General features: G+C 69.8%; 117 protein-coding genes, 2 tRNA genes and 2 pseudogenes (2 of these 121 cut by a window edge). 52 read left to right on the plus strand and 69 right to left on the minus strand.

The genetic code is table 11. The features are described from left to right. Positions 1-168, plus strand: partial view of a dolichyl-phosphate-mannose--protein mannosyltransferase gene (locus ABEA33_RS11260; protein WP_345526869.1) — the 3' end only. Its footprint begins 1,512 nt before the window's first position; only the last 168 of its 1,680 coding nucleotides appear in the window; its start codon lies beyond the left edge, outside the window; its stop codon occupies positions 166-168. 109 nt (positions 169-277) lie between these two features. Here ABEA33_RS11260 and ABEA33_RS11265 read toward each other — a convergent pair whose 3' ends face one another. After that, positions 278-1,222 (minus strand): SDR family NAD(P)-dependent oxidoreductase, encoded by a 945-nt coding sequence (locus tag ABEA33_RS11265; RefSeq protein WP_345526870.1) that lies wholly within the window; start codon positions 1,220-1,222, stop codon positions 278-280. Between the two features lie 52 nt (positions 1,223-1,274). Between ABEA33_RS11265 and ABEA33_RS11270 the strand changes: the two genes are divergently transcribed. Together ABEA33_RS11270 and ABEA33_RS11275 are read left to right on the plus strand one after the other, a co-directional pair. Next, on the plus strand, positions 1,275-1,682 hold the full coding sequence (locus tag ABEA33_RS11270; RefSeq protein WP_345526871.1) for a pyridoxamine 5'-phosphate oxidase family protein: 408 nt from the start codon (positions 1,275-1,277) through the stop codon (positions 1,680-1,682). Positions 1,683-1,693: 11 nt separating this feature from the next. Further along, entirely contained in the window at positions 1,694-1,957 is a 264-nt protein-coding gene (locus tag ABEA33_RS11275) for a DUF3263 domain-containing protein (protein WP_345526872.1), read from the plus strand. 321 nt (positions 1,958-2,278) lie between these two features. On the opposite strand, the gene ABEA33_RS11280 is transcribed toward ABEA33_RS11275, so the two are convergent. From ABEA33_RS11280 to ABEA33_RS11290, 3 genes are all read right to left on the minus strand, one after another. Then, positions 2,279-3,727 carry a PepSY-associated TM helix domain-containing protein gene (locus tag ABEA33_RS11280; RefSeq protein WP_345526873.1) on the minus strand — a complete coding sequence of 483 codons (1,449 nt, stop codon included), beginning with the start codon at positions 3,725-3,727 and terminating at the stop codon, positions 2,279-2,281. A gap of 77 nt (positions 3,728-3,804) precedes the next feature. After that, positions 3,805-4,497, minus strand: a complete 693-nt coding sequence (locus ABEA33_RS11285) for a hypothetical protein (protein ID WP_345526874.1) — start codon at positions 4,495-4,497, stop codon at positions 3,805-3,807. 23 nt (positions 4,498-4,520) lie between these two features. Next, positions 4,521-6,035 carry a Ppx/GppA phosphatase family protein gene (locus tag ABEA33_RS11290; RefSeq protein ID WP_345526875.1) on the minus strand — a complete coding sequence of 505 codons (1,515 nt, stop codon included), beginning with the start codon at positions 6,033-6,035 and terminating at the stop codon, positions 4,521-4,523. 44 nt (positions 6,036-6,079) lie between these two features. Here ABEA33_RS11290 and ABEA33_RS11295 point away from each other — a divergent pair, with 44 nt between their 5' ends. Further along, positions 6,080-7,753: a SulP family inorganic anion transporter gene (locus ABEA33_RS11295; RefSeq protein ID WP_345526876.1), complete on the plus strand. Its 1,674-nt coding sequence runs from the start codon at positions 6,080-6,082 to the stop codon at positions 7,751-7,753. Between the two features lie 7 nt (positions 7,754-7,760). On the opposite strand, the gene ABEA33_RS11300 is transcribed toward ABEA33_RS11295, so the two are convergent. From ABEA33_RS11300 to ABEA33_RS11315, 4 genes are all read right to left on the minus strand, one after another. Continuing rightward, complete coding sequence (locus ABEA33_RS11300) at positions 7,761-9,503, minus strand: hypothetical protein (protein ID WP_345526877.1); 1,743 nt, start codon at positions 9,501-9,503, stop codon at positions 7,761-7,763. Continuing rightward, positions 9,503-10,558: a WxL protein peptidoglycan domain-containing protein gene (locus ABEA33_RS11305; protein ID WP_345526878.1), complete on the minus strand. Its 1,056-nt coding sequence runs from the start codon at positions 10,556-10,558 to the stop codon at positions 9,503-9,505. Before ABEA33_RS11305 ends, ABEA33_RS11300 begins: the two co-directional genes overlap by 1 nt. 88 nt (positions 10,559-10,646) lie before the next feature. Continuing rightward, a complete protein-coding gene (locus ABEA33_RS11310; RefSeq protein WP_345526879.1) occupies positions 10,647-12,539 on the minus strand; it encodes a purple acid phosphatase family protein in 1,893 nt (630 codons plus the stop codon). A 157-nt stretch (positions 12,540-12,696) separates the two neighbouring features. After that, on the minus strand, positions 12,697-13,911 hold the full coding sequence (locus ABEA33_RS11315; protein WP_345526880.1) for a HupE/UreJ family protein: 1,215 nt from the start codon (positions 13,909-13,911) through the stop codon (positions 12,697-12,699). 143 nt (positions 13,912-14,054) lie between these two features. On the opposite strand from ABEA33_RS11315, the gene ABEA33_RS11320 reads away from it, so the two are divergent. From ABEA33_RS11320 to ABEA33_RS11330, 3 genes are read left to right on the plus strand one after another with little or no spacing between them, the layout of a single operon-like run. Beyond that, a complete protein-coding gene (locus tag ABEA33_RS11320; RefSeq protein ID WP_345526881.1) occupies positions 14,055-14,729 on the plus strand; it encodes a type 1 periplasmic-binding domain-containing protein in 675 nt (224 codons plus the stop codon). Positions 14,730-14,752: 23 nt separating this feature from the next. Beyond that, complete coding sequence (locus tag ABEA33_RS11325) at positions 14,753-15,502, plus strand: alpha/beta fold hydrolase (protein WP_345526882.1); 750 nt, start codon at positions 14,753-14,755, stop codon at positions 15,500-15,502. A gap of 30 nt (positions 15,503-15,532) precedes the next feature. Continuing rightward, the gene (locus tag ABEA33_RS11330) at positions 15,533-15,847 is read left to right on the plus strand and encodes an NAD-dependent epimerase/dehydratase family protein (protein WP_345526883.1); all 315 of its coding nucleotides are present in this window, start codon (positions 15,533-15,535) and stop codon (positions 15,845-15,847) included. Positions 15,848-15,951: 104 nt separating this feature from the next. Here the strand turns inward: ABEA33_RS11330 and ABEA33_RS11335 are convergent, their stop codons facing one another. The 11 genes from ABEA33_RS11335 to ABEA33_RS11385 form a co-directional block, all read right to left on the minus strand. Next, entirely contained in the window at positions 15,952-16,284 is a 333-nt protein-coding gene (locus ABEA33_RS11335) for a histone-like nucleoid-structuring protein Lsr2 (RefSeq protein ID WP_345526884.1), read from the minus strand. 879 nt (positions 16,285-17,163) lie between these two features. Further along, complete coding sequence (locus tag ABEA33_RS11340; protein ID WP_345526885.1) at positions 17,164-17,322, minus strand: hypothetical protein; 159 nt, start codon at positions 17,320-17,322, stop codon at positions 17,164-17,166. 447 nt (positions 17,323-17,769) lie between these two features. Further along, the gene (locus tag ABEA33_RS11345) at positions 17,770-18,273 is read right to left on the minus strand and encodes a flavin reductase family protein (protein WP_345526886.1); all 504 of its coding nucleotides are present in this window, start codon (positions 18,271-18,273) and stop codon (positions 17,770-17,772) included. Further along, positions 18,263-19,675 carry an MFS transporter gene (locus ABEA33_RS11350; protein ID WP_345526887.1) on the minus strand — a complete coding sequence of 471 codons (1,413 nt, stop codon included), beginning with the start codon at positions 19,673-19,675 and terminating at the stop codon, positions 18,263-18,265. Before ABEA33_RS11350 ends, ABEA33_RS11345 begins: the two co-directional genes overlap by 11 nt. Then, positions 19,672-19,911, minus strand: coding sequence for a hypothetical protein (locus ABEA33_RS11355; protein WP_345526889.1), 240 nt, complete (start codon positions 19,909-19,911; stop codon positions 19,672-19,674). Before ABEA33_RS11355 ends, ABEA33_RS11350 begins: the two co-directional genes overlap by 4 nt. After that, positions 19,908-21,053, minus strand: coding sequence for an LLM class flavin-dependent oxidoreductase (locus tag ABEA33_RS11360; RefSeq protein WP_345526890.1), 1,146 nt, complete (start codon positions 21,051-21,053; stop codon positions 19,908-19,910). Before ABEA33_RS11360 ends, ABEA33_RS11355 begins: the two co-directional genes overlap by 4 nt. 30 nt (positions 21,054-21,083) lie before the next feature. Next, positions 21,084-21,869 (minus strand): alpha/beta fold hydrolase, encoded by a 786-nt coding sequence (locus ABEA33_RS11365; RefSeq protein ID WP_345526891.1) that lies wholly within the window; start codon positions 21,867-21,869, stop codon positions 21,084-21,086. Positions 21,870-22,203: 334 nt separating this feature from the next. After that, positions 22,204-23,280, minus strand: a complete 1,077-nt coding sequence (locus ABEA33_RS11370) for an ABC transporter substrate-binding protein (protein ID WP_345526892.1) — start codon at positions 23,278-23,280, stop codon at positions 22,204-22,206. 29 nt (positions 23,281-23,309) lie between these two features. Further along, on the minus strand, positions 23,310-24,095 hold the full coding sequence (locus ABEA33_RS11375; RefSeq protein WP_345526893.1) for an ABC transporter permease: 786 nt from the start codon (positions 24,093-24,095) through the stop codon (positions 23,310-23,312). Further along, positions 24,095-24,928 (minus strand): ABC transporter permease, encoded by an 834-nt coding sequence (locus tag ABEA33_RS11380; RefSeq protein WP_345526894.1) that lies wholly within the window; start codon positions 24,926-24,928, stop codon positions 24,095-24,097. Before ABEA33_RS11380 ends, ABEA33_RS11375 begins: the two co-directional genes overlap by 1 nt. Continuing rightward, entirely contained in the window at positions 24,928-25,773 is an 846-nt protein-coding gene (locus ABEA33_RS11385; RefSeq protein ID WP_345526895.1) for an ABC transporter ATP-binding protein, read from the minus strand. Before ABEA33_RS11385 ends, ABEA33_RS11380 begins: the two co-directional genes overlap by 1 nt. Positions 25,774-25,944: 171 nt before the next feature. Between ABEA33_RS11385 and ABEA33_RS11390 the strand changes: the two genes are divergently transcribed. From ABEA33_RS11390 to ABEA33_RS11430, 9 genes are all read left to right on the plus strand, one after another. Further along, a complete protein-coding gene (locus ABEA33_RS11390) occupies positions 25,945-26,193 on the plus strand; it encodes a hypothetical protein (protein ID WP_345526896.1) in 249 nt (82 codons plus the stop codon). Continuing rightward, the gene (locus tag ABEA33_RS11395) at positions 26,163-26,354 is read left to right on the plus strand and encodes an amidase family protein (protein ID WP_345526897.1); all 192 of its coding nucleotides are present in this window, start codon (positions 26,163-26,165) and stop codon (positions 26,352-26,354) included. The genes ABEA33_RS11390 and ABEA33_RS11395 overlap by 31 nt, the downstream gene beginning before the upstream one ends. A gap of 692 nt (positions 26,355-27,046) precedes the next feature. Further along, the gene (locus ABEA33_RS11400; protein WP_345526898.1) at positions 27,047-28,450 is read left to right on the plus strand and encodes a UbiD family decarboxylase; all 1,404 of its coding nucleotides are present in this window, start codon (positions 27,047-27,049) and stop codon (positions 28,448-28,450) included. A gap of 29 nt (positions 28,451-28,479) precedes the next feature. Beyond that, complete coding sequence (gene fni / locus ABEA33_RS11405) at positions 28,480-29,565, plus strand: type 2 isopentenyl-diphosphate Delta-isomerase (protein WP_345526899.1); 1,086 nt, start codon at positions 28,480-28,482, stop codon at positions 29,563-29,565. Continuing rightward, positions 29,562-30,062 (plus strand): hypothetical protein, encoded by a 501-nt coding sequence (locus ABEA33_RS11410; RefSeq protein WP_345526900.1) that lies wholly within the window; start codon positions 29,562-29,564, stop codon positions 30,060-30,062. The genes fni and ABEA33_RS11410 overlap by 4 nt, the downstream gene beginning before the upstream one ends. Continuing rightward, complete coding sequence (locus ABEA33_RS11415; RefSeq protein WP_345526901.1) at positions 30,055-30,651, plus strand: UbiX family flavin prenyltransferase; 597 nt, start codon at positions 30,055-30,057, stop codon at positions 30,649-30,651. The genes ABEA33_RS11410 and ABEA33_RS11415 overlap by 8 nt, the downstream gene beginning before the upstream one ends. Continuing rightward, positions 30,648-31,355: a GntR family transcriptional regulator gene (locus ABEA33_RS11420; protein WP_345526902.1), complete on the plus strand. Its 708-nt coding sequence runs from the start codon at positions 30,648-30,650 to the stop codon at positions 31,353-31,355. Before ABEA33_RS11415 ends, ABEA33_RS11420 begins: the two co-directional genes overlap by 4 nt. Positions 31,356-31,408: 53 nt before the next feature. Beyond that, positions 31,409-32,605, plus strand: coding sequence for an aromatic ring-hydroxylating oxygenase subunit alpha (locus ABEA33_RS11425; protein WP_345526903.1), 1,197 nt, complete (start codon positions 31,409-31,411; stop codon positions 32,603-32,605). Between the two features lie 14 nt (positions 32,606-32,619). Then, the gene (locus ABEA33_RS11430; protein ID WP_345526904.1) at positions 32,620-33,318 is read left to right on the plus strand and encodes a cysteine hydrolase family protein; all 699 of its coding nucleotides are present in this window, start codon (positions 32,620-32,622) and stop codon (positions 33,316-33,318) included. 47 nt (positions 33,319-33,365) lie between these two features. Here ABEA33_RS11430 and ABEA33_RS11435 read toward each other — a convergent pair whose 3' ends face one another. The 27 genes from ABEA33_RS11435 to ABEA33_RS11570 all read right to left on the minus strand — a co-directional run bounded on the left by ABEA33_RS11435 (position 33,366) and on the right by ABEA33_RS11570 (position 59,011). Further along, positions 33,366-34,517 (minus strand): FAD-dependent oxidoreductase, encoded by a 1,152-nt coding sequence (locus tag ABEA33_RS11435; protein WP_345526905.1) that lies wholly within the window; start codon positions 34,515-34,517, stop codon positions 33,366-33,368. Continuing rightward, a complete protein-coding gene (locus tag ABEA33_RS11440) occupies positions 34,514-35,692 on the minus strand; it encodes an FAD-dependent monooxygenase (protein WP_345526906.1) in 1,179 nt (392 codons plus the stop codon). The genes ABEA33_RS11435 and ABEA33_RS11440 overlap by 4 nt, the downstream gene beginning before the upstream one ends. Next, complete coding sequence (locus tag ABEA33_RS11445; RefSeq protein WP_345526907.1) at positions 35,692-36,537, minus strand: SDR family NAD(P)-dependent oxidoreductase; 846 nt, start codon at positions 36,535-36,537, stop codon at positions 35,692-35,694. Before ABEA33_RS11445 ends, ABEA33_RS11440 begins: the two co-directional genes overlap by 1 nt. Beyond that, the gene (locus tag ABEA33_RS11450) at positions 36,534-37,724 is read right to left on the minus strand and encodes an NAD(P)/FAD-dependent oxidoreductase (RefSeq protein WP_345526908.1); all 1,191 of its coding nucleotides are present in this window, start codon (positions 37,722-37,724) and stop codon (positions 36,534-36,536) included. Before ABEA33_RS11450 ends, ABEA33_RS11445 begins: the two co-directional genes overlap by 4 nt. Continuing rightward, complete coding sequence (locus ABEA33_RS11455) at positions 37,721-38,584, minus strand: polysaccharide deacetylase family protein (RefSeq protein WP_345526909.1); 864 nt, start codon at positions 38,582-38,584, stop codon at positions 37,721-37,723. The genes ABEA33_RS11450 and ABEA33_RS11455 overlap by 4 nt, the downstream gene beginning before the upstream one ends. 47 nt (positions 38,585-38,631) lie before the next feature. Further along, positions 38,632-40,155, minus strand: coding sequence for an aldehyde dehydrogenase family protein (locus ABEA33_RS11460; RefSeq protein ID WP_345526910.1), 1,524 nt, complete (start codon positions 40,153-40,155; stop codon positions 38,632-38,634). A gap of 17 nt (positions 40,156-40,172) precedes the next feature. Next, positions 40,173-41,870 (minus strand): thiamine pyrophosphate-binding protein, encoded by a 1,698-nt coding sequence (locus tag ABEA33_RS11465; protein WP_345526911.1) that lies wholly within the window; start codon positions 41,868-41,870, stop codon positions 40,173-40,175. A gap of 78 nt (positions 41,871-41,948) precedes the next feature. Next, entirely contained in the window at positions 41,949-42,650 is a 702-nt protein-coding gene (locus ABEA33_RS11470) for a GntR family transcriptional regulator (protein ID WP_345526912.1), read from the minus strand. 403 nt (positions 42,651-43,053) lie between these two features. Continuing rightward, positions 43,054-43,857 carry a VOC family protein gene (locus tag ABEA33_RS11480; protein ID WP_345526913.1) on the minus strand — a complete coding sequence of 268 codons (804 nt, stop codon included), beginning with the start codon at positions 43,855-43,857 and terminating at the stop codon, positions 43,054-43,056. A gap of 55 nt (positions 43,858-43,912) precedes the next feature. Continuing rightward, entirely contained in the window at positions 43,913-45,388 is a 1,476-nt protein-coding gene (locus ABEA33_RS11485; protein WP_345526914.1) for an NAD-dependent succinate-semialdehyde dehydrogenase, read from the minus strand. Continuing rightward, positions 45,385-46,374, minus strand: coding sequence for an ornithine cyclodeaminase family protein (locus ABEA33_RS11490; protein WP_345526915.1), 990 nt, complete (start codon positions 46,372-46,374; stop codon positions 45,385-45,387). The genes ABEA33_RS11485 and ABEA33_RS11490 overlap by 4 nt, the downstream gene beginning before the upstream one ends. Continuing rightward, positions 46,371-47,384 (minus strand): dihydrodipicolinate synthase family protein, encoded by a 1,014-nt coding sequence (locus ABEA33_RS11495; protein ID WP_345526916.1) that lies wholly within the window; start codon positions 47,382-47,384, stop codon positions 46,371-46,373. Before ABEA33_RS11495 ends, ABEA33_RS11490 begins: the two co-directional genes overlap by 4 nt. A 2-nt stretch (positions 47,385-47,386) precedes the next feature. Continuing rightward, on the minus strand, positions 47,387-48,064 hold the full coding sequence (locus ABEA33_RS11500; protein ID WP_345526917.1) for a hypothetical protein: 678 nt from the start codon (positions 48,062-48,064) through the stop codon (positions 47,387-47,389). After that, positions 48,061-48,636 (minus strand): amino acid synthesis family protein, encoded by a 576-nt coding sequence (locus ABEA33_RS11505; protein ID WP_345526918.1) that lies wholly within the window; start codon positions 48,634-48,636, stop codon positions 48,061-48,063. The genes ABEA33_RS11500 and ABEA33_RS11505 overlap by 4 nt, the downstream gene beginning before the upstream one ends. Before the next feature lie 25 nt (positions 48,637-48,661). Further along, entirely contained in the window at positions 48,662-49,852 is a 1,191-nt protein-coding gene (locus tag ABEA33_RS11510) for an amidohydrolase family protein (protein ID WP_345526919.1), read from the minus strand. A 93-nt stretch (positions 49,853-49,945) separates the two neighbouring features. After that, positions 49,946-50,464 carry an aromatic-ring-hydroxylating dioxygenase subunit beta gene (locus ABEA33_RS11515; protein WP_345526920.1) on the minus strand — a complete coding sequence of 173 codons (519 nt, stop codon included), beginning with the start codon at positions 50,462-50,464 and terminating at the stop codon, positions 49,946-49,948. Further along, the gene (locus ABEA33_RS11520; protein ID WP_345526921.1) at positions 50,461-51,786 is read right to left on the minus strand and encodes an aromatic ring-hydroxylating oxygenase subunit alpha; all 1,326 of its coding nucleotides are present in this window, start codon (positions 51,784-51,786) and stop codon (positions 50,461-50,463) included. Before ABEA33_RS11520 ends, ABEA33_RS11515 begins: the two co-directional genes overlap by 4 nt. Before the next feature lie 66 nt (positions 51,787-51,852). Beyond that, positions 51,853-52,044: a ferredoxin gene (locus ABEA33_RS11525; RefSeq protein ID WP_345526922.1), complete on the minus strand. Its 192-nt coding sequence runs from the start codon at positions 52,042-52,044 to the stop codon at positions 51,853-51,855. Positions 52,045-52,095: 51 nt separating this feature from the next. Then, the gene (locus tag ABEA33_RS11530) at positions 52,096-52,836 is read right to left on the minus strand and encodes an SDR family NAD(P)-dependent oxidoreductase (protein ID WP_345526923.1); all 741 of its coding nucleotides are present in this window, start codon (positions 52,834-52,836) and stop codon (positions 52,096-52,098) included. A 34-nt stretch (positions 52,837-52,870) separates the two neighbouring features. Beyond that, positions 52,871-53,338, minus strand: a complete 468-nt coding sequence (locus tag ABEA33_RS11535; protein WP_345526924.1) for an aromatic-ring-hydroxylating dioxygenase subunit beta — start codon at positions 53,336-53,338, stop codon at positions 52,871-52,873. Beyond that, positions 53,335-54,534, minus strand: a complete 1,200-nt coding sequence (locus tag ABEA33_RS11540) for an aromatic ring-hydroxylating oxygenase subunit alpha (RefSeq protein WP_345526925.1) — start codon at positions 54,532-54,534, stop codon at positions 53,335-53,337. Before ABEA33_RS11540 ends, ABEA33_RS11535 begins: the two co-directional genes overlap by 4 nt. Further along, a complete protein-coding gene (locus tag ABEA33_RS11545) occupies positions 54,525-54,818 on the minus strand; it encodes a hypothetical protein (RefSeq protein ID WP_345526926.1) in 294 nt (97 codons plus the stop codon). Before ABEA33_RS11545 ends, ABEA33_RS11540 begins: the two co-directional genes overlap by 10 nt. Further along, entirely contained in the window at positions 54,815-55,603 is a 789-nt protein-coding gene (locus ABEA33_RS11550; RefSeq protein ID WP_345526927.1) for a D-glutamate cyclase family protein, read from the minus strand. The genes ABEA33_RS11545 and ABEA33_RS11550 overlap by 4 nt, the downstream gene beginning before the upstream one ends. A gap of 12 nt (positions 55,604-55,615) precedes the next feature. Beyond that, positions 55,616-56,401: an ABC transporter ATP-binding protein gene (locus ABEA33_RS11555; RefSeq protein WP_345526928.1), complete on the minus strand. Its 786-nt coding sequence runs from the start codon at positions 56,399-56,401 to the stop codon at positions 55,616-55,618. Positions 56,402-56,414: 13 nt separating this feature from the next. Beyond that, positions 56,415-57,197, minus strand: coding sequence for an ABC transporter permease (locus ABEA33_RS11560; RefSeq protein WP_345526929.1), 783 nt, complete (start codon positions 57,195-57,197; stop codon positions 56,415-56,417). Positions 57,198-57,199: 2 nt separating this feature from the next. Further along, positions 57,200-57,991, minus strand: a complete 792-nt coding sequence (locus tag ABEA33_RS11565) for an ABC transporter permease (RefSeq protein WP_345526930.1) — start codon at positions 57,989-57,991, stop codon at positions 57,200-57,202. Between the two features lie 9 nt (positions 57,992-58,000). Next, positions 58,001-59,011 (minus strand): ABC transporter substrate-binding protein, encoded by a 1,011-nt coding sequence (locus tag ABEA33_RS11570; RefSeq protein WP_345526931.1) that lies wholly within the window; start codon positions 59,009-59,011, stop codon positions 58,001-58,003. A gap of 137 nt (positions 59,012-59,148) precedes the next feature. Here ABEA33_RS11570 and ABEA33_RS11575 point away from each other — a divergent pair. The 3 genes and pseudogenes from ABEA33_RS11575 (at position 59,149) to ABEA33_RS11585 (ending at position 63,222) form a co-directional block, all read left to right on the plus strand. After that, positions 59,149-60,101: pseudogene (locus tag ABEA33_RS11575) on the plus strand (transposase). A 498-nt stretch (positions 60,102-60,599) separates the two neighbouring features. Further along, on the plus strand, positions 60,600-61,721 hold the full coding sequence (locus ABEA33_RS11580; protein WP_345526932.1) for an NDMA-dependent alcohol dehydrogenase: 1,122 nt from the start codon (positions 60,600-60,602) through the stop codon (positions 61,719-61,721). A 34-nt stretch (positions 61,722-61,755) separates the two neighbouring features. Then, positions 61,756-63,222: an aldehyde dehydrogenase family protein gene (locus ABEA33_RS11585; protein WP_345526933.1), complete on the plus strand. Its 1,467-nt coding sequence runs from the start codon at positions 61,756-61,758 to the stop codon at positions 63,220-63,222. 1,012 nt (positions 63,223-64,234) lie between these two features. Here the strand turns inward: ABEA33_RS11585 and ABEA33_RS11590 are convergent. Continuing rightward, positions 64,235-64,393 carry a hypothetical protein gene (locus tag ABEA33_RS11590; protein ID WP_345526934.1) on the minus strand — a complete coding sequence of 53 codons (159 nt, stop codon included), beginning with the start codon at positions 64,391-64,393 and terminating at the stop codon, positions 64,235-64,237. Between the two features lie 298 nt (positions 64,394-64,691). On the opposite strand from ABEA33_RS11590, the pseudogene ABEA33_RS11595 reads away from it, so the two are divergent. The 3 genes and pseudogenes from ABEA33_RS11595 to pdxR all read left to right on the plus strand — a co-directional run. Beyond that, a pseudogene (locus ABEA33_RS11595) lies at positions 64,692-64,864 on the plus strand (transposase); the annotation flags it as partial. A 163-nt stretch (positions 64,865-65,027) separates the two neighbouring features. Further along, positions 65,028-65,507 carry an antibiotic biosynthesis monooxygenase family protein gene (locus ABEA33_RS11600; protein WP_345526935.1) on the plus strand — a complete coding sequence of 160 codons (480 nt, stop codon included), beginning with the start codon at positions 65,028-65,030 and terminating at the stop codon, positions 65,505-65,507. 560 nt (positions 65,508-66,067) lie between these two features. Further along, a complete protein-coding gene (gene pdxR / locus ABEA33_RS11605; RefSeq protein ID WP_345526936.1) occupies positions 66,068-67,558 on the plus strand; it encodes a MocR-like pyridoxine biosynthesis transcription factor PdxR in 1,491 nt (496 codons plus the stop codon). 516 nt (positions 67,559-68,074) lie between these two features. Here pdxR and ABEA33_RS11610 read toward each other — a convergent pair. After that, a complete protein-coding gene (locus ABEA33_RS11610; protein WP_345526937.1) occupies positions 68,075-68,911 on the minus strand; it encodes a hypothetical protein in 837 nt (278 codons plus the stop codon). A gap of 497 nt (positions 68,912-69,408) precedes the next feature. Between ABEA33_RS11610 and ABEA33_RS11615 the strand changes: the two genes are divergently transcribed. After that, a complete protein-coding gene (locus ABEA33_RS11615; RefSeq protein WP_345526938.1) occupies positions 69,409-70,428 on the plus strand; it encodes a recombinase zinc ribbon domain-containing protein in 1,020 nt (339 codons plus the stop codon). Between the two features lie 8 nt (positions 70,429-70,436). Here the strand turns inward: ABEA33_RS11615 and ABEA33_RS11620 are convergent. From ABEA33_RS11620 to ABEA33_RS11650, 7 genes are all read right to left on the minus strand, one after another. Beyond that, positions 70,437-70,512 (minus strand) — tRNA-Ala (locus ABEA33_RS11620). Between the two features lie 73 nt (positions 70,513-70,585). After that, the gene (gene sepX / locus ABEA33_RS11625; RefSeq protein WP_345526939.1) at positions 70,586-71,428 is read right to left on the minus strand and encodes a divisome protein SepX/GlpR; all 843 of its coding nucleotides are present in this window, start codon (positions 71,426-71,428) and stop codon (positions 70,586-70,588) included. 60 nt (positions 71,429-71,488) lie between these two features. Continuing rightward, positions 71,489-72,091 carry a GNAT family N-acetyltransferase gene (locus tag ABEA33_RS11630; protein WP_345526940.1) on the minus strand — a complete coding sequence of 201 codons (603 nt, stop codon included), beginning with the start codon at positions 72,089-72,091 and terminating at the stop codon, positions 71,489-71,491. After that, positions 72,088-72,567, minus strand: a complete 480-nt coding sequence (locus ABEA33_RS11635) for a MogA/MoaB family molybdenum cofactor biosynthesis protein (protein WP_345526941.1) — start codon at positions 72,565-72,567, stop codon at positions 72,088-72,090. The genes ABEA33_RS11630 and ABEA33_RS11635 overlap by 4 nt, the downstream gene beginning before the upstream one ends. After that, positions 72,564-73,049 (minus strand): cyclic pyranopterin monophosphate synthase MoaC, encoded by a 486-nt coding sequence (gene moaC, locus ABEA33_RS11640; RefSeq protein WP_345526942.1) that lies wholly within the window; start codon positions 73,047-73,049, stop codon positions 72,564-72,566. Before moaC ends, ABEA33_RS11635 begins: the two co-directional genes overlap by 4 nt. Then, the gene (glp, locus tag ABEA33_RS11645) at positions 73,049-74,290 is read right to left on the minus strand and encodes a molybdotransferase-like divisome protein Glp (protein WP_345526943.1); all 1,242 of its coding nucleotides are present in this window, start codon (positions 74,288-74,290) and stop codon (positions 73,049-73,051) included. The genes moaC and glp overlap by 1 nt, the downstream gene beginning before the upstream one ends. Positions 74,291-74,293: 3 nt before the next feature. Then, on the minus strand, positions 74,294-75,682 hold the full coding sequence (locus ABEA33_RS11650; RefSeq protein ID WP_345526944.1) for a UTP--glucose-1-phosphate uridylyltransferase: 1,389 nt from the start codon (positions 75,680-75,682) through the stop codon (positions 74,294-74,296). Positions 75,683-75,705: 23 nt separating this feature from the next. Here ABEA33_RS11650 and ABEA33_RS11655 point away from each other — a divergent pair, with 23 nt between their 5' ends. The 4 genes from ABEA33_RS11655 to ABEA33_RS11670 all read left to right on the plus strand — a co-directional run bounded on the left by ABEA33_RS11655 (position 75,706) and on the right by ABEA33_RS11670 (position 77,745). After that, positions 75,706-76,293, plus strand: a complete 588-nt coding sequence (locus ABEA33_RS11655) for a 5-formyltetrahydrofolate cyclo-ligase (RefSeq protein WP_345526945.1) — start codon at positions 75,706-75,708, stop codon at positions 76,291-76,293. Positions 76,294-76,364: 71 nt separating this feature from the next. After that, positions 76,365-76,670 carry an FmdB family zinc ribbon protein gene (locus tag ABEA33_RS11660; RefSeq protein ID WP_345526946.1) on the plus strand — a complete coding sequence of 102 codons (306 nt, stop codon included), beginning with the start codon at positions 76,365-76,367 and terminating at the stop codon, positions 76,668-76,670. A 64-nt stretch (positions 76,671-76,734) separates the two neighbouring features. After that, complete coding sequence (locus tag ABEA33_RS11665; RefSeq protein WP_345526947.1) at positions 76,735-77,364, plus strand: SAF domain-containing protein; 630 nt, start codon at positions 76,735-76,737, stop codon at positions 77,362-77,364. 9 nt (positions 77,365-77,373) lie between these two features. Continuing rightward, positions 77,374-77,745, plus strand: a complete 372-nt coding sequence (locus ABEA33_RS11670; RefSeq protein WP_345526948.1) for an MscL family protein — start codon at positions 77,374-77,376, stop codon at positions 77,743-77,745. Here ABEA33_RS11670 and ABEA33_RS11675 read toward each other — a convergent pair whose 3' ends face one another. Together ABEA33_RS11675 and ABEA33_RS11680 are read right to left on the minus strand one after the other, a co-directional pair. Further along, positions 77,746-77,922, minus strand: coding sequence for a hypothetical protein (locus ABEA33_RS11675; protein WP_345526949.1), 177 nt, complete (start codon positions 77,920-77,922; stop codon positions 77,746-77,748). A gap of 10 nt (positions 77,923-77,932) precedes the next feature. Beyond that, positions 77,933-79,186, minus strand: coding sequence for an LCP family protein (locus tag ABEA33_RS11680; protein ID WP_345526950.1), 1,254 nt, complete (start codon positions 79,184-79,186; stop codon positions 77,933-77,935). 171 nt (positions 79,187-79,357) lie between these two features. Here ABEA33_RS11680 and ABEA33_RS11685 point away from each other — a divergent pair. Then, positions 79,358-79,430, plus strand: a tRNA-Arg gene (locus tag ABEA33_RS11685). Positions 79,431-79,519: 89 nt separating this feature from the next. Next, positions 79,520-80,053, plus strand: a complete 534-nt coding sequence (locus ABEA33_RS11690) for a hypothetical protein (RefSeq protein WP_345526951.1) — start codon at positions 79,520-79,522, stop codon at positions 80,051-80,053. A 69-nt stretch (positions 80,054-80,122) separates the two neighbouring features. Here ABEA33_RS11690 and ABEA33_RS11695 read toward each other — a convergent pair whose 3' ends face one another. The 3 genes from ABEA33_RS11695 to ABEA33_RS11705 all read right to left on the minus strand — a co-directional run bounded on the left by ABEA33_RS11695 (position 80,123) and on the right by ABEA33_RS11705 (position 83,802). Continuing rightward, positions 80,123-80,935, minus strand: a complete 813-nt coding sequence (locus tag ABEA33_RS11695) for an isocitrate lyase/PEP mutase family protein (RefSeq protein WP_345526952.1) — start codon at positions 80,933-80,935, stop codon at positions 80,123-80,125. Between the two features lie 426 nt (positions 80,936-81,361). Next, the gene (gene lhgO, locus ABEA33_RS11700) at positions 81,362-82,555 is read right to left on the minus strand and encodes an L-2-hydroxyglutarate oxidase (protein ID WP_345526953.1); all 1,194 of its coding nucleotides are present in this window, start codon (positions 82,553-82,555) and stop codon (positions 81,362-81,364) included. Between the two features lie 71 nt (positions 82,556-82,626). Continuing rightward, positions 82,627-83,802, minus strand: coding sequence for a saccharopine dehydrogenase family protein (locus tag ABEA33_RS11705; RefSeq protein ID WP_345526954.1), 1,176 nt, complete (start codon positions 83,800-83,802; stop codon positions 82,627-82,629). Between the two features lie 43 nt (positions 83,803-83,845). Here ABEA33_RS11705 and ABEA33_RS11710 point away from each other — a divergent pair, with 43 nt between their 5' ends. Both ABEA33_RS11710 and ABEA33_RS11715 read left to right on the plus strand, forming a co-directional pair. Continuing rightward, the gene (locus ABEA33_RS11710; protein WP_345526955.1) at positions 83,846-84,115 is read left to right on the plus strand and encodes a DUF2277 domain-containing protein; all 270 of its coding nucleotides are present in this window, start codon (positions 83,846-83,848) and stop codon (positions 84,113-84,115) included. Continuing rightward, complete coding sequence (locus tag ABEA33_RS11715; protein WP_345526956.1) at positions 84,112-84,957, plus strand: Sir2 family NAD-dependent protein deacetylase; 846 nt, start codon at positions 84,112-84,114, stop codon at positions 84,955-84,957. The genes ABEA33_RS11710 and ABEA33_RS11715 overlap by 4 nt, the downstream gene beginning before the upstream one ends. Before the next feature lie 16 nt (positions 84,958-84,973). On the opposite strand, the gene ABEA33_RS11720 is transcribed toward ABEA33_RS11715, so the two are convergent. Both ABEA33_RS11720 and ABEA33_RS11725 read right to left on the minus strand, forming a co-directional pair. Beyond that, positions 84,974-85,297 carry a hypothetical protein gene (locus ABEA33_RS11720; protein ID WP_345526957.1) on the minus strand — a complete coding sequence of 108 codons (324 nt, stop codon included), beginning with the start codon at positions 85,295-85,297 and terminating at the stop codon, positions 84,974-84,976. 167 nt (positions 85,298-85,464) lie between these two features. Continuing rightward, a complete protein-coding gene (locus ABEA33_RS11725) occupies positions 85,465-86,151 on the minus strand; it encodes an iron-dependent transcriptional repressor DtxR (protein WP_345526958.1) in 687 nt (228 codons plus the stop codon). Positions 86,152-86,198: 47 nt separating this feature from the next. Here ABEA33_RS11725 and ABEA33_RS11730 point away from each other — a divergent pair, with 47 nt between their 5' ends. The 4 genes from ABEA33_RS11730 (at position 86,199) to ABEA33_RS11745 (ending at position 90,953) form a co-directional block, all read left to right on the plus strand. Next, complete coding sequence (locus ABEA33_RS11730) at positions 86,199-87,551, plus strand: cryptochrome/photolyase family protein (protein ID WP_345526959.1); 1,353 nt, start codon at positions 86,199-86,201, stop codon at positions 87,549-87,551. A 76-nt stretch (positions 87,552-87,627) separates the two neighbouring features. Next, positions 87,628-88,614, plus strand: a complete 987-nt coding sequence (locus ABEA33_RS11735; protein ID WP_345526960.1) for a hypothetical protein — start codon at positions 87,628-87,630, stop codon at positions 88,612-88,614. Further along, positions 88,607-89,308 carry a hypothetical protein gene (locus tag ABEA33_RS11740; protein ID WP_345526961.1) on the plus strand — a complete coding sequence of 234 codons (702 nt, stop codon included), beginning with the start codon at positions 88,607-88,609 and terminating at the stop codon, positions 89,306-89,308. Before ABEA33_RS11735 ends, ABEA33_RS11740 begins: the two co-directional genes overlap by 8 nt. A 25-nt stretch (positions 89,309-89,333) precedes the next feature. Further along, a complete protein-coding gene (locus ABEA33_RS11745; protein WP_345526962.1) occupies positions 89,334-90,953 on the plus strand; it encodes a glycoside hydrolase family 13 protein in 1,620 nt (539 codons plus the stop codon). Positions 90,954-90,959: 6 nt separating this feature from the next. Here ABEA33_RS11745 and ABEA33_RS11750 read toward each other — a convergent pair whose 3' ends face one another. From ABEA33_RS11750 to flgN, 7 genes are all read right to left on the minus strand, one after another. Next, complete coding sequence (locus ABEA33_RS11750) at positions 90,960-91,418, minus strand: MarR family winged helix-turn-helix transcriptional regulator (RefSeq protein ID WP_345526963.1); 459 nt, start codon at positions 91,416-91,418, stop codon at positions 90,960-90,962. Between the two features lie 14 nt (positions 91,419-91,432). Next, on the minus strand, positions 91,433-93,043 hold the full coding sequence (locus ABEA33_RS11755) for an MDR family MFS transporter (protein ID WP_345526964.1): 1,611 nt from the start codon (positions 93,041-93,043) through the stop codon (positions 91,433-91,435). 119 nt (positions 93,044-93,162) lie between these two features. Further along, complete coding sequence (gene csrA / locus ABEA33_RS11760; protein WP_345526965.1) at positions 93,163-93,399, minus strand: carbon storage regulator CsrA; 237 nt, start codon at positions 93,397-93,399, stop codon at positions 93,163-93,165. A gap of 75 nt (positions 93,400-93,474) precedes the next feature. After that, positions 93,475-93,876 (minus strand): flagellar assembly protein FliW, encoded by a 402-nt coding sequence (gene fliW / locus ABEA33_RS11765; RefSeq protein WP_345526966.1) that lies wholly within the window; start codon positions 93,874-93,876, stop codon positions 93,475-93,477. Positions 93,877-93,932: 56 nt separating this feature from the next. Continuing rightward, entirely contained in the window at positions 93,933-94,823 is an 891-nt protein-coding gene (flgL, locus tag ABEA33_RS11770; RefSeq protein ID WP_345526967.1) for a flagellar hook-associated protein FlgL, read from the minus strand. An 82-nt stretch (positions 94,824-94,905) separates the two neighbouring features. After that, positions 94,906-96,318: a flagellar hook-associated protein FlgK gene (gene flgK / locus ABEA33_RS11775; RefSeq protein ID WP_345526968.1), complete on the minus strand. Its 1,413-nt coding sequence runs from the start codon at positions 96,316-96,318 to the stop codon at positions 94,906-94,908. A 1-nt stretch (position 96,319) separates the two neighbouring features. Continuing rightward, complete coding sequence (gene flgN, locus ABEA33_RS11780; protein WP_345526970.1) at positions 96,320-96,796, minus strand: flagellar export chaperone FlgN; 477 nt, start codon at positions 96,794-96,796, stop codon at positions 96,320-96,322. A gap of 243 nt (positions 96,797-97,039) precedes the next feature. Here flgN and ABEA33_RS11785 point away from each other — a divergent pair, with 243 nt between their 5' ends. The 17 genes from ABEA33_RS11785 to ABEA33_RS11865 all read left to right on the plus strand — a co-directional run. After that, positions 97,040-97,888 carry a sigma-70 family RNA polymerase sigma factor gene (locus tag ABEA33_RS11785; protein ID WP_345526971.1) on the plus strand — a complete coding sequence of 283 codons (849 nt, stop codon included), beginning with the start codon at positions 97,040-97,042 and terminating at the stop codon, positions 97,886-97,888. Between the two features lie 164 nt (positions 97,889-98,052). Beyond that, positions 98,053-99,240: a flagellin N-terminal helical domain-containing protein gene (locus ABEA33_RS11790; protein ID WP_345526972.1), complete on the plus strand. Its 1,188-nt coding sequence runs from the start codon at positions 98,053-98,055 to the stop codon at positions 99,238-99,240. Between the two features lie 126 nt (positions 99,241-99,366). Then, positions 99,367-100,710 carry a flagellar filament capping protein FliD gene (gene fliD / locus ABEA33_RS11795; RefSeq protein WP_345526973.1) on the plus strand — a complete coding sequence of 448 codons (1,344 nt, stop codon included), beginning with the start codon at positions 99,367-99,369 and terminating at the stop codon, positions 100,708-100,710. Positions 100,711-100,761: 51 nt separating this feature from the next. Next, positions 100,762-101,148, plus strand: a complete 387-nt coding sequence (gene fliS, locus ABEA33_RS11800; protein ID WP_345526974.1) for a flagellar export chaperone FliS — start codon at positions 100,762-100,764, stop codon at positions 101,146-101,148. A gap of 10 nt (positions 101,149-101,158) precedes the next feature. After that, a complete protein-coding gene (locus tag ABEA33_RS11805; protein WP_345526975.1) occupies positions 101,159-101,473 on the plus strand; it encodes a hypothetical protein in 315 nt (104 codons plus the stop codon). Between the two features lie 146 nt (positions 101,474-101,619). After that, positions 101,620-101,973: a flagellar basal body rod protein FlgB gene (locus ABEA33_RS11810; protein ID WP_345526976.1), complete on the plus strand. Its 354-nt coding sequence runs from the start codon at positions 101,620-101,622 to the stop codon at positions 101,971-101,973. After that, entirely contained in the window at positions 101,973-102,365 is a 393-nt protein-coding gene (locus tag ABEA33_RS11815; RefSeq protein WP_345526977.1) for a flagellar basal body rod protein FlgC, read from the plus strand. Before ABEA33_RS11810 ends, ABEA33_RS11815 begins: the two co-directional genes overlap by 1 nt. Further along, on the plus strand, positions 102,362-102,685 hold the full coding sequence (gene fliE, locus ABEA33_RS11820; RefSeq protein ID WP_345526978.1) for a flagellar hook-basal body complex protein FliE: 324 nt from the start codon (positions 102,362-102,364) through the stop codon (positions 102,683-102,685). Before ABEA33_RS11815 ends, fliE begins: the two co-directional genes overlap by 4 nt. Beyond that, the gene (fliF, locus tag ABEA33_RS11825) at positions 102,682-104,286 is read left to right on the plus strand and encodes a flagellar basal-body MS-ring/collar protein FliF (protein ID WP_345526979.1); all 1,605 of its coding nucleotides are present in this window, start codon (positions 102,682-102,684) and stop codon (positions 104,284-104,286) included. Before fliE ends, fliF begins: the two co-directional genes overlap by 4 nt. Continuing rightward, positions 104,286-105,302, plus strand: coding sequence for a flagellar motor switch protein FliG (gene fliG / locus ABEA33_RS11830; protein WP_345526980.1), 1,017 nt, complete (start codon positions 104,286-104,288; stop codon positions 105,300-105,302). The genes fliF and fliG overlap by 1 nt, the downstream gene beginning before the upstream one ends. Next, positions 105,295-105,969, plus strand: coding sequence for a FliH/SctL family protein (locus tag ABEA33_RS11835; RefSeq protein WP_345526981.1), 675 nt, complete (start codon positions 105,295-105,297; stop codon positions 105,967-105,969). Before fliG ends, ABEA33_RS11835 begins: the two co-directional genes overlap by 8 nt. Further along, positions 105,966-107,270, plus strand: a complete 1,305-nt coding sequence (locus ABEA33_RS11840; protein WP_345526982.1) for a FliI/YscN family ATPase — start codon at positions 105,966-105,968, stop codon at positions 107,268-107,270. The genes ABEA33_RS11835 and ABEA33_RS11840 overlap by 4 nt, the downstream gene beginning before the upstream one ends. Beyond that, entirely contained in the window at positions 107,267-107,722 is a 456-nt protein-coding gene (locus ABEA33_RS11845) for a flagellar FliJ family protein (RefSeq protein ID WP_345526983.1), read from the plus strand. Before ABEA33_RS11840 ends, ABEA33_RS11845 begins: the two co-directional genes overlap by 4 nt. Then, positions 107,719-108,660 carry a transglycosylase SLT domain-containing protein gene (locus ABEA33_RS11850; RefSeq protein ID WP_345526984.1) on the plus strand — a complete coding sequence of 314 codons (942 nt, stop codon included), beginning with the start codon at positions 107,719-107,721 and terminating at the stop codon, positions 108,658-108,660. The genes ABEA33_RS11845 and ABEA33_RS11850 overlap by 4 nt, the downstream gene beginning before the upstream one ends. Next, positions 108,657-109,919, plus strand: a complete 1,263-nt coding sequence (locus ABEA33_RS11855) for a flagellar hook-length control protein FliK (RefSeq protein ID WP_345526985.1) — start codon at positions 108,657-108,659, stop codon at positions 109,917-109,919. Before ABEA33_RS11850 ends, ABEA33_RS11855 begins: the two co-directional genes overlap by 4 nt. Before the next feature lie 9 nt (positions 109,920-109,928). Continuing rightward, positions 109,929-110,399, plus strand: a complete 471-nt coding sequence (locus tag ABEA33_RS11860) for a flagellar hook capping FlgD N-terminal domain-containing protein (protein WP_345526986.1) — start codon at positions 109,929-109,931, stop codon at positions 110,397-110,399. Positions 110,400-110,426: 27 nt separating this feature from the next. After that, positions 110,427-110,729 carry the 5' end (the start) of a flagellar hook-basal body complex protein gene (locus tag ABEA33_RS11865; protein WP_345526987.1) on the plus strand. 546 nt of this gene lie beyond the right edge of the window, so only the first 303 of its 849 coding nucleotides appear in the window; it begins with the start codon at positions 110,427-110,429; its stop codon lies off the right edge, out of view.

A 110,729-nucleotide genomic window follows, 5' to 3' on the forward strand; every position in this document is an offset into this window, starting at 1 on the left:
GGCAGGACCACCGCGCCCAGCAGACGGCGTACGGCCGGCGTCGTCGTGGTCGGCGCCTACCTGGTGCTGGTGCTGCTGAACTTCGCCTGGTTCTGGCCGATCTGGACCAACGAGCTGCTCACGCACTCGGAGTGGGTGGACCGGATCTGGTTCACCCGCTGGATTTAGACCACTCGGTGGTCGAGCTTGTCGAGACCCCCGCAGCCGACGCGGACGCTCGGGTGCGGGGGTCTCGACAGACGCTCGCTGGCGCTCGCTGCTCGACCAACGGTGCAGATCAGAGGGCGAGCTGCTCGGTCACCCACGCCCACAGGCGCTCGCGCTCTGGAGCGCCGGTGCGGGTACGCCGCAGGATCTGGGTCGGGCGCGACTGCCGGTCGTGCCAGAGCCGACCGCCCGCACGTCCTGGCTCGGTGGCGGAGAGCCACGTGGTGGTGTCGGCGCCCTCGGCGGCATTGCGCAGCAGCGGACCGGTGAGCTTGCGGAAGGTCGGCAGTGAATCGGCGATCCCGGGGGTGTCCGCCCAGCCGGGATGGGTGGCGTGCACGTCGACGCCGAGCGGCCGCCACCGGTGCTGCAGCACCGGCAGCAGCTCGACCCGGGCCCGCTTGCTGCGCGCGTACGCCGTGGTCGGCGAGTAGTCGCCGTCGAGGTACTCCGGGTCGTCCTCGCGCAGCCGCTGGGTGTACATGCCACCGGAGGTCACCAGGACCACCCGGCCGCTCCGCAGCCGCTCCCCCAGCAGATCGGTCAGCAGGACCGGCGAGAGCACGTGCAGCGCCATCGTCATCTCGTGACCCTGCGGCGACTCGGTGCGGGTCGGCGGCATGGCGCCGGCGTTGTGCACCAGCACGTCCACGTCCCCGTCGGCAGCCGCCGCGAACCGGCGTACGTCGTCGAGGTCGGCCAGGTCGCAGCGCTGCACAACCAGCTGCGCGAGCGGGAGCCGGCCCTGGATCTCGCGCACGACCTTCGCGCCCTTGTCGATGTCGCGGACCACGAGGACCACCTCGGCACCCAGCGCTGCCAGCCCTTCGGCCGTCGCCACCCCGAGCCCGCTGCTCGCGCCGGTGACCAGCCCCCGCTTGCCGGCCAGCGCGTCGGGAGGCGGGTCGGCCGGCCAGGTCGACAGGTGGCGGCGTACGGCGGGGCCGAGCCGGGTGTAGCCGGGGACCACCGTGCGATCCATCAGGGTGTCCACGAGCGTGGCGATGCGGGACATATCACGAACGTAACCGCCGTACATATCGCTGGGGCCGTGCCAGCATGTGCGCGTGACTTCCTGGCAGCCTGACTGGGCGGACTTCCCCCCGGCACTTCTGGAGTTCTGGACCGAGCGGCACCTGTGCACGCTCACGACACTGCGCGCCGACGGGAGCCCGCACGTCGTCCCGGTCGGGGTCGCGCTCGATCTCGAGGAGAGCTGCGCGTGGGTGATCACCTATGGGACCTCGCGCAAGGCCCACCAGGCGGCCGCGGACTCGCGCGTCGCTGCCTGCCAGGTCGACGGCGGCCGGTGGTCGACGATCGAGGGCACGGCTCAGGTGCTGAGCGACCAGGCGTCGGTGCAGCGGGCGATGGACCGGTACGCCGCGCGCTACCGAACCCCGCAGCCGAACCCGCTCCGGGTGGCGCTCCGGATCGAGGTGGACCGATTCCTCGTCTCCGCCGGCCTCGTGTGAGGATTTCTGCCATGCACGCGGAAGGTGACCAGCTCAGCGACCTCGACCGGGAGATCCTGGCGTTCGAGGAGGACTGGACCTCCCATGCGGGCGCGAAGGACGAGGCCGTCCGCGAGCGGTTCGACCTCACCCCGACCGGCTACCACCAGCTGCTCAACCGGCTGATCGACCTGCCGGCCGCGGAGGCGCACGCGCCCCGACTGGTGCGCCGGCTGCGCCGGAGGCGGACCGCCCGCCACGAAGAACGCAGCGCCCGGCGGCTCGCCTCCGGCTGAGCCAGTCCGTCAGCCGACGCTGACCGCACCACCGCGACCAGACCCGCCGCCAGCAGCACGCTGGCCAGGAGCAGCCAGGTCCTGCCGCGGGTGAGGCCGTTGAGCCAGGCGACCCAGTCCAACGCATCTCGCAGAGTCCCAACCACGGAGACCACCTGGAGAATTGGCACCGGCGCCCGTACAGCGACGAACGCGACATTCAGCAGGGGCACGCTGACGGTCACGATGGTGTCGGCGCCCGCGACCGTTCCGGACGGCGTGGCGATGACGTGCGCCGTTTCGTGGTGTCGAGTGAGGTCCCGAGGTGGTCCGGTCGCGCGCTCACGCGGTGCCGAACCATCGGGAGAGCGCCGGCACCCGGCGCAGGGCGAGCTGGTCGAGCAGCAGCACCACCAGCAGGGAGAGTCCGAAGAGCGGCAGGAAGATGCCGAGGGCGACCAGGACGACGGCCAACGCCGGCGTGGATCGGATCGGCATCCGACCTCGAGGTGCCCCCATCGTGGCTCTGCCCTTCGGGCGGCGTCGCCACCACATCAGCGGGCCGGTCACGCACATGAAGATGATCGCCGCGCACATCAGAGCCGAACCCCAGAACGACCACAGCCCGAGGCTGCGCCCTTCATGCAGACCGATACCCTGCGAGACCACCTTGGCCAGCGCCGGGTAGTCGTCGAAGCCGTACGCCGACACCACCTGCCCGCCGTACCGGTCGATGTGCACGGTCTTCTCGTCCGACGGCGCGTCGAACGCGTAGCCGATCACGGAGAAGACGCCGGCGGTGTCGTCGGCCGCAGGGAGCGCGACGGTCATCGGGTGCCGCAGCCCCTGGAGCTGTGCGATGGCGATCGCGGTGTCGACGTTGGCGACACTGCGCTCGACACCGTCCGCCGGTGGGGTCGACGACGGCACCTTCGAGTCGCCCATCGCCCACGGCACGTCGCTCTGGTGGCTGTGCGGCAGTGACTCGTCGAGGGTGGACGTCGGGTCGCTGACCGCACCCGGATCGGTGCTCCACATCGAGGTGCCGTTCTCGGTCGCGAAGGTCTGCACCTTCGCGCCCCAGAAGCCGGTCCAGGGAAGCCCGGTCACCAGGAGGGTGAGCAGGCCGACGCCCGCCACGGCTCCGACGAGTCCGTGCCGCCAGCGCAGCTTCGCACCTCGGCGTCCGGCCGTCCTGGCCCGGCGCCGGGCGCGCCATCCCCGGACGAACAGGTAGTAGCCGGTGATCGCCATGACCACCGCCCAGCAGGCGCCGAGCTCGATCACGTAGTCGCCCCAGGTCCCGGCCATCAGCTCGCCGTGCAGCCGGATCGCGGTGCCCGACAGGGTGGTGTCCGGGTTCAGCGAGCCGAGCACCTCGGGGCCGTAGGGGCTCACGTAGACATCACGACCCTCGCCAGCCGCCGTCGTGATCGAGACGATCGTCGCGCTGTCGGCGTCCCGGGGCTCCGCCAGGGAGACCGCGGTCGAGCCCGGGTAGGCGTCCTCGACGACGGCCAGCTGCTGCAGGTAGGGCTGTGCCACGGCACCGGCCGGTGGGTCGACCTTCATCAGGTCGGGGTGCATCAGGGGCTCGAGCTGGAAGCGGAACAGGTAGATCAGGCCGGTCACCGCGAGCAGCAGCAACACGGGGACGACCAGGAAGCTGGCGAAGAAGTGCCAGCGCCAGACGGCCCGGAACCAGCCACCGGAGGTGGCCGGCCGCTTCGGTCTGGATGGTCGAGATGGTGGTTCGGCTGAGCCGCGCTTGGGCGCGAGCACGTCGGTCATGGTTCTCCTCGAAGAGTGGGTGCGCGCGGACGCGCAACTGCACCGGAGCCCAGAGGGCTCCGGCGTCGGTCTGCTGATCAGGCGGCGAGGAGAGGTGGCCCGCGACGCGAGTCGGGGCGGACCAGCCAGACCGAGCGCGGTCCGGCGAGCGCGCGGCCGGCGTCGACCGCGGTGAGGCGTGGGGTGGCGACGACCGGGCGCAGCGCCCAGACGGCGGCCAGGATGCGGCGTCCGGTGAGCGCGAGCAGCGTCCACAGACAGCGCTCGCCGTACCCGAGCCAGAGGCCGACCAGTGCGGCGACCGCCACGTGGGCGGCCATCATCGGCGCGTGCGCCGACAGGTCGTTGAGCAGGTGGCCGACGGGCAGCGCCGGCGCGAGCGCGCCGTGCTGGTCGGCGGCACCCGTGTAGGCGTCCTGGAGCGACCCGACCCGTCGGCCGTCGAGCACCGGCAGGTTGCCGACGGCACTCGATCGGGTTGCGACGGCGCCGGTCGCGCCGTCACCGGCATGGCCGGCACTGACCGACAGCACCAGGTGCAGCAGGGTCTGGCCCCCGACGAGCATCGCGACCAGTCGCACCGAGGACGCCGGACGGCTCAGCATCGGCGCGCTCAGCAGCACCGACATCGCCAGCAGGGCCCCGAGGAACGCCGGGCCGGGCAGCAGCCCGTCGGCCGTCACGTGGCCGACGACCCCCAGGAAGAACGCCAGAGAACCCACGACGAGCGCGCGCGCCCACAGCACGCAGGCGTCGACTCGGGTCTCCACGGCGCCGAGTCTCCCATGTCGGCCTACGGCGACCGAACCCGTCTCGCACCGAACCGGTCCACCAGTACGCCGTGCCGCAGCCCGCGGTCGCTCACCGTGAGCGAGTCCGTGCCGAGTGCCTCGAGGACCGCACGGACGACGCAGGCGCCGGCGAGGATGACCTCGGCCCGGCTCGGCTGGAGCCCGACCACGTCGCGCCGACGATCGGCAGCATCGCGGGTGCGATAGAGGTCGATCTGCCGCTCCACCTCCTCGCGGTCCAGGACCGTCCCGTGCACCACCTCCGGGTCATAGTCCCTCAGTCCATGACGGACCGCGGCGAGGTTGGTGACCGCTCCGCCCATGCCGATGAGCAGGTCCGGCAGGTCTCGCCCGGCCAGGCGGGAGAACCCATCGCCGATCTCGTCCGCGACCTGCGCCAGCACCTGCTCCGACACCGGCCCGGACAGCCCGAACCGCTCGGTCAGGCGGACCGCGCCCACCGGCACGCTGAACTGCTCGTCGACCCGGTCGTCGCGCCCGAACGTGAACTGGGAGCTCCCGCCGCCGGTGTCGAACACGACCAGCGACCCGGGGCCGGCGAGGCCGACCGTGGCCGCGCGGGCGGCGAGCCTGGCCTCCTCCTCACCGGAGATGATCTCCACGACGACACCGCACCGCCGGCGTACGGCGTCGACGAACTCGTCCCGGTCGGCAGCCATCCGGAGGCCCGCCGTACCGACCGCGACGACCGCCACCGCGAGCTGCCGCCTGGCCTCGTCCGCCATGTCGGCGATCGCGGCGACCGTCCGCTCGGCGGCCACGGGGGCGAGTCGTCCACCGGCCGTGAGGCCGTCGCCCAGTCGCGTGACCTCGGCCCGGTCGACGACGGTGCGCCACGACCCGTCCGCGGCTCGCTCGCCGAGGTGGAACTTCACCGAGTTGGTGCCGACGTCGATCACCGCGCACCGCGGCTCGCCGAGCCCGAGCAGGATCACGAGGCCGCGCCCGTAGTTGAGGTTCGGTCGGGGCGCGAGCCCGAGCCGGCCGACCACGTCGACGACGCGCTCCGGGTCCGAGTCCTCCACCGCGGCCGAGCGCGTCTGCCAGCCCCCGGCCACGACGTCGGTCAGCTCGACCATGCAACCGTCGAGCGTCGAGCGCGCCCGACGCTTGTGGACCTCGACCGCACGTAGGTCACGACGCGGCTCGATGACGTCGGAGAGCAGCTCGGCGAGCGACCACGACGTACGTGCCGACAAGACGTCGACCGACAGGCCGAGCGCGGCGGTGACGATGTCGAGATCGTCGCCCGCCAGCGGGAAGGCGGCCTTCAGCACCGGCACCCACTGCTCCAGCCCGTGCTCGTCGACCTGCTGCAGCCGTTTGACGTCCATGAGGCCGTCACGCACCTTGACGATGCCGACGCCCGGCGCCGACAGCAGGTACAGCTCGTCGCTCTCGACGATGTGGACGTCCGCGGGTTGCAGCGCCTCCTCCGCGGCGCCGAAGCTCCCCGCGAAACTGCGCCACTCCCACCTCGGCACGATCTGCGACATCTTCGAAGGGTCCCAGGTCCGCTCGACACGCGATAGTGGTCCCCATGCTGGTGCCGATGGTCGGCTGGATCCGCTCGTACGAGCGAGGCTGTCTGCGCGGCGACCTCGTCGCCGGGGTGGCGGTCGCGGCGCTGATCATCCCGAAGAACCTCGGCTACGCCGGGATCGCCGGCATCCCTCTCCAGAACGGGCTGTACGCCGCGGCAGCGGCGACCATCCTGTACGCCGTGCTCGGCACGTCCCGCCAGATCTCGATGGGTCCCAGCTCCGGGCTGGCGGCGGTCGCCGCGAGCGCGGTCCTCGCCGCGGGCATCACGAGTCAGACGGACGTGGCGACGTTCGTCGCCGGCATCACCTTGCTCTCGGGGCTGGTGTTCGTGCTCCTCGCGGTCCTCCGGATGAGCTGGATCGCCAGGTTCCTCTCCCAGGCGGTCGTCACCGGCTTCCTCTTCGGCGCCGCGATCGACGTGGTCGTCGGCGAGCTCCCCAAGCTCACCGGGACCGACGCCAAAGGTTCCAACGCGTTTCGGGAGCTGTGGTCGTGGCTCGGCGGACTCGGCGCGACCGACCCGGCCACGTTGGCCGTCGGCGCCGTCGCCCTCATCGTCGTCTTCGGACTCCGATTGGTCGCCCCGTCGCTGCCCGGCGCCCTCGTGCTGCTCGTCGGCGGCCTGGTCGTCAGCGTGGCCGCCGATCTCGAGGGGCGCGGCGTTGCCGTGGTCGGCACGATCCCTAGCGGGCTGCCGTCGGCCGAGGTGCCCGACGTCCCTCTGATCTGGGATCACGCAGGGGTCGCTTCGAGCGCGGCGCTTGCCCTGGTCCTCATCGGCTTCTCTCAGACGGCCGGGGATGCCAAGGTGTTCGCGACGCGTCACCGCTACCGCGTGGACCTCCACCAGGAGACGATCGCCCAGGGCGTGGCCAACGCCGGAGCGGGTCTGCTGCAGGGGATGCCGGTGTCCACGAGCCTGTCGGCTAGCTCGCTGAACGACCGCGCCGGCGCTCGGTCGGGGATGGCCTCCCTGACGTCCGGGATCGTGGTCATCGGGACCCTGCTCTTCCTCGCTCCGCTCTTCGCCCACCTACCCAAGCCGGTGCTGGCCGCCCTCGTCATCGAAGCCGTCGTGATGGGCATGATGAACGTCGGCGAGATGCGCCGCCTCGCCCGCGTCCAGCGGTTCGACTTCTGGGTCGCGATGGTCGCGATCCTTGCCACGCTCGCCGTCGGGGTCCTCGCGGGCGTGCTGGTGGGCATCGCACTGTCCCTGCTGTGGCTGGTCGCGGTCGCCACGCGACCGGCGATGCCCACGCTCGGCCGGCGGCCGGGAACGACGCTCTTCCGCCCGCTCGCTCGACACCCGGAGGACGAGCAGTTCCCGGGCGTCGCGGTGCTGCGGCTCGAAGGCAGTCTCTTCTTCGCCACCTCCGAGGCCCTCGACGAACGCGTCCGCGGCCTGATCGACGGCAGTGCGGGCGGGCTCGGCTGCATCGTGCTGGACTGCTCAGCCATCACCTTCACCGACGCCCAAGGGGCCGCCGCGCTCGACGAGCTTGTCTCGGTCGCGAAGGAGTCGGGACTCGAGCTGCGGCTGGCCCGCCTGCGCCCAGCCGTCCGCCAGGTCCTCGATCGCGACGGAGTCGTCGGCCGGCTCGGCGACGACCGGATCCACCCGAGCGTCGACCTGGCGGTGCAGGCCCACCTGCAGGGCGCGGGGTAGGTCGGCGCTACCTCACCCTCCCAGTCGCCCTGCTCGCCCTGGTCACCGTCGCGTAGCCGCTCAGCCTGCCGGTGACCTGGACGGTGATCCGGCGGTGGTCGAGCTTCTTGGTCAGGCGGAGCCTCGCCGCCGTCGCACCGGCGATCGGCTTGCCGTTGGCGAACCAGCGATAGGTGAGTCGCGTCCCGGGCGTCCACCGGCCGGGCCTGGCCGTCAAGGTGCGGCCCAGCTTGGCCTTGCCGTGGACGGTCGGCTTCGGGGCCGTCAGGGTGCCCGCGGTGACACGGGCGGTCGGCGCGGAGGTCACCGTCGCCGGACGGTAGCCCGCCAGGGTCCCGGTCTCCGTCACCGTGATCCGCGCACCGAGCTCGCGGGCGGACAGGACGACCGTTGCCGCGTTGCCGCCGAAGGTCCGACCATCGGCCTTCCAGACGTAGGTGACCGCGGCGCCCGGGGTCCAGGAGCCCGTGGCAGACGCGGTCAGCGACCGCCCGACCTTCGCGGTCCCGGCCACCGTGACCGCAGAGGGTGCCCCGAGGTCCGGGAGAGGTACGCCGCCGACCGGGCTCGTCGCCGGGGACACGATGCTCCGTGAGACGTAGCCGGCGAGGGACCCGGTGATCTCGACCGTGATCGTGCGCCCGACCTCGGCGTCGGTCAGCGTGACGGCGCCCGGCGCGGTGCTGAACGGGACGCCGTCGGCCTTCCAGGAGAAGTCCGCCTGGGTGCCCGGCGTCCAACCGCCGGTGACGACGGCAGTCAGGGTCGAGCCCACGGTCGGCGTACCCGAGATGGCCACGGCAGATGGTGCGGTCAGGAAGCCCGGCGTGACCGTTGCGGTCGCGGCCGACGACGCCGACCACTCGGACGCGCCGAAACCGGTCGCCGTCGCGCGGTCCTGCACGGTGATCGCGTGACCGACCTGCGCGGCGGCCAGCGTGATCTGGGCTCCCGTCGCGAACTGGACGCCGTCGGCGAGCCAGCGATATTCGTACGTCGTGTCGCCGGGGAAGTCGTCACCGGCCGCGGGGTGGGCGGTCAGGGTGCCCGCCATTGCCGCAACGCCGCTGATGGACGGGGCACCGGGCTGGACGAGCGTGTCCTCGACGACCGGCGCGGTCACGGTGGCGGTCGACCAGGACGAGTCGCGACGGCCCGGCGCCGTGACCATCGCCTTGACCGTGAGCGTGCTCCCGACCTGACTGCGACCGAGGTCGAGGTCGGCGCCCGTGGCGAAGGCACTCGGGCTGTCGCCCAGGAACCACTCGTAGTGGTACGCCGCACCCGCGGGCAGCGGGCCGCTCGAGGTGGCGTGGAGGGTACCGCCGATGATCGGGCGGCCGGTGACGGTCGGGGCCTCCGGGCGTGCGAGGTGGCCCCAGCCCACCCGGGCCAGGTCGCAGCTCGCCGCGAACGTGCGCCCACCGGTGGTGCGGACCTGGACGGCCAGATGGACGGGAGCGCCGACAACGTCGGGGCGCGCGGTGAAGGTCGCGCCGTGGACCGGCCCGCCGAAGCCGGTGCCGGACCACGTGTAGCGGGCGCGTCCGGCGCCCGCACCGACCACGGTCGCGGTGACGGGAGCACCCACCGCCGGAGCACCGTCGAGGGAGACAGAGCCGGGCCCGTCGTACGCGCACGGTCCACCGCCGGCGGCGGACGCCGGCGCGGCGAGGCCGAGCTGTGCGAGCCCGGAGAGGGTGAGGGTGGCCGTCACCAGACCGGATACCCAGCGGCTGCGGCGCGACATCACTGCGCGGCTCCGGCGCTCTCGCGGACCGCCTGGGCGACCGCTTCCCGCACGCGCTCGTCCTCACGGCGCCTGGCCTCCGCGCGGCGCCGACGGGTGACGACGACGCCACCGACGACCAGCGCCACCACGACGACGATCAGCACCAGCAGGGCCCACGGCATCGCCCACGCGTGGGTCGTGGTCTCGACCTCGTCGAGTGGGCTGACCGAGCCGGAGGCATCGGTCATCAGCGGGGTGAGGGTGACCGTCGCGGCCAGCCGTACGGCGGGCCGCACGCCGTCCACCGGCACGGAGACCTGCCACTCCTCCCCCGGCAGCAGCTCGGGCGCGTCGGGTACGTCGGCGGCCGCGACCCGGAAGAGTCCGAACGGCCCGGTGACCGCGACGTCCTGCTTCGCAGCGAGGATCGCGTTGCCGGTGTTGCGGATCGTGTAGTCGACGGTCGCACCGGCCGCTCCGAACGGGTTCGACGGGCCACCGGGCGAGACGTGCGGGTCGACGACCATCAGTCCGGGCTCCAGGTCACCGCCGGCGCGCAGCCGGATCCGCATGGCGAGCCGGCGGTCGACGTTCATGCCGTCGACGGCACCCGCCTGCGTCAGGGACGTGATGATGCCGCCAAGGTAGTCACCGGGGGTGGCGTTCTCCGGCAGCGTGAGCCGGAACGGCACCTGGACGGACTCGCCGGGCAGGACGCGAACCTTCGCCTTGTCGGCGTGCACCCAGGCGCCGACGTTGGTCGACTCGACGTCTTCGGTGAGCAGGTCGAGCTGGCCGCCGTCAGTGGTGAACCCGTCCGCCGCGTAGACGGCCAGATCGATCGGCTTCTTGCCGTGGTTGACCACGATGAGCCCGTCGCGGATCGAGCCGCCCGGGTTGAGCGTGTAGCGGTAGTTCTGCCGGTCCGCCCCGAACTTGTTGGACGCGGTCCGGACCGCCCAGGCGACGTCGTCGTCGGCCGCGACGGCTGTGCCGGCACTCGCGCCGAGCAGGGCGATAGAGGCGAGCAGGGCGACGACGACGGTGCGGGAGATCTGGCGGGTGCACAGCATGTGGTGGTCCTCGTGAGATGTGGAGCCGGTGCAGAGGAGGGATGGCGGAGTGGGCGCCCGAGCGCCCACCCCACCGGAGATGAAGAGGTCAGCTCACCGCGGTGATGGTGAGCGTGGACCGGTAGTTGCCCTTGTCGATCGAGGTCGGGAACTTCAGGTTCAGGTCCGCGCCCAGCTCAGTGTCGCCGAGCGAGTGGCCGGCTGCGGCCGACCCGAGGGTGCGCGACACCGACAGGCCGGTGCCGTTGTTGAAGCCGGACTCGACCGGGTCGCCGGCAGCGGCGCCGGCGCCCTCGGCGAAGACGTGCGGCTGCCAGCCGAGGTACTTGCTGGAGAACGTCTTGTCGCCGTCCTGGAAGTCGGTCACCTGACCGTTCACCGCCCAGGCCGCACCCGAGGTCCGGGTGTCCGTGACGGTGATCGGGTTGATGTCGCCCGAGGCCAGGAAGAAGCCGGTGCCCTCGGCGGCCTCGCCGAGGTCCACCAGGCTGTTGTCGCCGTCGATCTCCCAGCCGAACTCGCCCGGTCCGGCCTGCGGCACGTCGACCTGGATCGACTGACCCTCGCCGTGGTAGGGCCGGATGGCGACCTTGTCGATCGTCGAGCCGACGGCACCGTTGGGCGAGACCTCGCTGCGGATGTCCTCGACGACCAGCCGGTCGTGGCGCACCTCGACCTTGACGTAGGAGCGCTTGTTCTCCTGGCTCTCGACCGAGTTGGCGTAGTGCCGCTTGCGGCCGGCGCTGTTGTCGAGCGGGTCCGGACCGAACTCGCCCGCGACCGGGTTGGTCAGTGCGTAGTACTTCGAGCCCGAGGCGGAGTTGCCCGTCACGTAGACGACGCCGCCCGGACCCTGCTCGACCTCGGCAGCACCGGGCTGCTCGTCGGGGTTGGCCTTCTGGCCGTTCTTGATCAGGTAGCTGCGCGAGTACGCGTGGTCATGGCCCTGCAGGACCAGGTCGACGCCCAGGTTGGAGAACGTCGTGGGGAAGTCCTGGCGACGGACCTTCGCGTCGCTGTCGTTGGCGTGCGACGCCGGGGAGTAGATCGCGTGGTGGTAGACGAGCACGGTGTACTTCGCCGCGGCGCCGTGCGCGTTGATCACGTCGGTGACGTACTGCAGGTGCGCCGCGTCCGAGCCGCTGGCGTACGCGTTGCTGTTCAGGTCGATGAACAGCACGTCCTTGTAGATGTACCAGTAGTCGCCGCCCGAGTTGCTGGAGCCGGTGTAGAACGGCGCCGAGCGGTCGGTGTTCGGCGTCCAGAAGTGCTGCTCGTAGGCCTTGCCGCCCACGTCGTGGTTGCCGATGGTGGCCGCCCACGGGTACTGGCGCAGCTGCGCGGGCGCGAGGAACGCGTCCCACTGGGACTCCGTGTTGGCAGTCTCGACCTGGTCACCGCCGGAGACGAGCAGCTCCGCGTTCGGGTTCGCCGCACTCGCCACGTTGAGGGTGTCGGCCCAGCCGGCGCCGTCGTTCGCGACGTTGCCGGAGGCGCCGATCTGCGGGTCGCCGAAGAACAGGAAGTCGAAGTCGCCCTCGAAGTCCTGGGTCTTGAAGGAGTAGGTCGGGGACCAGGCGCCCTCGACGCCGGCGCGATAGGAGTACGCCGTGTCCTCCTGGAGGCCGTCGATCGTGGCGTGGCCGTTGAAGCCCCCGTTGACCAAGTTGGCGGCGACGGTGGCCGGAAAGGTCATCGTCACGGAGTCGTCGGGAAACTCTCCGGCGACCAGCGTCGAGGTCGGGGCGACCTCGACCACCTGCGAGGTGTTGGCCGAGGCGTACCACGACACGACGCGCTGGGACTCCGAGGAGCCGACGGTGAGCACCACGCCGGAGAGCGTGGCCGGGTCGTCCGCGTTGGCTGCGGACACCAGGCCGGTGCCGAGCACCGCGGTGAGTCCGAAGACTGCCGCGCTGGCACCGACGGCCGCGCGACGTCGTACAGACCCGGAGGCCTGCAGACACTGATTCAACTTCATCGAGATCCGTCCATTTCGGGTTCGAGGAGCAGCGAGAGATAGGAGGCTGCTGGCTACCGAGAAGGTCAGCGCGCCGAATCTGTCGGTGGCGCGTGTACTCGAGATGAACGCAGACGAGCGCGGCGGCGGCACGTTCCCTAAGACGTAGGGCAAATGCTCAGAGCCCTAGCACACGTTGGGCAAACCAGAACAGCCCCATCGCCGACACGGCCGCCGCAATGGCGCCCGTCACCCACAGGCCGAGGGTCGGCGCACGGTGCCGGAGCAGGGCCAGCAGCGGGAAGACCAGGACGATGATCGAGAGCTGGACGAACTCGATGCCGATGTTGAAGACCAGGAGCGACCAGAGCAGCGTCCACGACCACGCGACATCGATCCCGAGGGCACCCGCGAAGCCGAGCCCGTGCACGAGGCCGAAGCAGAAGACCACGCCGAGCCGGGTCCAGCCGGCGCGATCCAGGCTGAGGTGGCCCTCGCCGCTGTCGATGTCCAGAGCGCCCGATCCGCGCCGCCAGAGCCGCCAGAGATACCAGCCCGCGACGACCGCGATCGACAGCGCGATGATCGGCTCGACGATCTCCGAGGGCACGTCGACCAGGCCGAGCGCCGCCAGCACGAAGGTGACCGAGTGCGCGATCGTGAACGTCGTCGCGGCCAGCACGATCTCGCGCAGCCGGCGCGACCCTGCGATCAGGGCGAGCAGGAAGAGGATGTGGTCGAGCCCGAGGAGCAGGTGCTCGGCGCCGAGCTTGAAGAACTCCCAGAACCGCTCGCCCGTCGACTGGTGGGTCGAGAACGACGGCTGGTCCGCATCGAGCGCCGCGCTGCCGGTCCGCAGGTCGAGGTCGTAGGTCACGATCGTCTTCGTGCCCTTCACGTAGCCCTCGTCGTCCGGGAAGAGGCCGCTACGGATCTCGTGCTCCTGGGCGGATGCGGGGCACGTGTAGTCGAGGACCAGGAAGGCGTACGGCACTCCCTCGCGCATGTTGATCGTCGCACCGCCGACCTGCGTCGGCGTGCAGTCCTCGTCGCCGACCGAGACCCCGAAACGCCCGGTCACGTAGGCGAGGACGGTGTCGGCGTGGTCGTCGAGCGCGGTGACCTGCGCGGCCTCGTCGGCGTCCTGGAACGCGGCGTCACCTTCTTGGAACAGCGGGTCGTCCCCCTCGGCATCGGCGGCGGAGACGACGAGGAGGTCGTACTCGAGCCCGAGCTCGGTGCGGACGTGCCCGGATTCGGGCGACGTGACGTCGACGTACACCACCGAGGAGAAGCCGTGGGCGAGGGACGAGGCCGAGCTCAGCAACAGGGCGATCAGGATGAAGACGGCCGCGAGAGCGGCTTGGACAGCGCGGCGTACGGGGTTCGACACGGCTCCTCTTTCTTGTTGGCGAGCGCAAGTTGTCGGTCGCAGGTGAACGGACGGCAGCGCGGCGGCCAACCCGTGAAGAAGGGACCGCGACGAACCCCTGGGTGGGTCTCGATCTCAACCAGGCATGGGATAGGAACCCTTCTGTGCTCCTGCGACTCCGTCCTGCCCTCACACTCGTCGGCGTCGCTGCGACCCTCGCCCTGGTGTCCGGCTGCGGTTCGGCCGACGACTGGTCCCGGCCGCACGCAAGACCGTCGGCGGTCGGCACCCTCGCCGAGGGCTTCACCGACCCGGCCAGCCCGCCGCGGCCCGAGTCGACGATCACGCCACGGCCCGGCTCCTGGGACGGGGTGCACCCCTCCGAGGACTACCGCGTCGTGCTGCTCACGGCGGGTGACGACGAGGCGACCGGCACGCTCGTGGACGCCGTACGGCGCTGGGCCGACGACGAGGAGGTCAGCCTCAAGACCGTGACCGCCACCGACCCGCACCACTACGTCGACAAGATCGACCGGGCCATCAAGATGGCGCCCGACCTGATCGTCACCGCCGGCAACGACCTCGTGGACCCGTTGGCGATGGTGAGCGCCAGCCATCTCGACCAGCCGTTCCTGGTGGTCGGCGCCGAGCTCGCCGAGCCGACCCACAACGTCACGGCCGCCGACTGGACCGGTGCGTCGTTCCGAGGCGAAGGGCTCGGCGCGTCGTCGACGTACGATCCCGCGTCGTTCACCGCGGAGCGCGCGATGGACGCCGTCCGGGCCGGCGTCGCCGCGGTCCTCAGCGGCGTGACCGGGATCGTCATCTGGCTCGACTAGGGTGCGAGCCTAGAGTTCTCCCCGTGCCCTACGTCGACCTCCTCGGCCACCCGACCTACCACGAGATCCACGGCGACGGTGAGCCGTTGCTGCTGCTCCACGGCGGCTACTGCTCGATCGAGAACCTGCGCGGCCTGGGCGACGGTCTCGGCACCTCCTACCAGGTGCACGCGCCGGAACGCGTCGGCCACGGTCGTACGGCGGACCGCGACGGCCCGTTCAGCTATGCCGGTGGCGTCGACGAGACGATCGCCTACCTCGACGCTGTCGGTCTCGACTCGGTCCACGTCGTCGGCTTCAGCGACGGGGCGATCCTGGGGCTGCTGATGGCGCTGGACCACCCCGGCCGCGTGCGGTCGGTCGTCTCGATCAGCGCCAACCTCGACCCCGACGGCTTCGTGGCCGACGAGCTGTTCGCGCGGGCGATGTCCGAGGAGGACAGCGCCGAGATCGAGCGCGACTACAAGAAGCTCTCTCCCGACGGCCCGGAGCACTCCGACGTCGTCGTCGCGAAGCTGACCGAGATGTGGAAGACCGAGCCTCACATCACGTCCGAGATGCTCGCGACGGTGCAGGCACCGACGTTGGTCATGGCGGGCGACCACGACGTGATCCGTCCCGACCACACCCTCTTGATCTCGGAGAGCATCCCGGGCGCCCAGCTCGCGATCGTGCCCGCCGCCGGCCACCTGGTCGCCCAGGACCGCCCGGCCCTGCTCGAGATGATGGTGCGCGAGTTCCTCGACCAGGTCGGCCGATCCTCGACTAATTGAACACGTCCAAAACTGCGGTGGTGTGCCGCCATGCGCATCGTCATCCCCGGGGGCACAGGCCAGGTCGGCGGCATCCTGCGACGGCGGTGCGCCGCGGCCGGGCACGACGTCGTCGTGCTCAGCCGGCAGCCTGAGACGTTGGAGCCCGGCGTACGCCACCGGGCCTGGGACGGCCGCACCGTCGGCGACTGGGCCGAGGAGCTCGACGGCGCGGACGTCGTCCGGCGTGAAGCGGACGCGAGCAAGAATCAGGCCGGGCCCAGAGGGGCCAGCAAATCCCGGGCCGCCAAAGACGTGACGTTTAGCCGACCCGTGGGACTGCGGTTAGGCATGTTGAGGCAATGAAATGACAGCTCCGCAGTCAAGGCGGACCTGCGCTGACATCAATCTGCTATGAACAAACGCTGCCGGGAGAGTCGACCTCCCCCGGCAGCGAATATCTCAAGACGTCACTTCGAGCTCTTGTACTGCTCCAAGATCTCGCCGGGGATGCGCCCACGCTCGGGCACGTCGATGCCCTGAGCCTTCGCCCACACCCGGACGTCCTTGGCGCTGTAGTCGCTCTTCGAGCCAGCACTCGTACTTCTACGACGCCCACCGGTCTTCGTGGCGTGCTCGAGATACAGAGCGATCGCCTTGTCGAAGCCGGCTGCTTCCTTGTCGGTCAGGTCGATCGAGTAGCTCGCACCGCGGTACGAAAACTCGATCGACTCGCCCTTACCGTCGGCGATCTCGTCCCCTGACAGATCGCTGACGAGCTGAGTAATAACGCGCTGTGCCATAACAAGCACCCCTCCCAGGGCATCCCCCGTCCAATAGGACAGGCACCACCATACGATGAATGTCCGAAAAGTAGCGGAATTAGGCGCTCGCTAGCAACCAGAGAATTCCCGCGTGACTTCCCGGGAAGTACGCGGCGATGTCTAACCAGGCGCCTTCAGCCGCCAGAAGGAACGCCGGCGGCTCTCCCCTCCGTGGCATGCCACCAGCGAGCCGCTGACGTAGAAGGCGAGGTCGGAGGCCGGACCCGATGACGGACGAACCGCCGAAAACCGAGGACACGTTGACGATCGTGCCGCCCTGCTCCTGCTCCTGCATGACCGCATTCGCCGCCTGCGCCAGAGCGAGCGGACCATCAGGTTGAGCGCGACGATCTTGTCGTGGAAGCGCGGCGACGCGTCGGCCGCGGCCGCAGAGTGCGCACCGCCCGCGTTGTTGACCGCGATGTCCAGCCGACCGAGTCGCGAACCCACGGCCTCCACCATCGCGGGGGCCGCGAGGTCCCTTACGTCGACCACTTCACCGAGGACTGCATCGGCAAAGTGTCGCTGACCCCGAGCGCATGATCTCCAGCAGCATCATCCAGGGGGTCTGAATCGACTCTCCACGGAAGTACGCAGTGTTCGTCGGCAGCGACACTTTGCCCGGCCCTCGACAGCCTGACTCTCCCAGCACAGCCCGCACGACTGGGGGCGAGTCGGAGCCGACTCGCGAGCACTGAGAGCACCTGGGCCTGACCTGCGAGTTCGCTCGCACCTGACCTTCGGAATTCGCCCCAGCTGTCCAAGTGGACGAGTCCCCACATCTCCGGCACGGGCTCGTCGCGACTGCACATCCGGTTGCTACTTCCACACGACGATCTCCAACCCGCGGGTGGTGAGTCAGTCCGTGGCGTAGGTGAGCCAGGTGATGAACATGAACAAGCCGATGATCCCCGCACCGACCAGGACCGCGCCCAGGAGCGCGATGGCCGAGGCCCACCGCTCCTCGTCGTACGTCCGCGCAGACTCCCGGCCCTGCTCCGGCACGTGACTTGTCATCTCGTCCCTCCCTCTCGCGGGCGAGCGGACCCGCTGTCTCCTTGGTACTCCTGATCGGAGGACGTCGCTAGCCCCTGAGGGGCCGCCCTCAGCACAGCGGCCTTCGGTTGGCAGCGATCCATCCAGAACCGCCGTCACACACACTCACAGATCACGCGGTGGCCGCGTCTACGTCCGGCGTACGCGCCGGACACGATCTCGGCGACCGCGCTACACCACTATCGGGGACTCAAGTCGTGCCTCGGGGCGTTGCTACCCGCGGCCACCGGCTGGGATCGCCTCGCGGCCATGCTCGTTCGACGTTTCGCGCAAGAATCGACCGCGACGTGATCCGGGCAGTGCAGTGACACTCCCTGTGCGGTGGCCGTCCACGTCGACCCGGCCGCTCACCTCTGGCCGCCGTACCAGATGCATCGCTCCGATTGTTGTGCAGTCCGCGCGACAGCATCAGGACGACAAGGGAGATTGTCGCCCACCAACCGAGTTGAACGAGCTGCGGTAGTAGGTCAGCGGCTCTCCATCCGGGAGATGGCCGAGCTCGTGGACTCGTCCGACGACGAGCAGGTGATCCCCCGCGTCGTACTCGGTCTCGAAAGTGCAGTCGATCCAGGCCAGGCAACCGTCGATCACCGGCGTCCCGCTCGCGAGCGGGTGCCAGGGGACGGTCGCGAACTTGTCGGTCCCCTTGCTCGCCAGGGCCAGCGCGACGTCCCCCTGGTCCTCGGCGAGGACACTGATGGCGAACCGGCGAGCCTGACGGAGCACCGGATAGGTCGACGACGTCCGAGCGGGGGCGAAGGCAATCAGTGGCGGATCTAGCGACAGGCTGATGAACGACTGGCAGGTCATGCCCACCGGCCTCCCGTCGACGACAGCGGCGATGGCGACCACCCCGGTGCAGAAGCTGCTCATGGTGGCGCGGAAGTCCGCGCTCGACGGGTCAGCCGTCACGGGGGACCCGCTTCCCGAGGGCCGGACCGACTGCCCACATGACGAGCAGCGTCAGCAGGAGCGCGGCGCCCGGCAGGGCGAAGGCCCAGGCGAAGCCGGTGACCGTCCCCGCTGCGACGAAGACCCCCAGCACCTGGCTGCCGACGGAGCCTCCCATCGTCCGCGCGGAGGCGTTGACGCCCATGGCCTCCGCGGACTGCGTGATCGGCGTCGCCTCGACGACCAGGTTCGCGAGGCCGGTGAACGCGAGGTTGAGCCCGATGCCCTGGGTGAGGACGATGCCCACGATGACCGACCAGACCTGCTCGGCCACGCTGGCCATCAGGGCGTAGCCAGCCACCATCGCGAGCATCCCGACGACCAGCGGCAGTCGGCTGCCGAACCAGCTCCCGAGGACGCCGGCCAGGGTCGCCGCCGGGAAGCCCAGGACCATGGCCGGCAGCATGAGGAGACTGGTCGTCGTCACGCTCAGCCCGAATCCGACGCCTTCGCTCTGCAGCAGTTGCGCGATGACGTAGACGCCCCCGTACATCCCGAAGCCGACGGCGGCCGCGCCGACGTGGAGCGGCCAGACGGGCCGGCCGGCCAGCAGGCGCAGGTCCATCAAAGGCGTGGGCGCGTTGCGCTCCCACATCACCCAGACTGCCGTCATGACGGCCCCGACGGCCAGCGGCACCAGGACCCGGACCGAGCTCCAACCGTCGGTGGAGCTGGAGGAGATGCCCAGCAGGATCGGCACCATGGCCAGCACCAGCAGGACCCCACCGGGCCAGTCGAGACGGCGTCGGCCGACCGGCCGGCCGACGTGGCCGGGCACGTAGCGCCACACCATCGCGGCGGCCACCAGGGGGATGACCGCGGCGAGCGCGAAGATCGCGTGCCAGGAGACATGGTCGACCAGCGGCCCGGTGACGACGAGGCTGACCGCCGCGCCGGCGCCGAACATCGCCGTGAGCAGGCCGACCGAGGAGGACACCTGGCGCGCGGGTACGGCGTCCCGCACCAGGGCGACGCATAAGGGGAACACCGCCCCGCCCAGCCCCTGGACGGCGCGCCCCACGATCAGCCACGGCAGCGAGGTCGCGAAGACACCGATCGCCCCGCCGGCCGCGAAGACGCACAGCACCGCCACCAGGACACGTCGACGACCGAAGTGGTCGCCCACGACACCCAGGATGGGGGTGCCCACCGCCGTGGTCAGGAGGAACGCCGACTGCAGCCAGGTGATGTCGCTCGCGCTGACGCCGAGGTCAGCCTGGATGACCGGCATGGCCGGTACGACCAGCATCTGGAGGAAGCTGAACGCCAGCACGGCCAGCGTGAGGGCGGCGATCGTGCCGGTCCCCCGCTGCGCCGTCGCCTCCCCGGGGCCCGTGGTGGCGGCCCCTTCCGAGACGCTCACCGGATCAGCGCGAGCGTGGTCATCCCACCATCGACGACCATCGCCCCGCCGTCGGCGAGCGTCGTCAGCGCCTGGGTCGCCAGCAGGGCGTGCGAGCGGGCGTTGACCGCCCACACGTGGTCCCAGGTCGCGGGCGAGGTGTCCCCCATGCCGAACGGCGCGACGATCCTGGTGCCGGCACCGACCATGATCCTGCGGGCGTGCAGACTGGTGCCGCCCCGCTCGTCGGCGGTCACGCGCTCGCCTCGGCCCGGTCGAAGAGCGGGATGACCTCGGCCCCGAACCGGGCGATGTTCTCGAGGGCCTCCCGGTGGCCCATCGAGCCCACCTGCATCGTGGCGGTCAGCTGGCCGAAGCCGAGGTCCTCCCCCATCGCGTGCAGCTTCTCGGCGACGGTGTTCGACGAGCCGACCAGGATGTAGCCGTCCTTGACGAGGTCGTCGTAGGACAGGTGCGCGAACTGCTTCGCCCCCGACTTGAGCATGTTGGTCAGCGAGGCCTTCGAGGTGTAGCCCGGCGGGAAGTAGTACTCGCGCTTGATGCGCAGTCCGATCTGGAAGAGCCATTCCATGTGCACCCGGGCACGCCGGTGTGCCTCCTCGTCGGTCTCGGCGACGAACGTCGGGATGGACAGGCCGATCTGCTCGCTGGTCAGCTCGCGGTCGACCTCGTCGGCGGCCTTGCGGAAGCTGTCGAACCACATCTTCTGCACCCGCGTCGGCGCGAACACCGACAGGAAGGTGTAGCCGTGCTGCGCCGCCCACTTGACCGACTCGTAGGAGCCCGAGCCGGGCACCCAGATTGGCGGATGCGGGTCCTGGTAGGGACGCGGCCACACGTTGACGTAGCGGAACTCGTAGTGCTTGCCGTACCACTGGAACGGCTCGGTCTCGGTCCACGCCTTGACGATCAGGTCGTGGGCCTCCTCGAAGCGCTCGCGGGAGTGCGTCGGCGTGATGCCCTGGGCGTAGTACTCGTAGCCGATACCGCGCACGAAGCCGCTGATGATGCGGCCCTTCGACATGTTGTCGCGCATGGCGATCTCCTCGGCGATCCGCAGCGGGTGATCACGCACCGGGAGCGCGTTGCCGAGCACCGCGATCTTCACCCGCTCGGTTCGCTGGACAAGCGCTGCGGCGATCAGGTTGGGCGAGGGCATCAGACCGTACGCTGAGCTGTGGTGCTCGTTCACGCACACGCCGTCGAAGCCGGCCGCCTCGGCGGAGACGAGCTCGTCGATGTAGTCGGCGTACAGCGTCGAGCCGACCTTCGGGTCGTAGAGGGCGTTCGGGATGTCCAACGACGCCGACTCGTAGTTTTCCTGGAAGTCGGCGGGCAGGTGGGGGTAGGGCATCAGGTGGAAGCAGTTGAAGTACATGGCGTTCCTTCGGGAGAGGGTCAGCGGCGCTCAGCGCAGGAACTGGGTGACCAGAGCGATGGTCTCGGCGGGCTTCTCGAGCAGAGGCGAGTGGGCTGCGTCCGCGATCACCTCCAGGCGGGCGTTCGGGATCGCGGCTGCGTAGCGCTCGCCGTGCACGAGCGCGACGACCCCGTCGTACTGACCCCACAGGACGAGGGTCGGCGTGCCGATCCGGTGCAGGCGCGCCTCCAGTTTCGGGTTGTTGAAGAACGGCTTCCACGAGTAGTGGGCCAGCGCGGCCTTGTCACTGGTCATCTGGACGATCTGCTCGACGGTCGGCTCGCCGGCGAAGAGCCGGGCGGCGAACTCCTGGTCGTGGAAGAGCGCCGCGGCGGTCTCGGCCTGGTTCATGGCGAAGGTGTCGGCGACCGGGTTCTCGGGGATGCGCAGGCCGACGGCGTCGATCAGGACCAGCTTCGGGAACCGCCGGTGCGCGATGGACGCGAGCTCCGCGGCGATCCAGCCACCGAAGGACGACCCGACCAGGATCACCGACTCCAGGTCGAGCGCGTCGAGGAGCTCCAGGTAGAGGAACGCGAGGTCGTGCGGGTCGTCGAGGCCGTCGTACAGCTCGGTCTCGCCGAACCCCGGGTGCTCGGGGACGTGGACGCGGTAGTCCTGGGCCAGTAGGTCCAGGAAGGGCCGCCAGGAGCTGCCGGCGGCGGGGTGCAGGTAGAGCAGGGCGGGTCCGGATCCGGCGGACTGGACCCGGATCCTGCCCCAGGTCGTCTCGATCCAGGTCACCTCGACCTGGACGCTGTCAGTGATGGTCATGGCTCTCGGTCCTCTCTCTGGTGGGCGGTCGGCGGCAGTGCCCGGTCGAGACCGGTGGGGCCGGGCGCCGGAGAGGACCGGGTCGAGTCGGGTCGCGTGGTCCGAAGCCACCCCGGACTCGTGCAGGCTCGCCTGCGCCGAGTCCCCGGGGCCGTTCACCCGCTCATGGCCAGCATCGTCATCGGTGCCCCTGTTCTGGGATGGGTGGTGAGGATTTCGCGGTCGGCCCACGCAGGAGCCGGCCGGCGATGGCCGGCGGCTCCTGCGTGGGCGTACTCGTCGGTCGTGCAGTACGTGGCGTGGCCGGGGCTGGGCCCGAGGCTCCGACCCGAGCTCAGCCCAGGGTCTCGGCGAGCTTCTCGGCGCGCGCGAGGGGGGCGGGGTCGACGAAGGTGTCGAGGTCGGGAGCCTCCGGGAGGATGCCGAACTCGAGCGACTGCTCCTGGCCGTCAGCGAGCCACTCCTCGTCGATCACGAGGGGATCGACGGGCGAGCCGTCAGGGCGCTCGGACATGAGCTTGATCGTCTCCTGCACGTTCACGATGTTCTGCTCGTGAGTCGCGAGCCCCTCCATCGACATCGCGTCGACGTCGGCGACCGCTCCCTCCGGATCGGCGAGCACGGTGTTGACGCCCTTGATCAGGCCGGCGAGGAAGCAGCCGACCGCGTCCGGGTTGGCGTCGAGGAACTCTCGGTTCGCCACCACGCCGTGCGCGGGCAGGGCGACCCCGGCCTCGTTCGCGTCGATCGTGTTGAAGTCCTCCTCCAGCGACATCCCGAGGCTCTCGATCTCCGCGACGTGGAAGAAGCGCTGCAGCTGGTACATGTCGACGGTGCCGTTGATGAGGTCGCTGACGCTCGGGCTGGCCGGGACGATCTCCACTTCGTCCTCGGCGACGCCCGCCTGCTCCATCAGGGCGTGGAGCTCGGGATCGAGATCGCCGGAGTTGGTGTTGGTCGTGAGTCCCTTGAGGTCCGCGCCGTCGGCGAACGGGGTGTCCTTCATCGCGGCGAACAGGACCGGGCTCTTCTGGTAGTACTGACCGATCCAGACGAAGTCGGCGCCCGAGAGGTTCGCGTTCTGGGTCTCGTCGAACTGCAGCAGGCCGAGGTCGGCCAGGCCCTGGCCCATCTGCGCCGGGGCGCTGATGTTGGGCCCGCCGTCGACGAGCTCGACGTCGACGCCGGCCTCCTCGAAGAAGCCCCGGTTCTGCGCCACCATGAGCGCGACGTACTGGGCGTTCGGGAAGAAGGAGAGCTGGAACTTGATCTTCGTCCCGTCGCACTTCTCGAGCGGGGCCGACGGGTCGCTGACGGCGCTGGCCGACTCGTCGTCCGATCCGCAGGCGGCGAGCGCGAGCACCATCGAGATCGCGACCGCTGCGGCCGACCATCGCTTCATGCTGAACATCGTGGATCTCCTTGGGTGACTGGTGGCGGTCACGGCTTGTGCCGCGCCGCCCAGGGAAAGAACACGCGCTCGACGACGCTGGCGAGCGCATAGACGAGGACGCCGACCAGCGCCAGCGCGAACACAGCCGCCCAAGCCTCGGCTGTGTCGAACCGACCGAGCGCGTGCTCGATCTCGAAGCCGAACCCGTCACCGGTGCGCATGATCTCGCTGAGGATGACGGCGACGAGCATGATCACCGTGGCGTACTTGACCTGCGTGAAGAGATGGGGCACCGCGCTGGGCAGTCGCAGCCCACGGAGGACCTGCAGCCCAGAGGCGTTGTAGGAGCTCATCAGCTCCAGCGCCTCCGACTTCGCGCTCGTGAAGCCGCGGTACATGTAGATGAGCATCGACGGCGCCACCATGATCGCGACGACCGTGATCTTGAGGACCGTCGCCGAGTCGACCCAGAGCGCGACCAGGGCGACCAGGGCGATGGCCGGGAGCGACTGAACCGCTGCGCCCATCACGGTGACCTGACGCGCCGTACGACCGGGGAGGGCCATGATCGCGCCGGCTATCGCCAGTCCGATCGCCTCACCGAGGGCGAAGCCCAGCACCCCGGGGACCAGGGACTCTTTCGCTCGTTGGAGGAGCGTGTCCCGGTTGGTCCACATCGCCTCGGCGACGTCGAAGGGCAGCGGGACCGCGAACTCCTTGAGGTCGAAGAGGTGGTGGACCACCTTCAGCTGCCACACCGCAATCACCAGCACCGCGACGACGGCGGGAGCAAGGACCGCCTGCACCTTCGGGCGCATCCGGAACGCGCCCATCAGGCGACCTCTCCTCGTACGGCGACGTCCCAGGGTGCGACGAGTCGCTCGGTGATCGACACCGCCTGGGCCATCAACGCGCCGAGCACCGCGAGCACGACCATCGCCACCCAGACCAGGCCGGCGAAGTTCGGTCCGTATACCTGGGCCGCGAGGACGAGGTAGCCGAGGCCCTGCTGGCCGCCGGTGAGATCGACCAGGACGGACCCGAGGACGCTGAGCGGCGCGGCGATGCGCAGCCCGGTGAACACCAGCGGCAGCGCGGACGGCGAGAGCAGGTGACGCAGCGTCTGGAGCCGGCTGGCGTCGTACGACTCCATGAGCTCGCGGGCCTCCGGTGGCGCGGCCTTCAGCCCGCGCACCGTGGAGACCGCGACCGGCAGGATCGTCACGAAGCCGGCGATCAGCAGCCGGGTCAACGTCGGGTTCCGGAAGACCGTCTGCATCACCGGGACCAGGGCGATGACCGGGATCATCTGTGCCATCAGCAGGTAGGGCATGAATGCCGCCTCCAGCCACGACGACTGGCTGATGAACACGCCGATCCCGATCGCGATGACGGCGCCCGCAAGGAATCCGAGGACCGCCATGGTCAGCGTGACGCGGGCCGCGCTCATCACCATGTCGAGGTTGTCGACGAACTCCTGCACCACGAAGTGCGGGTAGGGGAGCTTCGCGTCGGGAAACGGCTCGTCGCTGAGGTGGACGAGGAAGGCGCCGACGTACCAGACGGCCAGGATCGCGACGATCACGCCGAGCAGGCCGTACGACGACTGGAACGGGAGCCGCCGCACTCCACTCGGGACGATGCCGGGGGCCGGGACGGTCGCCACTAGTTCTCCTGCGAGTAGATGAGCTCGCGGATCTCGCCCTCGATGTCGACGAACTCCTTCGACTGGCGGATGTCGTCGAACCGCGGGCGCTCGAGGTCCACGTCGATGACCTTCATGACCCGGCCTGGGCGCGCGCTCATCACCACGACGCGATCGGCGAGCAGCACGGCCTCGGAGATCGAGTGGGTGATGAACGTGACGGTGATGTCCGGCTTGCTGTCCCAGATCCGGAGCAGCTCCACCTGCATGCGCTCGCGGGTCATCATGTCGAGCGCACCGAACGGCTCGTCCATCATCAGGAACCGGGGCCTGAAGGCGAGCGCCCGGGCGATGGCGACCCGCTGCTGCATGCCGCCGGAGAGCTGCCAGGGTCGCTTGGTCGCGAAGTCCTGCAGACCGACCAGGCTGAGCATCTCGTCGGCGCGGGCCCGGGCTTCGGCCTTCGAGACGCCGATCAGCTCGAGCGGCAGCTCGACGTTCTTCTGGACGGTGCGCCAGTCGAAGAGGATGGGCTGCTGGAAGACGATCCCGAACTCGCGCGCCTTGCGCATCTGCTCAGGCGAGCGGCCCTCGAAGTCGATCGAGCCCGACGTGACCGGCTGCAGACCGGCCATCAGGCGCATCAGGGTCGACTTGCCGCACCCGGACGGGCCGAGGAGGGCGACGAAGCTGCCGGGCTGGACGTCGAAGGACACGTCCTCCAGAGCGCTGACTGCCTTCTCGCCGGTGCCGAAGATCTTTCCGACACCGGTGATCGAGACCACCGGCCCCGAAGCGGGCTCGGCGCTCTCCACCCGGGTCGCCGAGATCTCGGCTTCCGGCTGCATGAGCATGGGCTCGTCCATCTCTCACCTCTCCGATCCGCCAGGGCCGCATGGCCAAGGTGTATTCAGTCGCCACTAGGCGGTGGCATATGTATACTTTCGACACTTGCTCTTTGGGAAGAGGAATGGCCCAGAAAGTTCGGGCCGCCGCCGAAGAATTGACGTGCTCGAAACATCCGCGCGGAGGACGCTGTGGATCTGCACTACCGCTCGGCGAGCGACCTCATCGCTGCCCTCCGAGCCGGGACCCTGCGCAGCGTCGAGCTGCTCGATGCGCTCCTCGCGCGCATCGACGAGGTCGACGACGGCATCAACGCGTTCGTGACGATCGACCGCGACGGCGCCAGGTCCGCTGCGGACGACGGCGGGCGCACTGTTCTTCGCCGGCCACGTGCCCCAGCGATGCCGCCGTGGCGCGACTGCGCGCGGCCAGCGCGGTGATCTTCGGCAAGACCAACCTGCCGACGCTCACCGCCGACGGCCAGACCTTCAACGCAGTGGCCGGCGCGACGAGCAACCCGTGGGACCTGACCCGTACGCCGTTCCGTCGTCCTCGATCCCTCGGCCGAGGCCGACGCCGCTGGAGATCGGCAGCGACATAGCGGGCTCGATCCGCATCCCCGCGTCGTACTGCGCGTCTTCGGGCACAAGCCGACCTTCGGAATCGTCCCGCTCCGCAGCCACCTCCCGCCGCCGCCCGGCAGTCCGGCCGATGTCGACATGAGCGTGATCGGCCCGCTCGCCCGCGGGGTCTGACGCCCGAGAGGTTCGCCGAGCTGCTGAACCGGATCGATGCCGCCGACCCCGACGCCGACGCCTGCGCCGACGCATCCGCCGCGCCCGGCGGATGACCATGAGCAAGCTCGAATGGAACCGGATCGACGAGGAGCGCTGGCGGGCCCGGACGGCCCGGGCCGGCTTCTTCGACACCTGCGACGCCTGGCTCTCGCCCTCGGCGCTGAGGACCGCGGTCGGGCACGACCAGGACCGCGAGATGGACGACCGGTGGACGGAGTGCTCGTCCCCTACAGGGACCAGGTCAACTGATCGCGCCGGCCAGCGTGGCCTACCTGCCCGCGACCTCGCTGCCCGCCGGACCGAGCCCCGATGGGCTGCCGGTCGGGCTCCAGGTGACCGTGCCCTACCTGTCCGACCGCACCACGACCTTTCTGGGCGGCCCGGGGTGCCGACCCGTCGTCGTGTCCGAATCTTGTGTCGCCTGTATACAGACGACATTATTTCTGCGACAGTAGGTCGCGAGCACCCCCTACACACTCACTCCCCGGAGGATCCCGTGCCCAAAGATCTTCGGACCTTCATCGAGCAGGTCCAGCAGTCCAACCCGACCTCGTTCCTCACCACCAAGAAGGAGGTCGATCCCCGCTACGAGCTGACCGGAGTCCTTCGGAAGTTCCAGGAGCAGGGCCAGTTCCCGATGGTGCTCTTCGAGGACGTCAAGGGCTGCGACATCCCCGTCCTCGGCAACGCCCTAGGTCACCGCGAGCGTCTCGCGCTGCTCTTCGACACCGACAGCAACGGCCTCGCCGCGGCGTACGAGAAGAAGCAGGGCCAGCAGATCCCGCCCGTCGAGGTGGAAGCCGCAGACGCCCCCGTCAAGCAGGTCGTCCAGACCGGCGCCGACGTCGACGTCACCTCGATCGCCACGATCGTGCACTGCGAGGGCGACGGCGGCGAGCACGGGGAGTACATCTCCTCGGGCGTGACCCTGGCCAAGGACAACGACACCGGCGTCTACAACGCCGGCATCTACCGCATCCAGGTCATCGGCCCCACCGAGCTGCGCCTGGACCCGGGCCAGTACTCCCACATCTGGCACCTCCACCACAAGGAGGAGGAGCGCGACCAGCCGCTCGAGATCGCGATCGTCATCGGGCATTATCCGACGCTCTACATGGCCTCGCAGTTCCGCGGCTCGCTGGAGGACGACGAGATCCACGTGGCCGGAGGTCTCGCCGGCGAGGCGATGCGCATGGTCAAGGCCGAGACGCTGGACATGATGGTCCCGGCCGACGCCGAGATCGTCATCGAGGGCCGGATGCTGCCGCACGTGCGGGAGCACGAGGGCCCCTTCGGCGAGTTCTCCTGGTACGTCGGACCCGCACACGACGCGCACGTCGTCGAGATCACCGCGATCACCCGCCGCAGCGACGCCATCTACCAGGACGTGTTCAACGCCCACCCCGAGCACAACCTGATCGGCATGGTCGGTCGCGAGGCCGGCATCCTGTCGAAGGTGCGCGCGGTCGTCCCCTCGGTCAAGGCGGTCTCGATGCCGTTCTCGGCCGTGTGCCGCTTCGCGGCGTATGTCTCCATCAAGAAGGAGTACGACGGCCAGGGCCGCAACGCTGCTCTGACCGCACTCGGCGCCGACCCGTTCGTCAAGCTGTGCATCGTGGTCGACGACGACATCGATCCCTACGACGAGTCCCAGGTGATGTGGGCGGTCGCGACCCGCGTACGGGCCGACAAGGACGTCATCATCATCCCCGAGGCCTACACCTGCGAGCTCGACCCGACGGCGTACTCCATCGAGGACCCGACGAAGAACGGCGCCCTCAACGCGAAGTGGATGATCGACGCCACGAAGCCCGTCGGACTGCCGTTCCAGGAACTCGCCGACGTACCTGCCGAGGTCTGGAAGAACATCCGCCTGGACGACTTCTTCCCGGCGATGTGACGGCGGAAGCCGAGTAGGCGGAGCCTGACGTGTCGGTCACCACGAGCCGCAAGGCACAGCACATCGCTGCGGCGCTCGATCCCGCGGTCGTGCGTCGCAGTGGGCCCGGCTGGCCCGAGATCGAGCTCTTCCACGAAGCGCTGCCGGAGCTCGACGCCGAGGAGGTCGAACTGTCCACCGACCTCCTCGGCTGGCGGCTCGGGGCGCCGCTCGTCGTCGCCGGCATGACCGGGGGGTACGACGGCGCGACCGAGATCAATGCCCGCCTGGCCCGCGCTGCCGAGCGGCACGGGCTCGCGATCGGCGTCGGCAGCCAGCGCACCGTCCTTGACGACCCCAGCACGACAGCCAGTTACGCCGTGGTGCGCGAGTGCGCGCCGACCGCGCCCGTGATCGGGAACATCGGCGCCTCCCAGCTCATCGCCCAGGGCGACCGGCCCGCCGTCACCCCCGACGACCTCCGGTCACTGGTCGACATGGTGCACGCCGACGCGCTCGCCATCCACCTGAACTTCCTCGAGGAGGCGGTCCAGCCCGAGGGCGACAGCCGCACGCGCGGGTGCGCCGCGGCGATCGCCCGAGCGGTGGACGCCCTCGACGTACCAGTCATCGTCAAGGAGACCGGCGCCGGCATGTCCCGCAGCACCGCCGCGCGGCTGCGGGACCTCGGCGTCGCAGCCCTCGACGTCGGGGGCGCCGGCGGCACCAGCTTCGCGATCATCGAGCGGCTGCGCGCCGAGCAGCAGGGCGACCTGCCCCAGGTCGCCCTGGGTCACGTCCTAGGCGAGTGGGGCATCCCCACCGCTGCGGCGGTCGCCGCCAGCGCCGGCCTGGGCCTGCCCGTCATCGCGACCGGCGGTGTGCGCAGCGGGCTCGACGCCGCCAAGGCCCTCGTCCTCGGCGCCGACGTCGTCGGCGTCGCCCGGCCGCTGCTGCTCGCGGCACTGGAGGGCGACGACGCGGTCGACACCTGGATCACGCAGTTCTGCCTCGCGCTCCGCACCGTCCTGCTGCTCACCGGCGCAGGATCCCCGGCCGCCCTGAAGGACAAGCCATACGTCGCCCACGGCGCGATCCGCGATTGGCTGCAGACGCTCGGCGCGGTGCCGCGATGAGCGAGGAGCTCGAGCCGCGCGTCCCCGGTCCGGTCCGAGAGGCGATTGCTGCGGACGCCCCGCTCGCCGAGGGACTGACCCTGCTCCTGCTGACCGTGCGCGACGACGGCTGGCCCCACCTGGCCATGCTCAGCGTCGGCGAGGTCGTCGCCCGCGACGACACCAGCCTCGGGCTGCTGCTCTGGCCTGACTCGACCGCCACCCGCAACCTGCTCGCCCGGGGCCGGGGCACGCTCTGCGCGGTTGTCGACGGCGCCAGCTGGATGCTGCGGCTGACCGTGGCAGAGGAGCCGCCGGTGAGTAGCGAGCACGGCACCTTCCGGCGCTTCGCCGCCACGGTCGTCGCGACGCTCGTCGACCGGGCGCCGTACGCCGAGCTGACCAGTGGCGTGACCTTCCGGCTCCACGACCCCGACGCGGTGCTGCCCCGCTGGGCGGCGACGCGGCAGCTGATCGCCTCACCCCCGACCCCGACGACCGAGGAGCACCATGACTGAGCCATCCCCCACCCCTCGACGCATCATCGTCGGCATCAGCGGCGCGAGCGGCCCGCACTACGGCGTCCGCATGGTCGAGGTGCTGCGCGAGCACACCGACGTCGAGGTGCACCTGGTGCTGTCCAAGGGGGCGCGGGCCACCATCAAGTACGAGATGGACCGTGATCCCGAGGACATCACCGGCCTGGCCCACGTTGTCCACTCCGAGACCAACCTCGCCGCCTCGATCGCCAGCGGCACCTTCGTCACCGCCGGGATGATCGTCGCGCCCTGCTCGATGAAGACGCTCGGCGCGTTGGCGAGCTCCTTCAACGACAACCTCATCACCCGGGCCGCCGACGTGTGCCTTAAGGAGCGGCGCCCGGTCGTGCTCCTGGTCCGCGAGACGCCGTTCCACCTGGGTCACCTGCGGCTGATGCAGCACGTGACCGAGGCCGGCGCCGTCGTCCTGCCCCCGGTGACGGCGTTCTACCACCGCCCCACCACCATCGAGCAGCTGATCGACCACACCGTGGTGAAGACGCTGGACCAGTTCGGGATCCACCTCGACCTCGTCGACCGGTGGACCGGTCCGGCCGGCGTGCGATGACCTCGGACCTGTCGGGCGTCGAACTCGGCGATACCTTCTCGAGCCGACGCACCAGCGCGGACGTGGTCGCGGACGCCCTCCGCACGGCGATCCGCACCGGCGCCCTCCCCGAGGGCGCCGTGCTCAACCAGGGCACCCTCGCCGAGCGGTTCTCGATCAGCCGGCAGCCGGTGCGCGAAGCCATGCGACAGCTGATGGCCGAGGGTCTCATCGAGACGCGCGCCCATCACGGGTCGGTGGTGCGTCGACTGCCGGTGGAGCGGCTCGCGGAGATCTACGAACACCGGGCCCTGCTGGAGGGCGCGATGATCGGCCGGGCAACCGGGCGCATCCCCGCGGAGACGATCGCCGACCTGCGCGTCGAGAACGCCGCCATGAAGGCCGTGGTGGACGTCGATGTCTGGCTGACCCGCAACCGGGAGTTCCACCGCCGGCTCGTCGAACCCGCCGGCGACGAGACCGGGCTGGAGCTGGTCGACCTGCTGCAGACCCGTGCCGAGCGGTACGACCGCATGTGGTCCGGCCTCGACACCCTCCACCAGCCAGGACCCGCCCGCGACGAGTACGACGAGATCCTCGACGCGATCGAGTCCGGCGACGGCACCCGGGCCGGTGCGCTGCTGGCCGAGCACATCCGAGCCGCCGGCCGGCGGCTCGTCGAGATCGGCACCCGACTCGCGGCGGCCGGGCCACCCGCGCATTGACACCCATCTAAGATGTAGACAGTATTAACTAAGTCGCCACTACAGGAGGACCCGTGCCCCAGAGCCCCATCCCGATCGCCGAGTTCGAGGCCTCGTTCGCCGACCCGGCGGAGCCGCTCTTCCTGCCTCCGGTGGCGTACACCTCACCCGAGTTCTACGAGTTCGAGCGCGGCGCCATCTGGCGCCAGGAGTGGATCGTCGTCGGGCGGCTCGAGGAGATCCCGAACCCGGGTGACTACTTCTCCATCGAGGTCGACCGGGAGCCGCTGCTGATCGTGCGCGCCGACGACGGCTCGGTGAACGCCATGTCGGCCGTGTGCCGGCACCGCGGCATGTTCGTGGCCGAGGGCCGCGGTCACTGCGAGCGCTCCTTCGTGTGCCCGTACCACGAGTGGGCCTACGACAAGACCGGCAAGCTCATCGGGGCTCCGCAGGCCATCAGCATGCTCCGGAAGGGCGCGTCCCTCCCCCAACTGCGCACCGAGATCTGGCACGCCTTCATCTTCGTTTCCTTCAACCAGGACGCCGAGCCGCTGGCCCCGCGCCTCGCCGCGATCGAGGACGTCGTCGCGCCGTACCGCCTTGAGGACCTCCACGGGGAGTTCCTCACCGACCCGAACTACCACTTCGAGTTCGACTACGACATCAACTGGAAGGTCTACGCGGACGGGCAGAACGAGTGCTATCACTGCGACAAGCTCCACGGTGACGTCCCGCTGATGCAGAACACCGCCTGCGCGCAGATGAGCTTCGGGGTCCAGGACCAGGAGAACGGCGTCTTCCACTACATCCTGCCGGGCAAGGACATCGACGTCACGCTCAACCAGTTCGGCAAGTCGTTCTGGGGACCGATCGAAGGCCTGACCGAGGCCCAGCGGTGGGAGACCCAGGGCGTCATCATCGCCCCGAACATGGCCATGTTCATGATGCCCGACAGCGTCATCACCCTGATGTACTACGCGACCGGACCGACCTCGATGCGGGTCAAGCGGCACCGCCTCTACGAGCGCTCGACCCTGGAGCGGCCCGACTTCCAGGAGCGGCACGCCGAGGAGAACGTCGCCACCCGCTACTTCGTCCACCAGGACGACGTCGCCTTCGCGCGGGTGCAGCAGGGCATGGAGTCCCAGTTCGCGCCGCGCGGGCCGATCATCGCCAAGGAGCTGATCCTCGTCGGCTTCGCCCAGTGGCTCGTCGAGCGCTACAGGGCGGCGGAGGGCGAGTCCGCCCCGGTCGTCACCGCCTTCTGAATCCGGAGGACGAGATGAGCGAAAGCACCCCCTGGTGGATCGAGTACTTCGCCGAGAAGGACGGCTCCGGCTACGACATGAGGCGCTGGGCCGTGCAGAGTCCCCTGGGCCGGCGGCCTGCCGTCCTGGTGATCGACGTCGTCCGGTCCTTCACCGGCGAGGACGGCCAGTCGCTGGAGGAGGCGACCGCCGACTTCCCGACGGCCTGCGGCCCGAGCGCCTGGGAGGCGATGCCGCACCTGGCGGAGGTGCTCGACCTGGCCGCGGAGCTCGACTGGCCCGTTGTCTATACGACCGCGCTGCCCGGCGGTGCCCCGCTGTTCGGCGGCACGGTGAAGGCGGAGCTCGGTCCGCTGGGCTCCCCGATGGACCTGCCGGGTGCGCAGGACATCCCCGACGCGATCAAGCCGTCGGCGGACGCGCTGGTGTTCGCGAAGCCGAAGGCGAGTGCGTTCTTCGACACGGCGCTGGTCTCCTACCTGGTTCGCCGCGGCGTCGACTCGGTCATCGTGACCGGGGCGACCACGTCCGGCTGCGTGCGCGCCACCGTCATCGACGCGCACTCCCAGGGCTACCCGACGTTCGTCGTCGAGGACGCCGTCTTCGATCGGTCTCGGCTCAGCCACGCGGTCAACCTGTTCGAGATGAACGCCAAGTACGCCGACGTCGTCACGGTGGACCAGCTGGCCCGGATGGCGGCCCGCGAGGGCTGAGCCACGCGGCTCGGCTCGACCGCCCGGCCGGCTTCCGGGCCGGGAGGTCAGGCGGTCGGGAAGGGCTCGACCTCGAGGGTCGTCGACCGCAGGCCCCGGTCGGCGATGAACATCCGGCTGCTGACCTGCGGGACCGATCTCATCGCCCACAGGGCACCCGGTCGCAGGAAGCGCAGCGGTCGTGGCCAGCTCCGGGTCACCAGGTCGTAGCGCATCGCCCAGCGCTGCGTGGTGTCCGCGATGTTCCGCACGGCGCCCTCCCACAGCGGCAGCGCGGACTCGACCGACTCCGCCCGGGCGAGGACGGCGACCAGAGCGCGAGCGTTCAGCACCGTCATGCCGGCACCCTGACCGAGCGTGGGCGGCATGCCGTGCGCCGCGTCGCCCAGGATGGCGACCCGGCCGCGGTGCCAGGAGGACGCCTGCACGACGAGGTAGTTGGAGCGGATCGGCTGCTGCTCGCTCATCAGGTCGAAGAGTGGGTGCAGCCGCGGGAAGGCCCGCTGCCAGGCCGTCATGTCGGTCGGCGCCGCCGCTGCGGCGGCGTCGGCCTCGGGGTAGACCTGGAACGCGTACGTGAGGTCCTCGCCGCATGGAGCGGTCGCGACGCGGTAGCGCCCCGACCAGTGCTCGACCATGTCGGGCGTCTCGGCGATCTCCCGGGTCTGGAGCATGTAGCGGTTGATGACCGTGGGCAGCTTGCGGACGGTCCGCACGCCGCCGACGGCGGCGGCCACCTTAGAGTTGACGCCGTCCGTGCCGACAACGAGGTCGGCCTCGAGTCGCTCGCCGCCGGCCAGCAGGAGCGCCCCCGCCGGATCCGCTCCGGCCACCGGCGACCCGAGGACCACCTCCACGCCGGAGGCGACCGCGTGACCGTAGAGCGACTGGATGACGTTCTGGCGGGCCGTCGCGTAGAGCCGGGCCGAGCCGGCCAGTGGCCGTGTGCCCGTCACGGTGCCCTCGTGGCTCCTGGTGATGCTGTTCTCCAGGTGGAGCGACGTGCTCCGCAGGTCGTCGAAGATGCCGACCTCCTCTAGCACCTCGACCATGTTGTTCTTCAAGAAGATGCCGGTGCCGGCCTCGCGGATCGCGGCCCCGCGCTCGTGGACGCGGACCGACCAGCCGCTCCGGGCGAGCATCGTCGCCAGGCTGAGCCCGCCGATGCCGCCTCCCGCGATCTCCGCATGCCTGCTCATCGGTCGTTCCCTCCGGGGGTCGAGGTCGTCGTGGGGGCGGGCGCCCCGGCCAGCGGGGTGGTCCAGGCGTCGTAGCCGTAGACGAAGTCCACGGCGTCCTTGCCCGTCCGCGCGAAGGAGTTGCCGGCGGAGATCGCCTGCATCTCCGAGGTCCGCGCCCGGCGGGTCTCCTCGAAGCGTCGGAGAGCACCGGACCAGTCGCCTGCGGCCGCCTCGAGGCAGCGCACCAGGACGGCGGCGTCCTCGACCGCCATCGCGGCGCCCTGCCCCATGTGCGGCATCATCGGGTGGGCCGCGTCGCCCATCACCACGACGTCGCCGTCGCTCCACCGCGGCAGCGGGTCGCGGTCGGCGAGCGCCCACTTGTGCACCAGGGGCACGCTGCCGAGCAGCGTGCGGACCGTCGGGTGGAAGTCGGCGAAGGCCGCGCAGAAGACGTCGACGTCGCCCTTCGCCGACCAGGACTCGAGATCGAAGTCGGGCTCGGGGACGGTGCCCATCGCGTAGACCTCGTCGCGCGCAGCGGTGAGGTAGTAGACGATCAGGTGCCGGTCGGGTCCCCACCACTTGGTGTTGTCGTCCAGCCGCTCACCGCCGAGCGCGGACGCCGGCAGCGTCGCGCGGTAGCCGGCCTTGCCGGAGAAGCGCAGCTCGTGGGGGCCGAACAGGGTCTCGCGGACGAGGGAGTGCACACCGTCGGCGCCGACCACGACATCGGCGCGCGCCCGCGAGCCGTCGGCGAACGCAAGCTCCACCCCGTCGCCCGGCTGCTCGAGTCCGACCAGCCTCCTCCCCCGGTGGATCGCCCCGGCGGGGACGGCGGCCAGCAGGACGTCGTGCAGGTCACCGCGGTGCAGGGCCAGGTACGGCGCGCCGTACCGCCCCTCGGCCCGGGCCCCGAGCGGGATGTCGTTGGTGACCTCGCCGGTCCCCGCGGCGCGGTGGACGAAGCTCGCCGGGACGAAGCCCCGGGCGCGCAGCGTCGGCTCGAGGCCGAGCTCGCGGAGCACCTTGACGGCGTTCGCGCTCTGCTGGATGCCCGCGCCGATCCGGCTGAACGCGGACGCCTGCTCGTAGACCTGCACGGGGAAGCCGCGCGCGGTGAGCGCACCCGCAACCGTGAGCCCGCCGATCCCCGCGCCGATGACCGCAACCCGGGGGTGTTCGTCGGGCATCAGTCGTCTCCCAGCACTCGTCGGACGAGGTCGTCGCCGCCGCGCACGCGGCGCAGGCCGCGGATGCCGAGTCCGCCGTCGGACTCGATGACGGTGCCCGTGACCACCGACGCCTGGACCCGCGAGGCGAGCAGGACGTACGCCGCCGCGTGGTCCTCGGGGTCCGGCAGGACGTTCATCGGCGTGCGCTCCTCGACCGGGGCGTACCGCGACGACGCCTGGAGGCCGGCGGCCGCCTCGCCGAAGGCCGACGGGCTGCTGAAGTTGGTCCGGGTCGCCCCGGGCGCCACGGCGTTCACCCGCACCAGCGGTGCGAGCTCATGCGCGAGTTGACGCACGACCCCCAGCGCGGCGTGCTTGCTGGCGACGTACATGACGCCGCCGCCGTCCGGTCGCGTGGACGCGTTCGAGAGGGTCACGACGACGCAGCCCCGGGTCTTCAGCAGCTCGGGCAGGGCGGCCTTGGCACCGTGGATGACGCCCAGCACGTTCACGTCGAAGACCTGGGCGAACGCGGTGGCGATGCTCTCCGCCGGGAGGTCGGCGAGCTCGGTGAACTTGTCCCCCAGGCCGGCGTTCGCGACGAAGACGTCGAGCCTCCCGAAGGTGTCGACGGCCCGGGCCACGGCAGCGGCGTTCTGCGCGTAGTCACGGACGTCGGTCACGATGGTGGCCACGCTCTCGCCGAGCGTGGCCTGCACCTCGGCGAGACGGTCCGGGTCGATGTCGGCGACCACCACTCGGCAGCCCTCGGCGACGAACCGCTCCACGACGGCACGGCCGATCCCGGACCCGCCACCCGTGACGACGGCGACCTCGCCCGCCAGCCAGCCCGCGGCGGTCATCGGCCCGCCGGCGCGAGCGCCACGCCGGCTCGGACCAGGCTCATCCTGATCCGCACCAGCGGGCGCGGCATCCCATAGGCGACGCCACCGACCAGGATGTCGTCGGCGTAGGCCTCGGCGCAGAAGACCCCGTCCTCCGGGTCGCCCTCAACGACCTCGAAGCGGGTCGCCAGCCGGGGCAGGCCGACGCTCTGCAACCGGATCCCGAAATGGTCGGACCAGAAGCTGGGGACCGAGCCGAAGGGGACGGCGTCCGCCCCGGCGAGCAGCGACGCCGCCGCTGCGACCCCCTGCTCGACCGCGTTGCTCCAGTGCTCGACCCGCATCGGCATCCCGCCGTACGCCGCGTTGGGCCAGCGGACGATGTCGCCGGCGGCGACGACGCCCTCGATGCCGACGACCCGCAGCGCCGCGTCGCACTCGACGCCGTTCTGGACGTCGAGGCCCGAGCCGGCCAGCCAGCCGACGTTCGGCACCGAGCCGACGGCCACGACCACGTGGTCGGCGCCGACGACCGAGCCGTCGGTCAGGGTGACCCGGTAGCCGGAGCCCGCGGGCTCGACGGTCTCGACGGTCTGGCCCACGCGGAGGTCGACGCCCGCGTCGACGAGCAGCCGAGTCGCCTGGGCGCTGGCCAGCCGGCCCGCCGGAGCGACCGGCTCGTCGAGCCCGACGACGGTGACCTCGACGCCGAGGGACCGCGCGGACGACGCCGTCTCGATGCCGACGAAGCCGCACCCGACGATGAGCAGCCGGGTGCCCGGCCGCAGGACCTCCTTGAGCCGGAGGGCGTCCGGCAGGGTCCGGACCGCGTGGACATGGGGAGCCTCGGGATCGAACAGCGGCAGGGTACGGGCGCCGCTGCCGGTTGCGAGGACCAGGCCGTCGTACGGCAGCTGCTCGCCGGTGCCGAGGCTCACGACCCGGCGCGTGGGGTCCAGCGCCACAGCCGGGGACCCGAGTCGCCACTCGACGTCGAGCTCGTCGGCACCGGACAGCATCACGTCTGCCGCGGTGTGGTCGCCGCGCAGCACCTCCTTCGAGAGCGGCGGGCGGTCGTAGGGCAGGTGCGTCTCGTCCCCGACGACGACGAGGCGGCCGGCGTACCCCAGCCGCCGCAGCGTCTCGGCGGCGCGAAGACCGGCCAGCGACGCACCGACGACCACGACCTGCTGCAGCTCGGTCATCGCTCGGCGCCGTACCAGGCGGCGATCTCGTCGGCGTCTGCGAACCACACGTCGTCGTGCGCGGCCATGTGCTCGATGGCCTCGCGGACGTAGCGCAGCCGGTAGGGCTGCCCGGAGAGGAACGGGTGCAGGCCCACCCCCATCACCCGCGGCCGGGTCGCGCCCTCGGCGTGGAGCTGGTCGAACTGGTCGATGAGCGCCTGCTTGAAGTCGGCGCCGGCCTGGCCCTGCAGGGCATAGAACGGGATGTCGTTGAGCTCGGTGCTGTAGGGCAGCGACAGCAGGCTGCCGGAGGCGACGTCGAACGGGAACGGCTCGTCGTCGACGCCCCAGTCGAGGCAGTAGCCGAACCCGAGCTCCGCGAGCAGGTTGTTGGTCTCCGGCGACGCGGTCAGCGACGGGCCGAGCCATCCCGCGGGGCGCTTGCCGGTCGCCTCCTCGATCAGGTCGGCGACGTCCTCGATGTAGGCCTTCTCGTCGGCGGGCTCCATGCCGACCTGCCAGGTTGAGTTGTTCCGGCCGTGACCCACCCAGGCCCAGTCGCGCTCGACCCCCGCGGCGACGATCGCCGGATGCTCGTGGATCACGTCGCTGTTGAGGATGGCGGTCGGCTGCACACCGAGCTCGTCGAACATCTCGATCATCCGCCAGATCCCCACCCGCGGGCCGTACTCGCGCCACCCGAAGTTGAGCGGGTCTGGGGTGAGTCCGGCCGTGAACGGGGCCATGCTCAGCGCCGGCCTGCCGTACTCGTAGTGCTCGACGTTGAGGCCGAACCACACCGCGATCCGCTTGCCCTCGGGGAGAGGGCGGACGGGGCGCTCGACGATGGGCGAGTAGGAGTAGAACGGGTTGGCCACGGGACGTCCTCTTCTTCGGTCAGGGGTGTTCGAGGGGTACGACGGGGTCAGCCGAGCAGGCGCGAGAGCGAGGCCCGGGCGTCGCCGAGCCGGGTGTGCACGACCTTCTGCTCGAGGTAGCTGAGCAGTTCGTCCTGGGACTCCTCGCGGCCGAGTGCACTGTTCTTCGAGCCGCCGAACGGCGTCCCGAAGTAGTGCCTCGTCGAGTCGTTGATCCAGACGTAGCCGGCGTCCAGGGCGGCGGCGGTCTTGTGCGCGATCGCAAGGTCGTTGGTCCACACGCTCGCCGTGAGACCGAGGTCGAGGCCGTTCGCGTCGCGGAGCATGGTGTCGTAGTCGTCCCAAGCGAAGACCGACATCACCGGGCCGAAGATCTCCTCGCGGCCGATGCGCATGTTGAGGGAGACGTCGGCGAAGAGCGCGGGCTCGATGAAGTGGCCACCCGCGGGAAGCCCGTCCGGGCGTCCGCCGCCGCGGACCAGGGTCGCTCCCTCGGCGATTCCCGACTCGATGTAGCCGGTGACCCGGTCGAAGTGCGCCCGGCTCACGACTGGGCCCACGTCGGTGGCCTCGTCGTACGCGACGCCGACGCGGAACTCGTCGAGCCGGGCCGCCATCCTGGTCACGAACTCGTCGTGGATCTTGGCGTGCACCAGGATCCGCGAGTTCGAGCCGCACGACTGACCTTGGCAGACGTCCAGGTTCATGCCGTAGATCGCGCCCTCGACCGCGAGGTCGAGGTCGACGTCGGGGAAGACGATCATGGCGTTCTTGCCGCCGAGCTCGAGCGAGGCGTGCTTGATGTAGCCCGACTCCGCGGCGCGCTTCTGGATGAGCAGGCCGGTGCCGACCGAGCCCGTGAACGCGAGCCGTTTGATGTTCGGGTGGGTGACGATGGTGTCGCCGACCTCGGCGCCACCGGTGACGATGTTGACCACGCCCGGCGGGAACGCCTCACCGAAGAGCCGGGCAAGGGCCAGCGTCGAGAGCGATGTCTCGTCCGACGGCTTCATCACCAGCGTGTTGCCCGTGATGAGCGAGGGCAGCGGGCGGGTGATCGCGAACATCACCGGGTGGTTAAAGGCGGTGATGCGGCCGACCACGCCGTACGGCCGGTGCGCGGTGTAGTGCAGGTTGCCGGGACTGGCCGGGAAGACCTCGCCGGTCATGGACTGCGCGAACGCCGGCCAGCCCTCGAGGTAGGTGTCGCAGATGTCGATGTCGACGCGCATGGCCTTGACAGGGTTGCCGCAGTCGATCGCGTCGAGCATCGCCAGGTGCTCACGGTTCTCGTGGATCAGCGTCTGGAACGCCGCGAAGCAGTCGGCCCGACCCTTCACGCCGAGTGCCTCCCAGGCTGGCTGTGCGGCCGCCGCGGCCTCGTACGCCTGCTGGACGTCGTCGGCGCCCGCCAACGGGATGTCCGCCAGGCGCCCTCCCGTCGACGGGTCGAAGACCTCGCGAGTCGCTCCAGTCACACTGTCGACGAAGGAGCCGCCGATCAGCATCTTGAAGTCCTGCGAGCCGACGTGGTCGACGATCGGGTCGGCCGCGGCCTCGGTGGCAGTCATGGGGGTCCTTTCGGTGTTCAGAATCCGGGAGTGAGGACGTCGAGCACCGCGGGCCTGCCGGAGCTCACGACCTTGACGGCCTCCGCGAGGTGCTCGGCGAGCGTGTCGGCGTCGGTGATCGGGCCGGAGGCCCAGACCCCGAAGGAGCGCGCCATCGCTGCGAGGTCGACGGGCGGGTCGGAGAGCCCGGCACCGACGTACCTCGTCTCTTCGGTGTGCCGGCGCCGGGCGGCGATCCGGGCCGCGTGCTCGACGGTGTTGCCGTACTGGCGGTTGTTGTTGACCACGACCAGCACCGGCAGCGACTTGTGGGCGGCGGTCCACAGCGCCGAGGGCAGGAACAGCAGGTCGCCGTCCGCCTGGACGTCGACGGTGATGGTGCCGGGCTGCTGGGCGAGCGCTGCGCCGAGGGCACCGCCGACGCCGTACCCGAGGCCGCCCCCGGCTCCCCAGCCGGTGTACTGGCGCGCGCGGTCCAGCTGGAGGAACCGGTGCTCGTGACGGCCGTTCGTGCCGCCCCCCAAGACGAAGTCGACCCCCTCGAGGGCGCCCGCCAGCTCGTGGAGCATCCGTTCGACCGGGACCAGGCCGTCGGCGGTCGCGGTGCTCGCCCGCAGCCGCCAGTCGTGGCGTGCCGCCGCCGTGCGCTCCGCGATCCGCTGCCGGCGCCGGGCGACCAGGTCGGTCGGCAGCGGGTCCCGGCGCAGCCGCTCCAGGACCGCCGCGACCACCAGGTCCGCGCTCGCCGTGACGAAGCGCTCGGCCGGGACCATCGCCTGGTAGTCGTGGGCCCAGGCACGCAGCTTCAGGCTCGAGAGCGACACGTTGAGGACCGTGAGCCCGCGGTCGTCGTACCGGGTCCGGAGGTGGGAGTGGATGTCCTCGACGTCGAGGGCGAGCACCACGTCGGCCTCCTCGATCACGCCGGAGACGTGCATCGCGGCGAGCGGGTGCGTCGTGGGGAACGCGTGCCGGACCCCAGTGTCAACGACCGGGGCGCCCAGCGCCTCGGCGAGATCCACCAGCAGCGCGAAGCCCTCCTCCTGCTCGGCGACGTAGCCGGCCAGGACCACCGGGCGCTCAGCCGCGCGGAGCCGCTCGACCATCCAGCCGACGTCCTCGCTCGAAGCCGCGGGCGCCGAGGGTACGGCGTACTGGTCGATGCCCTGGCGGACGAAGTCCGCGGGGACCGGGTCCTCCTGGAGGTCGAAGTCGTAGCAGAGGTAGACCGGGCCGTTCGGAGCACTCGTGGTCGCGGCGAACGCGCGTGCGAAGGACTCCTCGACGCTGCCCAGGTCGTGCGGCTCGTCGTCCCACTTCACGAAGTCGCGCACGATGTTGGCCTGCACCGAGGCGGTGTGGATCCAGTCGATCCACGGCCGCCGGTTCTGCTTCGCCTTTGGGCCGGTGCCGCCCAACAGCATCATCGGCACGCGGTCGCACCAAGCGTTGTAGATCGACATGCTGGCGTTCTGCAGGCCTACGACGTTGTGCAGGAGCGCCGCCATCGGCTTGCCAGCCGCCTTGGCGTAGCCCTGGGCCATCGAGACCGCGACCGACTCGTGCAGGCACAGCGAGATCTCGGGCGCGCCGGCGCGGTGCACCAGGGAGTCGTGGATCCCCCGGAAGCTCGCGCCGGGGTTGAACGCGACATGCTCGATTCCCGCCTCGACCAGCAGGTCGACGACGAGGTCGGACCCGTAATCCGGCAACATGTATTCAGTTTACATGTTTCCAGGACGGCCGCTAGTGCTGGCCGCCCGGCGTCCGAGTCGCGGACTCGGACGCCGCGATCACTCCGTCTTCTCCTGCTGCAGCTTCCCGGCCGCCAGCACCGCCTCGCATGTGTGCATGACGTGCTCCTCCGACGCCTGGCGGGCCCCGGCCGCGTCGCCGGCCTTGATGAGCTTGAGGATCCGCTCGTGCTCCGCGCACGTCTGCGTGGGCCGGTGCACGCCGTTGCCCCGCGACCACAGCCTGGTGTAGCGCTCCGATCGCTGGCGCAACGGCTCGACCAGGCCCAGCCCCTCCTGGGAGCCCGACGCCCGGAACAGCAGGTTGTGGAACTCGGTGTTGAGCTCGAGCCACGACGAGTGGTCGGTCTCGGTGCGCAGCCGCGCGTTGATCTCGCGCGCCGCGGAGAGGATCTGGGCGTCGATGTGGGGAACGGCCTTCTCGACCAGCCAGCCCTCGATCAGGGCCCGGAGCGAGAAGACCTCGACGAGCCGGTCGGGGTCGGTGGCGCGCACGAGGGTGAGCCGGTGGGCCCGGGACTCGACCAGGCCCTCGGCCTGCAGCTGGCGCAGCGCCTCCCTGACCGGGACCCGGGAGACCCCGAAGTGGGAAGCGAGCTCGACCTGGTTCAGCTCGAAGCCGTCCGGGAGCTGACCGATGTTGATGGAGCGGCGCAACGCGTCGGCGATGTAGTCAGCAGTGATGCGCCTCCCCGTGAGGGAGTCCGCGACGTCGATGACCGAGAGATCTAAGGCTGACATGTACACAAAATACATGCTTTCGCGCTGTGGCGCTCGCTCGGCGCCGTGGGATGCTCAGTTCGGCACAGGTGTCGCGCCATGGGTGGGACTTGCAGCAACTGCCGCTGTCGGACAGCACTCGCTCCACGACCACACGGTCGAGGCCGGCATGTTGAGCCTGGCGCCGATCTCGATCGGACCGGCGGTGTTTCCACCGCAGGTGAACGATCTTGCGCTTTACCTTCTCGGGGGTCTTGTTCGGGTGGTGGTGCGGGACTGAGGACCGGTCGAGCATCCCCTCCGGACCTTCCGCGGCAGACCGCTCAGCCCGAGCCTGTCAAATCAATGTAAGGGGGCCTTCACCCATCCACGACATCAGATCGTGTCGTCACACCTTCTCGACCAACGTGCCTGGTCATCAGAACTAGGCCAGGAAGGACTCCGGGGGCAGCGGGCCCCAAGTGTTGAGCGTCTTCGTCATCCGATCGCCCGGCTCCCAGCCGATGGCCGGCGCGGTCGGGTCGGGGAGGTGGACCATATCGGCGAACAGCTCGACGCGCAGGCCCGACGTGGGGTCGCAGACGTAGACGAAGAGACTGCGCCCCGGACGGTGCCGGCCGGGGCCGAACTCGATCTTGTAGCCCTGGCTGTCGAGGTGATCCAGGATCGGCTGGTAGGCGTGCCAGCCGGCGACCTCCATGCCGAGGTGGTGCGCGGAACGCGTCCGCCCGGGGCGCAGCGCCACGTTGTGGTGCTCGGTGTCGGTCCGCATCCAGAACAGCGCCTCGCCGATGTACTCCGAGAGCCGCAGGCCGATCACGTCGATGAAGAACCGCGCCGTCTCCGCGGGGCGCGGGCTCGCCAGGTTGACGTGCCCCATCCGGCGGGGCCGGAGGACCGACGGCTCGGGGACCGAGACCGCCAGGCCGGGCGCCAGCGCGAGCCGGATCGGGATCTCGGTCGTCGGGTCGACGACCGAGACCTCGGTGTCGGAGACGCGCTGCCCGCCGACCAACCCCGCGAGCTCGGCCAGGTCCGCGTCGTGGGGCAGGGCGAGCACGAGACTCTCGACGAGGTGCTCCGGTCCGGCCCTGAACTCGATGGCCGCCTGACCGCGCGGAGCGCCGTACTCGCCGTCGACGATCGCCAGGAACCGTCCGCCGTCCTCAACGACCTGCAGCTGCAGGCCGTCGGAGAGGAATGCTGCGGTGGCCTGCGGGTCGGGCACTGTGAGGACGATGCGCTCGACGGTCCCCGGCGCCTGTCCGACGCGGGAACCCGCGTTAGGCGTCGATGGCGACGTACTGGAGATCGAGGTAGTCATTGATGCCTTCCCGTCCACCCTCGCGTCCGAGACCGGACTGCTTGATGCCTCCGAATGGTGCCGCAGCGTTGGACACCAGCGCGCGGTTGATGGCCACCATGCCGAACTCGAGCCGCTCGGCGTAGCGCAACGCGCGCTCGACGTCGCGCGTATAGAGGTAGCCAACCAGGCCGTACTCGGTCGAGTTCGCCATCTCCACCGCCTCGTCCAGGTCGTCGAAGACGGTGATCCCGACGACCGGCCCGAAGATCTCCTCGCGGAACATCCGGGCGCCGACCGGGACGTCGCCTAGGACGGCGGGCTCGAAGAACGTGCCGGGTCCGTCGACCGCCCGACCCCCCGTGTGCAGCGTCGCGCCGGCACCCAGAGCGTCGTCGACGAGCTCGCGCAGGCTCACGCGGGCCTTCTCGTCGATGAGGGGGCCGACCTGGCTGCTGGGGTCAAGGCCGTGGCCCAGCGTCAGCGACGTGATCCGCTCGGTGAGCAGCGACGTGAACTCCGTGGCGACCGAGCGGTGGACGAGGAACCGGTTGGCCGCGGTGCAGGCCTCTCCCATGTTCCTCATCTTCGCCAGCATCGCGCCGTCGACCGCGCGCGGGAGATCGGCGTCGGCGTCGACGATGAACGGCGCATTGCCCCCGAGCTCCATCGAGGGCCGTACGACGTGGGGGCCGCACTGGGAGATCAGGACGCGCCCCACCGCCGTCGAGCCGGTGAAGGACAGCTTGCGAATCCGGCCGTCGGCCAGCAGGGCGCCGCACACCCCCGGCGCGTCCGCCGTCGTGACCACGTTCAGGACGCCGGGCGGGAGTCCTGCCTCGAGGAGGAGGTCGGCGAAGGCGATGGTGGTCAGCGGAGTCTCCGCGGCCGGTTTGATGACGGCCGTGCAGCCGGCGGCCAGCGCCGCGGCGATCTTCCGGGTCGCCATCGCGAGGGGGAAGTTCCACGGGGTGATCAGCAGGCAGGGGCCGACCGGCCGGCGGGACACCAGCAGCCGCGAGCCGCCGTCGGGGGAACGTCGGTACTCGCCCTCCGGACGCGCGACCTCCTCGGAGTACCAGCGCAGGAACTCCGCGCCGTAGTCGACCTCTCCGCGGGCCTCAGCCAGCGGCTTGCCCATCTCCGCCGAGATGAGCCGGGCGAACTCCTCCTTGCGGGCGACGAGCAGGTCGAACGCCCGGCGCAGGAGCTCCGCACGCTCGCGCAACGGGACCGCCGCCCAGGCCGGGGCGGCGGCGACGATCGAGTCCAGCGCCGCCAGGCCGTGCTCGACGGTCGCGTCGGCCACCTGCGCGAGGACCTTCCCGGTGGCCGGGTCGGTCACCGGGAAGGTCCGCTCGGTCGGCGTCCACTCGCCGTCGACCAGCAGTCCGCCCGCGACGCCCGCGGACGCAGCGATCGCCGCCTGTTCGATGTCATCCGCCACGATGGTCATCGGGGTCCCTTCTTGACGCCTTCACTCTTGAGCTCGGTGATCTCACCCAGGTCCCGGCCCAGGCCGCGGCTCCGCGCCCGGTCGACCAGGAGTGCGCCGAGCGCGAGGTCCTGCAGCGCGGTCCCGACCGACTTGAAGACCAGCAGGTCGCGGGCGGCGTCCGACTCCTCGGGGATGCCGGTCCAGTCGGCCATGCTGACCAGGCAGTCCTCGGTGATCGCGCAGTCGGCGATGGCGGTCGCCACGTCACCGGACTCGGCCAGCACCTGGCGCGGCTCGTCGACGAGGACCGCCCGGGCCCGGGCGAACGTGCGCTGGTCGAGCTCGCGCAGGTCGCGGCGGGTCGAGCCGATCGAGAGTACGACGGCGCCGGGCGCGAAGTCCGACCCGTTGACGACGGGGTCGGTCGACTTGGTGCAGAGCACCGTGACCGGACTCGCCGCGGCGACCTCGGCGGCGCTGTCCACCGGCTCGATGTCGATGCCGAGGTCCGCGCCCAACCGGACGGCGAACTGCTCCCGCCTGTCGGACGAGCGGCTGAAGACCCGCACCTTCTCCAGGCCCCAGTGACTGGCGAAGGCCCGGAGATGGCCCTCGGCCTCGAACCCGCTGCCGATGAGGCCCAGCGTGGTGGTGCCCTCGGGCCGCAGCAGACTGCCGGCCAGCGCGGTCGTGGCCGCCGTCCGGAGCTTCGTGACCTCGGCGGCGTCCAAGGTGGCCAGCAGCTCACCGGTGTCCTGCCGGTAGAGGAGCAGGAGGTAGCGGTTGCCCACGCCCTTGGCCAGGGTCATCAGCTTCGCGCCCATGAAGTCACCGAGGGCCGCCGGCATGGTCCGGAAGAACCCCGTCGTGAGGTTGACGTCCAGGCGGGGCGGGAGCTGGTAGTCCCCTTCTCGCTGCCCGGTCAGCGCGAGCTTCGCGGCCTCGAAGGCGATCTCCTCCGTGCACAGCTCCCGGATGGTCGCGCTGTCGAGGTGGATCGTCACGTCAGCCGTCCGGCGTAGAAGTCTGCGTCGTCGGCGGGGAGGTCGTAGCCGGACGCGGCCAGTCCGGCGCGCAGCGACTTCATCTGGCCGGGCAGCAACCGCATCTGGGGCATCCGGAGCAGGCCTCCGTTGAAGCCGTTGAGCCAGCTCAGGTACTTCCAGCCCTGGCGATGGATCAGGTTCGCGCCGGCGAAGGAGGCGTGGAAGGCGCCCTTCGCCTCCCGGGCGGGGTTGTAGCTCCAGAAGATCTCGCTGGCCTCGTCGTTGCGTCCGGCGAGCAGGGCGTCGATGACCTTCGGCACGCGGTCGCCGTACGACTCGTAGGCACTGGTCCCCCACCACCGGGTGCCGAAGAGGCGCGCCTGCGCCGGGATCAGCTGCTCCTGCGGGTACTCAACGATCAGCTGGTCGCCGACCTTGTCGGCGACCTCGGTGAGCGCCGTGAACTGGGCCGCGCCGCCGCCCTCGAACTTGAGCGCCGCAGCCGTGTCCAGCTTGGCCATCTCCTCGAGCGCCGCCATCGGGAAACCGGTCGGGGAAAGGGCCTTGAAGCCCCACGTCGTGGCCGCGAAGACGATGAGCGCGAGGTCCGAGCTCTCGGCGACGTACCGGGTCTGGTCGACGATCTCCGCGGCGGAGGTCGGGCGGAAGCTCTGCGGGTAGGACAACAGCCCCGCCTCGATGCCGAGGCCCGCGGACAGCTGGGACACCTCCGTCGCCTGCTCGACGGTGTCGAAGCTCAAGTGGGAGACGATCTTGAATCCCTCGGGCGCCGCCTCGGCGGCGACCTCCAGGAAGCGCTTGTACTCCTCGAAGGTGGTGCCGCTCTCGGAGGCGACGAGCGTGCCCCAGAAGCCCAGCTGCGCGGCCCGGCCGACGTCGTGGCGGATCGCGGCCTCGTTCAGGGCGGTGAAGTCGGCGGTGAACGAGGGAAGGGTGACGCTGCACGCGCCGACCCACTCGTTGCGGGCGCGCTCTTTGACCTCTCCGCGGGTGTAGGGAAGTGCCATGGTCAGTTGCCTTTCGCTGTGGTTCGGGCGATCGAGAGAGGGGTGTAGAGCCAGCGGCCGCTCTGTCCGAACCAGGCCCTGGTGGCGAGCGCGTCTCGACGAGCGGTGTCCCGGGCGGCGGCACGGCCGGGGTCGTCCATGACCTCGGGGCCGGCGATCTCGTGCAGCGCGAGGTGGGTCCAGGCGGGTCCCGCGAAGCCGGGGCGCACGCGGAAGCGCCGGACGCGGAGCCAGCCGGGCACCTTCATGAGCAGCGGAACGTGCTCGTCGCGGTACCAAGCCTCGAACTCGTCGCCGTCCTCCTCCGGCACCGAGAAGCCGACCACCGAGAGCGCGTGCTCGGTGCCGGTGAGGTCCGACGGCGCGCCCGGTGCGGCGGTGTCGGAGATCTCGTCGCAGATGTAGCGCGTGAACCCGGTGACGTTGCTCAGCATGAGGTCCGTCCGGGGCGACGGATCCGACTTCAGCCGCTGGTACTCCGGCGTCTCGAGGGCGGCCATGTCGTCGAGGAAGTAGCAGGCCAGGTGCCACGGGTCGCCGTCGGTGCGGTAGCGCACCGCGTGCGAGAAGCCCGGGACGGCCAGCCGGGCCGGGATGTGCTCGGCGTCGTACCAGTCGTCGAAGTCGGCGCGCCAGCCCGCCGGCGGCGCCATCTGGGAGAAGAGAAGTCCCGCGCTCATCGCAGGCCGTCGCCGAGCGCCTCGGCCTTGGCTAGGCCGCCGATGCGGTGGTGAACGCGGCCTCGGGTCGCCATCGCGGCGATGATCGCGATCTCGTCGGGACGCGGACCGGTCGGGACGGAGACCGTGATCGCGTCGTAGAACTCCCGGACGAAGAGCGCCTTCTTGTAGGCCAACGGCACGTCGATGACGGTTCCGGCGGTGCCCATCTTCGTCGCCGAGGTGACCCACCCGGTCCCCCCGATGCCGTGACGCATAGCGTCACCGAAGGGCGTGGTCAGGCAGGCGACCCCGTGCTCCTGCTCGCCGGCGAGGCCGACGATCGCGCCCTTGCCGCAGCTCTCCGCCTCGTGGCCGCCCAGGGCGGCTCGGCACCGTTCTACAAGCTCGACGGCGAGCCCGCCGCTGGGGTCGACCAGCTCGCCGAGGTCCTCGCTGAACCGGCCGGCGTACGGGTTCTTGATCACGGCGGTGACCGCGGCCTTGATCAGGGGCTCGGCCACGGCCGGTCCACCGTCGGCGTTGATCTGCTCGACGTGGGTGTACCAGGCGCGGATCTCGAAGTCGCTCATCGTTGCTTCCCTTCTCCTGTGCGGGTCAGTGGCCGCCGGCCATGGGCGCCGGGATGACTCCCGTGACGCTCACGCTGCGGCGGGCTGATGGGGTGTTGCGGCTCTTGGTGAAGCGGACGACGCCGTCGGTGATCGCCGCGCAGACGCCGGGCACGTCGCCGGCCTCCAGGGCCTCTGCCCAGGTCTCGCCGACCGAGCCGAGGGGGGCGTCGAGAACGAGCAGGTCCGCGGGCCGGCCGACCTCCAGGCGCCCCGAGTCCAGCCCGAAGGTGTCCGCCGCCTGGCCGGTCATGCTCGCGATCGCCTGCTGCCAGGTGAGACCGCCGAGCGAGACCAGCTCCGCGGCGAGGTGCCACAGTGCAAGAGGTACGACGCCGGTGCCGGTCGGGGTGTCGCTGGCGATCAGGATCCGGTGCAGCTGGTCGTGCTCGGTGGCGAGGCGGCACATGTCGAGCGACGAGCGCAGGTTGCCGGCCATCACCAGCTGCAGTGCCATCTCGCCCTCGCGCACCAGGCGCTCGTTGTCCGCCGCGGACATCGCGGTGGGGCCACCGTTGGCGTGGAAGGAGACGTGGGGGTTGATCTTGAGCAGCGCCTCGGCGTCCATCCGCTCGAGCGTCCCCGGGATGGAGCCGCCACCGGTGTGGACGGTCACGATGATCCCGGCCCGACGGGCGTCGGCGACGAGCTGCACGTAGTCGAGGGCCGACGTCACGGCGCCGAAGCCGCCTTTGGCGAGGAAGACGCCCTGCTCGCGGAGGTAGGCGAAGTCGTCGTAGGTCAGGCCGGGCTCGAGGATGACCGAGCCGCCGTACACCTTCATCCCCCCGGGCCTGTAATGGCGGTATGCACGCTGGGCAGCCACCGCGAGGGCCTTGACCCCCTCGGGATCGGAGGGCCGGCCCGGCACGTGCACCTCGCTCGCGCTGATGGCGCTAGTGACGCCGCCGTGGACGTAGCTCTCGAGGAAGCCCACCGTCTGCTGCCGCGGCGTGTAGTCGCCGAACGTCGAGTGCACGTGGGTGTCGATGAGGCCCGGTACGACGCCGGCCCCGCGAGCGTCGACGACGATCTCGTGGGCGTCGAGGTCGACCTCGACGCTCGGGCCGATCCAGATGATGGTCCCTCCGTCCACGACGATCGCGTCGCCGGCGAGCGGGGTGCCGGCCTGGTCACCGACGTGGCTCAACCCGATCGAGGTGATGGCCAGACTCACGCGCGCTCCTTCGCAACGGGACGGATCGAACACATACTGTTGACTGTATACACTAGACGTTCGAGAGCGGCGGCACAACCCGCCACCCGCCGATCAGAGGAAGATGCCGAGGTTCTTGGTGCTCATCGACGCTTGGTCGATGACGCTGCGACGCCGGGCGATGACCCAGCTGTCGCCCTCCCGGCGTAGCGCGTCCTGCCGCTCGCCCACGATCAGGTCGTAGGCGCCCAGGTCTCCCCTGCTGCGGTAGAGCAGGAAGTTGGTGCGCACCTGGAGTCGGTCCGCATCGTCACCGGGCCTGATCCGCAGGTTGGTGATCAGCCGACGCGTGAGGGACGGCGGATCCTCGGCCCAGGCGACGTCGGTGCGCAGCCGCCGGACGCGCAGGGCCAGCGACATCTTGGTGTCGTCGAAGTGACCCAGCTCGTCGATGGTGTCCGGGTGCGGGGACTTGCGGGTCACCCGGATCGGCGCGGTGTACTCGAGCTCGGGGGCGAAGAGGTCGAGCCACTCCTCCCAGCGCCGCTCGTCGAGCAGCTCCGCCTCGTGCGAGTAGAGGTCCTGGATCTGGATGCGCGTCGCGAGGTCGACGGCCTCTCCGGCGCCCGTCACTTCTTCGCCTCCAGCAGCCGGTCCAGCCAGACCCGGTAGAAGGTCCGCCCCGCCTCTTCGCTGAACTTGCCGTCGTACACGTCGCCCGGCCCGGGGAACTCGGACTTGTCGAGCGTCGGGAGGTCCATGCCCATGCCGTAGTGGAGGAAGACCTCCTCCTCGCGGTAGAGGGCCGCGTCCGACATCCGCGTCTGGGCCTCCCAGACCTCGGTGTCGTCCTGGTCGAACATGCCCGACGAGCTGAAGGTCTGGGTGTACATCCGCTTGCCGAGCTTCTTCCACCACTCCGGCGCGTTCTTCTCGACCAGGTGCCAGGACCAGACCTGCGTCTGGTTGGGCGCTACGGGCTGCCAGGTCCGCAGCATCAGGCCGGTGACGCGCCTACCCTCGACCTCGATGAAGTTGGGGACCAGGAAGGTGAAGTTCGGGAACGCGTTGCCGTGCAGGTTCTTGATGCGGGAGAGCATCCGGAACTGGTCCTCGTCGAGGTTCGCGCGGTACTCGTCCTCGAGCTCCTTCGGGAAGTAGCTCTCCTCGTCGAAGTGGACGCCGACGCCGAGACCGTGGCCGTTGCCGACGTTGACGTGGTAGCCCTCCCGACCGAAGTCGGCGCCCTTCACCATGTTGAGGCGGGAGAGGAAGGAGTGGGCGGTCGCGGTGTGGTAGGCGTCGGAGGTGAAGTTCTCGGCAGGCAGCCGCCAGCCCGTTGGGACCATCCAGCGCTCCGGATGACCGACGACCTCCATCTCCGCCTTGCCGACGAGCAGGTCGAGGTACCACTTGACGTTGCCGAGGTGGTCGTCCAGAGACGGTCCGCTCTTCGACCAGGTGGCGAAGATGAGTCCCTGGTAGATCTCGCAGCGCGCCTCGATGAGGTGGAGCGCATCGCGGTCGAGGCCCTCGGGGTAGGCGACCCGCTCGAAGGGGGCACCCATGAACGTGCCGAGGAAGTCGCCCTTCGAGCCGAAGGTGAAGCCGTGGTACGGGCACCGCCAGTTGTTGACCTCGCCGAAGTCCTCGCACGCCAGCGTCATACCGCGGTGGCGACAGGCGTTGAGGAAGACGCGGACGACGCTGTCGTCGCCCCGGCCCACGATGACGTTCTCCCTGCCCATTCGCCGGGTCACGAAGGAGCCCGGGTTCGGGACCTCCGAGACGTGGCCCAGGAACTGCCAGTCACGACCGAAGATGCGCTCGATCTCGAGGTCGTGGACCCCGGGGTCCGTGTAGGTGAAGAAGGGGATCCTCCCCTGCTCCGGCTGCACCGTCTTGCGCAGCCGGTCCTCGAGCTCCAGCCGGCCCTGCACGTCATAGCGGCTCATGTATACAGACTACACTTCCTAGGTGCGGCGTCCAGGTCGCGCCGGGGCGGACACCGTGGCGGGTGGTCAGGCGGTGACGGTGATCGCGATCACCGGGCAGATCCGGGCCGCGGCCTCGGCGAGGGTGAGCATGCTGTCGTCCGGCTCCTCCTGGAGCACGACGCCGATGCCGCTCTCGTCGAGGTCGAAGAGCTCGGGCGCCTCGATGACGCAATTGCCGTAGCCGTTGCACAGGGAACGGTCGAGGGAGATCTTCACGGGTGTTCCTTTCGGTAGGGGTGAAACCGGACGGGGCGCTGCCTCTTCGGCTCACGGCATCAGCAGGCCGCCGTTGACGTGGATGGTCTGGCCCGTGATCGCACGAGCGCCCGGCGAGAGCAGGTAGAGCGCGAGGTCCGCGCAGTCCTCGGAGGTCGGGATCTCCCCCAGCGGCATCGCCGCGCGGACGCGCGCGACGCCCTCGTCCCCCCCGTTCATCGCCCGGAAGCGAGGGGTGTCGGTCGGGCCCGGGGCGATGCAGTTGACCCGCACCCGGTCGGGCGCCGCCGCGGCGGCGAGCGAGCGGGTCAGCGAGGTCACCCCGGCCTTGGCGGCGGCGTACCCGGCCCGGTCAACCGCGCCCATGATCGCCTGGCCGCTGCTGGTCAGGACCAGCGAGCCCGCGCCCTGGGCGCGCAGCACCCGCAGCGCCTCCCGGGCGACCAGCCAGGCACTGGTCAGGTTGAACGACAGCTCGCGGTCCCAGACGTCGTCGGTCAGGTCCGCGACGTCGGCGAGGTGCGCGCCGCCGACGGTGGTGAACACGCCGTCGAGCGTCCCGAGCGCGTCGACCGCGGCGTCGACCGTCGCAGCGACCGATCGGGCGGAGGTGGCGTCGCAGACGACGAAGTCGACGTCGCAGCCTTCGTCGGCGTACCGCTTCGGCGTCTCCGGGTCGAGGTCCGCGACCAGGACGCGGGCGCCGCGCCCGGTCGCCAGGCGGGCGGCCGCGAATCCGATGCCGGAGCCACCGCCGACCACGAGCAGGCGTTGAGGGGGAGCGTCTAGCACCAGGGACTTCCTTCGACTGGGCGGGGCTGAGGGATCAGACGATGAAGGTGAGATTCCCGAGGGGAACCTCGGAGTTGGCGAGGCGGATCTCCTTGCCGGCGATCAGGAAGGAGTCGCCCGACGGGCGGAGCGTGTGGGAGACGAGCGCGGCGTACACCGTCTGCCGGCCGCGCCGCACCTCCGTGACCATCAGGCTCGACGCGACCTGGATCGACGCCTCGTCCGCCTTGACGACCATCACGTTGCCGACCAGGTGCACCGTGATCGAGCTCGGCTCCTGGGAGTAGGCGAACCCGCTCTTGAGCCGGATCACCCGCTCGACCAGGCGACGCTTGTCGTCGAACACGATGCTCACCTTGCGCGCGTGGTCGGGGTCGCCCTGCGGGATGGAGTAGGTCGCGTCGTCGGCGTACAGCTCCAACCAGGTGTCCCAGTCCCTGTGGTCGAGCAGCGCGACCTCGTGGAAGAGGAACTGCTCGACCTGCTCCTGCACCGAGGTCATCGCACGATCTCCTCTCTGCTCACCGACCGGATCCACTGCCGGTAGAACGCACGCTGCGGCACCTCGTCGTCGGCGCGGCCCACGATTCGGCCGTCCGGCTCGGCCTGCTCGCGGTGGAGCCCGCGACTCATCACCAGCCAGTCCTGCTCGCTGGCCCGCATGCCGTCGGAGACCCGGTCGAAGGCGACCTCGACGTCGTCGCTGCCGCCCATGCCAGCCGGGCCGTAGAAGCCCTCGTGGGTGCGCAGGATCGAGGCGTTGAACGCCTCGGACTCGCCCTCGTGGAGCATCGGGTAGAGCCGGACCTCGGTCCGGTCGGCCGCCTTGGGCAGCACGTGGCGCAGCTGGGCGCCGACGAAGCAGAGGTTCGGGAAGATGATGAGGTTGAACGGTAGGTCACCGAGCTGGCCCTGGTTGTTCCCCGTCTTCGGGTCACCGAACTCGTGCACCGAGTGGCCGTTGCCGAGGTCGAGGGTGCGCCACTCCTCGTTGGTGAGGATGTTCTTGATGATCGGGGGCGGGGAGCCGATGCGGTCGGCGAGCACCTCCAGGAAGCTGCGGTGCACGAACCCGAAGTGGTAGTTGTCGATGGTGTTCTCGACCTGGAGCTTCCAGTTGCCGTCGTAGGCGATCTGGTGCGAGCCCGCGCTGAGGCGGATCCCGTCCGGCCCCTGGGCGGCCACCAGCTCGAGGTACGGCGCCGCGTGCCCCAGGTGCTCCATGAGCGTCGGGCCGTCCTCGTCGAAGCTGGCGAACACGAAGCCGGCGAACGAGTCGACGCGGGGCATCCGGGTCAGCCCCAGCTTGCTGCGGTCCAGGCCCTCGTAGCCCTGGTCGTAGGTGATGCCTCGCAGCTCGCCGGTGTTGGTGTAGGTCCAGCCGTGGTAGGCGCACCGGAAGAACGCTGCGTTGCCCTCCTCGGACTGGCAGACCGCGGCCCCGCGGTGCCGGCAGCGGTTGAGCAGCACGTGGTACGCGCCGTCGTCGCTGCCGCGGGTGACGATGACCGGCTGGGTGCCGGCGTACGTCGTCACGTAGTCGCCCCGGTTCTGCAGCTGGCTCTCGTGGGCGACGAAAAGCCAGGTGTGGCGGAAGATCTCGTCCTGCTCGGCGGCGAACACGTCCGGGTCGGTGTAGATCGACCCGTGGACCATCCAGTCCGGCGTGATCAGCTTCTCGGCCTCGGTCAACGCCATGGCTCGTCTCCTTCGTGGTGGTCCTGCACTTCACTGCTCCATCCGGTCCGACTCGGGTCGAGGAACGGCCCGAGGTCCATGTGTCGAAGCCACGTCAGGCTCGCCAGCTCCAGCGGGTCGAGGTGGATGACCATGCCGTTCTGCCGGTTCTCGATCCGCAGCCGAGGCCCGTTGGCCTCGGTGTCGGCCGAGACCCTGACCGAGGCGAACTCGCTGGTGAGCACCATCGCGCCCGGGAGGTCCTGGTCGACGTGGGTGACAAGCTCGTCCTCCTTCTCGGTCATGCGGGCTCCCCCTGCAGCTCGAAGGTCGTCGTCAGCGGCACGTCGGTGACGAGCATGTGAGCCGACTCGTGAGTGATGGCCAGATCGGGGCGGGCCCGCTCCACCACTCGCTGGGTCGTGACGCCGCAGGCCCAGAAGACGGGCACCTCGCCGTCGGCGAGGCGGACCTCGCCGAACGACTCGAGCGGACGGTCGAGGTCGATCCCGATCTCGGACGGGTCGCCGGCGTGGAGGGGCGCCCCGTGGAGCCACGGGTGGCGACGCGAGACCTCGATCGCGTGCTCGACCGCCTCGGCGGGCAAGGGCCGCATCGAGACGACGACGGGGCCGCCGTACTCACCGACGGCCTCCGTCTCGAGGGTCGACTGGTAGATGGCGCCGCCGAAGCCGCGGGCCTCGTAGTCCAACGAGACGCCGGCGCGACGCATCGCCTCCTCCAGCGAGAACGAGCACCCGAAGGCGAACGCGACGAGGTCGTCGCGCCAAAGGTCGACCAGGTCGGGGGTCGTGCCGACGGCCTCGCCGTGCTCGAAGACCCGGTACGACGGCAGGTCGGTGCGCAGGTCGATGTCCTCACCGAGGACCGGGAGCCGGGGGGAGCCCAACTCCGAGCGCGCCAGCACCGGAGCGACCGACGGGTTCGCCTCGCACCACTGCGCGAAGCCGTCCGCCCACTGCTGCGGGAGCACGACCAGGTTGCACTGCACGTGGTCCGGTACGACGCCGCGCGTCGGGCCGGTCCATCGTCCCGCGCGCACGTCGCTGCGGTAGCTGCCGAGGTCCATGGTGAGGGTCTCTCAGACCGAGGCCGGGCGACTGTCGGGCACCATGATGGACTCGTAGACCCGGGTGCGGAGCTTGCCGTACTCGGGGAGTGTCTTCGTGGTGGCCTGGTGGCGGGGCTTGGGCAGATCGATGGTCAGGATCTCCTGCACCGTCGACGGCGGGCGGCTCAGCACGACGACGGTGTCGGACATGTAGACGGCCTCGTCGATGTCGTGGGTGACGAGCACGATCGTGATGCCGAACTGCTCGCGGACCTGGAGGACCAGGTCCTCGAGCTCGGCCCGGGTCTGGGCGTCGACGGAGGCGAACGGCTCGTCCATCAGCAGGATCTCGGGCTGGTAGGCGAGCGCCCGGGCGATGGCCACCCGCTGCTGCATGCCGCCCGAGAGCTGCCACGGGTGGTGCTCCTCGAAGCCCTCGAGACCCACCGCCTTGATGGCCTCGGCGGTGGCGGCCAGTGCCGCGTCCTTGGCCATCTTCCGGCCGCCGTGCCGCAACGGGAGTACGACGTTGCGCTGGACGTCGAACCAGGGGTAAAGCGAACGGCTGTAGTCCTGGAACACGACCGCCATCTCCAGCGGTGGCTGGGTGATCTCCCTGCCGTGCAGCACAACGGCGCCCGACGTGGGCCGCAGCAGCCCGGACATGCACTTGAGCAGCGTGGTCTTACCCGCTCCCGACGGACCGACGATGCCGACGAACTCACCGGCCGAGACGGTGAAGTCGAGCTTGTCGATCGCCTTGGTCGTCGTGGCGCCACGGGCGTAGGTGACGCCTACCCCAGATACCTCGAGCACGGACGTTCCTTTCTCACAGAAGGTCTGCCGACCGGTGCCAGCGCAGGACGATGCGCTCGACGACGCCAAGCAGGAAGTTGAGGGCGACACCGAGCAGGCCCAGGAGGATCACGCCGGCCCACATGTCGTCGACGGCGAACCGCTGCTGCGCCAGGAAGACGAAGTAGCCGATGCCGTCGGCGCTCGCGACCATCTCGCTGGTGACCAGCAGGAGGATCGCGATGGAGAGGCTGACCCGCATGCCCGCGAAGATCCGCGGAGACACGGCCGGGAGCACGACGAGGCGGAAACGGCTGAGGCCCGTGATGCCGTAGATGGCTGTGCTCGACATCATCGTCGAGTCCAGCTCACGGACCCCGTCGCGGGTGTTGAGGATGATCGGCCAGCAGCAGACGAACGCGATGACCACGATCTTCGTGACGTCGCCGATGCCGAACAGGACGATCGCCGGCGGCAGGAGCGCCGCCGCCGGGATCGACCGGAGGAAGCTGACCACCGGGCTCGCCAGCGCGTCGAGCACCCTCGACGAGCCGAGGACGAAGCCAACCCCGACTCCCCCGACCACGGCGATGAAGAAGCCGATGAACATCCGCTTCAGGCTGGGTACGACGTCGCTGCCGACGTTCTCGAAGAGCCACGTGTCCTGGAATGCCGCCCACACCTCGCCGAAAGTCGGCCAGACGTAGTCGGTCTCGGACCTCGACTCGGTGAAGAGGTAGACCGCACCGATGATCAGGACCGAGCCGATCAGGCCGGTCAGCGCCGCTCCTCGGCGGGTGCGCGTCAGCCAGGTCATCGTCAGGCCCCGGTCCGCTGGGACTGGTGCCAGTGCAGCAGGCGCCGCTCAATGCCACCGAAGGCGAGGTGTGCGAGGACGCCCAGGATGCCGGCGGTGATGATGTAGGCGTACATGTCCTCGGTCCGGGCGGCCGACTGGGCAAAGGCTATGGAGTCACCTACGCCGGTGTTGCCCGAGATCAGCTCGGCGGTCACGGCCACGATGAGGGCGATCGACGACGCGATCCTGACCCCGGTGGCGATGAACGGCAGCGAGCTGGGCACCTGGACGAACCGGATCCGGGCCCAGCGCGACATCCGGAACGATTCCGCGGTCTGGAGGGCGACCGGGTCGGCCGCCCTGACGCCGTACTGCGTCTGCACGATCACCACCCACACGCAGCCGAACGTCACCAGTACGACGTCGCTCGTCAGACCGGGCCCGAACATCAGCATCGCGACGGGGATCAGCGCGACGCCCGGCACGGGGCGGAGGAACTCCACCGTGGGGGTCAAGGCGTTCCGGACGATCCCGATCGAGCCCATCAGGGTCCCGACCGCCACCCCGATGGCCACCGCGATGCCCAGGCCGAGGCCCGCGCCGGCCAGGGTCGCGCCCACCGCTCTCCAGAAGTCTCCGGTGCCGACGAGCGCCGCCAGGCTGTCGAGGACCGCCAGGGCGCCGGGTATCTCGTTCGCGGAGACGAGACCCGACGCGGGCAGCGCCTCCCAGAGCGCAAGGGTGAGCAGGACCCCGGCCCCACCCAGGACGGTGGTGCCGGCGGGCCGTCTCCTGAAGGTCGCCGAGGACATCGCCGCTGCTCAGTCCTCGAGCGGGAAGGAGGCCATGATGTCGGCGGCGTCGACCCGCTCGTCCACGAACCCGACGTCGCTCATCATGTCGGAGATCTCCTGGACCTCGTCCGCGGAGACCGAGGTCTTCCACATCGGGAGGGTGATCGCGTCGGCGGTCTCGGCCTTCATGCCCAATCCGTCGACCAGCGCGGCGCGTACGGCGTCCGGGTTGTCGATCGAGAACTCGAGCGCCTCGAGCATCGCCTCCTGGAACCGCTTCACGTCGTCGGGGCGCTCGGCCACCATCTGCTTCGACGCGACGATCGAGCCCATCAGCTGACCGCGCGACAGCGAGGTGAGCGACGTGGCTCCCCCGGCCTTGAGCACGGAGAAGAACGGCTCGACGACGCCGACCGCGTCGACCTGTCCGGAGGAGATCGCCCCCGGCATGTCCGGGAACGGGAGCGCGATGAACTTCAGCTTGCTGACATCGACACCGGCCTCCCCGAGGACCGAGCGGACCTGCGCGTCGGTGAACGACTCCAGCGTGGGGACGCCGACGGTCTTGCCCTCGAGCTCCATGACGTCAGTGACGCCACCGGGAGCGGCGACGACACCCTGGTAGTCGTCCTCGGGCGAGGTCCCGCCCGCATCGACCGGGGCGATGCCGACGAGCGGCAGGCCCTGCTCGGCCGCGGTCACGAGCGTGCCCCAGGTGTTAGCACCGAAGTCGACCTCTCCCGAAAGGATGCGCGGGAACACGGTCGGCGCGAGACCCCCGACGTCGACCTTCAGGTCGATACCGTGCTTCTCGAAGATGCCTTCGGAGACACCGACGAAGACGGGTGCGAACGTCGCCGCCGGGACCACCGCCATGTCCAGCGTGATCAGCTCGTCCGACGTCCCGCCGTCATCCGCGGCGCCCGAGTCCACCGAGTCGGAGCCACAGGCAGTGACCGCGAGCAGCAGGGTGGTGGCGACGATCACGGTGGCACGTCGCCCGCGCGAACGTCGACCGACGGTGGGTTTGCTGCTCACGGAGGACTCCTGACTAGGACTGATGATTAGAGACGACTGTATACATTCTTCACCCTGGGGGGCAAGGGCTACGAGAACTTCAGACCCAGACATCGCACGCGCACGGCGTCGACCGACGTGCGCCGAAACGAGACGCTATGCCCGCCCTGAGAACGGGCTGTTTCGCGCGGGTCAACCTTCTGATTCGACGAGGCCGGTCAGCGCGGGATCCGGTCGATCTGCGCCGCTCGACCAGACAGGACTCGCCGGTCGCATCGGCCCGAGACCGGAGGTGGACAGACGTCGCTGCTCGGGGTGCTGATCGAGCGGCCGACCGAAGTCGTGGTCGCGTCGGTTCGCTGGTTCGTGGTCTCCATGAGAGGAGAGGTGGACGAACCCCGCCGAGGGCGGCCGAGACGACGTCGAGAAGGGCCTACTCGGCCCTACAGTGCGACGAACTGCCGAGCTGTTGCCGACCTGGGGTTGCGTGGAACGAGTTCTTCGCCAACCTGGTCGCCCGTGGCCTGACCGGCGTCCGGCTGGCCACCAGCGACGCGCACGCAGGCCTGCGGGAGGCGATCGCGGCGACTCTGCCCGGCGCGGCCCGGCAGCGCTGCCGCACCCACTACGCGTTCAACCTCATGGGCGTGACCCCGAAGTGGATGTGGCCGGCGGTCAACGCGATGCTGCACAGCGTCGACGACCAGCCCGGCACTGCCGCGGTCCAAGCGCAGTTCGACCGGCTGCTGGACGACGTCGACGACCGGCTGCCCGACGTGTTCGCGCATCTCGATCACGCCCGAGCCGACCTGCTGTCGTGCACCGCGTTCCCGAAAGAGATCTGGACCAGATCTGGTCCAACAACCCCACCGAGCGGTTGAACAAGGAGATCCGGCGCCGCACCGACGCCGTTGGGACATTCCCCAACCGCGGCACCATCGTCCGGCTCATCGGCGCTGTGCTTGCCGAGCAGACCGACGAGTGGGCCGACGAGTGGGCCGAGGGCCGGCGCTACCTCGGGCTCGACGTCTTGGCCCGTTCCCGTATGAACCTCGCGCCCACCACCGAACCCAAGATCGGAGCTGACGACCTGCCCACGCTGACCGCCTGACACCTCAAGAAGGAGAACGCAGCGCTACACCACCACCGGGGACTTGACCGCGGATTTCTAGCGACAGTCAATCGGCAGCCCTGGACCCCAAGCAGTGAACTCAATTGTGCTGAGAGTGTCAAGGCCCGTAACTTTGAAGCCCCGTTGGACCTGCCACAGGGCTCTTGCGAGCGCGACCTGTACGCGACTCCGCCGCGCCACCTTCAGGGCGTCCGCCGCAACTTCGCTCCCGACCGCGACAACGCCCGTTGGAGCATCTGCTGTGAGCACTAAGGATCCGTCGACGTTCTTGGTCGAAAAGGGGTGATGTCATGTGCCCGGGCCCAACGAAGGCCCAGCGGCGAGAACCGCCGCACATCTACGACGAGGCCCCTATTGACGTCTTACACAGGCAGTGCAATCGTGCACTGTGAGTGAGTTCAGTGCTTCCTGATCTGCTGACTCCTCCACTCGGCGAACCCATCGACGCCGGCTCGCCCTCGTTTCGAAGGAGATCCTATGAAGACACGTGCCGCAGTGCTCCGCGAAGCCCCGGGGAAGTGGGAGATCGCCGAAGTCGATCTCGCCGATCCAGGCCCCGGTGAGATTCAGGTCCAGATTAAGGCGGCTGGGCTGTGTCATTCGGACGACCATCTGACAACCGGAGACATGCCTGTCGGCAAGTACCCAGTCGTCGGTGGACACGAGGGTGCTGGCGTCGTTACCGCCGTCGGCCCCGGGGTCACCGAGTTCGCCGCGGGTGACCACGCGGGCATCCTTTGCGTGGCCGGCTGTGGCAAGTGTCGCTGGTGCGCCATGGGTGCACAGAACTTCTGTGATCTCAATGCCGAACTGCTTTCGGGCGGCACTCCCGAGGATCCGAACCGGTATCGCATGAGCCTCGACGGGGAATCAGTCGGACAGATGGTCGCGGTATCCACCTTCTCCGAGTACACCACCGTCTCCCTCGCCTCGGCGATGAAGCTACCCACCGACATCCCGTTTGACGTAGCTGCCTTGGTCAGCTGCGGAGTGACGACAGGATGGGGCGCAGCCGTCAACTCTGTGAATACCAGACCCGGCCACACGGTGATGGTGATTGGAGTCGGCGGCGTGGGCATGAACGCCGTTCAGGGAGCCCGGCATGCGGGCGCAAGCAATATCATCGCCGTCGACCCGAACCCCTACAAGACGGGTCGAGCCCAGGAGTTCGGTGCAACTCATACAGCGGCCACGATCGACGCCGGAGCGGAGATCGCCCGGAGCTTGACCGGTGGTCAGGGTGCCGACGGTGCGGTCGTGACCGTCGGCGTTGTGCAGGCCGAGCACGTGAGCCAAGCGTTCAGCGCAATCCGCAAGGGCGGAACGGTCGCGGTGGTGGGCTTGGCCAGCATGATCGAGTCTCATCCACTCGACCTCTCGCTGGCCGAGTTGACCTTCTACCAGAAGCGGCTACAGGGCTCACTCTACGGTGCAGCGTCACCGCGTTACAGCGTGATGATGCTCCTGGACCACTACCGGTCCGGCCAGTTGAAGCTCGACGAGCTCATCACATCGACCTATGAGCTCGAAGACATCAACACCGGCTACGCCGATATGCACGCTGGCAAGAACCTTCGCGGCGTCATCAAATTCGCGTGACCCACCGACCTCGACCCGACCAAACGGAGATCAAATGACGATTCAAGCGATGGACACGACGCGGCTCGCTCACGACAACAAGTTGTTCATCGGCGGTCGATGGGTGGCGCCATCAAGCAGCGAGATGGTCTCCATCATCTCGCCCTCGACGGAGGAGGTCGTCTATCAGCTCCCCGCCGTTACCCAGGCTGATGCCGAGGACGCGGTTGCGGCGGCGCGGGCGGCCTTCGGCCCGTGGAGTGCACTGTCGTTCGCCGACCGGCGTACCGTGGTCACGCGGTTCTGTTCCGAGCTCAAGAAGCGGATCGATCTCATCCGCGATGTCTGGGCCGTCGAAGCCGGGATGCCAGTCACGGTTGGCGAGACCTTCAACGCAGGCATGGCAATGATCCTCGACGACATGGTGGAGATCTCAGGAACCATCACCATGTCCGAAATTCGCCAGACCGTTGCCGGGCCCGTCCAAGTTCGACGCGAGCCAATCGGGCCGACGCTGGCCATCGTCACCTACAACGGACCCCATACCGAGATCGCGCTCGCCGTCATCCCAGCCCTGATGGCAGGCAACACGTTCGTCATCAAACTGCCGCCAGAAAGTCAGATGCTCGGCTACGTGTTCGCTGATGCGGCTGACGCCGCTGGATTCCCTCCCGGGGTTCTGAGCATCTTCTCGGCCGATGCCGAAGTGAGCAGGTACCTCGTCGCCCATGAGGAGATCGACGCGGTTCACTTCACTGGAGGCACCGAAATCGGCGCTGAGATCGTGCAGGCGTGCGCCAAGCGGATCGCCCGGGTGACCCTCGAGCTTGGCGGCAAGTCCGCCGCTATTGTCGCTGAGGATGCCGACCTCGACGCAGCTCTTCCCCACCTCATCGGCGCGATGACGACTTACTGCGGCCAAATTTGCGTGGCCATGACACGCATCGTCGTTCCGCGGTCGCGACATGACGAGATCGTTGACCGACTGGTCGCAGGGTTGTCGACTATTCGCATCGGCGACCCGCTTTCTCGAGAGACGCAGTACGGTCCTCTGGCAGCGAGTCGCGTTCGTGCACGCGCGGAAGGGTATATCGAGCGCGCGGTGGCAGCTGGCGCGCGTATAGCGTTCGGTGGCCAGCGTCCCGACCAACTCGACCGCGGCTGGTACCTCGAGCCGACCCTGCTGGTGGACGTCGAGAACGGGATGGAGGTGGCCCAGAACGAGATTTTCGGGCCCGTGATCTGCGTGATTCCTTACGACAGCATTGAGGACGCCATCGCAATCGCCAATGACTCGCGTTACGGCCTGTCCGGATCGGTCTTCACGACGAACCCTGCTACCGCGGAGTTCGTGAGCGACAAAGTCCGTTCGGGCACATTCGCGATCAATGCCGCCTTCCCGTCGATGCTTGCTCCCTTCGGAGGGATGAAGCAGTCCGGCCTGGGGAGCGAAGGGGGACGCGAGGCTTTCTTCGAGCTCACGAACCTTAAGTCGATCGCGCTGCCGCCGCAGGCTGACTGACCGCATCCGCGGGGCCGCAACGTCCGGGTCTGCCGTGTTGTGGGCAGCGCCGCTCAACACGGTCTGCCGCGATCCGCGCGGTGATGCCAATGAGGGGACGCCATGACTTTGGGTCGTCGTGCCCGGACGGACGCCGCGTTGATCTCGGCTGCCGGACCCAGTTTCCGCAACGCCTCGAGTGGACCCCGAACTGGTCTGCGACCCGCTTGATCGCTCCCGCGACGACTCCGCATCTCGCCTGCGCAACGCCTACAACCCCAGACGTCTGCTGACGTCGTGTGCAACGCATGCAGCGGCGGAAGGGTCCGACAGGAAACCTCGTGTACCCCGACTCGTGACTTCCCGGGACGTACGCGGCGATGTCTAACTAGACGCCTTCAGCCGCCAGAAGGAACGCCGGCGGCTCTCCCCTCCGTGGCATGCCACCAGCGAGCCGCTGACGTAGGAGGCGAGGTCGGAGGCCGTACCCGATGACGGACGGATCACCGAAAACCGAGGACACCTTGACGATCGTGCCGCCCTGCTCCTGCATGACCGCGTTCGCCGCCTGCGCCAGAGCGAGCGGACCATCAGGTTGAGCGCGACGATCTCGTCGTGGAAGCGGCACGACGCGTCGTCCGCGGCCGCAGGGGACGCACCGCCCGCGATGTTGACCGCGATGTCCAGCCGACCGAGTCGCGAAGCCACGGCCTCCACCATCGCTCGTTCGGCGGCGACCAGCGTGGCAGCCATCGCCGCGCAGTGGCCCACCCAGTCAGCCACCCACCTGCTCGGCGTACTCCCCGCGCGGGGGCCGCGAGGTCCCTTACGTCGACCACTTCACCGAGGACTGCATCGGCAAAGTGTCGCTTGCGGCGACAGTGATCTTCTCGATGACGAACGCCGAGCACCTCGGCGGGGTCAGCCGGGAGGACGGCTCCCGGCCGTGGGGCACCGCTCCGGCACGGGCTCGTCGCGACTGCACATCCGGTTGCTACTTCCACACGACGATCTCCAACCCGCGGGTGGTGAGTCAGTCCGTGGCGTAGGTGAGCCAGGTGATGAACATGAACAAGCCGATGATCCCCACACCGACCAGGACCGCGCCCAGGAGCGCGATCGCCGAGGCCCACCGCTCCTCGTCGTACGTCCGCGCAGACTCCCGGCCGCGCTCCGGCACGTGACTTGTCATCTCGTCCCTCCCTCTCGCGGGCGAAGGGACCCGCTGTCTCCTTGGTACTCCTGATCGGAGGACGTCGCTAGCCCCTGATGGGGCCGCCCATAGCACTCCATAGGACCGGGCACCGGAGGCCACGCTCTGAGCGAGCCAAGCGCCGCAAGGAGCAGGCGAGTGAGTAAGGCGCTCCGCTGGCAGCAGCTCGATTGGCAGCGCCTGCTCGATCCGATCCGCGTCGCGGACGCCCTGCGGAATCGGGCGGCAGACGGCCGCAGTCCGATCATCCGCAGGCCCTGGGAGAGATCATCTGAACGCACAGCGCAACGGGCCGCGGTCGCGGACGTTGACCACGACCGCCGGTGACTCGGAGCTGGGGATCCCGAAGCTGCGCCTATGGTCCTTCGCCCTCCTTCTGCCTTGCTCGAACGCCGCCGACGGGTCAACCACGCGCTGTTCGCGGCGGTCATGGAGGCGTGCCTCCACGGTGTCGACGGATGAGCGACACCTCGGCGCGCGATCCTCGCCCAGGGCGCACGCGTTACGTCCACATCACATGCGGCTCGGCTCACTGGTCGACGATTGGCCCTGTTGGCCACCCGATGACGTCGCCACGATGAGAGCCACTATCCCAACGCGAACGGAGCCCGCCGTGGCGATCTACCTGAGCATGCAACGAGTCCGCTTTTCGAGCCCGGACGCCTACGAGAAGTTCAAGGTCGTCTTCGGCGACACCCGGCACTTCCTCATGGAGCTTCCCGGGTTCCTCCACCTCACCTGGTGGGAGCATCCCGACGACCCCGGCTGGTTCAACGAGTGCAGCTTCTGGACCAGCAAGAAGGCGCTCTACGACTGGCACACCGACACCTACCACAAGTATGCCAAGGCATGGGCCGCCAACGGCGCGATCATGGAGGACATCATCACCAACTTCGAGTTGGTCGGAACCAGACTTCTTCGTATCTGCCCCACTTGCGGCGAGCTCCAAGACAAGGAGTACGAGCTGGCCCAGGAGCAGGCCGTCCTCGCTGAGCAGTGCCCCACCTGCGGGTTCCATTTCCCGGTCCTCGGCGAGCAACCCTCCAGCTTTGCAGTCTTCAAGGATGTCGACCCCGCAACCATTGTGGAGTAGTGCCCGCCGTGGCGCCCGGGTACCGGCTCGCGAGCGACATGGCGCCGGGCGGTGGAACCTCACGAGCATTCGATGGGCAGCTCCCAGTCGGCGGGATCTGCCTGGCGCTGAGTCAGCTGCGTTGGACCGTCGCCGCATGCCGGAACCCCGATGGAGGGCCGATCGAGATCGTCTGGGCGGACGGGCAGGTGACCGTCCTCGACACCTCGCCTACCAACGGGATCACGGCGCGATCAGCGGCGGCGAACGGAGCGCCCGCCGACGCCCAGCGGGCGCCGGCGGGTACCTCCATCGGTCATTGGGAGCGCGAAGAGTTGACCAGCGTGAATCCCTTCGCCCGAGTCGCCGGTGCCAGGCTGACCGGAGTAGCACTCGATCACGGACTCGCACCAGTCCCGGAGCGACTCACCTTGCGGTTCAACAGCGCTACCGTCGAGGTCAGAGTCTTCCGCGGCGAGCTCCAGATCGGACTCGGCCAGCATCATCGCTGATGCGACCGCGGAGCTTGCCCATCCCGCGACAAAGCTCGCATCCACCGACCACATGAATCGGGTGAGACCGTGGCGAAGGCAATCGACAGCAGCGCCGTGCCTCAGCCCGAGCCTGTCTACCGGCAGCTCTACGAGCAAATCCGATCCAGCATCCTCGCCGGACAGTTGCCGGCAGGGACGCGGCTGCCTGCGAGCCGCCAGCTCGCGCTTGAGAACGGCGTCTCCCGTAACACGGTCCTGGCAGCCTTCGAGCAGTTGCACGCAGAGGGCTATATCGAGGGTCGGCACGGCTCGGGCACCTACGTTGCACGTACGCTGCCCGACCGGATGCTCCGAGCCACACGGAGCCCGGCGATCGAGACCGACCACTACCCGTCATCCTCCAAGGAGGCGCGGCTCTCCGCGCGCGGGCGGGCACTCGCCGAAGCCCCACGGATGCCGGTATCCGACCTTCCGGAGACGGTTTTCAACGGCACCGCATTCAGAATTGGGCTCCCGGCACTCGATCAGTTCCCCAGCGTCACCTGGGGGCGCATCCACGCCTCCCGTTCGCGGCAGCAGGGTCGGGCGCTGATGCAGTACAACGACCCGGCCGGCTACCGGCCGCTGCGGGAAGAGATCGCAAGCTATCTCGCTGTAGCGCGCGGCATCCGCTGTGTTCCTGAGCAAGTGATCGTCACTTCCGGCTCACAGCAGGCACTCGAGCTGTGCGCCCGCATCCTGCTGGACCCCGACGACCCGGCGTGGCTCGAGGATCCCGGCTACCTGGGCGCGCGAGCAGCACTCATCTCGGCGGGGGCCCGGATCGTTCCGGTTCCCGTCGACGAGAGAGGTATCGATGTCTCCGAAGGCATCGCCGGGGAACCCGCGGCACGACTCGCCGTGGTAACTCCGTCTCACCAGTTCCCGCTCGGTGTCACGCTCTCTCTCGATCGTCGCCTCAAGCTCTTGGAATGGGCAGCGCGGTCCGACGCCTGGGTCATCGAGGACGACTACGACTGCGAGTTTCGCTATCAGGGCCGTCCACTCGCCGCCCTCCAGGCGATCGACGGACAGCGTCGTGTCATCTACGTCGGGACCTTCAGCAAGACGATGTTCCCTGGTCTCCGTCTCGGCTATCTCGTGGCCCCGACCGCGCTCGCCGACGCGTTCGTGGGTGCTCACATGGGCACGGACGTGCACCGGTCGGCACTCGACCAAGCAGCCATGGCCGACTTCATGATGGGTGGTCATTTCTTGCGGCATGTACGCCGAATGCGGACGCTCTACAAGGAGCGCCAGCGAGTCCTCGTCGACTGCGTCCGGAGCCTGCGACCGGATCTCGTCGTACGACCGGCGGAGGGAGGGCTCCACGTGCTGGGCAGGCTCGCCACCGGCTACGACGACCAGGTGGTGGCTCAGGCGGCCGCCGACCGCGGGATACACGCCTGGCCCCTGTCCATCCACGCGATGGCGAACACGCAACCGCCCGCGATCCTGCTGGGATATGCCGGCATTCGCGAGGTGGACATTCCCTATGGTGTGAAGCTGCTCGGTGAAGCACTCCGCGCTTGCTCATGAGGCGGCCAATGGCATCCGTTCCGAACTGCTGCCTGTCCAAGCTCAGAGGTCGAGGACCAGCTTCTTGGAGCACGACCGGCTGACGCAGATCATCATCGTCTCGTTGGCGGCGCGCTCGTCGTCGGAGAGTACGTCGTCGCGGTGGTCGGGGGTGCCCTCGAAGACGACGGTCTCGCAGCACCGCAGAAGCCCTCCTCACAGGAGAGATGACGCCGGCGAGGTGCTCGCGGACCACGTCGAGGATGGTTCGGTCGGAGTCGACGTCGACGCACCTGCCGCAACTGGACCTGGAAGGTCCCGGCGGCCACCGCCCCGCGCCGGCTGGCCGGCGCCGGACACATCCTGGCTGGCGGCGCGATGCAGTACCTCCGCCCCGGACGCGGCACGGAGCTGACCGTGACCGCCACCGCGCTCTGACGGGGGCTTCGTACGGAGGTCGCGGTCGACGGGCGGGTCGCCGGGTCCGCCCGCTTCACCCTGCTCGCGCAATAGCGGCAGGGCGAAGCGGGGCCTGGGCTACGCGGGCAGGTCGGCGTTCGAGATCACGAAGAACGCCTTGAAGTAGGGGCCCGTGGACGTCCACGTCACAGGAGCACCGGCGGAGAGCCCAATAACGTCACCGGCTCCCAGCTCGTAGACGTCACCTGTCGCGTCATCGGAGACCTGGGCGCCACCCTCGAGAAGAAACAACGTGTGATCCCCGAGTGGCGCCGTGTAGCGGAAGGTGGTCGTGCCGTCGGCGGCGCTACCGGGCATTCCCGCTCCCATACGCCATACGCCGGCGGTGTAGGTCCCGGTGGAGCCCGTCGGTCGGACGATGTTCACCTCACCGTAGGTCTGCCGCCCCAGCTCCGGCTCGGTCCAGCTGAACGGTGTCCACTGCGCCTTCAAGTCATGGACATCACCGATGATGAGGTCCGTCTCGGGCGTCGCCGGTGTCGGGCTGTCCCACATCACCCAGAACTTTTTCAAGAAGGGAGCATCAATCTCCCAGTACAGGTCCACGTGCTTGGGGTTGGCGACGATGCTGCCAGCACCGACTCGGTGCTTCTTGCCAGTAGCGGTCTCGGTGATGACAGCTGTGCCCTCGAGGATCACCATCGTCTCGTCGCCAACGGGCGCGCTGTACTTCACCCAACACGAACCATCCGCCTCACAGCCCGCGATCTCGTGCCCAGTACGCCACAAACCGGACATCAACGACCCCGACGTCCCTTCGGGGCGGATCACTACGACCTCGCCCTTGGCCTGCTGACCATGCTTGGGGTCCTCCCACTCGAAAGGCGTCCACTTGCCGACGGGATTGAGGTTGCGGTTACCGACGTAGATGGTCTTGCTAGCAGTTGCTGTCATGTGAGTTCTCCTCGGGAGGCTGCTCGGACTGGGAACGGCGCCACTACGGCTCCGTCATTCCCACTGGTGAAGGCGCTTCTGCGTCATCGCCTCTACATCCTGAGCGAGCAGATCTATGTCTGACAGATCCACCTGACGCCTTCCCAGGAGTGCCGCCTGTCACCGGTGCGAAACAACCGAGAGCGTCGACCCGGCCATCTGCTCGTTACGTCCACATCACATGCGGCACCGCGAATTCATCCCGGCTTGCTATGGAAGGCAGCCGGAACCGCCCAAACCATGGGGCCACTGCTCGCCATCCCGAGACGAACCCCGCCGGACCAACACGGCAATCGACATCGATCCCGATGGAAACTCGATCGCCACGCAGCGCGTCTTTACCGAGCGCCGTGCAGCAAGCGCGAACGCTGTCGTCGACCGAGAGTTCGTCGAGCCAGGGGTATCGGCGCAGTCCATTGAGAAGCGGACAGTCTTCCGGGAGCTGCTGCGCTACGTCGATGAGCACAGGGCTCCGCTCGTTGGCCAGAAGCGAAGCCCGTGTCCGACAACAAGCTGCACAAGAGCTGGCTGACCCGTACTACGCCGGCTGGGTCGTTGTTGACGGACGACTAATCAAAGGGCGTCACGACGCGATGGTCAGTCAACAGCTCTTCGACAGGGTGCAGGTGACTCTCGAGTCGCGGTCCCACGGTGGCAGTCGCGATCGAGTGCTGTCGCACTATCTGAAGGGGATGCTGTTCTGTGAGCGCTGCCATCGGCAGGACAGGACAACTAGCCGGCTGATCTACACAGAAGCACGAGGCCGCAACGGCGGACGCTACGGCTACTTCTTGTGCCGGGCTCGTCAGGATGGGCTCTGCGACTTGCCGCATCTCCCGGCCGTCGCGGTTGAGGACGCCATTGAACGCAACTGCTCGTCGCTGACGTTGCCTACCGACTTCCTCGATCTCGTCCAAGCCGCAGTCACGAGTGTGGTCGAAGATCAGGTGATCCTAACGCGGAAGCTGCATGACACCTACCGGGCCCAGCTCGCCAGACTTGACGCTCGCGAAGGCCGCCTCATCGACCTTGCTGCAGACGGGATGCTCAGCCGAGACAAGATCCGAGAGCGCCAGAACAAGCTCGTTGTCGAGCGTGAACGGCTGCAAACGAACCTGGCGACAGCCGATAGTCAGCTACAGCTTGGTGCGCAACGGCTCCTGACTGCCATGAAGCGCATCCGCGACGTGGTGGGCTTCTACCGCGACTCTGCCGACCCCGTACGCGAGCAGCTCAACCGGACCTTCTACGAGAAGTTCTTCGTTGACGACGAACCGCTCACGGTCGCCGATGAGGTGCGACGGCCACCGTTCGATGACCTCGGGGAGGCGTACGACGTCTACACGCGCTACAAGACCCACAGCGGGCTCTCGACTGAGGCCAACTATGCGAGAAGCCAGAGCAGCCCATCGGCTACTCCGGCTTCTAACGACCAACCACTCTCACTCGCCAACATCTTCCGTCGGTGTTTCGAGTAAGCGTGTCCTGGTGGAGCTGAGGGGATTCGAACCCCTGACCTTCTCATTGCGAACGAGACGCGCTACCAACTGCGCCACAGCCCCAAGTGCGTCGGAAACGTTAGCACCCAGACTCGGGAGGGGCCCAATCGCCCCACCCATCGGCCAAAAGGCTCCGTCAGGAGCCCACAGCCTGCTGGTCGTCGCCGTCGCGGCGCGACTTGCGGGCGGCCTTGTCGGCCTCGTCGGACTCGCGCGCCAGGGCGGAGTCGGCGTCCGTGCGACCCGAGGTCCACACGCCGGTGGAGTCCAGGTCGATCGTCCGGACAGTACGGCGCGCCGCCGTCGGCTTCGTGACGTACGTCGGCAGGGTGACCGGCACCGGGTCCCACATCGCCGGGTCGACGATCGCCGCGATGCCGGTGGAGGTGTCGGCCAACGGGTCGATCTCGTCAGCCTCGGCCTCGACGTCGACCTCAGGCAGGGCCGACTCCCGCACGGGCGCCTCGACCGGTGGCTCCTCGGCCGGCGCACCCACCGGCATCCGGGAAGCCGACGCCAGCACCTTGCGCTCGCTCTTGACCATCAGGCGGCAGGCGACGAGCCAGGCGACGAGCAGTCCGGCCGGGATCGCGACGTACGGCCAGGCGATCACCGAGAAGGCGGCGACGGTGATGACGGCGAGGTTGGCGACCAGGAGCACGGCGAGCACGTTGCGACGACGCTTGGTCGCGCGCTTCGCGGCCTCCCGGCGGGCGCGCAGCTGCGCGGGAGTGAGCTCGACCGGCGGAGCCTCGGCGGGAGCTTCAGCAGGCGCCTCGGCCTGCGGCTTGACCCCAGGCGTGACCAGAGCGCTCTTCTTGTCGACGGCCTCACGCCGGGCGAGCACTCGCATCGCTCCCGAGAAACGGTCCACCGAGCGGCTCCGGCCGACCTCGGCATGATGCTTGACCGCCATCGGGACGAGGTAGATGGCCCACGCCACGGCGACGGCGATGAAGATCAGTCCACTCAGGTCCACGTACAGAGGTTATGAGTGCTGCCTCATTGCATACCGGATGTCAACAGGTGTGTCGCAAATTCACTCGTGTGACTGTTGGGATTCCAATCGAGCCAGCAGCCCCTCCGGACACTCCTCCGCGGTCACCGCATAGATGCGATGGTCGCGCCAGGCGCCGTCGATGTGCAGGAACTTCGGGGCGTAGCCGACCTCGCGCAGGCCGAGCTTCTCGACGACCCGCAGCGAGTTGGAGTTCTCCGGACGGATGGCGATCTCGATGCGGTGCAGCCCGGCCTCGCCGAAGCAGTGGTCGATCACCATCGCCACGGCGCGCGGCATCACCCCGCGGCCGGCGTACCTCTGGTCGATCCAGTAGCCCACGGACGCGAACTGCGCGGAGCCGCGCACGATGTTGTTGACCGTCACCTGGCCGGCGAACTGGCCGTCGACCTCGATGGCGAAGGGGTACGTCGTGCCGGCGCGGGCCTGCTTGTGGAGCCGTCGGACCAGACTCCCGAACGTCGATGGTCGTGACTCGGCGCCGGGCGGCACGGTCGCGTCCCACGGGATCAACCAGGCTGCGTTGCGGCGACGAGCGTCGCGCCAGGCCCGCGCGTCCGACGACGCCAACGGCCGGACCGTCACGTCACCGGCGTTGAGGCGGACCGGCCAGCCGCGGCTCAATGGTCGCTCCCCACGACCTGCTCGACCGCGTGCACCAGGATCGGGCGGAGCACGGCGAGCCCGTCCTTCACTCCCCCACGCGAGCCGGGGAGGTTGACGACCAGGCAGCTCCCGACGACGCCGGCGAGGCCGCGGGACAGGACGGCCGACGGGACGCCGTTGGCGACGCCGTACGCCCGGATCGCCTCGGCGATGCCAGGCACCTCGAAGTCCAGGAGCGCCCGGGTGACCTCGGGCGTGCGATCCGTGGGCGTCAGGCCGGTGCCGCCGGTGGTGAGTACGACGCGGGCGCCGCCCTCGGCAGCGGCCGCGACGGCCACGCCAACGGGCTCGCCGTCGGGTACGACGACGGGTGCGTCCACGACGAAGCCGAGCTCGGTGAGGAACTCGACGATCAGCGGGCCGGTGGTGTCCTCGTAGACGCCGGCGGCCGCCCGGTTGGACGCGACCACGACCTCGGCCCGCAGGCTTGTCATCGAGACCAGTCCCCCGACTTGCCACCCGTCTTGGTCTCGACCCGCACGTCGGTGATCACGGCACCCTTGTCGACCGCCTTGACCATGTCGACGACGGTGAGCGCCGCGACGGAGACTGCGGTCAGCGCCTCCATCTCGACTCCGGTGCGGTCGGTGGTGCGCACGGTCGCGCTGATCTCGACGGCGTCGTCGGCGACCGTCAGGTCGACGGTGACCCCGGAGACGGAGAGCGGGTGGCACAGCGGGATCAGCGCCGGCGTCTGCTTGGCGCCCATGATCCCGGCGATCCGGGCGACGGCCAGCGCATCGCCCTTGGGCACGCCCTCACCCCGGAGCAGCGCGACGACCTCCGCCGACACCAGCACCCGACCCGACGCCGTCGCCGTACGGGCCGTGACTGCCTTGTCGGACACGTCGACCATGCGAGCAGCACCCGACTCGTCCACGTGGGTCAGCCCCTTTGATTCCGGCAGAGCGGCCATCAGAACTCCTCGTCGAGCCTCAGCACCTGCACCTGTTCGCCGGCCGCGACCGCCGTGACATCGGCAGGCACCACGACCAGCGCGTTGGACGATGCCAGATCGCCGATCAGGTGGGAACCGTGTCCCCCGACCGGCGTGACGCAGGGTCCAGCCGCATCGACGTCGTACTCCGCGCGCACCATCTGCTCACGGCCCGCCGGCGAGGAGATCGCGTGGGTGAGCCGGGCCGGCCCCGTCGGCCGGGCGTACGGCGTGATCCCCATCAGCTTGCGGATCGCGGGGAGCACGAACTGCTCGAAGGAGACGTACGACGAGACCGGGTTGCCCGGCAGCGTGAAGATCGGTGTCCTGTCGTCGCCGACGTGGCCGAAGCCCTGCGGCTTGCCGGGCTGCATCGCGACCGGGCCGAACCACACCGTGCCGAGCGGCCGCAGCGCCTCCTTGACCACGTCGAAGTCGCCCTGCGAGACGCCGCCGCTGGTCACCACGATGTCGGCGCGCACGAGCTGGTCGTGCAGTGCGTCGAGGAAGGCACGCGGCTCGTCGGGGACGATCCCGACGCGGTAGGCGATAGCGCCGGCCCGGCGTGCGGCGGCGGCGAGCAGGTAGGAGTTGCCGTCGTAGATGGAGTCCCGGCCGAGCGGGGTGCCGGGGTCGCGGAGCTCCGACCCGGTGGAGATCACCACCACGCGCGGGCGCGGGCGCGACCGCACGGTCGCCCGGCCGACGGCGGCGAGCAGGCCGATGTGGCGTGGTCCGAGGACGGTGCCGTTGGAGACCAGCATGTCGCCGGCCGACACGTCCTGGCCGGCCGGGCGGATGTGTCGCCCGCGCTCGGGCGCCTGGTCGATCCGCACCTGCGCGACGCCGCGGTCGGTCCACTCGTAGGGCACCACGCTGTCGGCGCCGGCCGGGATCGGCGCGCCGGTCATGATCTTGGCCGCGGTGCCGGGGGCCAGCGCCATCAGGCCACCCTGGCCCGCGCCGATCTCACCGACCACGGGCAGGTGCACCGGCGACTCAGCGGTCGCGGAGCCGATGTCCTCGGCGCGTACGGCGTACCCGTCCATCGCGGAGTTGTCGAAGGAGGGCAGCGCCACCTCGGCGACGACGTCCTCGGCCGCGGCGAGCCCGAGAGCCTCCATCAGCGGCTGCGGGAAGTCGGTCAGCGGCTCGATCGCCTCGAGGATCCGCGCACGGTGCTCGTCGACCGTCCAGACCTCGGGTTCGGATCCACCCATCCCTCAGGCGTCCGAGCTGGTCGAGAGCACGGCGTCGGCCGGGACGCGCTGGGCCGAGGTGGCGGTGAGGTCGACCTCGCCGACCACCTGCACACCGTGGCCGAAGGTCCAGTCCCCCGCGACCTTCAGCGAGTGAGCCTTCCGCATCGACGGCGCGCCCTCGGGGAACCGCTTGTCGAAGTCACCCACGAGCTTGTAGTAGTGCGCGTCCAGGTCGACGTACGGGATCTCGACCGCCACCTGGTCGAGCACGAAGTCGCGGCCGATGTCGTAGACGTCGGAGCGCAGCACGAGCAGGTCGTTGGTGGTCTTGACCGGCACGAACCGGTCACGGCTGACCTCGATCAGCTGCGAGCCCTGGAACACCTCGATGGCCGCGCCCATGGCGGTCTCGATCTGGATCACCTCGGGCGTGGACTTGTCGGCGGGGTCGAGGTGCTTGACGTTGCGGATCATCGGGAGGCCCAGGATGCCGTCGCGACGGTCGAGCTCGTTCTGCATCGCGACCAGGTCGAACCACAGGTTGTTGGTCGAGCAGAACTGGTGCCGGTCGAGATCGGCCAGCGCCTCGAGGTCCTGCGGAAGCGTCTGCGCGGTCTCACGCAGCACGATCCGGCCGTCGGACTTGCGGCGCGCGAAGTGGCCGCCCTTCTTGTCCGACGGCGTACGCCGGACCGCCTCGATCGCGAAGGGCGCACCGCTGTCGGCGAACCAGCCTGCGACCCGAGCATCCGGGACCGCGCCGAGGTTGTCGGAGTTGGAGACGAAGACGTAGCGGTAGCCGGCCTCGATGAGCTGGTCGAGCAGGCCGGTGCCGCGCAGCGCCGTGTAGAGGTCGCCGTGGCCGGGAGGACACCACTCGAGGTCGGGGTCCTTGGGGTAGCTGGCCGGGCTCAGGTCCAACGCCTGCAGCTTGGGCTCCTTGTTCTGCAGGAACTCCAGCGGCAGTCCCTCCACCGGGAGGTCCTCGTAGCGGGCCAGCGCGGCCATCGTGTCGCCGGACGTGCGGAAGCTGTTCATGAAGATCAACGGCAGCGGCGCGCCGTACTCGCTCCGCAGGTGCAGCACCTGGCGGGCGATGATGTCGAGGAAGGACAGCCCGCGGCGCACGCAGAGCAGCGACTTGGCGCGGTCCATGCCCATCGAGGTGCCGAGGCCCCCGTTGAGCTTGATCACCGCGGTCTTCCGGATCGCGGCAGCGGCGGCCTCGTCGGACACCTCGACGTCCGCCAGCGACTCCATCTGTACCGGGTCGATCGACGCCTCGGGGATCATCCCCGTCTCGCCGTGCTCGAGCAGCCGGTAGTAATGGGCAAACGTCTCGATCGCGATCGCGTCCACCCCGGCCGCGACCATCTTGTCGCGCGCCTTCTTCAACCCTGCACTACCCATGTTCACGATCGTAGGCTTCCCGCGTGGCCCGCATCCAACCACCCGCCAAAGTCGCCGTCCGGGACCAGCTCCTGACCGACCGGCGGCGGCGTCCGCTCGTCGAGGTGGTCGCCGCCGCGCGGGCCATCGCGGAGCACCTCCTCGCCGCTCCAGAGGTACGCCGGGCGGCGACCGTCGCGGCGTACGTCTCCCTCGACGGCGAGCCCGGCACCGGCCCCCTGCTGGAGGCACTGCGCGCCGCCGGCAAGCGGGTGATCCTGCCGGTGCTGCTCCCCGACGGCGACCTGGACTGGGCGCCGTACGACGGTCCCGACGGGCTGGTCCCCGCCAGCCGCGGGCTGCTCGAACCCGCCGGGCCACGGCTCGGACCCGACGCCGTGGCGACGGCCGACGCCGTGCTCGTCCCCGGCCTTGCGGTCGACACCTCAGGCGTCCGGCTCGGCCGCGGCGGCGGCTCCTATGACCGGGCACTGGGCCGGGTCCCGGTCGGCACGTTCACCTGCGTGCTGCTCTACGAAGGCGAGGTCGGGGTGCCCGTGCCGGTCGAGCCGCACGACCGTCGCGTGGGGTGGGCCGCGACGCCCGCCGGTGTGGTGCGGCTCGCCTCCTGATATCCGACGGCCTCGGGTACTCTTGGCACTCGTCCCGGTCGAGTGCCAGACGCGAGTGTCAGAGGAGAACCGTGCCCACCTATCAGTACGCCTGCACCCAGTGCGGCCACGCCTTCGAGCAGGTCCAGAGCTTCTCCGACGACGCACTCACCGTGTGCCCGGAGTGCGAGGGCAAGCTCCGCAAGGTCTTCAACGCCGTCGGCGTGGTCTTCAAGGGCTCCGGCTTCTACCGCACGGACTCCCGGTCGGGCACGTCGGCGACCGACGGTGCCGCGACCAAGACCGAGACGAAGACCGAGACCAAGAGCGAGACCAAGAGCGAGTCCAAGCCGGCGCCTGCCGCCGCTGCCGCGAGCTCGTCCAGCTCCTCCGACTGACCCTCTTCTCCAGCCCTGTGGAGAGCGGGAGCGGACTCCCCCGCTCGTCTCCTAGCGTCACGGCATGCTCTTCCGTGACCGCCTCACCACCGCCCGCCGCGCCGTACGCCGCGCGGTGCTCGCGCGCCGTCGCCTGCTCGCCGGGCTGCTGACGGCGGTCGCCGTCGCCGCGGGCCTGCACACGGCCCGGGCTGACCCAGCGCCCCAGGTCCAGGTCCTCGTCGCCGCCCGCGACCTGCCTGCCGGCGTCGTCATCGCGGCCGAGGACGTACGCCGGGTCGGGTTCGCGCCGGGATCGGTCCCGGACGGCGTGGCTCGAGACCCCGCGGGCCGCACCCTGGCGGCTCCACTGCGCGCGGGCGAGCCGCTGACCGACGTACGCCTGGTCGGGCCGGGGCTCACCGACGGCTACCCCGGGCTGGTGGCGGTGCCGGTCCGGCTGCCCGACGCCGGCATGGCCGGGCTGCTGCGCGTCGGAGACCGGGTCGACCTCGTCTCCGCCGATCCGCAAGGACGCTCAGCCGCGACGATCGCGTCCGACGTACCGGTGCTGGCCCTGCCCGACACCCCGACCGAGGTCGGCGCGGCCGGCCTCACCGGGCGGCTCGTCGTCGTCGGCGCCCAGTCCGGGGAGGTCGCTCGGATCGCGGATGCCTCGGTGCGGACCTTCGTCACCATCGCCTTTGCCAGTTAGCGTCAGCGCATGACCGGATTCAAGAACTTCATCCTCCGCGGCAACATCGTCGAGCTCGCCGTCGCCTTGATCATGGCGCTGGCTTTCAAGTCCGTCGTCGATGCCACCGTCCAGCTGCTGATGGACCTCATCGGGAAGGTCGGCGGCACCCCGAACTTCTCCCGGTACGACTGGAACGGCATCTCGATCGGCACCTGGCTCACGGCCGTGGTCGCCTTCGTCATCATGGCTGCCGTCGTCTACTTCTTCATCGTGCTGCCGTACACAAAGGCGAAGGAGCGCTACTTCCCCGATGAGGAGCCGGGCACGCCTGCAGACGTCCAGCTGCTGCAGGAGATCCGCGACCTCCTCGCGACCCAACAGGGACGCCCGACCGCCTGATCAGTCGCCGTGGTGGGGCGGCACCTGCGCGCGCAGCCACGCGTCGGTGCCGGCCTCCCGCTGATCGCGTGACTCGTCGTCGCGCTCGTCCTCGGTCGTCTCCGGAAGGACATCACCGAAGACCTCGGCGAGTCGCCGGCGGCGCTCCCAGTCGATCTCGCGCTTGTCCTGGGTCATACCGGCAGGGTCACACGCACAGGCCCGCGTTGGCGAGGGCCTGCTTGCTGGCCTCGTCGTCGGGGGTGCTGGAGGGGCTGGAGCTCGTGCTGCCCGACGGCGTGCCCGACGGATCGGCTGAGGTCGAGGGACTCGACGACTGACTGGCACCCGGCAGGTCGCCGGCGCTGATCACGTCGGAGGACAGGCGGCGGGTGAGCGGCTGGTCCTTGCGGACCTTCTCCCAGACCTGGTTGGCCTGCGGCTGCACGAATGCCAACCGGTTGGGGTCGCTCGGCGCCGCCATGATCGGGATCGTGAGGAACTGGATGTTGTCCAGGCCGATGCTCTTGAACTGGTTGCCGAGCTCGGCGATCTTGACGACGTTCTTCAGGCCCGGGTCCACGGTGAGCGACTTGGTCGCGGAGTCGAGGAAGCGCACCAGCCGGTCGGGTCGGGCCAGGGTGCCGGCGGTGACGACCTGGTGGGCCATCGAGGCGATGAACGCCTGCTGCCGCTTCATCCGTCCGACGTCCGAGCCGTCGCCCACGACGTACCGCTCACGCACGTAGTTGAGCGCCTCGTTGCCCTTCAGCTTGCGGGTGCCTGCCGGGATGTGGATGTTGTGCGCGGGATCGTCGATGTCCTCCGGGACACACATCTCGACGCCGCCGATGGCGTCGACCATGCCGCGGAAGCCCTCGAAGTCGACCTTGACGAAGTGGTCGAGGCGCACCCCGGTGATCTGCTCGAACTGTTGCATCGTGCAGGTGGGGCCGCCGACGGCGAACGCCTCGTTCCACATCGCGCCGGCGTGGGCCGGGATGGTGTCGCCGTTCTCCTTCTTGCACTCCGGCCGGTCGATCAGGAGGTCGCGCGGGATGCTGATGCCGTAGGCACGCTTCCGGTCCGCGGAGACGTGCAGCAGGATCGTGGTGTCCGAACGCTCGCCGCCGCCGGTCAGGCCGTCGATGTTGTTGCCGGCGCCGTCGCGGGAGTCGGACCCCATGACGAGGACGTTGATCGGCTCGCGGGGGCCCTCGACGACGACCTTGTCGGGCCGGTTCGAGAGCTGGTCGGACGGGTCGAGCACCTCGAGGTTGCCGTTGAGGTGCCGGTAGAGGAAAGCCACCCCCAGCCCTGCGGTCAGCCCGAGGACGACCACGCTGGCGAGGATCACCTTGCCGACCGTGTGGCGCTTGCGCACCTTGCCACGGCGTTTGGGGCCGGTGGGGGTCGCGGCGCTGGGCTCGGACGGAGTACCGTCGAGTTCAGCGTCGGGCATAGATCTACCTCAAGGTCGAAGACATGGGGAGCCGCTCGGCGGCGTTGGCGAGCGTATGGTACGAACCTGAATTGTCCCTGTGCCCAGCCAGTTCGACCAAACCGGCGACAGCTGCCCCGGAGGCGGCGGCTATTCTTGCGCCCGGTCGGGTGACGTCCGCTCGACCGCGAGGCCCCAGTAGCTCAGTGGATAGAGCAGCCGCCTCCTAAGCGAAAGGTCGTAGGTTCGACTCCTACCTGGGGCACTTAATGTCCGAAGTTCCAACATGCAGCCAAATGGATGGTGTTGGGACATCGGACTTTGCGTTGCGGCGTCGCGGGCCGCGGACCAGGTGTGGGCGTCGCGGGCCTCGTCTGGGTCGAGGATGATGTTGAATGGTTCGGCGAGGGCAGGTCGGATGGTGCGGTTTTCGTCGATGTAGATCTTGACGAAGAAGGCCCGGTTGCAGAGCCTGCGGGTCTGGTCGTCGCATCCGGCGTAGATGCGGGCGATGTCGGCGGCGAGGTCGAGGCAGTCGCCGATGTGGGTGCGGGCTTCGGCGTAATCGTTGTGGTGTTCAGCGAGGCGCGCATCGATGGTGTCGAGTTCGGCGCGGAGCTTCCCCTGCCGGGTCTTGAGCTGGTCGAGGGTGATCGCGTCAGCGAGGTGGGCGTCGAGGATGCGTTCCTGGTCGGCGAGGTTCTTCACCCGCCTGGCGGTGAGGTGTTCTGCAGCCTCTTGGCCGGCGGATGCCGTGAGCCGGTCCGGCTCGACGGTCAGGGTCTCGCGAAGCACGGCGACGGTCTCGGGTGGGATGCGGATGTTGCGGTAGTAGTCCTCGATGAGGGTTTCAATGTCGGTGGTGTGCAGGGCGCGCTGGTCGGCTGAGTTGGCCAGATAAGTGTGGTTCATACGGGGGAGGAAGAGCGAGTCCGGCAGTGACGATCGATGCGCGGTTCAGCCGCGGACGAGACGGTTCAGAGCAGCCCAGCCGAGTGTTGGTGGCGACGAAACAGCGGCGTCTGGAGCGTTGAACATCGCCGCCGCCCAGTGCTGCGCAACGCTGTAGGCGGCCTCGGCGATCGAGGATCCCGCGCTGACCCGGCTCGCCCCGGCTCGGGCGAGCTCGCCAATCGACGCTGTGCCTGGACCGAACGCCACGTTGATCGGCAGTGTTGTCGCATTCACGAGCGCCTGGAGCGCGTCGCCTCGCAGAGCCCCGAGTACGAAGATTCCGCTCGCGCCGGCTCGGGCATACGACGAGGCGCGCGCCACGGTCTCATCCAGCCAGTCGTCGCCTCCGATGTCGCCGAGCAAGTGCGTGTCGACTCGGGCGTTGATGAACAGCGGCACGCCTACGCTCTCCGCTGCATCGCGGGCGGCGGCGATCCGATGCTCCTGCTCTTCGATTGGTCGGAGCGAATCCTCGATGTTCACTCCAGATACACCGATCTCGAGGCACTCGGCGATGGTGGAGGCGACGTCCCTGGGCGTCTCGCCGTATCCGCGTTCGATATCAGCGGTGAGCGGAACAGCGACCGCTGACGCGATCTTCCGGAGGGCGTCGAGTGCGGCGTCACGGGGGAGCTGGTTTCCGTCACCGTAGCCGCGCGACCAGGCAACCCCGGCGCTCGTCGTGGCGACGGCACGCGCCCCGGATTCCAGGACGATGCGGGCGGATGCCGGGTCCCAGGCGTTCGGCAGGATAAGAGGGGCACCCGGGACATGCATCGAATGGAAGGCGAGAGCGCGCTCGAGGTGGTGTGCCATCATGCCATTCCAGCACATCTGGGCCATGCGCCGGCCGCGTGCCACCACTCCGCCTGAACCCACACCGCCATTCTTCCAGCCAGCCGCAGCCCGGCAACGTCAGCCGGGGTGCGGGCTTCGTCGTACGCCGGTGAAGGCGGTCAGCCCAGCTTCTGCTTCGACAGGGTCGCGCCGGACTCGGGTGCGCACGTCCCGGAGACGCCGAAGGACGCGAGGTCGAACGTCAGTCAGGTGACCACGACCGGGAGCTTCTTGGCGGCCTTGGCCACCCTGACCTTGCCCTTGAACTTAGGCATCGGGATCGGGGCGTTCGCCGGCACGTCCATCGAGATCTTGCCCTTGAGGGTCGTCGCCTTGCCCCCACCTTCAGCGACAGCGTGGCAGTCATCTCGCCGCTGACGAGACGATATACGATCTAGGGGAATTTCAACCGTCGATGCGGTCGACGACGTACGCCGCGATCGCCAGGCTCGACGTGGCAGCGGGCGACGGCGCGTTGCGCACGCTGATGATGCCGTCCTCGTGCTCGATCACGAAGTCGTCGACCAGCGAGCCGTCGCGCTCGACGGCCTGGGCTCGGATCCCGAGGCCGCTGCGGGCGACGTCGGACGCCCCGATCTCGGGCACGTAACGCTGGGCCGTCCTCATGTACGCGCTCGTCGAGAGCACCCCTCCGAGCTCGGTCAGCCCCGTGCGCCAGTGCTCGGCGGCGAACCGCCAGAAACCTGGCCACGCCAGGGTGTTGCCCAGATCGCGGGCCGAGACCGACGTACGCCCGTAGGCCTGGCGGCTCAGCGCGAGGAAGGCGTTCGGGCCGACCTCGAGTCCCCCCGTGACCCGACGGGTGAAGTGCACACCGAGGAACGGGTAGCGCGGATCCGGCACCGGGTAGATCATCCCGCGGACGAACTCCTGCTTGGCCGCCGCGACCGACATGTACTCGCCCCGGAACGGCACGATGCGAGGTGACGCCGAGCCACCGACCAGCTTGCCGAGGCGGTCGGACTCCAGCCCTCCGCAGACGACCAACCGGTCGACGGTGTGGCGTTCGGTGCCGCACACCACGTCGATGCGACCGGCCCTGCGCTCGATGCCCGTGACCGTCGTCGAGAGTCGGATCCGGCCGCCTGCGTTCTCGATCTCCGCGCCTACCCGCTCCGCGATCGCGACGTAGTCGGTGATCGCGGTGTGCGGCGAGTGCAGAGCGGCGAGGCCGGCAGCACGCGGCTCGATCTCGGTGATCTCGGCGCCGTCGACGCGACGCAGCCCGGGTACGTCGTTCTCCCGCGCGGTCTGCTCGAGCTTCGCGAACCGCCCCATCTCGTCGCGATCGATCGCGACGACCAGCTTGCCACACTCGTCGTACGGCAACTGGTGCTCGGCGCAGTAGTCCTGGATGAGCTTGCGACCCCGGGTGCACAGCTCGGCCTTGAGGCTCCCGGGCTTGTAGTAGAGGCCGGCGTGCACGACGCCGGAGTTGTGGCCGGTCTGGTGGGCGGCGAGCCGGTCCTCCCTCTCGAAGACGACGACGCGTACGCCGGCACGCCGCTGGCTGAGCTCGCGGCCGACGGCCAGGCCGACGATGCCGCCCCCGACGATGCCGATCGTCTCTTCGGTCATGGACCGATCCTCCCTGGCCCGCTCCGCCACGGCGAGCCGGAGGCGCGATATCCGCCGAATGGGTGGTGGACCTACCCGACGACGACCTCGAACCGCAGGCCGGCCGCCTGCAGCCGAGCGAGCAGCGCGTCCCCCATCGCCTGGGCAGTGGTGACCTGCCCAGCGGTCGTCGGGTTGTCGTCGAAGATCAGGCACAGCGCGGCCTCGGCGAGCATCTTCGCGGTCTCGTCGTAGCCGGGGTCGCCCCCGGAGACCCGGGTGTGGAGGGTGCGGCCGTCGCCCTCGGCGACGAAGTCGACGCTGAACCACGACTTCGCGCGGCGTCGCTCGTCGGGCCCGTCGCCCTGCTTCACCCGGTCCAGGGCGAGTCGCCGCAACGGCGGCACCTGCGCGGTGAGGAACATCGCGGCGGCCCCGACCGCGCCGCCCGCGGCGTACCGCAACGTCTTGGTGCCGGCGTAGTGCGAGTAACGGAAGTCCGGGCCGTACGACGCGAGCGCGGCGCCGCTGCGGGCGACGACGAGCGGGTCGATCGTCGGCAGCGGGAGCAGCCAGTAGCCCAGCAGCGGGTCCTTGTGCGGCTTGCCTGCGGTCGCGCGGGACTTGCGTCCCTCAGGTCGAGGCTCGGCCCGACGGCGCTCCTGCGTGACCGCCTTGGTCTGGCGCACGCGGGAGAAGGCCGTCATGGCGGAGTGGAAGGTGCCGCCGGAGAAGGTGGCGCTCGCCCGGACGACGCCGCGGACCCGCACCGGGCCGCGGACCTGGAACTGCTGCAGCGTGTAGAGCACGCCGAGGTCGTGCGGCACGGAGTCGAAGCCGGCGGCGTGCACGATCCGGGCGCCGGACGCCGCGGCGGTCTCGTGGTGGGCGAGGTACATCAGGTCGACGAACTCCGGCTCGCCGGTCAGGTCGAGGTAGTCGGTCCCGGCCGCGGCACAGGCAGCGACCAGCGGCTCGCCGTGCGTGAGGTAGGGCCCGACGGTCGTGATGACCACGCGGGCCCGGCCGGCCACGTCGGCGAGGGAGTCCGCATCCTCGACGTCGGCGTGCAGAAGCGGCAGGTCCGCGAGCGCCGGGTCGACCTCCGCGAGCCTGCGGCGTACGTCCTCCAGCTTGGCCTGGTTGCGACCGGCCAGCCCCCACCGCAGGCCGTCCGGTGCGTGCCGCGCGAGGTAGTCGGCGGTCAGGCCGCCAGTGAAGCCGGTGGCGCCGAAGAGGACCAGGTCGAGCTCGCGGAGATCGGGCATGCGATCCATGCTGTCAGGTGCGTCCGCGTCGTACGCTCAAGGCATGTGCCGCAACATCCGCCCCCTGAACAACTTCGAACCGCCGGCCACGCGCGACGAGGTCACCGCTGCCGCCCTGCAGTACGTGCGCAAGGTGAGTGGGACGACCAAGCCGTCACAGGCCAACCAGGCGGTCTTCGACCAGGCCGTGCGCGAGATCGCGCACATCACCGAACACCTGCTCGACGACCTGACGACCACCGCACCGCCGAAGAACCGCGAGGTCGAGGCGGCCAAGGCGCGGGCCAGGGCCGAGCTCCGGTACGCCCGTTGACGATCTCGACCGGCTCGACCACCCAGAGCGACACGTCGTACGACGAAGCGCTCGAGCTGCTGCGTGGGCGCCCGCTGGTGGTGCTGACCGGTGCCGGCCTGTCCACCGACTCGGGCATCCCGGACTACCGCGGGCCAGGGGCCCCGGCACGGATGCCGATGACCTACCAGGAGTTCGTCTCGGGTCCGGCCGCCCGGCAGCGCTACTGGGCGCGCAGCCACCTCGGCTGGGGCCGGATGCGGCGTGCCGAGCCGAACGCCGGCCACCGGGCACTCGCCAGGCTGGGACCTGAGCTGCTGATCACGCAGAACGTCGACGGGCTGCACGAGCAGGTCGGGACGCCACGGCTCGTCGCGCTGCACGGTCGGGTCGCCGACGTGGTGTGCCTGGACTGTCGTACGACGTCGGCGCGGGTCGCGCTGCAGGAGCGGCTCACCGACCTCAACCCCGGGTTCGCGGAGCGCCACGCCGAGGTCGTCTCACGCCCCGATGGCGACGTCGACCTCGAGGAGACGGCCGACTTCGTGGTGCCCGGGTGCGACGGGTGCGGCGGCGTCCTGAAGCCCGACGTGGTGTTCTTCGGCGAGAACGTCCCGGCGGCGCGGGTGGCCCGGTGCTACGACGCCGTCGACGCCCTGGTCGGGCTCGACGGCGCGCTGCTGGTGACAGGGTCCAGCCTGACCGTGATGTCCGGGCTGCGGTTCGTCCGGCGCGCGGCCAAGGCCGGGACGCCCGTCGTGATTGTCAACCGCGGCGAGACCCGTGGCGATCCGCTGGCCACGATCCGGGTCGACGCCGGCTGCAGCCAATTTCTCACGGATCTAGAGTCCTCACGGATCTAGTCCTGACGGCTAGGACCTACGACGCGCGGCCGCGCAGCTCGCCGAGCAGGTCCACCAGCTCGTGGAGCGAGAGGTCGTGCTCGACGGGGTCCAGGCCCTCGACCCGCTCGAGGGCGAGATCCTCGGGGAGCCGGGCGCCGACGTCGAAGGTGTAGATGGTGTCATCGAGCTCGAACTCGATCCCCCGCACCTGGGCGGCGTAGTAGTCACCGTCGGCGGTGTGCAGCACCACGGACTCCCGGGGCTCCAGACCCCGGGTCAGCTGTGTGAGCGAATGACCGACAACCAGCGCGCGCTCACCGCGCACACCAACCGCAGCATCGAGTACGACGATCTCCATCACGACCTTCCCCACTGCCAAGAATGGCAGGCCCCCATCACGCGGCGTCCGCGCCATCCCCAAAACTACCTCTTCGGGTGTATTCGAAACCTGAGAAACCGGAGTGCGGATGTCCATTGTTTCTGCAAGATCGTCGGGAGGGGGTGACCGGCGTCACTCCGGCGCGCTCAGAGACGACGCACGAAGATGTGGTCGGCCGCCTCCGGGACGATCTCCGCGGTCTCGCCTCCCGAGCCGACGAGCACCCCGGCCTCGGTGGCGATGACGGTGATGGTCTTGTCCGGCAGGGCTCCGACGCGGCGCAGCGCGCTCATCAGGATCTCGTCCTTCTGCATCTCCTCGGAGATGCGACGCACCAGCACCCGCCCCTCGGCCGGGCCTGCGGCCTGTGACAACGGCTCGACGCCCTCCATGAAGCTCTCGCCGATCTCGATCTCGCCGAGCTCGTCCAGGCCCGGGATCGGGTTGCCGTACGGCGACTCGGTGGGGTGGTCGAGCAGCTTGAGCAGCCGACGCTCCACGGTCTCCGACATGACGTGCTCCCAGCGGCACGCCTCCTCGTGCACGAGCTCCCACTCGAGCCCGATGACGTCGGTGAGCAGTCGCTCGGCGAGACGGTGCTTGCGCATCACCCGCACGGCCAGCCGCATGCCCTCGTCGGTCAGCTCGAGGTGCCGGTCGCCCTCGACGGTCAGCAGTCCGTCGCGCTCCATCCGGGCGACGGTCTGAGAGACGGTCGGCCCGCTCTGGTGGAGCCGCTCGGCGATCCGGGCACGCAGCGGGACGATTCCCTCCTCGACCAGCTCGTAGATGGTCCGGAGGTACATCTCGGTGGTGTCGATCAGATCGCTCACGCGGCACATTCTGTCTCATCGACCCAGCGGCTGGCAGGCTGGCATCGATGGGTGACACGACGCCGACTGTGATGTGGTTCCGTCGCGACCTGCGCCTCGCCGACAATCCGGCCCTGCTCGAGGCGGCCGCCGACGGCCCGGTGCTGCCGCTCTTCGTGCTCGACCCCGCGCTCTGGGGCCCGGCCGGACCGAGCCGTCGGGCCTATCTCGGCGCATCGCTGCGCAGCCTCGACGCCTCCCTGCGGCAGCGCGGCTCACAGCTGTCGGTCGTCCGTGGAGACCCGGTGCGCCGGGTGGCGCTGGCCGCCCGGGCGGTCGGGGCGCGCCGGGTGCACGTCTCAGCCGACTTCGGCCCCTACGGCCGCCGCCGCGACGCGGAGGTCGAGGAGACCCTGGCCGAGCACGGGGTCGAGCTGGTCCGCACCGGCTCGCCGTACGCCGTGAGCCCGGGCCGGGTGACCAGCGGCAGCGGCGAGCCCTACAAGGTCTACACACCGTTCTCCCGCGCGTGGGCCGACCACGGGTGGCGGGCGCCGGTCGAGCCACCTCGGGGGGGCAGCTGGCTCACGCTCGACGAGGACACCATCGAGATCCCGGAGCCGGCACTCCCCGACGGCCTGGAGCTGCCCGCGGCCGGCGAGACCGCCGCACACCGGCGCTGGCGGGAGTTCCTCGACGACGTGGAGAGGTACGGCGACGAGCGCGACCGTCCCGATCTCGACACGACCTCGCGGATGTCGCCCCACCTCAGGTGGGGCGAGATCCACCCGCGCACGATGCTGGCCGACCTCTCCCGGCTGCGCAGTGCGGGCGCCGCGACGTACCGCAAGGAGCTCGCCTGGCGTGAGTTCTTCGCCGACGTGCTGCACGCCCGGCCCGAGAGCGCTCGGGAGTACCTGCGCCCCGACTACGCCCGGATGCGGTACGACGAGCCGGGCGCGCAGCTCGATGCCTGGCGCCGCGGCCACACCGGCTTCCCCGTGATCGACGCCGGGATGCGGCAGCTGCGCGCGACCGGCTGGATGCACAACCGGGTGCGGATGATCGTCGCGAGCTTCCTGGTCAAGGACCTGCACGTCGAGTGGCAGCACGGTGCCCGGCACTTCATGCGGTGGCTGGTCGACGGCGACCTGGCCTCCAACCAGCAGAACTGGCAGTGGGCGGCGGGCAGCGGCGCCGACGCGGCGCCGTACTTCCGGGTCTTCAATCCGACCACGCAGGGCCGCAAGTTCGACGCCGACGGACGCTACGTGCGGAGATGGGTGCCCGAGCTGGCCGACGTCGCCGACCCACACGACCCGTCGGTCGACGACCGTGACCTGGTCGGCTACCCGCTGCCGATCGTGGACCACGCCGCCGAGCGCCTCGAGGCGCTCGCGCGGTGGGAGGAGATCCGCTGAGACATAGCCGAAGGTCGTGAGCGTTCGCGACCTGGGGCGGTTCTCGGCACCCTCGCTGACCCCTAGCGTCGGCAGGGTGCGCACCGCCTGGCTCCCCGCTCTCGGCCTCTTCATCCTGTCGCCCGTCTGCGCTGAGTACCTCTGGGGCTACGACGACAGCACCGGCCACCCGGGCAGCCTGATCGGCAACCTCATCGTCTTCTCCCCTCTGTACGGCGCGCCGGCGCTGCTGATCCGCGAGGTGGCCCGGCGCCGGGGGCTGGGGTGGCCGGGGATCCTGCTGCTGGCGGCCGCGTTCGGTGTCGTCCAGGCGGCGATCGTCGACCAGTCGATGTGGAGCACCGGCTACCGCGACATCCCGTACTGGGAGGACATGTCCGTCCCGACGTACCTCGCCCCCATCGGGCTGAGCCTCTACCTCGCGCTCTCCTTCGTCGGCGGCCACGTGATCCTCAGCATCGGCTCGCCGATCGCGCTGGTCGAGACCCTGACGCCCCATCGGCGTCGCGAGCAGTGGCTCGGGCCGATCGTGCTCTGGGCGGTCGTGTTCCTGTACGCCGCAGCCTGCGTGCTGGCGCTCAAGGACTCCTACGACACCGGCGAGGCCTCGGCCACGTGGGGCCAGCTGGTGGGGTCGTCGGTGGCTGCCGTCGGACTGGTCGTCGCGGCCTTCGTGGTCGGCCGCCGGCCCGCGCTGATCCTCCCGGGCGTCGTACCGGACCCGCTGCTGGTGTGGGCGGCGGCGTTCGTCGCGATGATCGGCTGGGTGGCGATCCCGCCGACCCGGATCGGCACCGCCCTGGTCGCGCTGCTCGCCCTCGGCGCCGTGGTCGTCGTCCGACGCTGGTCGCACCGCGGCGACTGGGGTCAGCTGCACGTGCTCGCTCTCGCGAGCGGCGCGGTGGTGGCAGCGGGTTGCTTCGCGTTCGTCACGACGCCGATCGGCGCGGTGAGCGATGGCGAGAAGTACGGCCACAACGTGGCCCTGCTCGCACTGATGCTGGCGCTGAGTGCGTGGGCCGCCCGGCGAGCGCTGCCCAGGTACGGTCGGGTACGTGCCTGACGTTCTCGTGCCCCGCCGCTTCTGCGGTCCCCCCTCGTCGGGCAACGGTGGCTTCACCGCCGGCGCGCTCGCAGCCCTGGTCGGCGGATCGACCGCGTCGGTCTCGCTGCTGGCCCCGCCTCCGTTGGACACCCCGATGTCCGTCGAGGTCGTCGACGGCGCCACCATCGCGAGCGTTGGCGACGCACCGGTCGCCCGGGCCGAGGTCGCGGCGATCGATCAGCCTGCCGTCGACCCGGTGACACCCGAGGAGGCTCGGTCGGCTGAGCAGGCTTTCGTCGGGCTCGCGTCGCACCCGTTCCCGACCTGCTTCGTGTGCGGACCCGACCGCCCCGACGGGCTGCGGATCTTCCCGGGACCGGTCGCCGACCAGGACGGACTGACCCGTCTGGCGGCTACCTGGACACCGGACGAGTCGGTGGCCGACGACTTGTCATCGGTCACCTGGTCCGCGCTCGACTGCATCGGCGGCTGGGCCGGTGGGCTGGCCGACCGGACGATGGTGCTGGCCCGGATGACCGCACAGGTCGACGTACTCCCCCGCATCGGCGAGGAGCACGTGGTCGTCGGGGTCGGTCGCCGTACCGAGGGCCGCAAGACGTTCACCGCTGCCGCCCTCTACGACTCGGACGGCCGCCTGCTCGGGCGCGCGGAGCACCTCTGGCTCGCGGTCGACCGCGCCGCCTTCGCCTGACCACCCGCTCCTTAGGATGGACGTCATGGGTTTGAACGATCAAACGAGCGGCCAGGAGTGGTGGCGCCACGCCGTCACGTACCAGATCTACCCGCGCAGCTTCGCCGACGCGGACGGCGACGGCGTCGGGGACATGGCCGGCATCACCTCGCGCCTGCCCTACCTGCGCGACCTCGGCGTGGACGCGATCTGGCTCTCGCCGTTCTATACGTCTCCCCAGCACGACCACGGGTACGACGTCGCCGACTACCGCGACGTCGACCCGCTCTTCGGCACGCTCGCCGACGCCGACGAGATGATCGCGCAGGCGCACGCCCTCGGCCTCAAGGTGATCGTCGACCTGGTCCCCAACCACAGCTCGACCGAGCACGTGTGGTTCCAGGCGGCACTCGCCGCCGGACCGGGCAGTCCCGAGCGGGCGCGCTACATCTTCCGCGACTCGCCTGCCGCCCCGGACGGCACTCCCTCCAACGCTCCGCCGAACAATTGGAACTCGGTCTTCGGCGGGATCGCCTGGACCCAGGTGCCCGACGGCCAGTGGTACCTCCACCTCTTCGACTCCAGCCAGCCCGACTTCGACTGGCGCAATCCAGAGGTCGGCGACATGTTCGTCGACGTGCTGCGCTTCTGGCTCGACCGGGGCGCCGACGGCTTCCGCGTCGACGTCGCGCACGGCCTCTTCAAGGAGGAGAGCCTCCGCGACCAGATCGTCGAGGAGAGCGAGATCCCCAGCAGCGAGTCCATGGAGTCGGCGGCGAGCGGCTCGATGGTCGAGCGCACGCTGCGCGACGAGCCGATGTGGGACCAGCCCGAGGTGCACGACGTCTACCGCCGCTGGCACGACGTGCTCGCGGAGTACGACGGCGACCGGATGTTCGTCGCCGAGGCCTGGACCCAGTCCCCGGAGTCGATGGCGCGCTACATCCGACCCGACGAGTTCAGCCAGGCGTTCAACTTCGCCTGGCTCCTGGCCTCGTGGTCCGCCGCGCAGTTCAGCGACGTCATCACCGGCACCATGGAGGCCGTCGGCTCGGTCGCGGGCTCCCCCACCTGGGTGCTGAGCAACCACGACGTCGAGCGGCATGTCAGCCGGTACGGCGGCGGCGAGATCGGCCTGGCCCGCGGCAAGGCGGCCACCATGGCGATGCTCGCGCTGCCCGGCTCGGCGTACGTCTACCAGGGCGAGGAGCTCGGCCTGGAGCAGGTCGAGGTCGCCGACGAGTTCAAGCAGGACCCGTTCTTCATCCGCACCGGCGAGGGCGGGCGCGACGGCTGCCGGGTGCCGATCCCGTGGAGCGGCACGGCTGCGCCGTACGGCTTCGGGCCGGGCAGTGGCCAGCCATGGATCCCGCAGCCTGCCGACTGGGCGTCCCTCACGGTCGCGGCCGAGGAGGCCGACTCCGACTCCACGTTGTCGTTCTACCGAGCCGCGCTCGCGGTGCGCCGTACGTTCGCGACGACGGCGGGCGACGAGGTCGAGATGCTCGACCTCGGCGCCGAGGTGCTCGCGTTCCGGCGCGGTCCGGTGACCGTCGTCCTCAACGCCGGGACGGAGCCGGTGGCACTGCCGGAGGGCGAGGTCCTGCTCGCCAGCGGACCCGTCGACGGCAAGCTGCCGGCCGACACCGCGGTCTGGCTGGGTTGAGGCGCTTCAGGCGTCCAGCGCGGCGTTGTAGCTGCTGAGCATCCGGACGAACTCCGAGAGGTCGTCGTCCGGCCAGTCCCCGAGCCGGTCATCGAGCCAGCGGCGCCGGTCGTCGTTGACCTCGGCGATCCGGCGCGCGGCCTCGGCGGTCACCGAGACCAACGTCGCGCGGCCGTCGTCGGGGTCCGGGCTGCGGTCGACCAACCCCAGGTCCAGCAGGTGCTGGACCTGGCGGCTGATCGCGCCCTTGTCGATGCCGAACGCCTCGGCCATCGCCGACGATCGCTGGGCCCCGTGCTGGTTGAGCCAGGTGAGCATCAGGTACGACGAGGACTGCAGGTCCGGGTGCACCGACCGGGCCCGCTCGCCGATGACCCGCCGGATCCGGCGGATCATCACACCGACCTCCTGCTCGAGTCCTCCGAGCAGGTCGGCCCGCGCCATCGCCGTACTCGGCTCCGTCATGGCACTCATTGTGCTCACTTGCTCGCGATCGCGTGGTGCAGCTCGGCCGCGACCTCAGGAGAGGCCTCCGCCTCGGCGTCCAGGTTGGACGTGCGCAGCGGCACCTCCTTGATGAAGAGGACGCAGACCAGTGCCACGACCGCGAACGGCACAGCGACCAGGAACAGCTCGCCGATGGAGGCACCGAAGGCGTGCTCGAAGACCGCGCGGACCGGGTCGGGCAGGGTGCTCATGTCGGGCACGGAGTGGCTCTCGGCGCCGGAGCCGTCGATGCCGATGGCTGCCAGCCCGGAGGTCACCTTGTCGGCGACCTGGTAGCTCAGCAGCGCACCGAGCGTCGAGATTCCGATCGAGCCACCCATCGAGCGGAAGAACGCGACCACGGAGCTGGCCGAGCCCATGTCGGACATCGACACGTTGTTCTGCACGGCGAGGACCAGGTTCTGCATGGTCGCGCCGAGGCCGACGCCGAGGATCGCCATGAAGGCGCCGACGGCGACCAGGCTGGTCTTGTCGTCGATGGTGCCCAGCAGCGACAGGCCGATGACGACGAGGACCATGCCGCCGACCAGGTAGCGCTTCCACAGGCCGGTGTTGCTGATGATCCGGCCGGTGGTGAGGCTCGAGATGAAGAGACCGCCGACCATCGCGATCGACATCAGGCCGGCCTCGGTCGGGGTCATGCCGCGGGCGACCTGGAAGTACTGGCTGAGGTAGACGGTCGAGCCGAACATCGCGACGCCGATCATCACCGAGGCGAAGGTCGCGAGGGAGATCGTACGGTCCTTGAAGAGGCGCATCGGGATGATCGGGTCGATCGCGACCTTGGCCTCGACGTACACCGCGGCGATCAGCAGGAGAGCGCCGAGCGCCACGAGGACGGCGGTGGTGGTCGAGCCCCAGGCGAACTGGTTGCCGGCGAGCGAGACCCAGACGAGCAGGATGGAGATGCCGCCGACGATCAGGGTCGCGCCGAGGTAGTCGATGTTGACCGGCCGCTTGATGACCGGCAGGTGGAGCGTGCGCTGGAGCAGGAAGAACGCGATCAGGGCGAACGGCAGACCGATGAAGAAGCAGCCACGCCAGCCGAGGGCGGAGTCGACGACCACGCCACCGATGAGCGGACCACCGACCGTGGCGAGGGCGAACGTCGCGCCGACGTAGCCGGAGTAGCGGCCGCGCTCACGCGGGGAGACCATCGTCGCGATGACGACCTGCACGAGGGCGGTGAGGCCACCGACACCGAGGCCCTGCACCACACGGGCGCCGATCAGCACCTCCATGCTCGGCGCGAACGCCGCCACCAGGGAGCCGACCGTGTAGATGACGAGCGCCAGCTGGACCAGCAGCTTCTTGCTGAACAGGTCGGACAGCTTGCCCCAGATCGGGGTGCTCGCGGTCATGGCGAGCATCGTCGCCACGACGACCCAGGTGTAGCCGGTCTGGCTGCCGTGCAGGTCGCTGACGATGCGCGGAAGGGCGTTCGACACGACGGTGCTCGAGAGCATCGCCACGAACATGGCGAGGAGGAGGCCGCTGAGCGCCTCCAGGATCTGGCGGTGGGTCATCTCCACCGCCGGTGCGGCAGCGGAGGGCACGACGGGGGCGGGTGACGCCTGGGACACGGAAGCTCGATTCACGATCGGTAGAAGGTTGCCGACGACAACGATATTCCCGATTCGTTGCCCCCAACAACCAATTCTGGTGTGCGCCGGAGCACAGCGACGATGCGATCAGAAAAGCGTCAGTCGCGCTCGCGACCGAGAGCCTCGGAGAGCTGGGCGACCAGGTCGTCGCTGGGCGACGCGGCGCTGCGGTTGCTCTCCTCGAGCTGGGCGAGCAGCTCGGCCCGGTGGACCTTGAGCGAGCGTGGTGCGTCGATGCCGATCCGCACCACGTCGCCGCGCACTTCGAGCACCGTGATGGTGATGTCCTCACCCAGGACGACGCTCTCGCCTGCGCGACGACTCAGAACCAGCATGACCCCACCGTATCCCGCCCGGCCTCAGGAGTCGTCGTCAACGACCCGAATGGACACCAGTTCGGCACCGAGCCGTCACCCGAGCAGCGGCGCCGCAACCGGGAGCCCGGACTCGTCGAGCACGACCTGACCGGCCTTCTGGGTGACCGGGTTGACGAGCAACGGGGCGGCCAGGTTGGCGGTCGTGTCGTGCAGGCCGGTGCCGGCGTTGAGGACCACCAGGACCAGCACGTCGGCCGCCGACTCGATGCCCAGGTCGGTGACGACGTCGTCGCCGACCTCGGGGGCGTAGTCGGGGAAGAACGCCGCCGGCGGCACCACCAGGAACCGCAGTCCTGGCTCGTCGAGCGAGATCAGGCTGCACAGGTCGCTGGCCCCGTCGAGCTGGACCAGCGCGAAACGCTCGTGCCCCGGGAAGCCCACCAGCGGGCGCACCATGTCGATCACGGGGATCTCGAGGGGATGATGCTCGGCCACAGTGCCTCCTCGAGCTGGGTCTGGGACCGCCATCATGTCAAGGGCCTGGGTGGCCGTCATCGCAGGAAGTCCAGAAGACTCGGCTGCAGCACGCGAGCCGTGGCACCGAGGGCCGCCTGGTAGGCAACCTCCCGAAGACCCAGGTCGACCGTCGCCTTCGCGAGATCGACGTTCTCCACGCTCGACAGCGCGTTCGACAGCGTCAGGGTGGCGTCGTTGGCCACGCTGCGAGCGGTCTCCACCCGGACGGTGCGGGCCCCGATGTCGGCCTGGGCGTTCGACACGCGGTCGGAGTCGGCCTTGAGCGTCGAGATCGCGGTCTGGATCGCCGCCGAGTCGCCGGTCCGGAGCGCGTCCGACAGGTCGGTCAGGTGCGTGAAGACCGAGTCGCCCTCGGGTCCGAACACGGCCGGCCCCTCGAGGTCGATCCGGATGCGCGCGCCGTCGGCGACCGTGCGCACCACCCCGGACGGGGTGCCGAGCGCGTCCGGGTCGGCCAGCGTGCCGTCCGCCTTGTACGCCGCCCCGCCGGCGGTGATGCCACCGAAGATCGGCCGGTCGAGGTACTTCGTGTTCGCGGTGGTGATCAGCCCCTCGCGGATCTGGTCGACCTCCGTGGCGAGGGCTTCGAGCGCCTTCGGTCCGAGCGCGCCACCGTTGGCGCCCTGGAGCGCGATGTCGCGAGCCCGGCTGACCTGGGTGGTCGCCTCCTGCAGCGCACTGTCGCTCTGGTCGAGCCAGCCGACCGCGTCGTCGGCGTTGCGGACGTACTGCGTCTGGGCAGCCAGCGACGAGCGGATCCGCATCGCGCTGGTCGCACCCGTCGGGTCGTCCGACGGCCGGTTGATCAGGCGACCGGTGGTCAGCTGCTCCTGCGCCTTGGCCACGCGAGCCATCGCGGTCTGCATGCCGGTGAAGGACTGGCGGCTCAGCATGTTCTGAGTCATGCGCACGAGAGTCATCGGGGTCCCTTCGAAGTGGTGAGGCGAGGGAGCGGAGCGGAGGAACGGAGGAACGTCGTGGGCTGGTTCATCGGCCGACGATCCCGGTGCGGTTGATCAGGGTGTCGAGCATCTCGTCCACCGTCGTCATGACCCGTGCAGCAGCCTCGTACGAGTGCTGCGCCATCACCATGTTGACGGTCTCCTCGTCGATGCTGACGCCGGCCTGTTGCTCGCGGGCGGCGTCCACCTGCGACGTCATCGCCACCTGGTTGGCTGCGAGACGCTGGGTCGAGGCGACGGCGCTGCCGAAGCCGTTGACCAGGCGCTGGTAGCCGTCCTGGATGGTGATCGAGTCGGCCAGCTTGCTCGCATTCCCGGTGTCGTTGTTGCCGACACCGGGAGTCGTGCTGGCGACCGAGGAGACCGCGATCGCGGACGTCGACGTCACGACGACCTTGAGCGAGCCCGCCCGGTCCGGGTCGGTGTAGTCGAAGAACTTGCCCCCGACGGCGCCGGTGGCGTCGTACCCGTCGTCGTGCGCGTCGTTGAACGCGTCGGCGAACTGCTTCACGAGGTCGTTGAGCCCGGCCGCGTAGCCCGGGAGGACCACGTCGATGAGCTCGACGCTCGCGGCGAGCTCACCCGTCGGCGGGACTACGGCGGGGGTGGTGCCGTCCTGCTGCAGCAGGGTGAAGGCGACCGGCGAGCCGTCTCCGGCGCCGGTGGGAGTGATGCCGGTCGCGATCTGCAGCGTCGCCGAGGTCCGGCCGCTGACGAGCGAGACTCCCCCGAGCGTCATGTCCATGCCGCCGTCGGCTCGCGTGGTGGCGGTGGCACCGGTCAGCTCGGAGAGCCGCAGTGCGAGCTGGTCGCGGGTGTCCATGAGGGTGGCCGTGTCGCTGCCGTTCCCGCTCGAGGTCGAGATGGTGAAGTTGGTGTCCGCGAGCTGCTTGGCAACGTCGTTGATCTCCTGGACCGTGGACAGCACCCGAGCGCGCTGGTCGCCGGTCTCGTCCTCCAGGTTGCGCGCCTGGATGTTGAAGGCGTCTGCGACGACGTTGGCGTTGGCGAGCACCTGGCTGCGGGCAGCATCGCTGCTCGGGGCGTTGTTCAGGTCGTCCAGGCTCTTCTGGAAGGTGTCGATCGCCTTGGCGACACCGGTCTCGGACGGCTCGGCGATGCCGGTCTCGACGCGCGCCATGGCGGCGGCCTTGAGGTCGAGGTAGGACTGGCGACCGTGCTCGCGGCGCACCCGGGCGTCCAGCAGCGAGTCGACCATGCGCTGCACGCCGGAGGACTGCACGCCGCTGCCGATCTCGTTCGAGCGCGACCACACGGCGGGCGCCGCGGCGGCGCCGACGGTCTCTCCTACGACGCGGCGGCGTACGTATCCGTCGGTGGAGACGTTCGCGATGTTGGTGCTGGCGATGTCGAGCGCGGCCTGCTGGTAGCGCAGCGCCGACAGCGCGGTGTTGATCGAGGAGAAGGCCCCAGCCATGTCACAAGCTCCAATCTAGGACTGCGCTGCGCGCATCGCCGCGGGCCACCGCGCCTGCGGCCGTGTAGGTAGCGGCACCCTGGTCGATCCCCAGCAGGGTTTCCTGGGTGGCCCGGAGGCCGGCGACGATCAGCGCGCGGTTGGTCTGTGCCACCCGGGCGATCTCGTCGGTGAGAGCGAGGAAGTTGTCGCGGTGCTCGATGAGGATCGAGTGCCACGGCTCGGTCGCGGCGTCGATGAGCTCCCCGAGCGACGAGTTGGGGGCGAGGCCGGCAGCGTCGGCCGCCTCGTCGGCGGCGACGGCACGGAGGACCTCCATGTCGCGCAGCGCGGCAGAGGCCGCATCCACGTCATTGGCGGCGTTGGTGAGCCAGCGGGTGCGGCCCGTGGACATCACCATCGCCTCCAGCTCAAGGCGGTAGAGCAGGGCCTCGAGGAGCTCGCGCTCTCGCCAGAGGACCCAGGTCAGCTTCTCCACGTCACTCCCAGGATGCGTATCGATGGTCCAGACCAGCCGATCGGTTCGGCGGTGGTGTCAGGGAGCCCATCGGCGCCCTCCGGGGCCGTCCTGAGGAAAAGAGGGGCGCGAGATCACGCCCGAGCGCGAAGTTTCTCGTTTAAACCTGTTTGTGACCCAAGTCACCGTGAATCGCAGGTAAAAGGTTCAAGGAATCCGCAAGATATGCGGACACGCATGTCCGTGAAATGCACAATAAACGTCGTGACCCATTACAACGACGTCCCGTCGGGCTCCGAGGCGTTGATCGTGGTGCACGTGCCCCTGGTCGGCCACATCGTTCGCGAAACGATGGCCAGGGTCCCGTCTCACGTCGATCGCGACGACCTCAGCTCGGCCGGCCTGACCGCCCTCGTACAGGCGGCCCACTCCTTCGACCCTGACCGCGGGGTGCCGTTCAACCGATACGCCAGCACGCGCATCCGCGGCGCCATCCTCGACGAGCTCCGGAGCATCGACTGGGCCTCGCGCTCGGTACGACGCCGGGCCCGCGAGCTCGACGCCACCCGATCCCACCTCGCGACCGTCCTCGGCCGCCCGGCGACGACCACCGAGCTCGCCCAGGCCTCCGGGATGAGCACCGACGAGATCGCCGCGAACGAGGAGGACGTCGCCCGCGCCCAGGTGCTCTCCCTGCACGCCTCCGAGGACGACTCGCTGGGCGCCCGTCTGGTCAGCAGCACTCCGACGCCGGAGGCGCAGCTGGAGCACCGCGAGCAACTGACCTACATGGCCGAGGCCATCGCCGAGCTCCCGGAGCGACTGCGTCACGTCGTGGAGCAGTACTTCATCGCCGAGCGGCCGATGGCCGAGATCGCCGTCACCCTGGGCGTGACCGAGTCCCGTGTCTCTCAGCTGCGCGCCGAGGCGCTCGTGCTGCTCCGTGATGCGCTCAACAACGCTCTCGAGCCGGACCTGGTGCCCGAGGCATCGCGTCCCGGTGGCGCGGCGGCCCGGCGGCGCGAGGCCTACTTCGCGGCCGTCGCCGCCCGGCACGCGGCTGGGGTCCGTGGCTACCCGCACGACCGCGGAGCCGTGACCGCCAGCGCCTGACGCACCGCCTGCCCGGCGCGAGTCACACGCCTGAGGGGATCGCCGCAGAAGTTCCCGAGATTTCTGCGCCGATCCCCTCAGGCGTTCTCGCGCCCCGCCGATCTAACCGGCGCAGGAGCCCACGGACGGGCTCCCACCGACTCACCTCCAGGAAGGAAACCACCATGAGTCTCCGCATCAACCAGAACATCGACGCCCTGAACTCGTACCGCAACCTGTCGGTCACCCAGGGTCAGATGAGCAAGTCCCTCGAGAAGCTGTCCAGCGGCTACCGGATCAACCGTGCGGCGGACGACGCTGCCGGTCTGGCCATCTCCGAGGGTCTGCGGTCGCAGGTCGGTGGCCTCAAGGTCGCCGTCCGCAACACGCAGGACGGCGTTTCGGTCGTGCAGACCGCTGAAGGCGCACTCACGGAGACCCACTCCATCCTGCAGCGCATGCGTGACCTGTCGGTCCAGGCCGCCAACGACGGTGGTCTGAACGACGACGCGAAGGGCAACATCCAGTCCGAGCTCACCCAGCTCAACAGCGAGCTGGACCGGATCGCCAGCACCACCAAGTTCAACGGCACCAGCCTGCTCGACGGTTCCTACAACGGCACCTTCCAGGTCGGCGCGGACTCCGGCCAGACCATCAGCGTTGCCATCGGCTCGGCCGGCAAGGGCATGGACGCCGGTGGCCTCGGAGTTGCTGGCGTCGACGTCACCAAGGCCGCGACCGGCGTCGCGACCGGTGCCCGCACCACCGAGCCGGACGCCACCACGGCGACCGTCATCACGGTCACCGCCGGCAACTCGGGCGACTTCAGCGACACCACCGGTGTGCTCAACGGTTCGCTCACCTCCGGTGGGAAGACGCTCGACCTGGGCACCCTGAAGAAGGCCGACACGACCGTCGGTTGGGACGACGCGGCGAACACCGCTGTCCTGACCGCCGCGCTCGACAAGACCTTCGGCACTGGCAAGATCACGGCCGCTGTCGGCACCACCGACGTGGTCTTCACGGGCTCGGTCCCCGCCGGATCCACCACGGCGGACATCGCCACGGCCGACGTCACCTTCAACGGCCAGTCGGGCGCGTCCAACGCGATCGACAAGATCGACGCCGCGATCAAGACCGTCTCGACCACCCGCGCCAACCTCGGTGCGCTGCAGAACCGGTTCGAGCACACGGTGAACAACCTCAACGTCGCGGTGGAGAACCTCTCCGCGTCGGAGAGCCGCATCCGCGACACCGACATGGCTTCGGAGATGATGAGCTTCACCCGCTCGCAGATCCTGTCGCAGGCCGGTACCGCCATGCTGGCGCAGGCCAACCAGGCGCCCCAGGGCGTCCTGTCCCTGCTCCGCTGATCTCGCCGGCGGGTCGGTCGTCTGATCGGCCCGCCGACGAATCCACCACTCCGGGAGGGCGCTCGTCGCCCTCCCGGAGCACCGGGGTCCTTCGTGGCCCGCCCTTTGTGATTTCAGGAGGATCTCGTGGCCGGCGCCAGCAGCATCAGTGGCCTCTCCAGCGGTCTGAACACCGCAGACATCATCGACCAGCTCATGCAGCTGGAGGCGGTGCCACAGACGCGGCTCAAGACCCAGCAGACCGCCGAACAGGCTATCCAGACGGCGCTCAGGTCGCTGAACACCAACACCTCCCTCCTCGGGAGCAAGGCCGAGACGCTGGCCAAGCCGGCGACCTGGCAGACGCTCAAGGGCATCGTCACCGGTGCCGGGGTCTCGGTCGCGGTCACCGCCTCGGCGAGCGCGTCGTCCTTCTCGGTCACCGTCGACCGGCTCGCCAAGTCCCACCAGGTCGCCTTCACGAACGCGGCCGCCCTCACCGACGTGGTCGCCGGCTCCTCGGTCAAGCTGACCACCAACGATGGCACGGTCCACGACATCAGCACCGGCGGCGGCACGCTCAAGGAGGTCGCCGCGGCGATCAACGCCAAGTCGTCAGTGACCGGAGTGACGGCGACGACGGTCAAGGTCGCGGACGGCAGCTACAAGCTGCTCACCGAGTCCACCTCCACCGGTGCCGCCACGTCCTTCACGCTGACCAACGGCAACGGCTCCGGCCTGCTCGGCGGATCGACCGTCCGGGCCGGCGAGGATGCCCAGATCAGCCTCGGCGTGGGGATCACGGCGACCTCGACGAGCAACACCTTCACCGATATCACGCCGGGCGTCACGCTGACGCTCGCCCCGTCGGCCACCGTCGGCTCGGCCGTCTCCATCAAGGTCGCTCAGGACCCGACGAGCGTGTCGACGGCAGTGAGCGATCTCGTCGATCAGGTCAACCAGCTGCTCACGACGATCGACACCCAGACCGCCGCCAAGAGCGACACGTCCGCGGCCGGGGTGCTGGCCGGGGACCCGACCGCCCGGACCCTGCGCAACCAGCTGCTCGAGACCGTGTTCGGCGGCACCGAGTCCCTGGCCTCCCTGGGCATCCAGACCGATCGGTACGGCAAGCTCGTCTTCGACGCGGACAAGTTCAAGACGGCGTACGCCGCGGATCCGGCCGGCGTCGCCGCCAAGTTCACCACCGGCGCGACCCCCGAGACCGCCGGGTGGGCCGCCCGCGTCGCCGCCGCGGCCAAGACGGCGAGCAGCTCGACCGACGGCACGATCACCGCGTCGATCAACGGCCACGCGACCTCGATCGCACGTCTGGGCAAGAACATCACGGACTGGGACGACCGGCTGGCGATGCGTCGGACCTCGCTGGAGCGTCAGTACACGGCGCTCGAGACCGCACTGTCGACGCTGCAGAACCAGAGCACCTGGCTCGCGAGCCAGATCGCCAGCCTCCCGACCTACTCCTCCTGACCCGGCTCCCCAGCTCGTCCGCCCCTCATCGTGACCATGGAAGGAACACCGATGACGACTCTCAACCCGCGCGACACCTACCTTGCCGCCTCCGTCTCGACCGCGACGCCCTCACAGCTGCTCGTCATGCTGTACGGCCGCCTGGTCCTCGACGTCCAGCGTGCGACCGACGCCCTGCGTCGAGGTGAGCCCAGCCAGGCCCACGAGCAGCTGCTGCACGCGCAGGAGATCGTCCTCGAGCTCAACGCCAGCCTGGACATCACGTCGTGGGACGGCGGCGCCGGACTGGCCTCCCTGTACGACTACCTCCACCAGGAGCTGGTGCGGGCGAACATGGTCAAGGACCTCAAGGTCGCCGAGTTCTGCCTCCACGTCGTCACCGTCCTCCGCGACACCTGGACCGACGCCGCCGGCGCGTTGCTGGCGCAGTCGGCATGAGCATCCCGGCATGAACGACGACCGGCACCACCTGCACTGGGCGACCGCGCTCGACCGGCTCGAGCTCGAGGTGATCCTCGCCGAGCGACGGCTCGAGGACCCGACGCGTCCGACTCCGGACACGTGGGACGAACCCGACCTCCAGGGTCCGATCCCCGCAGACCTCCGCGATCGCGCGCTTGCCCTGCGTGAGCGGCAGCACCGCGTGCGAGTCGCGATGACCACCCTCCTCGGGACGATCGGCCGCCAGCACGACTTCGCCAACCGTGTGGATCGCGCGACCCGGGCGCCCGCGGGCGCCGTCTTCCTCGACGTCACTGCCTGACGGCAGTCGAGCGGGAACTTCGGGACCTTTTCCTGCTCGTTTTCCTCAAGACCGGCGAACACTCGCCGATCAGTTCTCGCGAGCACGGATGCTCACACCCCCGCCGACGGAACGGCCACCAACCTCGTATCCCTCGGAGGCATGGCGTGTCGTTCCACCTCTCCGATCCTGTTGGCGCGATCCTCGGATCCGCCCTCGACGGGATCGCTCTCCGTCAGCGTGTGATCGCTGACAACATCGCGAACGTCGACACCCCGCACTATCGCGCGAGCAGTGTCAACTTCGAAGACAACCTTCGCTCGGCGATCGCCTCGGGCAGCCCCGACGGCTCGATCTCGCCGACGTTGGCTGCCACCGACACTCCGGTCGGCGCCAACGACAACAACGTTGACCTCCGCAAGGAGACGCTGGCGGCGGTCCAGTCGCAGTTCCAGTACCAGATGATCACGCGCGCCACGAGCGACCGCTTCGATCTCGTCCGCACGATGGCGGCCGCCTGATGGATGCCTTCGACACCCTGCGCATCGCGAGCTCCTCGCTGGGCATGCACCAGACCTGGCTCGACTCGCTGGCCAACAACATCGCCAACGTCAACACGGTGGTGCCCACGAGCGAGACCGCCTTCCAGACGCAGCTGCCGATCGTGCGCGCCGTCCCCGGCGGTGGCGTCGAGGTCACGGGTCTGGCACTCGGAGACCCCGAGGGTCGCCTCGTCTCTGACCCGAGCAACCCGATGGCCGACGCCGACGGCTACGTCCGCGCCCCGGAGGACGACCTCGGCACCCAGATGACCCAGTTGATCATGGCCCAGCGTGGCTTCCAGGCTTCGGTCCAGGTCACCAAGGACGCGCAGGAGAACTACCGCAGCGCGCTCGAGATCGGCCGCCGATGAGTGTCTCCGGGATCGAGGCCGTCGGCTTCCAGCCGTACGTCGCCCCGCAGCTGTCCACGGACGCGGTCACCGGCACCACCGGCGCCTCGGGCGCGAGCTCGGCGTTCGGCGACCTGCTCGTCGACGGCCTGGACCGCCTCGAGGCCGTCCAGGACAAGTCGGACAAGCTCGCCGTCCAGGCCGCCACCGGTGACCTCAACGACATGCACGACTACACCGTGGCCGCCACCGAGGCCTCCGTGACCGCGCAGCTGACCGTCGCCGTACGCAACCGCGCGCTGGAGGCGTTCAACGAGATCATGCGGATGCCGATCGGATGAAGCAGAACCTCAACCGCACGCTCGCGCGTCTGCGGTCCACCTTCATGTCCTTCACGCTCGGCCAGCGCCTCGTCGTCGCGGTCGGCGGCGCAGCTCTGCTCCTCGCGGCGTTCATGGTCTTCCGCTGGGTGTCGACGCCGAACTACGCGCCGCTCTACAGCAACCTCGCCGCCGAGGACGCCTCCGCGGTCGTCGACGAGCTCACCGCCGAGGGCGTCCCGTACGAGCTGGCAGACAGCGGCAGCACGATCATGGTGCCGCGCGACAAGGTCTACTCGACCCGCATCACGCTCTCGGGCCAGGGCCTGCCCGCCGACAGCGGAGACCAGGGCTACACCCTCCTGGACGGCCAGGACATCTCGACGTCCGACTTCCAGGAGCAGACCGACTTCAAGCGTGCGATGGAGGGCGAGCTCTCGAAGACCATCGAGGCGATCGACGGCGTCAACACGGCCGTCGTACACCTCGCGCTGCCGGAGAAGAAGGTGTTCTCCGACGAGCAGGACCCGACCACCGCGTCCGTCCTGATCGACACCTCGGCCGGCACCGCCGTCGCCCCGGAGAAGGTGCAGGCGATCGTCAACCTGGTCGCGTCCAGTATCGACGGGCTCGACTCCGGCAACGTCACGGTGGCCGACTCCACCGGCAAGGTCCTCTCTGACGAGAGCGCCGCCGGCGGGGTGGGCGCAGGGCCGCAGGCCCAGGCCGTGACCGACTTCCAGGCGCGCAAGACCCAGCAGATCCAGACGATGCTCGATCGGGTGCTCGGCGCCGGGAACTCGACCGTCCAGGTCTCTGCCGACCTCGACTTCGACAAGTCCATCCAGGAGTCGACCACTTACAACACGAAGAAGAAGACGCCGGCGCTCTCGGAGTCGTCCAGCAAGGAGACGTACACCGGCACCGGCACCGCCGGCGGCAGCACCGGGGTCGTCGGGCCTGATGGTCAGATGGACTCGACCGGCACTGCGACCACCGGCGACGGACGACCCAACCAGTACGACAAGCAGTCGGTGACCCGCGACAACGCCGTCGAGAAGACCCAGGAGCACCGCGAGGCTGCCCCTGGCAGCGTCCGGTCTCTGCACATCGGCGTGGTGCTCGACACCGAGTCCGCGCAGGGCGTGGATGCGGCCGACGTCAAGGACCTGATCTCCGCCGCGGTCGGCATCGACGCCGCTCGTGGTGACACGGTCGAGGTCTCGACGATGGCCTTCGACCGCTCTGCGGACACCGCTGCTGCCGAGGAGCTCGCGGCCGCCAACAAGGCCAAGGCTGATGCCCGGCGCTGGTCGATGATCCGCAACGGCGGCATCGCCCTCGCCATCCTCGCGATGGTGCTGCTGGCGTGGCTCCGAGCACGCCGGGGCAAGCGGGAGCGCGATGCCCGCACCGAGATCCTGGTCGAGCAGCTGCGCTCCGACGCAGCGGCCCGCGCCGCTGCAGCCGCGGCCCTCGAGCCGACTCCTGCGGTCGCCGCCCTGGAGGCAGCAGACCAGGCCGCCAACGACGAGATGCGGCGTGAGATCGCCGCCCTTGCCGAGCGCCAACCCGACGAGATCGCCACGCTGCTCCGCGGCTGGCTGGTGGAGCGAACCTGATGACGGTCAACCTCGCAACGCTCGGCGTCCGCAAGGCCGCCATCATCCTGATCCAGCTCGGCCGCGAGAAGGCCGGAGAGGTGCTCAGCCACCTGTCCGAGTCCGAGGTCGAGGCCATCTCCGCCGAGATCGCCCAGCTGGACGTCGTCGACGCCGCCGAGAGCAGCGCCGTGCTGACGGAGTTCTCCGAGATGGCGACCGCTCAGGCGCACATCTCGCACGGTGGCCTGGCCTTCGCGCGCACCATGCTCGAGCAGTCGGTCGGTCTGGACCGCGCCACCGAGATCATGGAGCGCCTGCAGGCAGCCGCGGTGAAGATGCCGTTCCAGTTCCTGCACCGTGCCGATCCCCGCCAGGTCCGCACCTTCATCGCCGACGAGCACCCGCAGGTCATCGCGCTCGTGCTCGCCCACATGACGCCCGACAAGGCGTCGGCGGTGATGGCCGGACTGGCACCTCACCTGCAGGCCGAGACGGCCCACCGCATCGCGGTGATGGACCGGACGACGCCGGAGATCATCCGCGCGGTCGAGGCCAACCTCGAGCGCAAGCTCTCGTCGGTCCTGCAGCCGTCCGAGCTGTCCCGGGTCGGCGGCGTCGACCCTCTGGTCAACATCATCAACCGGTCCGACCGCGTCACCGAGCGTCAGATCGTCGAAGGACTGGAGTCCCTCGACGCCGAGCTCGCCGACGAGGTCCGCAGCCGGATGTTCATGTTCGAGGACATCGTCCACCTCGACGACAAGTCGGTGCAGCTGGTGCTGCGCCAGGTCAACGAGGCCGAGCTGGCCCTGGCGCTCAAGGGTGTCAGCGAGTCGGTCCGCACCAAGATCACGTCCAACCTGTCGTCCCGCGCGGCCCAGACCCTCATCGAAGAGGTCGACCTGCTGGGCGCCGTCCGCCTGACCCAGGTGGAAGAGGCCCAGCAGAGCGTGATCCGCAAGATCCGTCAGCTCGAGGAGCAGGGCCAGATCGTGGTCCACCGCAGCGGCAGCGAGGAGGAGCTCGTTGTCTGAGGCACTGGCTCACCCCGACACCTGGCGGTCCGCCGAACGACCCGACCTGCGACACGGCGACTGGACCCGGCTCGGCGACGAGAGGGTGCTGGGCGACGGCGCGACCGAGGCAGTGCTCGGCCGCCTCGCCGAGCGCGCCCGCACCGCTGCCCAGGCGCAGGGGTACGCCGTCGGCTGGTCCGAGGGCCAGCGGGCCGCGCTACGCCGGAGCGCCGAGCAGTCGGCCGTGGCCGCCGCCGAGGCCGAGCGACGCGACCAGGCCCGGACGCGAGAGCACCAGGCCGCCGTCGCCGGACTCCGCGCCGCCGCGGCCGCCTTGGCGGCGTCCGCGGACGAGGTGGCCGCGCAGATCGCCGAGCAGGCCACCGACCTCGCGTTCGAGGTGGTCCGAACCCTGCTCGGTCACGAGCTCGCGGCGGCAGCCGACCCCGGGGCCGACGTGGTCGCCCGAGTGCTCGCCGTCCTCCCGAAGGACCCCACGACGGTCGTGCGCCTGCACCCCTCCACCGCGACGTACGACGGGCTCGCCGAGCTGACCGCCCACGGAGTCGACGTCGTCGCGGACGGCTCGCTCGACCTGCACGACGCCGTCGTCGAGACCGACACCTCGGCCATCGACCTGCGGCTCTCCCTGGCCCTCGAACGCCTCCGCGAGGCACTCTCATGAGCGCGCTCACCGCCGAGCGCGGTGCCGCGGCTCGCGCGGCCGTCGTACCGCCGCGACTGGGCCGGGTCTCCGGCCTCCTCGGGCTCCGCGTCACCGTGTCCGGGGTGGCCGCCGCCCTCGGCGACCTCCTCGAGGTCCGCGGGACGATCGGTCCCGTGCCCGTCGAGGTGGTGGCGAGCGAGCACGGCGTGCTCACCTGCCTGCCCCTCGCCGAGACGACCGGCCTCCGCGTCGGCGACCATGTCGAGGCGAGCGGGCTCGGCCTGCGCATCGCCGTCGGCGAGGACCTGCGCGGCCGCGTGCTCGACGGGCTCGGCCGCCCGATCGATGACGGCCCCTCCCTCGCGCACCTGCCGCAGGTGGTGGTCAACAACGAGACCCCGAACGCCCTGCTCCGCCCGCGCATCGACCAGCAGCTGAGCCTCGGCGTCCGCGCCATGGACGCGCTGACAGCCTGCGGCCGCGGCCAGCGCCTCGGCATCATGGCCGGCTCGGGTGTCGGCAAGTCCAGCCTGCTGTCGATGATCGCGCGCGGCACCGACGCCGAGATCTCTGTCATCGCCCTGATCGGTGAGCGTGGTCGCGAGGTCCGGGAGTTCCTGGAGAACGACCTCGGCACCGAAGGCCTGGCCCGCTCCATCGTCGTCGTCGCGACGTCGGACGAGCCGCCCGTCGTACGACTGCGGGCGGCCTTCGTCGCCACCCGGATCGCCGAGTGGTTCCGCGACTCGGGGCGTCACGTCGTCCTGATGATGGACAGCCTGACGCGCGTCGCCCTGGCGCAGCGCGAGATCGGGCTCTCGGCCGGCGAGCCCCCGGCCACCCGCGGCTTCCCGCCGAGCGTGTTCGCGATGTTGCCCCAGCTCCTCGAGCGCGCCGGTACCTCGCCGTCGGGAAGCATCACCGGTCTCTACACCGTCCTCGTCGAGGGCGACGACATGCAGGACCCGATCGGCGACTCCGCTCGCTCCATCCTGGACGGCCACATCGTCCTCACCCGCGAGCTCGCCACGTCCGGGCACTTCCCGAGCATCGACGTGCTCGAGTCGATCTCGCGGGTCTCCGCGATCGTCTCGCCCACCGGCAAGCAGGACGCCCAGCGACTGCGCCGCCTGCTGGCCGCGCACCGCAACGTCAAGGAGCTCGTCGAGATCGGCGCGTACGTCCAGGGCACCGACCCCGACGCCGACCTCGCGCTGGCCCTGATGCCGGCGATCGAGGCCTTCCTGCGCCAAGACATGGATGACGCAACTCCCGCGGCCGAGACCTGGGCCGCCCTGAGCCAGCTGGTGATGACATGACACGCAAGCAAGGAAACCTCCGCGGGTTGCTCCGCCTGCGCAGCGTGCGCGAGCAGGACAGCCGCATCGGCCTCGCCACCGCACTCCAGGAGGAGCGAGAGGCGGCCGCCAAGCTGGCCGACCTGCAGCAGCTGCTCGAGAGCCTGCCGATGCCGGCGGCCTCCGACCTCGCGGCGTTCCAGGGTCGCCAGCACACGATCGGGCTGGTCCGCGACGCGCTGGCCGACACCCGGGCCACGCTCGAGACCGCCCGAATCCTCACCGCTGCCGCGCGAGAGCGCTGGGCCTCCGACCGCAGCCGTCTCGCCGCCGTCGAGTCCCTCGTCGAGCGTCGTGCCGCAGCCGCGCGCGCCGAGCGTCAGCGGCGGGAGACCCGCGAGCTCGACGAGGTCGCCGAGGAGATGTGGCGTCGCCGTACTCTCCTCGCCGTCGCTGTCGGAGGTGCCCGATGAGCATCGCCGAGGTCACCAGCCGGATCAGCGAGATCCAGTCCCAGCTCTCCCTCCTGCGTCCGACGACCAGCACCCGCACCGCCAGCACCAGCGCGACCGACTTCTCCAGCGCGCTCGACGACGCGACCACGACCGCTTCGACGGCCATCGGGGCCGGCAGTGCGCAGGGCGACGCCGTCGTCGCGGGCGCCCGGAAGTACCTGGGAGTCCCCTACGTGTGGGGTGGCACCGACCCCGCGAACGGCCTGGACTGCTCCGGGCTCGTGCAGAAGGTCTACTCGGAGCTCGGCTACGACCTGCCCCGAGTCTCGTACCAGCAGGCCGAGGCCGGCCGCCCCGTCGCGAGCTTGGCCCAGGCGCAGCCCGGCGACATCCTCGCCTTCGGGTCCCCGGTCCACCACGTCGGCATCTACATCGGCGACAACCAGATGATCCACGCTCCGCGCCCCGGCAAGGACGTCGAGGTCTCGTCGGTCTACGAGACCCCGACCGCGATCCGCCGGGTCATCCCCGACGCCGGCTCGGCCGGCGCCATCGGGGGTGACGCACGCGTCGCCGCCGGCACGCCGTACGCGTCGCTGTTCGAGGGCGCCGCAGCCAGGTACGGCGTGAGCGCGGACCTGCTCTCGGCCGTGGCCAAGCAGGAGTCCGGCTACAACCCGAGCGTCACCAGCCACGCCGGCGCACAGGGCCTGATGCAGCTGATGCCGGCGACGGCCCAAGGTCTGGGCGTCACCAACGCCTACGACCCGGGCCAGGCCGTCGATGGTGCCGCCCGCCTGCTGAGCAGCCTGCTCGACCGGTTCGGGAGCACCGAGCTCGCGCTCGCGGCGTACAACGCCGGGCCCGGCGCCGTGCTCCGCTACGACGGCATCCCGCCGTACGCCGAGACCCAGAGCTATGTCCGCTCCGTCATGTCGACGCTGGAGGCAGCATGAACCCCACGACCCTCCTGAGCGGGCTCGGAGCCGCCATCACCGCCGACCCCGCGACCGGCAGCGCGAGCAGCGCCGGCCGCGACGCGGCATCGGGGAGCGGTGACCTGTTCCTGGCTCTGGTGGCCGGCCTCCTGCAGGGCGACACCCAGGCCGCCCCGGGATCCGCCAACCCCGCGGCTCCGGCCGAGCCGACCGAGGACGGCGCCGAGGCGACACCTCCGGACCTCCCGGCCCTCCCCGTCGTCGCGACACCCGAACCGGTGCCGGCAGCCCCGGAGGAGCCCGCCCCCGCCACCGACGAGCCCGTGGCGACCGGGGTCGACGTCTCCGCGCTGCAGATCGCGCTCGGGATGCCCCCGATGGTCGCCCAGGCGGCCGCGAGCACCCCGGCCACCGCGAGCGTCGACGGTACGACGACGTCCGTGACGCCGGCCGACGCTGCCCCGACCGCGCCGACCACGGCGCCGGCCGATCCGCTGGCGCCGGCAGGTGGTTCCGGGCAGGCCGGCGCCGATGCCGGTCAGTCCGGCGATCCCGACCCGGACGCCGCGACCACGCCGGCACCACCGACCGCGACCGACACCGCCGGCCAGCCGGCCGGGAGCGCGACCGCCCGACGGACCGAGGCACGCGCCGACGCATCGCCGGCTCCGTCCCCGGCCCCGACCACGTCCGTGCCCGGTGCCGCCACGGTCACGCCGACCACGGCGGTGTCCGGAGCACCGACCGCCTCCGCAGACGTCCACCGCGTCGCGGGCCAGGTCTTCCCCGAGGTGCTCCGCGCCTCCGCCAACACCGACACCGGCACCAGCCGGGTGACCGTCAGGCTCAACCCCGAGTCGCTCGGCGAGGTCCGGGTCGTGCTGACCCAGCGTCGTGGCGGGCTCGAGGTGAGCCTCGCGGCGGGGGCCGACGCGCAACGCGCACTCACCGACGGGGCGCCCGAGCTGCGCCGACTGCTGGAGTCCGTCGGCCGGGCCGACTCGCGAATCCTGATCCGCGACCTCCCGACCGGCCCGCTCCCCACGGCGGCCACCCCGAGCGCACCCGCGGTGCGCACCGATGTCTCGACCGACCTGGCCGGCGGGGCCTGGTCGGGCGCCGGACGCCCTGGCGGCGATCCGGCACCGGACCGGGAGCACTCCCGGCACCACCCAGGAAGCAGCAACGCCACGGATGGCATCTCCAGCGCGATCCCCGCATCGCGACCGACCACGACCACGAGTCGGGGCCGAGCCGGCCTCGACCTGAGCATGTGAGGAGCGGCCATGTCCGTCCCGGCAACCGAGGCTGTCACGAGCAACGGGCTGTACCAGCCCCCCGCGGCGACCTCCGGGAGTGACTCCGACAAGGAGATGTTCCTGAACCTGATGGTGGCGCAGCTGCGCTACCAGGACCCGATGAACCCGGCCGACTCCGGCGAGTTCCTCGCCCAGAACGCCCAGTTCACCGCGCTGGAGAAGATGCAGGACGTCGCTGACCAGACGGCCGCCCTGCTCTCCACGCAGATCTCGTTCGGCGCGGCCGGCATGGTCGGCAAGAACGTCACCTACCTGAACGAGGACGGGACCACGGCGTCCGGTCTCGTCAGCTCGGTGACGTACGACGTGAACGGTCCGATGCTCGTCGTCGGCGAATCCAGCGTCTCGCTCGGCCAGATCCAGTCGATCTCCGCCACCGCAGCAGGCACCACCGCCCCGCCCGCCACCCCGGCCACCACCGCAGCCACCACCGGCTGATCCCGACATCTCACCAGGAGAACCACCATGCTTCGTTCCCTCTTCGCCGGCATCAGCGGCCTGCGCGTCAACCAGGTCATGCTCGACGTCACCGGCAACAACATCGCCAACGCCAACACCGTCGGCTTCAAGTCGAGCTCGACGGTCTTCTCCGACACCCTGTCGCAGATGCTGACCTCGGCCTCTGGACCCGACACCGCCAACGGTCGCGGCGGCAGCAACCCGATCCAGGTCGGGCTCGGCGTCCAGCTGGCATCGACCAACACGAACTTCAACCAGGGGTCCAACCAGACCACCGGCCGGATCACCGACCTGATGATCCAGGGCGAC

This window comes from Nocardioides endophyticus (assembly GCF_039543845.1).
Taxonomy (GTDB): domain Bacteria; phylum Actinomycetota; class Actinomycetes; order Propionibacteriales; family Nocardioidaceae; genus Nocardioides; species Nocardioides endophyticus.

Bases quoted from the DNA above. Each gene is read 5' to 3' on its own strand.
- ABEA33_RS11265 (WP_345526870.1), bottom strand. From the start codon at position 1,222: ATGTCCCGCATCGCCACGCTCGTGGACACCCTGATGGATCGCACGGTG.
- ABEA33_RS11275 (WP_345526872.1), top strand. From the start codon at position 1,694: ATGCACGCGGAAGGTGACCAGCTCAGCGACCTCGACCGGGAGATCCTG.
- ABEA33_RS11280 (WP_345526873.1), bottom strand. From the start codon at position 3,727: ATGACCGACGTGCTCGCGCCCAAGCGCGGCTCAGCCGAACCACCATCT.
- ABEA33_RS11290 (WP_345526875.1), bottom strand. From the start codon at position 6,035: ATGTCGCAGATCGTGCCGAGGTGGGAGTGGCGCAGTTTCGCGGGGAGC.
- ABEA33_RS11295 (WP_345526876.1), top strand. From the start codon at position 6,080: ATGCTGGTGCCGATGGTCGGCTGGATCCGCTCGTACGAGCGAGGCTGT.
- ABEA33_RS11300 (WP_345526877.1), bottom strand. From the start codon at position 9,503: ATGTCGCGCCGCAGCCGCTGGGTATCCGGTCTGGTGACGGCCACCCTC.
- ABEA33_RS11305 (WP_345526878.1), bottom strand. From the start codon at position 10,558: ATGCTGTGCACCCGCCAGATCTCCCGCACCGTCGTCGTCGCCCTGCTC.
- ABEA33_RS11310 (WP_345526879.1), bottom strand. From the start codon at position 12,539: ATGAAGTTGAATCAGTGTCTGCAGGCCTCCGGGTCTGTACGACGTCGC.
- ABEA33_RS11330 (WP_345526883.1), top strand. From the start codon at position 15,533: ATGCGCATCGTCATCCCCGGGGGCACAGGCCAGGTCGGCGGCATCCTG.
- ABEA33_RS11335 (WP_345526884.1), bottom strand. From the start codon at position 16,284: ATGGCACAGCGCGTTATTACTCAGCTCGTCAGCGATCTGTCAGGGGAC.
- ABEA33_RS11340 (WP_345526885.1), bottom strand. From the start codon at position 17,322: ATGACAAGTCACGTGCCGGAGCAGGGCCGGGAGTCTGCGCGGACGTAC.
- ABEA33_RS11360 (WP_345526890.1), bottom strand. From the start codon at position 21,053: ATGTACTTCAACTGCTTCCACCTGATGCCCTACCCCCACCTGCCCGCC.
- ABEA33_RS11365 (WP_345526891.1), bottom strand. From the start codon at position 21,869: ATGACCATCACTGACAGCGTCCAGGTCGAGGTGACCTGGATCGAGACG.
- ABEA33_RS11370 (WP_345526892.1), bottom strand. From the start codon at position 23,280: ATGTTCAGCATGAAGCGATGGTCGGCCGCAGCGGTCGCGATCTCGATG.
- ABEA33_RS11375 (WP_345526893.1), bottom strand. From the start codon at position 24,095: ATGGGCGCGTTCCGGATGCGCCCGAAGGTGCAGGCGGTCCTTGCTCCC.
- ABEA33_RS11385 (WP_345526895.1), bottom strand. From the start codon at position 25,773: ATGGACGAGCCCATGCTCATGCAGCCGGAAGCCGAGATCTCGGCGACC.
- ABEA33_RS11410 (WP_345526900.1), top strand. From the start codon at position 29,562: ATGAGCGAGGAGCTCGAGCCGCGCGTCCCCGGTCCGGTCCGAGAGGCG.
- ABEA33_RS11415 (WP_345526901.1), top strand. From the start codon at position 30,055: ATGACTGAGCCATCCCCCACCCCTCGACGCATCATCGTCGGCATCAGC.
- ABEA33_RS11420 (WP_345526902.1), top strand. From the start codon at position 30,648: ATGACCTCGGACCTGTCGGGCGTCGAACTCGGCGATACCTTCTCGAGC.
- ABEA33_RS11430 (WP_345526904.1), top strand. From the start codon at position 32,620: ATGAGCGAAAGCACCCCCTGGTGGATCGAGTACTTCGCCGAGAAGGAC.
- ABEA33_RS11435 (WP_345526905.1), bottom strand. From the start codon at position 34,517: ATGAGCAGGCATGCGGAGATCGCGGGAGGCGGCATCGGCGGGCTCAGC.
- ABEA33_RS11440 (WP_345526906.1), bottom strand. From the start codon at position 35,692: ATGCCCGACGAACACCCCCGGGTTGCGGTCATCGGCGCGGGGATCGGC.
- ABEA33_RS11445 (WP_345526907.1), bottom strand. From the start codon at position 36,537: ATGACCGCCGCGGGCTGGCTGGCGGGCGAGGTCGCCGTCGTCACGGGT.
- ABEA33_RS11450 (WP_345526908.1), bottom strand. From the start codon at position 37,724: ATGACCGAGCTGCAGCAGGTCGTGGTCGTCGGTGCGTCGCTGGCCGGT.
- ABEA33_RS11460 (WP_345526910.1), bottom strand. From the start codon at position 40,155: ATGACTGCCACCGAGGCCGCGGCCGACCCGATCGTCGACCACGTCGGC.
- ABEA33_RS11465 (WP_345526911.1), bottom strand. From the start codon at position 41,870: ATGTTGCCGGATTACGGGTCCGACCTCGTCGTCGACCTGCTGGTCGAG.
- ABEA33_RS11470 (WP_345526912.1), bottom strand. From the start codon at position 42,650: ATGTCAGCCTTAGATCTCTCGGTCATCGACGTCGCGGACTCCCTCACG.
- ABEA33_RS11485 (WP_345526914.1), bottom strand. From the start codon at position 45,388: ATGACCATCGTGGCGGATGACATCGAACAGGCGGCGATCGCTGCGTCC.
- ABEA33_RS11495 (WP_345526916.1), bottom strand. From the start codon at position 47,384: ATGGCACTTCCCTACACCCGCGGAGAGGTCAAAGAGCGCGCCCGCAAC.
- ABEA33_RS11500 (WP_345526917.1), bottom strand. From the start codon at position 48,064: ATGAGCGCGGGACTTCTCTTCTCCCAGATGGCGCCGCCGGCGGGCTGG.
- ABEA33_RS11505 (WP_345526918.1), bottom strand. From the start codon at position 48,636: ATGAGCGACTTCGAGATCCGCGCCTGGTACACCCACGTCGAGCAGATC.
- ABEA33_RS11520 (WP_345526921.1), bottom strand. From the start codon at position 51,786: ATGAGCCGCTATGACGTGCAGGGCCGGCTGGAGCTCGAGGACCGGCTG.
- ABEA33_RS11535 (WP_345526924.1), bottom strand. From the start codon at position 53,338: ATGACCTCGGTGCAGGAGCAGGTCGAGCAGTTCCTCTTCCACGAGGTC.
- ABEA33_RS11540 (WP_345526925.1), bottom strand. From the start codon at position 54,534: ATGGCGTTGACCGAGGCCGAGAAGCTGATCACGCCGGACTGGATGGTC.
- ABEA33_RS11545 (WP_345526926.1), bottom strand. From the start codon at position 54,818: ATGACCGAGAAGGAGGACGAGCTTGTCACCCACGTCGACCAGGACCTC.
- ABEA33_RS11550 (WP_345526927.1), bottom strand. From the start codon at position 55,603: ATGGACCTCGGCAGCTACCGCAGCGACGTGCGCGCGGGACGATGGACC.
- ABEA33_RS11560 (WP_345526929.1), bottom strand. From the start codon at position 57,197: ATGACCTGGCTGACGCGCACCCGCCGAGGAGCGGCGCTGACCGGCCTG.
- ABEA33_RS11565 (WP_345526930.1), bottom strand. From the start codon at position 57,991: ATGTCCTCGGCGACCTTCAGGAGACGGCCCGCCGGCACCACCGTCCTG.
- ABEA33_RS11580 (WP_345526932.1), top strand. From the start codon at position 60,600: ATGAAGACACGTGCCGCAGTGCTCCGCGAAGCCCCGGGGAAGTGGGAG.
- ABEA33_RS11585 (WP_345526933.1), top strand. From the start codon at position 61,756: ATGACGATTCAAGCGATGGACACGACGCGGCTCGCTCACGACAACAAG.
- ABEA33_RS11590 (WP_345526934.1), bottom strand. From the start codon at position 64,393: ATGACAAGTCACGTGCCGGAGCGCGGCCGGGAGTCTGCGCGGACGTAC.
- ABEA33_RS11610 (WP_345526937.1), bottom strand. From the start codon at position 68,911: ATGACAGCAACTGCTAGCAAGACCATCTACGTCGGTAACCGCAACCTC.
- ABEA33_RS11615 (WP_345526938.1), top strand. From the start codon at position 69,409: ATGAGCACAGGGCTCCGCTCGTTGGCCAGAAGCGAAGCCCGTGTCCGA.
- ABEA33_RS11635 (WP_345526941.1), bottom strand. From the start codon at position 72,567: ATGACAAGCCTGCGGGCCGAGGTCGTGGTCGCGTCCAACCGGGCGGCC.
- moaC (WP_345526942.1), bottom strand. From the start codon at position 73,049: ATGGCCGCTCTGCCGGAATCAAAGGGGCTGACCCACGTGGACGAGTCG.
- glp (WP_345526943.1), bottom strand. From the start codon at position 74,290: ATGGGTGGATCCGAACCCGAGGTCTGGACGGTCGACGAGCACCGTGCG.
- ABEA33_RS11650 (WP_345526944.1), bottom strand. From the start codon at position 75,682: ATGGGTAGTGCAGGGTTGAAGAAGGCGCGCGACAAGATGGTCGCGGCC.
- ABEA33_RS11665 (WP_345526947.1), top strand. From the start codon at position 76,735: ATGCTCTTCCGTGACCGCCTCACCACCGCCCGCCGCGCCGTACGCCGC.
- ABEA33_RS11670 (WP_345526948.1), top strand. From the start codon at position 77,374: ATGACCGGATTCAAGAACTTCATCCTCCGCGGCAACATCGTCGAGCTC.
- ABEA33_RS11675 (WP_345526949.1), bottom strand. From the start codon at position 77,922: ATGACCCAGGACAAGCGCGAGATCGACTGGGAGCGCCGCCGGCGACTC.
- ABEA33_RS11680 (WP_345526950.1), bottom strand. From the start codon at position 79,186: ATGCCCGACGCTGAACTCGACGGTACTCCGTCCGAGCCCAGCGCCGCG.
- ABEA33_RS11695 (WP_345526952.1), bottom strand. From the start codon at position 80,935: ATGGCACACCACCTCGAGCGCGCTCTCGCCTTCCATTCGATGCATGTC.
- lhgO (WP_345526953.1), bottom strand. From the start codon at position 82,555: ATGACCGAAGAGACGATCGGCATCGTCGGGGGCGGCATCGTCGGCCTG.
- ABEA33_RS11705 (WP_345526954.1), bottom strand. From the start codon at position 83,802: ATGCCCGATCTCCGCGAGCTCGACCTGGTCCTCTTCGGCGCCACCGGC.
- ABEA33_RS11710 (WP_345526955.1), top strand. From the start codon at position 83,846: ATGTGCCGCAACATCCGCCCCCTGAACAACTTCGAACCGCCGGCCACG.
- ABEA33_RS11720 (WP_345526957.1), bottom strand. From the start codon at position 85,297: ATGGAGATCGTCGTACTCGATGCTGCGGTTGGTGTGCGCGGTGAGCGC.
- ABEA33_RS11730 (WP_345526959.1), top strand. From the start codon at position 86,199: ATGGGTGACACGACGCCGACTGTGATGTGGTTCCGTCGCGACCTGCGC.
- ABEA33_RS11745 (WP_345526962.1), top strand. From the start codon at position 89,334: ATGGGTTTGAACGATCAAACGAGCGGCCAGGAGTGGTGGCGCCACGCC.
- ABEA33_RS11750 (WP_345526963.1), bottom strand. From the start codon at position 91,418: ATGACGGAGCCGAGTACGGCGATGGCGCGGGCCGACCTGCTCGGAGGA.
- csrA (WP_345526965.1), bottom strand. From the start codon at position 93,399: ATGCTGGTTCTGAGTCGTCGCGCAGGCGAGAGCGTCGTCCTGGGTGAG.
- flgL (WP_345526967.1), bottom strand. From the start codon at position 94,823: ATGACTCAGAACATGCTGAGCCGCCAGTCCTTCACCGGCATGCAGACC.
- flgK (WP_345526968.1), bottom strand. From the start codon at position 96,318: ATGGCTGGGGCCTTCTCCTCGATCAACACCGCGCTGTCGGCGCTGCGC.
- ABEA33_RS11790 (WP_345526972.1), top strand. From the start codon at position 98,053: ATGAGTCTCCGCATCAACCAGAACATCGACGCCCTGAACTCGTACCGC.
- fliS (WP_345526974.1), top strand. From the start codon at position 100,762: ATGACGACTCTCAACCCGCGCGACACCTACCTTGCCGCCTCCGTCTCG.
- ABEA33_RS11805 (WP_345526975.1), top strand. From the start codon at position 101,159: ATGAACGACGACCGGCACCACCTGCACTGGGCGACCGCGCTCGACCGG.
- ABEA33_RS11815 (WP_345526977.1), top strand. From the start codon at position 101,973: ATGGATGCCTTCGACACCCTGCGCATCGCGAGCTCCTCGCTGGGCATG.
- fliE (WP_345526978.1), top strand. From the start codon at position 102,362: ATGAGTGTCTCCGGGATCGAGGCCGTCGGCTTCCAGCCGTACGTCGCC.
- fliF (WP_345526979.1), top strand. From the start codon at position 102,682: ATGAAGCAGAACCTCAACCGCACGCTCGCGCGTCTGCGGTCCACCTTC.
- fliG (WP_345526980.1), top strand. From the start codon at position 104,286: ATGACGGTCAACCTCGCAACGCTCGGCGTCCGCAAGGCCGCCATCATC.
- ABEA33_RS11840 (WP_345526982.1), top strand. From the start codon at position 105,966: ATGAGCGCGCTCACCGCCGAGCGCGGTGCCGCGGCTCGCGCGGCCGTC.
- ABEA33_RS11845 (WP_345526983.1), top strand. From the start codon at position 107,267: ATGACACGCAAGCAAGGAAACCTCCGCGGGTTGCTCCGCCTGCGCAGC.
- ABEA33_RS11850 (WP_345526984.1), top strand. From the start codon at position 107,719: ATGAGCATCGCCGAGGTCACCAGCCGGATCAGCGAGATCCAGTCCCAG.
- ABEA33_RS11855 (WP_345526985.1), top strand. From the start codon at position 108,657: ATGAACCCCACGACCCTCCTGAGCGGGCTCGGAGCCGCCATCACCGCC.
- ABEA33_RS11860 (WP_345526986.1), top strand. From the start codon at position 109,929: ATGTCCGTCCCGGCAACCGAGGCTGTCACGAGCAACGGGCTGTACCAG.